Genomic DNA, 112,850 nt, shown 5'->3' on the forward strand with positions numbered 1-112,850 from the left:
GCTCGCGAAGGCGCAGTGTCAGTCACCATCTTAGGTGACTGATCTACCGCCTTCGCGAGCAAGCCCGCTCCCACATTTTTACCGCATTTCAGCCAGGGATCAGCGCTGCACAACCCGCAGGTTGTTCTGCTCTTTAGGCAGAACACGCTTGGCAATCACGTAGTTCTTGTCCCAGAACGGCTTCTTCAGCGTGTCGATGCTCACCGACTTGCCACGACGCGGTGCGTGGATAAAACGGTCGTTGCCCAGGTAGATGGCAACGTGGTTGACCTGGCGGCTCTTCAGTTTGAAGAACAACAGGTCACCCGGTTTCAGGTCCTTGCGATCAACCTTCAGCCCGTGGCCGGCGGCCATGGCGTTGGAAGTGCGGGGCAAATCCACCGCTTTAACGTCATTAAAGGCATATTTCACCAAGCCACTGCAGTCGAACCCTTTACTTGGGCTGCTGCCGCCCCAACGATAAGGAGTACCGAGCACGTTAACGGCGCGGCTGAGGACATTACTGCTTTGCTTGGTGTTGCCGGCCAGTTGGGTATGAATGGCTTTACCGTGGGCCTTGCTCACTTGAGTCGGGCGGTTGACGGTCAGCTTTACCGACTTGGCAGTGCTGGGTGTGCTGTGAACTTTAGGGGTAAAACCGTTAACGTTAGGAAGACGTTGCTCACGATTGGTGGCGTGGGCGGCCAGTGGCATTAATAGGCAAATGGTTAGCCATGTCTTGAAAAATGGTCGCATTAGGCGTGGCTCTTTTTGGTTTGCGCGCAACTTTATAACAGCTTTTTGTGTCGTTCTAAGGCCGTTTGTCGACTGAACCCTGGGGTCAAATTCAGGAAAAACGCGACGAATTGCCGCTATTGTCCTACAGAGGTCAGGTGGCATAAGGCTTTGCGGGAGGGAAGATACCATTTGCCGTGCGTCGGGCGCCCGTAAAAAAGTCACAAAGAAAATGAAAAAATTTATCTATCGAGGCAAAAGAGGTACTCCATGAACACCTATCGACAGGATGTGATGCAGCAGGACACCCACAGCAAGGTGATTGGCTACCTGCTCTGGATTTTCGGTTTTACCGGGGCGCATCGCTTCTATTATGGCAAGCCCGTGACCGGGACAATCTGGTTTTTCACCTTCGGCCTGTTCGGTATCGGGTGGCTGATCGACGTGTTCCTGATCCCGGCCATGGACCGTGAAGCGGACCTGCGTTTTACCGCCGGGCCCATCGAATACAACGTGGCCTGGGTACTGTTGGCGTTCCTGGGTGTGTTCGGTCTGCACCGTATGTACCAGGGCAAATGGATCACTGGCCTGATCTACCTGCTGACCGGTGGGTTGTTCCTGATCGGTGTGCTGTATGACTTCTGGACGTTGAATACGCAGATTTCGATCCGCAATGCCGAGCGCAATAGCGGGCGCTGAGTCTCTCAAGGCCTATACAAAACCAAATGTGGGAGGGGGCTTGCTCCCGATGGCAGTGGGTCAGCTACAGATAAGCTGACTGACCCACCGCCATCGGGAGCAAACCCCCTCCCACTTTTTTTACCGTGCCCGCTTTAGGCCTGGTAGCTGATCCGCCCATCCACCAAGGTGTACCGCACCGTCGCCGGCAGGCTATGGCCGATGAACGGGCAGTTTTCGCCCTTGGACAGCCAGTGTTCCCCGGCAACCGTGGAGCTGGCCGGATCAAACAGCACCAGGTCCGCCGCCGAGCCCACCGCCAGCTTACCCGCCGGCAGGCGCAAGGCCTCGGCCGGGCCGGCGCTCAGGCGCGCCAGCAGCGTCGGCAGGTCGAGCAAGCCATCCTCCACCAGCGTCATCGCCAATGGCAGCAACAGTTCGACGCTGCTGATGCCCGGCTCTGTCGCGCCAAACGGTGCCAGCTTGGCATCCCGCTCGTGGGGCTGGTGATGGCTGGAGATCGCCGAGACAACGCCTGACTTCACGGCCGCACGCAAACCTTCACGGTCGGCCAGGGTGCGCAGCGGCGGCTGCACGTGGTAAAGGCTGGAAAAGTCGATCAGCGCCTCATCGGTCAAAATCAGCTGATACAACGCCACGTCCGCCGTCACCGGCAGGCCACGAGCCTGTGCCTGGGCGATCAAGGCCACGCCCCGCGCGCTGGTCAATTGGCTGAAGTGCGCGCGCACGCCGCTTTGTTCCACCAGCAGCAGGTCGCGGGCCAGGGCCACGGTTTCAGCGGTTTCCGGAATGCCCGGCAGGCCGAGGAAGCTGGCGACGGCGCCTTCATGGGCCAGGCCGCCTTCGGCCAGGTCGCGATCCTGGGAGTGAAAAATCACCGTCAAGTCGAAAGTGGCCGCGTATTCCAGGGCGCGACACAGCGTGCGCGTACTGCGGAAGCTTTCCAGGCCGTTGCCGAATGCCACGCAACCGGCGTCGCGCAGGGCGATCAGCTCGGCGAGCTGTTCGCCTTCCAGGCCTTTGCTCAGCGCGCCGATCGGGAACACTTTGCAATTGCCGGCTTCACGGGCGCGGTCGAGGATCAACTCGGTCACGGCCGAAGTGTCCAGCACGGGCTTGGTGTGCGGAGGGCAGCACAGGCTGGTCACGCCACCGGCAGCGGCGGCGCGGGTTTCGCTGGCGATACTGCCTTTGCGGCTGTAACCCGGCTCACGCAGGGCGACGTTCAGGTCCACCAGGCCAGGCGCGGCCACCAGGCCTTTGGCGTCGATGGTCTCAACCGCGCTGAAGCCGCTGGGCGCGGCGCCGATGGCGATGATTTTGCCGGCTTCCACATGAAGATCGGTAACGTGATCCAGGCCGCTGGCCGGATCGATGACTCGGGCGCCGAGAATGCTGAGCTTCACTGGGCGTTCTCCTGCTCGAATTGACGTTGCGCGGTTTGCCCGCTCATGGCCATGGACAGCACGGCCATGCGTACGGCGATGCCATAAGTCACCTGGTTCAAGATCACCGATTGCGCGCCGTCGGCCACCGCCGACTCAATCTCTACGCCACGGTTGATCGGGCCTGGGTGCATCACGATGGCATCCGGCTTGGCGCCGGCCAAACGCGCGGTGGTCAGGCCGAACAGGCGGTAGAACTCACCTTCGCTCGGCAGCAGGCCGCCGGACATGCGCTCGCGTTGCAGACGCAGCATGATCACCACATCCACATCCTTAAGGCCTTCGGCCATGTCGGTGTAGACCTTCACGCCGTACTGCTCGATGCCGATCGGCAGCAAGGTTTTTGGCGCGATCACGCGGATGTCCGGGCAACCCAGGGCTTTGAGGGCCAGCATGTTTGAGCGGGCTACCCGCGAGTGCAGGATGTCGCCGACGATGGCCACCGACAGGTTTTCAAAGCCGCCCTTGTGCCGACGGATCGTCAGCATGTCGAGCATGCCTTGGGTCGGGTGGGCGTGACGGCCGTCGCCGCCATTGATGATTGCCACGTTCGGGCACACGTGTTCGGCGATGAAGTGCGCGGCACCGGAGTCGCCGTGGCGTACCACGAACATGTCGGCGGCCATGGCTTCCAGGTTGCGCAGGGTGTCGAGCAGGGTCTCGCCCTTGCTCGCCGACGAGGTGGACACGTTCAGCGTGATCACGTCGGCCGACAGCCGCTGGGCCGCCAGTTCAAAGGTGGTGCGGGTGCGGGTAGAGTTCTCGAAGAACACATTGCAGATGGTCTTGCCGCGCAGCAGCGGGACCTTCTTCACCGCGCGGCCACCGACTTCAAGGAACGAGTCGGCCGTGTCGAGGATTTCAGTCAGCAGTTCGCGGGGCAAACCGTCGAGGGACAAGAAGTGTTGCAGCTGGCCCTGAGCATTGAGCTGCAGCGGGCGCTTGGCATCTAGAGGCGTCATCGCGGGGACTCTGTACAAGGCGGTTTAAAGGGCAAGGTCTTGCAGTTCGAGTTCGAGCGGCGTTGGACCGGACAATTTTACCCGCTGGTGGGCTTCCAGGGACAGGGTTGCGCCGACTACATCCGGGCTGATCGGCAATTCGCCGGCGTCCAGGTCCAGCAGGCACACCAGGGTCACACTGGCGGGGCGGCCATAGTCGAACAGCTCGTTCATGGCGGCGCGGATAGTGCGGCCGCTCATCAGCACGTCGTCGATCAGCACCAGGTGCTGGCCTTCGATTTCGAACGGCAGGGCCGAAGGACGCACTTGCGGGTGCAGGCCGTTCTGGCTGAAGTCGTCGCGGTAGAAGGACACATCCAGCGTGCCCAGTGGCGAATCACTGCCCAGTTCTTCCAATAACGCTTGGGCCACCCACACACCGCCGGAGCGAATGCCGATAAAGCGCGGTTCGCTGATGGCACGGTGTTGCAGGTGCGCCTTGAGGCGAATCGCCATCTGGCTGATCAGTTCGGCGGGATTGGGCAGGCTCATGGTGGCTCCTTCAAGGCCTTGCGCGGCGGGGGTGCGTGCAAGGTCCGGGCTCAAACGTAAAAAGACGCGGCAAGCCGCGTCAGTCAGGATTCAAATAAAGCGGTGTTTTCATCCAGCCAACCCTGCAACAGCAAGGCGGCGGCGATGGCGTCCACCGGGTTGTCGCGGTAACTGCCTTTCTGGCCACCACGGTCGCGGCGCTCGCCTTTGGCTTCAAAGGTGGTCAGGCGTTCGTCGTGGGTATAGAAGGGCAGGTTGTAGCGGCCGTTGAGGCGGCGGGCGAATTTTTCCGCGCGCAGGCACATCTCGCTGGGGGTGCCGTCCATGTTCAAGGGCAGGCCAACTACTACTGCGTCGGGCTTCCACTCCTTGATCAGGGCTTCGACCTGGTTCCAGTCCGGCACGCCGTTCTGGGCTTTCAAGGTGCACAGCTCGCGGGCCTGGCCGGTAATGACCTGGCCGACTGCCACGCCGATCTGTTTGGTGCCGTAGTCAAACCCGAGGATCAAGCGCAAGGCCATCAGGCGTGCCCCGCCTGGCTGGTCAGCAGGTTGAGGTTGACCCGCAACTTGGCCGCCGCCGCTTCCAGGCGCAGTTCGCTGGCGGTGTTGAACAGGATGTCGGCGTCGAACGGGCAGGTCAGCCACGCATTACTGGCCAATTCGGCCTCCAGTTGCCCGGCTTCCCAACCGGCGTAGCCGAGGGTAATCACGCTTTGCTCAGGCCCCACGCCGTCGGCGATGGCGAACAGCACGTCTTGGGAAGTGGACAACGACACACCTTCGAGGTCGACCGTGGCCTGAAACTTGGGCCCGGTCGGGTGCAGCACAAAACCACGATCGGTCTGCACCGGCCCGCCGATATAGATCGGCACGCTCTGGCAACGGGCCGGCGGGTCGATCTCGGGGCGCAGTTGCTCAAGGATGTCGGCCAGGTTCAGCTCTTGCGGGCGGTTCACTACCAGCCCCATGGCACCATTGGCCGTGTGCTCGACGATATAGGTCAAGGTCTGCGCAAAGTTCGGGTCGGCCATATGGGGCATGGCGATCAGGAATTGGTGCTTGAGGTAGGTCGGGCTGACATTTTTCATGTCCGCTAGTGTGGCGTTGGAGGGGCGAACTGACAAGCTGGGGATGCGGGTGATGTGGCAATTGTCATCAATTGCTGAACAGCTGATCACCCCGGGCAAACTTCCAGGTGCGGATGATTTCCAGGCGGTCCACATCATTCAGGTCGCCGGTAAACGGTGCGAAAGGCGCGGCCAGGCGCACGATGCGCTGGGCGGCCTGGTCCAGCAGCGGCTGGCCCGATGACTCCAGCACCTGCACTTCATATAACGAACCATCACGGTTGATCGACACCAACAAGCGCAAATTGCCATAGATCTGCTGGCGCCGGGCTTCATCCGGGTAGTTGAGGTTGCCGATGCGTTCGACCTTCTTGCGCCACTCGTCCTTATACCAGGCACCTTTGTCGCGCATGGTCGAGGCAGCGTTCAGGCGGTAGATACGGGGGCGCTTGGCGTACAGCTGTTGTTCGTTGGCCAGTTCGGCTTCGAGGCTGGAGATCTGGTCGGAGAGTTGCGAACTGTCAAAAGTCGGCGCCGGTTTCACCGGTTCGGGCTGTGGTTCGGTCTTGGCTTTTTCGCGCTGGGTCGGGGCTTTTTGCGGTTTGGGCGCGACGGTGGTCACCGCAGCCTTGGGCGCGGCTTGCTTGACTTCGGGCTTGGGCGTCGGCGGCGGGGTGACTTTATTGACCTTGTTGTCCTGGAACGGCGCCACTTCAGTGGTCTTGGGCACGGCTTTCTTGTCGAGCGTGCCGCTGCCCTGCTGGTTGTCCTGAGCGAGAAAATCCGCCTTCTCCGGCTTCTTTTCGCTCTTGAACGTGGCGAGGGTGATTTCCAGGGTTTTGGTGATCTGCTTGGGTTCGACAAAGGAGAAGCCCAGGCCGAGCAGCAAGGCGAGGTGAATCAAGGCCGCCAGGAACAGGGTAAATCCGAGCCGATCAGCCGGGCGCACGCCACTGTGGGAGAGTTCGGGGGGCAGATCGGACGGGAGTGTCATGACAAAAAAACCAACATCGCGCGTTTCACAGGTGGCGCATGATAACGCAATGTTGGTGTGTGTCCGGCTGTTCTATGTCACTTGGCTTGTAGCTTGCGCTCAATGGCCGCCATCAGCATTTCGCCGATGTTCGTGCCAAATGCGTTGTCAATCTCGCGGATACAGGTCGGGCTGGTGACGTTGATTTCAGTGAGGCTCTCACCAATAACGTCAAGCCCCACAAACAGCAGGCCTTTCTCGCGCAGGGTTGGGCCAACCTGAGCGGCGATCCAACGGTCCTTGTCCGACAATGGCCGTGCTTCACCACGACCGCCGGCCGCCAGGTTGCCACGGGTTTCACCCGCTGCCGGGATACGCGCCAGGCAGTAATCCACCGGCTCGCCGTCGATCATCAGGATGCGCTTGTCGCCGTCCTTGATCGCCGGCAGGTAAGCCTGGCCCATGATCTGCTGGGTGCCCAGCGCGGTCAGGGTTTCCAGGATCACCGACAGGTTCGGGTCGCCGGCACGGTGACGGAAGATCGAGGTGCCGCCCATGCCGTCCAGCGGCTTGAGGATCACATCGCCGTGCTTGGCGGCGAATTCACGCAGCACATCGGCGCGGCGGCTGACCACGGTGGGCGGGGTGCACTGCGGGAACAGCGTGGCGAACAGCTTTTCATTGCAGTCGCGCAGGCTTTGCGGCTTGTTGACGATCAGCACGCCGGCGCGCTCGGCTTGCTCCAGCAGGTAGGTGGAGTAGACGAATTCCATGTCGAACGGCGGGTCCTTGCGCATCAGGATCACGTCCAGGTCGCTCAAGGGGCTGTCGATTTCATCCGCAAGCTCAAACCACTTTTCCGGGTTGGCAAACACCTGCAGCGGGCGCATGCGTGCGCGGGCTTCGCCGTCGCCCTGGTAAAGGTCGCGCTGCTCCATATAGAACAGGGTCCAGCCGCGGGCCTGGGCGGCCAGGAGCATGGCCAGCGAGCTGTCCTTTTTATAGGAAATGCTGGCGATAGGGTCCATGACAATGCCGACGCGAACGCTCATGGGGGATTTCCTCTAGCAAATTAGGGCGCATAAAAGTGGCGTCAGAGTGGCGCTGCGGCTGTTGTGGGTCAAGGAAAAACCACCTGGCCGGTTGCTCGATAGATTGCGCCCGGAGACTGTGCTAAAAAGACTGGCACGGCGCAGCAGCCCTTGAATTCCAAGGCTTGCGGCGCTCATCCTGTGCAACATCAGGCAGTACACACCGAAAACCGATTCGCTGTGGCGATGGTAGAGCAGATATGGAACAGCATTCCAACGCCTTGAGAGTGATGGTGATCGACGATTCGAAAACGATCCGCCGCACCGCCGAGACGCTGTTGAAGAACGTGGGGTGCGATGTCATCACGGCCATCGACGGTTTCGATGCATTGGCCCGGATTGTTGATCACCACCCGCACATTATCTTTGTCGACATCATGATGCCGCGCCTGGATGGCTATCAGACCTGCGCCCTGGTGAAGAATAATCCGGCGTTCAAGTCGATCCCGGTGATCATGCTGTCCTCCAAGGACGGCCTGTTCGACAAGGCCAAGGGGCGCATCGTTGGTGTCGATCAGTTTTTGACCAAGCCTTTCAGCAAGGAAGAACTGCTGAGTGCGATCAAGGCCTATGTGCCAGGGTTCGCCGCAGTAGAACAAGCACACTGACGCCGCCTCACAAGGGCAGGCGCCGACCAATGTAGTGGGGAAAACCATGGCACGCGTTCTGATCGTCGACGATTCGCCGACTGAAATGTACAAACTGACCGGCATGCTGGAAAAGCATGGGCATCAGGTCCTCAAGGCCGAAAATGGCGCTGACGGCGTGGCGCTGGCCCGTCAGGAAAAACCCGATGCGGTCCTGATGGACATCGTGATGCCGGGCCTCAATGGCTTCCAGGCAACGCGTCAGCTGTCCAAGGAGCCGGAAACCAACGGCATTCCGATCATCATCATCACCACCAAGGATCAGGAAACCGACAAGATCTGGGGCGCGCGCCAGGGCGCCAAGGACTACCTGACCAAACCGGTTGACGAAGAAACCCTGATCGCCACCCTGAACAAGGTGCTGGCCGGCTGACGGCACGCCATCATGACCGAGTCGCAAACCGCCTTCGAGCTGCTGCTGGACATCGACCGCCGCTGCCGCCTGTTGGCCGCTGACCTGCCGTCCCAGGAAACCCGCCTGCAGCGTTGGAGCGGGATCGGCTTTCGCCTGGGGCCGCATTGGTATGTGGCGCCGATGGGCGAAGTCGCCGAGGTGTTGCACGAACCGCGTTGCACCTTGATGCCGGGTGTTAAACCCTGGGTCAAGGGCGTGGCCAACCTGCGCGGGCGTTTGCTGCCGGTGATGGACCTGGGCGGGTTTCTCGGCCTGGACCTGTCCAAGGCGCGCAAGCAACGGCGGGTGCTGGTGGTGGAATTCAACGACTTGTTTGTCGGGCTGCTGGTAGATGAGGTGGTGGGCATGCAGCATTTCGCACAAGACGCCTTGTTGACGGGCGCCAACTCCGGCGTGCCGTTTATTCAGGGGCAGTTCGACAGCGACCAGCTCTGGCAGGTCTTCAGCCCCTTCGCTTTGGCCCAGGCCCCAGGTTTCATGGATGTTGCCGCATGACCACCGCTACTACTCCCAAACCGCAAGCCGCGTCGCGCAGCCGTTCGCAGATCATCGTGCTGTTTATCGCGCTGATCGTGTTCATCATGCTGTTGTTCGCCAACTTCGCGTACCTCAACACCCAGTCCACCTATGACAAACAGTACATCGGCCACGCCGGTGAGCTGCGCGTGTTGTCCCAGCGCATCGCCAAAAATGCCACCGAGGCCGCCGCCGGCAAGGCCGCCGCGTTCAAGCTGCTGGGCGACGCGCGCAACGACTTCGCCCAGCGCTGGGGCTACCTGAAAAAAGGTGACGCCGAGACCGGCCTGCCGGCGGCGCCGAGTGCGGTACGCGCCGAGATGCGCGCCGTGCAGACTGACTGGGAAGCGCTGCTGAAAAACACCGACGCGATCCTCGCCAGCGAGCAGACGGTGTTGTCGTTGCATCAAGTGGCCGCGACCCTGGCCGAAACCGTGCCGCAATTGCAGATGGAGTCGGAAAAGGTCGTCGATATCTTGCTGCAGCGCGGCGCCCCGGCGAGCCAGGTGGCGTTGGCTCAGCGCCAGTCGCTGCTGGCCGAGCGCATCCTGGGCGCCGTCAACACCGTGCTGGCCGGCGACGAAACCGCCGTGCAGGCCGCCGACGCGTTTGGTCGCGATGCCAACCGCTTCGGCCTGGTGCTCAACGGCATGCTCAACGGCAACCCGGGCCTGCGCATTACCCAGGTTGAAGACCACGATGCCCGCGCGCGCCTGGCGGAAATCGCCGAGCTGTTCGAGTTCGTCTCCGGCTCTGTGGATGAAATCCTCGAAACCTCGCCGCAACTGTTCCAGGTGCGCGCTTCGGCGAGCAATATTTTCAACCTGTCGCAAACCCTGCTCGATGAAGCCTCACACCTGGCCACCGGGTTTGAAAACCTCGCCAGCGGGCGCAGCTTCGACACCATCGGCGGCTATGTGCTGGGCCTGTTGGCGTTGACCTCGATCATCCTGATCGGCCTGGTGATGGTGCGCGAAACCAACCGCCAACTGCATGAAACCGCCGAGAAGAACGAGCGCAACCAGAACGCGATCATGCGCCTGCTCGACGAAATCGAAGACCTGGCCGATGGGGACCTCACGGTGACCGCCTCGGTGACCGAAGACTTCACCGGCACCATCGCCGACTCCATCAACTATTCGGTGGACCAACTGCGCGATCTGGTCGCCACCATCAACCTCACCGCCGGGCAAGTTGCCGGCGCGGTGCAAGAGACCCAGGCCACCGCCATGCATCTGGCCCAGGCCTCGGAGCATCAGGCCCAGCAGATCGCCGAAGCCTCCACCGCGATCAACCAGATGGCCCAGTCCATCGACCAGGTGTCGGCCAACGCGGCGGAGTCTTCGGCGGTGGCGGAGCGTTCGGTTGAAATCGCCAACAAGGGCAATGAGGTGGTGCACAACACCATCCACGGCATGGACAACATTCGCGAGCAGATCCAGGACACCGCCAAGCGTATCAAGCGCCTGGGCGAGTCTTCCCAGGAGATTGGCGATATCGTCAGCCTGATCGACGACATTGCCGACCAGACCAACATCCTCGCCCTCAACGCGGCGATCCAGGCGAGCATGGCCGGTGACGCCGGGCGCGGTTTTGCGGTGGTGGCCGATGAAGTACAACGGCTGGCTGAGCGCTCATCCGCCGCCACCCGGCAAATCGAAACGCTGGTGCGGGCGATTCAGACCGACACCAATGAAGCCGTTATTTCCATGGAACAGACCACCACCGAAGTGGTGCGTGGCGCGCGATTGGCCCAGGACGCCGGGGTGGCGCTGGAAGAAATCGAAGGCGTGTCGAAAACCCTGGCGGCGTTGATTCAGAGTATTTCCAATGCGGCGCAGCAACAGACGTCGTCCGCCGGGCAGATCTCCCTGACGATGAACGTGATCCAGCAAATCACCACGCAGACGTCATCCGGCTCGACCGCCACCGCCGAAAGTATCGGCAACCTGGCGAAGATGGCCAGCCAGTTGCGCAGGTCGGTGTCGGGTTTCACCTTGCCACCGCCCAAGCAAGTTGAGGATTGAAATGCAGTCAAAATGTGGGAGCGGGCTTGCTCGCGAAAGCTATGTATCAGTCGCCTAATCTGCTGGCTGGCCCACCGTATTCGCGAGCAAGCCCGCTCCCACATTTAATCTTCATTGGTTTTGAGATCTTGGCAACACACGCAGTTCATGAATTCTAAGCGGAGCAGTTATGGTTGATCGGCACGACTACGTGGCCCTCGAATGGGTCAAGGGCGACATTGCCGAAACCCTGAAACAGGCCCGTTCGGCGCTGGACGCGTTTGTCGAAACCAGCGACGGCGACGCCATCGGCGAGTGCCTGGCCTGCATCCATCAGGTGCATGGCGCGCTGCAAATGGTCGAGTTCTACGGCGCGGCCCTGCTGGCTGAAGAAATTGAAGAGCTGGCCCTGGCCCTGCAAGCCGAACGCGTCAGCCAGCGCGATGAAAGCATCCGCCTGCTGCAACAGGCGCTTAGCCAGTTGCCGCTGTACCTCGAGCGCGTACACAGTGCCCGCCGCGACCTGCCGCTGGTGGTGTTGCCGCTGCTCAATGACCTGCGCAGCGCGCGCGGCGAAAGTCTGCTGTCGGAGACCAGCCTGTTCAGCCCGCAACTGCTGTCGATTGGGCCGTTGCCCGATGAGGCCTTGGCCCAGCGCGCGCTGCCTGACCTTCACGAGCAACTGCGCCAGTGGCACCAGCTTCTGCTGCAGGCGTTGGCCGGTTTGCTGCGCGAAGACCATGGCCCAAGCAACCTGGAAGACATGGCGCGGGTTTTCGCGCGCCTCGAAGCGCTATGCCAGGGCGCGCCGCTGCTGCCTTTGTGGCAAGTCACCTCGGCGCTGGTCGAAGGCATGCTCACGGGCGTGATCGCCAACAGCCCGGCGCTGCGCAGTTTGCTCAAAGCCAGCGACAAACAACTCAAGCGCCTGCTGGTCCAGGGTATCGGCGGCATCAACCAACCTGCGCCGGATGAACTGCTCAAGAGCCTGCTGTTCTACGTCGCCAAGGTCACCCGGCCAACGCCGCGCATGCAAAGCCTCAAGGAACGCTACGGCCTGGATGAAGCCTTGCCCGACAGCGCCGTGGTCGATGCCGAGCGCGCGCGCCTGGCCGGGCCGGATCGCAATGCCATGGGCTCGGTGCTTGGCGCGTTATGCGAGGAACTGGTGCGGGTCAAGGAGCGCCTGGACCTGTTCGTGCGCAGTGACCGGCAGCACACCAGCGACCTCGATGCCTTGCTGGCGCCCCTGCGGCAGATCGCCGACACCTTGGCCGTGCTGGGCTTCGGCCAGCCGCGCAAAGTCATTATCGACCAGCTTGCCGTGGTGCTTGGCCTGGTCCAAGGCCACCGCGAACCCAATGATGCAGTGCTGATGGATGTCGCCGGGGCCTTGCTCTATGTCGAGGCCACGCTGGCGGGAATGGTTGGCACCGTCGAACCGGAAAGCCGCGAAGAAAGCCGCCTGCCCACCACTGACCTGACCCAGATTCACCAACTGGTTATCCGCGAATCCTGCCAGTGCCTCAAGCAAGCCAAAGAGCTGGTGATTGACTGCATTGAAGCCCATTGGGATCGCCAGCGCCTGGAGTCTCTGCCCGAGTTACTCAGCCAAGTGCGCGGGGCGTTGGCGATGATTCCCCTGCCGCGCGCGGCGAGCCTGATGCGCGGCTGTACCGATTATGTCGATGAACAACTGATGGTGAATGAGGCCGTGCCCTCCGAGGTACAACTGGCGCATTTTGCCGACGTGATCAGCAGCCTGGAGTACTACCTGGAGCGCATGCTTCAGGACGCCGACGCTGCGGGTGAACGCGTACTGGAACTGGCCACCCAGGGCCTGGCCGCACTCGGCTACCTGCCCGCCGAAAAACCCTGGCGTCAGGCGCTGGTCGCGCCGGACGGCGCGCTGTCGACCGAGGTTGCGCCGAGCCAATCCCAGTTCGACGCACTGGCCAGCCCGACATCACGCCTGAACCCGCCTGCACTGCAACGCCCCGGCAGCCTGCTGCCACCGCCGCTCGGTGAAGAGCCCATCGACGATGAGCTGCGCGAAGTCTTCCTCGAAGAAACCGACGAAGTCCTCGAAGTGCTGCACCGTTACTTGCCGAATTGCGCGGACAAAACCGCTCAAGGCGAGATGCGCCGCGCGTTCCACACCTTGAAAGGCAGCGGCCGTATGGTCCGCGCCCTGGTGCTGGCCGAGTTGGCCTGGGCAGTGGAAAACCTGCTTAACCGCGTGCTCGAACGCAGCGTTACTCTCGGCCCTGATATTCAACAGGTGCTGGATGAAGCCGTGGCCCTGCTGCCGGAATTGATTGCCGATTTCGCCACCGATGACCAACGCCAACGCGATGAAGTCGACGCCTTGGCCGCCCGTGCCCACGCCCTGGCCAGCGGCACTGAAAAGGTCGCAGAACCCCACGACCCGATGCTGTTGGAGATCTTCCGCAACGAAGCCCAGAGCCACCTGGAAAGCCTCAACCACTTCCTGCAGCAGGCCGCCGAACACGTGCCGCTGCAAGTCAGCGATGAATTGCAACGCGCCCTGCACACCCTCAAGGGCAGCGCCTACATGGCTGGCGTGTTGCCGATTGCCGAACTGGCGCGGCCGCTAGATCACCTGACCCGCGAATACAAGGCCCACCGCCTGCCGCTGGACCTGGATGAAGTGGAACTGTTGCTGGAAGCTGAAGGTTTGTTCCAGCGCGGGTTGCGACAACTGGACAGCGACCCGCTCGTGCCGATCAAGGGCGCAGCGGACCTGATCGGCCGTACCCAAAGCCTGCTCGACCATCAGCTCGACGCCTTGCTCGACGCGCCTAATACGGGCCTGCGTATCAAACGCGACCCGCAGCTGATTACCAACTTCCTGGCCCAAGGCATGGACATCCTGCTGGATGCCGAAAGCCTGCTGCGCCGCTGGCAGCAACACCCCGGCGAGCGCCAGGAGCTGACGGCGCTGCTGGACGAATTGACCACCTTGGGCGAGGGCGCGCACATCGCCGACCTGCACGCCATCGACGCGCTGTGCGAGGCCTTGCTCGATCTGTACGGTGCCGTGGAAGAGAGCAGCCTGGCGGTCAGCGAGCGGTTTTTCCAGGAGGCCGAACAGGCCCATGAAGCGTTGATCAACATGCTCGACCAACTGGCCGCCGGCCAGGAAATCAGCCCGGCCCCGGCGCGGGTACAAGCCCTGCGCGAATTGCTTGATGACGCCCTCGATCCGTCCGCCACCGGCCTGATCAAAAGCGACGGCAGCCGCGCCCTGAGCATCTCGGAACTGGGCGCCGCCACGGCACAGTTGGGCCAGGACACGGCGATGGACGACGAGATCGTCGAGATCTTCCTGGAAGAGGCGGTGGATATCCTCGACAGCGCCGGGCAGTCGCTTAAACGCTGGTTGCTGGAGCCCGACAGCGCGGCACCGCTCTCGTCACTGCAACGGGATTTGCACACCCTCAAAGGCGGCGCGCGCATGGCCGAGATTGGGCCAATTGGCAACCTGGCCCATGAGCTGGAATGCCTTTACGAAGGCTTGGTGGACCGGCGCTACAGCTACTCGCCGGAACTGTCCCACGTGCTGATGGCCAGCCATGAGCGGCTGGCCTTGCAGTTGGATCAACTGCAAGGCCACCAACCCCTGAGCGACTCCAGCGACTTGATCGCTCAACTGCGCGAGTTACGCCAGAGCAGCACGCCAGCCACCCCGGCAACTGCGCCCGAAGCGCCGGCTGACCCCGAGCTGCTGGATATTTTCCTCGAAGAAGCCGCCGATATTCTCGACAGTTCAAGCAGCGCGTTGCTGCGCTGGCAGGCCGAGCCGAACAATCGCCAGGAGGTGGAAACCCTGCTGCGCGACCTGCACACCCTCAAAGGGGGCGCGCGCATGGTCGAAATCGGGCCGATTGGCGATTTGGCCCATGAGCTGGAATTTCTCTACGAAGGGCTGTCCGCCGGTTTGCTGGCCCCGTCCCCCGAACTGTTCGCGTTGCTGCAGGGCTGTCATGACCGCCTGGCGCAGATGATCGATGCGGTGACGGACGGCTTGCCGGTGGGCTCGGTGGACAAGCTCATCGAGCGGATCAAAAGCCTGGTGCACCCGAGTGATGAACCGTTGTTGCCTGTGGCATTGCCGGCGGGCAAGGCGGAAGCGGCGGTTGATCCTGCTGCGGACATGGTGAAAATCTCTGCCGATTTGCTGGATGACCTGGTCAACCTGGCCGGTGAAACTTCGATCTTCCGTGGCCGTATCGAGCAGCAGGTGAACGACGCGCGCACCGCGCTCAATGAAGTCGAAACCACCATTGAGCGTATGCGCGACCAACTGCGCCGGCTCGACACCGAAACCCAGGGCCGCATCCTCAGCCGCCAGCAGGCCGAGGCCGAGCGCCTGGGTTATGAAGAATTTGACCCGCTGGAAATGGACCGCCATTCGCAGTTGCAGCAGCTGTCGCGCGCGCTGTCTGAGTCAGCCTCCGACTTGCTGGACCTCAAGGAAACCCTCGATCGCCGCAACCAGGACGCGCACAACCTGTTGCAGCAACAGGCGCGCATCAACACCGAGTTGCAAGAAGGCCTGATGCGCACGCGCATGGTGCCGTTTGAACGCATGCTGCCGCGCCTCAAGCGCATCGTGCGCCAGGTGGCGGAGGAGTTGGGCAAGGACGTCGAATTCGTGGTCGGCAATGCCGAGGGCGAGATGGACCGCAACGTGCTGGAACGCATGGTGGCGCCGCTGGAACATATGCTGCGCAATGCCGTGGACCATGGCCTGGAATCGCGCGAGGCACGGTTGCTGGCCGGCAAACCTGCGAGGGGCCGTATCAGCCTGGACCTGACCCACGAAGGCGGCGATATCGTCTTCGACATGCGCGACGATGGCGCCGGGGTGCCACTTGAGGCGGTGCGGCGCAAGGCAATCAAGCGGGGTTTGCTCAGCCCCCATCAAGAGATCAGCGACCGCGACGTGTTGCAGTTCATCCTGCAGCCGGGGTTCTCCACGGCGGAAAAAATCACGCAGATTTCCGGGCGTGGCGTGGGCATGGACGTGGTGCACGAAGAAGTGCGCCAACTCGGTGGCTCGATGGTCATTGATTCGACGCCGGGCGCGGGCGTGCACTTTCGCATTCGCCTGCCGTTTACGGTGTCGGTCAACCGGGCACTGATGGTGCAATGCGCGGACGATCAATACGCGATTCCGCTCAACACTATTGAAGGCCTGGTGCGCGTGCTGCCCCACGAACTGGCGGGGCACTACCAACAAGACCCACCGCGTTATGAATACGCCGGTCAGCGCTACGAGTTGTTCTACCTGGGCGACCTGCTGCACACCGTCGCCCGGCCGAAACTGTTGGGCCAGTACCAGCCGGTGCCGGTGCTGCTGGTGCAATGCAACGAGCGGCGCGTGGCGGTGCATGTGGATGCCATGGCCGGTACGCGAGAGATCGTGGTTAAGGGCCTGGGCCCGCAGTTTGCGGGCGTGCAGGGGTTGTCCGGGGCGACCATTCTGGGCGATGGCCGCGTGGTGTTGATCATCGACTTGCTCGCGCATATCCGCGCCCGGCAACCGGCCTTGCCGGCCCAGTCGGTCGACGCCGCGCTGGTCCTCAACGACCCGCTGAAAAAACGCCCGCTGCTGGTGCTGGTCGTGGACGATTCGGTCACCGTGCGCAAAGTCACCAGCCGCCTGCTGGAGCGCAACGGCATGAACGTACTCACTGCCAAAGACGGGATCGACGCCATTGCCCTGCTCGAAGAACACACCCCGGACCTGATGCTGCTCGACATCGAAATGCCGCGCATGGACGGCTTCGAAGTGGCCATCCAGGTGCGCAACGACCCACGGCTGATGCGCCTGCCGATCATCATGATCACCTCGCGCACCGGCCAAAAACACCGCGACCGCGCCATGGCCATTGGCGTCAACGACTACCTCGGCAAGCCGTATCAAGAGTCGGTGCTGCTGGAAAGCATCGCCTACTGGAGCAAGTCCCATGCTTGACCACCGCACCAGCCAACTCACCGGCCTGCTATTGCCCCTGGCTGACCGCCACCTGGTGCTGCCCAACGTTGCCGTTGCCGAACTGATCGACTTCCAGCGCGGCGAACCGGCCAGCGATGCACCGCCGTGGTACCTGCGGCAAGTGACCTGGCGCGACCGGCAGTTGCCGTTGATCAGCTTTGAGGCGGTGTGCGGTGAGGCCAGCGTGACCGGCGAGCGCTCGCGGATTGTGGTGTTGAACGCGCTCGGCGGGCGACCGACATTGAAGTTCATTGCGATGGTGATTCAGGGCATTCCCCGCTCGTACAAGCTCGATAGCCAGTTGAGTTACGTGGATGTGCCGCTGTGCCCGCTGGAACTGGCGGCGGTGCAGGTGGGGGAGCATGTGGCGAAAGTACCGGATTTGATGGGGTTGGAGGCCTTATTGGTAGAGTCCGGGTTGGCCTGACGATTAGCCTTGTGAAGATCCACTGTGGGAGCTGGCTTGCCTGCGATAGCGGTTTGTCAGTCACTGCATCAACAACTGACCCACCGCAATCGCAGGCAAGCCAGCTCCCACACTGAATTGTGCTCGGCCCAAGATCTCAATCAATCCGCGCAAATCGCTCAATCACCGGTTGCTCCCGATGCTCGGCCTGCCACAAGTCGTAGGCACTTTGCATCGACAACCATAGCTGCGCGGTACTCACGCCTGCCCGCTCCAGCCTCACGGCAAGGTCGGGGCTGACAGGCGCATGGCCATGCAAGATCCTTGAAAATGTCTCGCGGGCAAAGCCCAGTCGTCGTGCCATTTCAGTGATGGTAATGCCCAAGGCTGGGATTACATCTTCAAGCAGGATTTCGCCTGGGGGAGGTGGGTTGTGCATGCCTATGTTGGGTTTGACGGTCGGGTTCATGATGTTTGCCCGTGGCGCTATCCGGAGGGAAAAAAGACTAGAGGGGCGGGTTCCAAGCAACAACCTGAATACCTTGTCGGAATACTCTCTGTGGCAAGCCCGCTCACCACAGGAAGCGCCTTTGCTTCGAGATTTGTAGGAGGGCTTCAGATTTTTCCTGCAAGATTTCGGGCTGTGCATGAACTTGTTGCGGGTAGTCATGGCGGCTAGTCTTCGTTCCGTCATCGAAAAAACGGTGACACGGACGTGCAAGTCCGAGAAATCTGTTTAGGCGTTCAAGACGCCTAGATTCAAAGGCGTTCCTCAATGATTCGTTTAGGAACCGCACATCATGCCTAATTCGTCCTCGTCCAATATCTTCACCGTAAACCCCCACCAGAACACCGAAGCTCTACTCGTCAACGCCAGTGAAACCCTGTCATCGCTGAACGCCATGACCTGCAACCTGGCCTTTGACCTGAATACTTCCCAGCGCGCAATCATGCTCGGCATTCAGCAAATGGCCGAGTTGGGCCAGTTGCTGGTCGATAGAGCGCTGGAGCAGGTCAGCCCGGCGGCGGAAGGTTAAAGCGGTCCCAAATAGGGGCTGGTCGTTCCCTGTTTAGGACCGCTACTTCACAGGCACCACCGAGCAAATGTGGGAGCGGGCTTGCTCGCGAATGCAGGGTGTCAGTCGGTACATGTATAACTGACCCACCGCATTCGCGAGCAAGCCCGCTCCCACATTTTGATCTTCATTCGGATCGAATCCAGTATTTGCCGATTGATCGTTTCCTATACCCAACCGCTTAAACTTGATCGTTCCCAAAAAGGGACCTATCGTTCCCTTTTTGGGACTCTTTGGCCGCCGCCATGCAAACCTTGCCGCTCAGCACTGCGCTCTTCACCGTCACCCAGCAAAAAGTGCTGGGCCTGCTTTTTGGCAAGCCCGATCAAAGTTTCTTCACCAACGAAATAGCCCGCTGGGCCCAAGTGGGCAAGGGCAGCCTCACCCGCGAACTTGAGCGGTTGCAGTTGGCGGGCATCTTGAGCATGACGCGCCAAGGCAACCAGACCCACTACCAAGCCAATCCCCAGTGCCCGATTTACTCGGAGTTGTTGGCCATCGTGCGCAAGACGCTGAGCCTGGACGAACCCTTGCGCAATGCATTGGCGCCTTTCGCCGAGCAACTGAAGTGGGCGTTCATCTACGGCTCCATCGCCAAGGGCGAGGCGCACTCATCCAGTGACATAGATCTGATGCTGATAGGTGAAAGCCTCAACTACAGTGAAGTCATGGAGCAGCTCATGCCGCTGGAAGAGCAACTGGGCCGCACCATCAACCCGACGCTTTACACCCTCGAAGACTGGATCGGCAAATGGAATGCCGGGAACAGTTTTGTGCAGCGGGTCGTGCAGCAGGACAAGATCAATCTGATGGGGGGCAACCCCCTGGAATCCACGGATGGACAGCAAGGCAAACCTGGAGAACCTGCAACGTAGCGGTGGCTTGAAGGCAGAGCCGCCGGATCGCAAGGAGTGTGATGGACTGATGCGCTCGGCCCGGGACCGATTAAGGGATGCGGGCAACCCACTGTTGTCGTTCGCCAGTCGTTTCGACCTGGCATACAACGCTGCTCACGCCATCGCGCTCTCGGCCTTGCGTTTGCAAGGCTATCGTTCTGACAAACGCTATTTGGTCTTTCAATGTCTGATTCACTCCGCCGACGCGAACAAGGTGCAGGTGAGGTTATTAGCGCTGTGTCATGAGCGCCGAAACCTGGCGGAGTACGAAGGGTATATGGATGAGGATGAGGCGCTGCTGGGGCAGTTGATGGATGGCGCGATAACACTGCTGAATAAAGTGGAAGACGTGTTGGCTGTCCATCAGTGGCAATGACGTGATTCTTCTGAACACCACCGAACAAATGTGGGAGCGGGCTTGCTCGCGAATGCAGGGTGTCAGTCGGTACATGTATAACTGACCCACCGCATTCGCGAGCAAGCCCGCTCCCACATTTTGATCTTCATTCGGATCGAATCCAGTATTTGCCGATTGATCGTTTCCTATACCCAACCGCTTAAACTTGATCGTTCCCAAAAAGGGACCTATCGTTCCCTTTTTGGGACTCTTTGGCCGCCGCCATGCAAACCTTGCCGCTCAGCACTGCGCTCTTCACCGTCACCCAGCAAAAAGTGCTGGGCCTGCTTTTTGGCAAGCCCGATCAAAGTTTCTTCACCAACGAAATAGCCCGCTGGGCCCAAGTGGGCAAGGGCAGCCTCACCCGCGAACTTGAGCGGTTGCAGTTGGCGGGCATCTTGAGCATGACGCGCCAAGGCAACCAGACCCACTACCAAGCCAATCCCCAGTGCCCGATTTACTCGGAGTTGTTGGCCATCGTGCGCAAGACGCTGAGCCTGGACGAACCCTTGCGCAATGCATTGGCGCCTTTCGCCGAGCAACTGAAGTGGGCGTTCATCTACGGCTCCATCGCCAAGGGCGAGGCGCACTCATCCAGTGACATAGATCTGATGCTGATAGGTGAAAGCCTCAACTACAGTGAAGTCATGGAGCAGCTCATGCCGCTGGAAGAGCAACTGGGCCGCACCATCAACCCGACGCTTTACACCCTCGAAGACTGGATCGGCAAATGGAATGCCGGGAACAGTTTTGTGCAGCGGGTCGTGCAGCAGGACAAGATCAATCTGATGGGGGGCAACCCCCTGGAATCCACGGATGGACAGCAAGGCAAACCTGGAGAACCTGCAACGTAGCGGTGGCTTGAAGGCAGAGCCGCCGGATCGCAAGGAGTGTGATGGACTGATGCGCTCGGCCCGGGACCGATTAAGGGATGCGGGCAACCCACTGTTGTCGTTCGCCAGTCGTTTCGACCTGGCATACAACGCTGCTCACGCCATCGCGCTCTCGGCCTTGCGTTTGCAAGGCTATCGTTCTGACAAACGCTATTTGGTCTTTCAATGTCTGATTCACTCCGCCGACGCGAACAAGGTGCAGGTGAGGTTATTAGCGCTGTGTCATGAGCGCCGAAACCTGGCGGAGTACGAAGGGTATATGGATGAGGATGAGGCGCTGCTGGGGCAGTTGATGGATGGCGCGATAACACTGCTGAATAAAGTGGAAGACGTGTTGGCTGTCCATCAGTGGCAATGACGTGATTCTTCTGAACACCACCGAACAAATGTGGGAGCGGGCTTGCTCGCGAATGCAGGGTGTCAGTCGGTACATGTATAACTGACCCACCGCATTCGCGAGCAAGCCCGCTCCCACATTTTGATCTTCATTCGGCTCGAACTCAGCGTTTGCTGATGATCCGTTACTCCAGCCGTAACGATCCGCCGTTGGGCTTGATTGATGCCCCCCGGATTCACTCCTAAGGTAAGCCCACGACAGCAAACCCCGTGGAGCGACCATGACAGCAACCATCACCCCCGACTCGCGCTGGACGCGGCGGCGCGACGAGAAGCAGCGGCGCCTCGGGTTGGTCAAAAAATACGCAGACGGGGCGGTGCTGCCCAGCGACAAGATCGTCGAGGCTCTCGAAGCGCTGATCCTGCCTGGCGACCGCGTGGTGCTGGAGGGCAACAACCAGAAGCAAGCCGATTTCCTCTCGCGTTCCCTGGCCAAGGCCGACCCGGCCAAGCTCCACGATTTGCACATGATCATGCCCAGCGTCGGCCGCTCCGAGCACCTCGACCTGTTTGAAAAGGGCATCGCGCGCAAGCTCGACTTCTCCTTCGCCGGCACCCAATCCCTGCGCATCAGCCAGTTGCTCGAAGACGGCCTGCTGGAAATCGGCGCGATCCACACGTATATCGAACTCTACGCACGGCTGGTGGTGGACCTGATCCCCAACGTCGTGCTCTCGGCCGGTTTCATGGCCGACCGCGCCGGCAATATCTACACCGGCGCCAGCACCGAAGACACCCCGGCGCTGATCGAACCCGCCGCGTTCAGTGATGGCATCGTCATCGTGCAGGTCAACCAGTTGGTGGACGACGTGACCGACTTGCCGCGCGTCGACATCCCCGCCAGCTGGGTGGATTTTGTGGTGGTGGCCGACAAGCCGTTCTACATAGAGCCGCTGTTCACCCGCGACCCGCGCCACATTAAGCCGGTGCATGTGCTGATGGCGATGATGGCGATCCGTGGCATCTACGAAAAACACAATGTGCAGTCGCTCAACCATGGCATCGGTTTCAACACGGCCGCCATCGAGCTGATCCTGCCCACCTACGGCGAGTCCCTCGGTCTTAAGGGCAAAATCTGCCGCAACTGGACCCTCAACCCACACCCAACCCTGATCCCCGCCATCGAAAGCGGCTGGGTCGAAAGCGTGCATTGCTTCGGCACCGAGTTGGGCATGGAAAACTACATCGCCGCACGGCCGGATGTGTTCTTCACCGGCCGCGACGGCTCGATGCGCTCCAACCGTATGTTCTGCCAACTGGCCGGCCAGTACGCGGTGGACCTGTTTATCGGCGCCACCCTGCAAGTGGACGGCGACGGGCATTCCTCCACCGTGACCCGTGGCCGCCTGGCGGGTTTTGGTGGCGCGCCGAACATGGGCCACGACCCGCGTGGTCGTCGCCATGGCACCCCGGCCTGGCTGGATATGCGCCACGACGACGCGCCGGAGGCTTTGCTCGAACGCGGCAAAAAACTCGTGGTGCAAATGGTCGAGACCTTCCAGGAAGGCGGCAAACCTACCTTCGTCGAAACCCTCGACGCGGTGGAAGTCGCGCGCAAAAGCGGCATGCCCCTGGCGCCGATCATGATCTACGGCGACGACGTCACCCACCTGCTCACCGAAGAAGGCATCGCCTACCTGTACAAGGCGCGCTCCCTGGAAGAGCGTCAGGCGATGATCGCCGCTGTCGCCGGCGTCACCGCTATCGGCATGCGCCACAACCCCAAGGACACCGCGCGCATGCGCCGCGAAGGCTTGATCGCGTTGCCCGAAGACCTCGGCATCCGCCGCACCGACGCCACCCGCGAACTGTTGGCCGCCAAGAGCGTGGCCGACCTGGTGGAATGGTCCGGTGGCTTGTACAACCCGCCCGCCAAGTTCAGGAGCTGGTAAATGCGCGCCCTCAAACTGCATGAACTGAGCCTCGCCGATCGTCTGGCGGACATGGCCGTCGACGCGCTGATCGATGAGGCGGACTTGTCGCCAAAACCCGCTTTGGTCGACCGTCGCGGCAATGGCGCCCATCGCGATTTACACCTGGGCCTGATGCACGCGTCGGCGCTGTCGCTGTGGCCGATGTTCAAGGCGATGGCTGAAGCCGCGCTTGAATTCGGTGAAGTCGGTTTGCCGCTGCGCGAAGCCCTCGGGCGGATTGGTCGCGAAGGTGAGCAAGCCATGCTCACCACCACCAACGGCGTGAACACCCACCGCGGCGCGATCTGGGCACTCGGTTTGCTTACCGCAGCGGCGGCCCTGGAACCACGCGCCATCACGCTGACTGCGGCCAGGCTGGCCTTGCTCAATGACCGCTACGCGCCCCAACCGCTGAGCCATGGCGCCCAAGTCGCCCAACGTTACGGCGCACGCGGTGCCCGTGAAGAAGCGCAACTGGGCTTCCCTTCGGTTGTACAACGCGGCCTGCCGCAACTGCACAAAAGCCGTCAGCAAAATGTCGGCGAACAGAACGCCCGCCTGGACGCCTTGCTCGCAATCATGACCGACCTGGCCGATACCTGCGTGCTCTACCGCGCAGGCATCGAGGGCCTCAACGCCATGCAACACGGCGCCCAGGCTGTGCTGGATGCAGGTGGCAGCGCAACCCTCGCCGGCCGACGCCAACTGCACGAACTCGACCAGCAATTACTGGCCCTGAATGCGTCCCCCGGCGGCGCCGCCGACCTGTTGGCCGCCTGCCTGTTTATCGACCGCCTCGACGGAGCGTTGTGATGGAAACCTTATCCTTTGAATTCCCCGCCGGGCAGCCGCCAACAGGCCGTGCGCTGGTGGGTTGCGTCGGCTCCGGTGACCTGGAAGTGCTGCTGGAACCGGGCACCCCGGGCACGCTGACTATTCAGGTGCAGACCTCGGTAAATGGCGCCGAACAACGCTGGCAGCATCTGTTTGAGCGGATCTTCCAGGAACAGATGCCCCCAGCCTTGAAGATTGATATCCACGATTTCGGCGCCACCCCCGGCGTGGTGCGCTTGCGCCTGGAGCAGGGTTTCGAGGAGATCGGCCATGACTGAGTTGCTCAGCAAACACAGCTTTGTCGAACTCGGTGCACGGCAGCGGGCCAAGGCCTTGTTGGACGCCGGCACTTACCGCGAGCTGATCGATCCGTTCCAGCGCGTGATGTCACCGTGGCTCAGCCGCCAAGGCGTGGTGCCCCAGGCCGATGACGGTGTGGTGATAGCCAAGGGCAGCATTGCCGGATTGCCGGTGGTGGTTGCGGCTATCGAAGGCAACTTCCAGGGCGGCAGCCTCGGTGAGGTCGGCGGTGCGAAAATCGCTGGCGCCCTGGAACTGGCGGCTGAAGACAACCGCAAGGGCATCCCGACCCGCGCCGTGCTGCTGCTGGAAACCGGCGGCGTACGCCTGCAGGAAGCCAACCTCGGGCTTGCTGCAATTGCCGATATCCACGCGGCGATTGTCGACTTGCGCCAGTACCAGCCGGTGATCGGCGTAGTGGCGGGCAGCGTCGGTTGCTTTGGCGGCATGTCCATTGCTGCCGGGTTGTGCAGCTACCTCGTCGTCACCCGTGAAGCACGCCTGGGCCTGAATGGCCCGCAGGTGATCGAGCAGGAAGCCGGCCTGGAAGAATACGACTCCCGCGACCGCCCCTTTATCTGGAGCCTGACCGGCGGCGAGCAACGCTTTAACAGCGGTTTGGCCGACCGTTATGTGGCGGACGATGTGGCGCAGATTCAACAGACCGTCACTGAACTGCTGCAACAAGGCTTGCCTACACAACAACGCAGCCGCCGCGCCGATTTCTACCTGACACGCCTGGCCGAACTGGACGCCGCGCCGCAAATCGACGCGGCCACGGTGCGCGACCTGTATCAAGGAGAACGCTCATGAGAGGGTTGCAGTGGTTCAACGCATTGAGCAACGGCGCCACGCCCGTGGAAGGTTTACCGGCCTCGCTGAAAGTCGCCGACGGCGTGTTGGGTGAACACGCGGTGCGTTTCATCGCCGTGGTCACCGATGCACAAAACCGCTTCCCGCGCGCGCGCAACGGCGAAGTCGGCCTGCTCGAAGGCTGGGGTCTGGCCAAGGCCGTGGACGACGCCATCGCCCGTGGCGACAAGCGCCCCATCATCGCCATCGTCGATGTGCCCAGCCAAGCTTACGGCCGTCGCGAAGAAGCCCTCGGCATCCATCAAGCGCTGGCCGCCGCCGCCGACAGCTACGCCCGCGCCCGGCTGGCCGGGCACCCGGTGATTGCACTGCTGGTGGGTAAGGCCATGTCCGGCGCGTTCCTCGCCCACGGCTACCAGGCCAATCGCCTGATCGCCTTGCGTGACCCCGGCGTGATGGTGCACGCCATGGGCAAAGCCTCGGCGGCGCGGGTGACCCTGCGCAGCGTCGAAGAATTGGAAGCCCTGGCCGCCAGCGTGCCGCCGATGGCCTATGACATCGACAGTTATGCCAGCCTCGGTTTGCTCTGGGAAACCTTGTCGGTCAGCCAGATTGAACAGCCCACGGCGGACGATGTGGTGCGGGTCAGCGATTGCCTGATGCACGCCATTAACGATATCGAAGGCCCTGATTTAAAAGGGCGGCTGGGCGCCACTAATCGTGCCGCCTCCAGCCACGTGCGCCAGCTGCTGCGGGAGCAATGGTGAACGCCCACGATTTGCTTTGGGGCATGACCCCGGCGCATTTGCCCGCCGATGCGCCGGCGTGGGCGGTGGACGCCGTTGGCGCCGGCCATCCGGTGGTGGTGCGTCGCGCCATTGCTGAGCCGGGCTATGTGGCGGTCGGCGTGCGCGGGCAACGGCGCGAGCAGCGTTTTGCGACCGTGATGCCCCTCGCAGCCGTGCAACGGCGAGTGACGCCCCAAGCCCTGCGCGGCGTGATCTCGCCACGGGATTTACCGGCGTTGCGCGCACTTGATCAACTGCGGCCGTTGTTGGCACAGCAAGATTGGGGCGTGAGCGGCAGTGCCGGCTTTGAATTGGCAAGCGGTATCGAGGCATTGCATGCCCTGAGCGATCTGGATTTGATTCTGCGCACGCCCCAGCCGCTTGATCGCAAGGACGCCCAAACGTTGCTGGCGCAATTGGACACGGCGCCGTGTGCCGTGGACCTGCAACTGCAAACCCCGTTTGGCGCCGTCGCCTTGCGCGAATGGGCCGGTGGTTCACGCCGTGTGCTGCTGAAAACCACCGGCGGCGCGCACCTGGTGATTGACCCGTGGCAGGCCGTGGCATGAGCAGCCTTCTGGTGTTTCCGGGGCAGGGCGCCCAACGCACGGGGATGCTCCAGGCGCTGCCGGCCGCCGTGCTGGAAGAAGCCAGTGACGCCTTGGGTGAAGACGTTCGCCTGCTCGACTCGGCGCACGCCTTGGCGAACACGCGCGCCGTTCAGTTATGCCTGCTGATCACCGGTGTTGCCCATACCCGCCAGTTGCACCACACACCCGACTACGTGGCGGGCCTGTCCATCGGCGCCTACCCTGCGGCGGTGATCGCAGGTGCCCTGGACTTCGCCGACGCGGTAAAACTGGTCAGCCTGCGCGGCGAACTGATGCAAAACGCTTATCCACAGGGCTACGGCATGACCGCGCTGATCGGCCCGGAGTTATCCACCGTCGAAACCTTGCTGGCCGATATCCACAGCGCAAAAACGCCGGTGTATTTGGCCAACATCAACGCCGATAACCAAACCGTCATCGCTGGCAGCGACGCGGCGATGAAGCGGGTTGCCGAACGCATCAAAGGCAACGGCGTCGCCAAGCGCCTGGCGGTCAGCGTGCCGTCCCATTGCGCGCTGCTGGAAGAGCCTGCCCAGGCACTGGCCCAAGCGTTCGTTACGCTCAAGGCCCCGCGCATTACCTACCTGAGCAGCACGCGCGCGCGGCCAATCCATAACCCGGAACAACTGCGCGACGACCTCGCCTTCAACATGTGCCGCGTCGTCGACTGGCGTGGCACCGTGCAAAGCGCCTACGAGCGCGGCGTGCGCCTGCAAATCGAACTGCCCCCGGGCGCCGTGCTCACCGGCCTGTCACGCCGTGTGTTTGAACAAGGCACGGTGATCGCCTGTGAAGGCGCACGCCTGGACACCTTGCAGGCCCTGCTGCAAGAGGAGGAGCGCCGCCACCGATAAAGCACCACCCAAGGCTTTCGAAGCACAAAAACAACAATTTCGATCGAGCACTTTGAGGACAACAACGATGATTATCTACGGTGTGGCATTGCTGGCGATCTGCACGCTCGCGGGCGTGATCATGGGTGACATGCTGGGCGTGTTGCTCGGCGTCAAATCCAACGTGGGCGGGGTGGGCATCGCGATGATCCTGCTGATCTGCGCGCGGTTGTGGATGCAAAAACGCGGCGGCATGACCAAGGATTGTGAGATGGGCGTCGGCTTCTGGGGTGCCATGTACATCCCCGTGGTTGTCGCGATGGCCGCGCAACAAAACGTCGTCACCGCCCTGCACGGCGGCCCGGTCGCGGTGCTCGCGGCGATTGGCTCTGTGGTCGTTTGTGGCTGCACCATCGCGCTGATCAGCCGCACCCACAAGGGCGAACCCTTGCCCGATGAAGAGCCGCTGATTACGCCGACACCTGTCGTGGGAGGCCGCTGATATGTGGGCACTTATCGAAAAAGGCCTGGAGAATAACGGCCTGGTCACCGCCTTTGCGTTCGTCGGCGTGGTGATGTGGATTTCCGTGGTGCTGTCCAAGCGCCTGACCTTCGGGCGCATTCATGGCTCGGCGATTGCCATTGTTATCGGCCTTGTATTGGCCTGGGTGGGCGGCACGCTTACCGGCGGGCAAAAAGGCCTGGCCGACGTGGCGCTGTTCTCCGGTATCGGTTTGATGGGCGGCGCGATGCTGCGCGACTTTGCGATTGTCGCCACGGCCTTTGAAGTACAAGCAACTGAGGCGCGCAAAGCCGGGTTGATCGGTGTGATTGCCTTGCTGCTTGGCACGATCCTGCCGTTTATCGTCGGAGCAAGCATGGCGTGGGCGTTTGGATATCGCGATGCGATCAGCATGACCACCATTGGCGCGGGTGCCGTGACTTACATCGTTGGGCCTGTGACCGGTGCGGCAATTGGCGCGACGTCGGATGTGATGGCGTTGTCGATTGCCACCGGCTTGATCAAGGCGATCCTGGTGATGGTCGGCACGCCCGTCGCGGCGCGTTGGATGGGCCTGGACAACCCGCGCTCGGCGATGGTGTTTGGTGGGTTGGCCGGGACGGTCAGCGGCGTGACCGCAGGCTTGGCGGCGACGGATCGGCGGTTGGTGCCGTATGGCGCGTTGACGGCCACGTTCCATACCGGGCTTGGGTGCTTGCTTGGGCCTTCGTTGCTCTACTTCATCGTGCGTGGGTTGGTCGGCTGATTTTGGTGGCTGTAAGGGCCTCATCGCGGGCAAGCCCGCTCCCACATTTTGCTCTGTGAATACATTCAAATGTGGGAGCTGGCTTGCCTGCGATGGCGGTCTCAAGCCTGCCGATTGGCATACATCCGGCACTCCGCCAACAAGGCCAGCAAGTTCGGGTCGCGCTCCTTGGCCTTCAGAAACATCACACCAATATGCTGCTGCATCCGACACCTGGGTTGCAGCGGTATGAGCTTCACGCGGTTCTCATACACCGCCGCAATCCGCCCCGGCAACAATGCATAACCCACGCCTGAGCTGACCATGCTCAACAGGGTGAAGATGTCATTCACCTGCATGGCCACCTTCGGCTCAAACCCTGCCTGCTTGAACACTCGGTTGCCATCCTGATGCGTGGCGAAGCCTTGGGTGAGGGTGATGAACGTGGCGTCGCGCACGTCGGCGAGGTCGATTTCCTGCTCGCGGTCGAACGGTGAATCGGCCGGGGTGGCGAGGAAGATGTCATCGGAGAACAGTGCGATCTGCGCGCAGTCAGGGTCGTTGGCGTGTTCGTCGAGGGAGATGAGGATCGCGTCCACTTCCATGTTTTTAAGCTTGTAGAGCAGGTCGAAGTTGGAGCCCAGGATCAGGTCGATATTCAGTTCACTGCGGCGGATTTTCAGGCCCATGATCAGCTGCGGCACGGTCTTGACCGTTAGCGAATACAGCGAGCCGAGCTTGAAGCGTTCGGCGGAGAAGCCGGCGGCTTCGCGGGTCAGGCGCACGCTGTCGACCACGTCGGCCACCAGTTTTTGCGCGCGCTCTTCCAGCACATAGGCGCTTTCCAGCGGGGTGAGGTTGCGCCCTTCGTGTTTGAACAGCGGGCAGCGCAGGGCGTTTTCCAGCGAGTGGATGGCGCGGTGCACGCTGACGTTGCTGGTTTGCAGCTCGGCGGCGGCGCGGGCCAGGTTGCCGGTGCGCATGAACGCCAGGAAGATTTCCAACTTCTTGAGGGTGAATTCTTCGTCGATCAGCATGGCCGTGGCTCGGGTTCGAATGCCGTCGATTGTGCCCCTAAAACCAGCCCGCTCCCAGCCATGAACTGCACAGCCCCAGCACCACGCCGAGGATGATCAGCCAGATCGCGTTCAGCCGCGTGTAATACACCACGGCGGCGCTGGCCAGGGTCAGTACCAGGCTGGTCGCGTTGTTTTCCAGGCTGTTCATCAGAATGTAGGTGGAAGCGAGGATCAGGCCAATGGAGAGCGGTAGCAGGCTGCGTTTGACGCGCTGCACCCACGGCGTCCGGGTGTGCCGCTCCAGCCAGCCGGCGCCGACGTAGGTCAGCACCGAGCAAGGCACCAGTTTGGCGGTCAACGCCACCAGTGCGCCGGGCAGGCCCGCCGCCTGCTGGCCGATAAACACCAGGAACATGCCGTTTGGCCCCGGCAGTGCCTGGGAGAGGGCGAAGAACGCGACGAATTGCGCATCGGTGATCCAGCGCATATCAGTGACGGTATAGCGGTGGATATCACTGATGGCTACGGTATTGCCGCCAATCGACATCAGCGACCACAGCGCGCATTGAATCATCAGGTGCAGCAGGACGGTTTGCATCAGCCGGCCCCCGTGTTCGAGCGGATAAAGCTCAAGGCCAGGGAGCTGGGGATGCCAATCAGCAGCACCATCCACAGCGGCAATACGAAGATCGCCATCAAGACGAAGGTCAACACAAAGGCGCTGTAGTCGGCGATCGTCCTGGGCATGGCTTTGAGCAGGCGCAGGGTGGTGCCGAGCATCAGGCCGGTGGCAATCGGCATGACGGCGCCGAAGATCTGCTGCACCACGTCATTGCTCCACCACTTGGCATAGGCGAAACCGGCGAGCACGGTGATCAACGAGGGGAACAGGTACAGCCCGCACACGGTCACAATTGCACCCGGCAAGCCATGCAGGCGCCGGCCGTAGATGATGCCGACGTTGGCGATATTGGGCCCGGGGAAGAATTGCCCGGTGGTCAGCAGCTCATTGAAGCCTTGCTCGCTGACCCAGCGGCGCTGGTCAACCATCATCTGCCGTGCCCAGGGCATTACGCCGCCAAAGCCGAACAGGCCGACCATGGCAAAGTTGTAAAACAACTGCCATAGGCTGGGATGAGGCGGCGCGGGTTCAAGCTCGGGCACGGGGATTACCGATAGGGTGCTTTTATGTGGGCGCTGGCTTGTCGGATCGCCGCATCGCTGCGACAGCGATGTGTCAGCCAATACTCAGTGGCTGACAGGTCCTCATCGCAGGCGAGCCAGCTCCCACAGGATGAAGCGAATCATCTATCGGCGGGTGCGTTTGGGCAAATGAAGAAAGGTTGTTACCTGCCAAGCCGCCCGGAGCGTCAGAGTGCATAGTGTAAAACCATGCGGTAACGGTTATTCGAGGTAAGTGACACATGTATCACGGGGAACGATTCAACGCGTGGAGCCATTTGGTCGGGGCGGTTGCAGCTTTTGTCGGCGCAGTATGGATGTTGGTGGTGGCGAGCCTGGACGGCAGCCCCTGGAAGATCGTCAGCGTAGCGATTTATGGCTTTACGTTGCTGGTGCTGTACAGCGCCTCTACCGTGTATCACAGCGTGCAGGGGCGACGAAAAGCGATCATGCAGAAGGTCGACCACTTTTCGATCTACCTGCTGATCGCCGGCAGTTACACGCCGTTCTGCCTGGTGACGCTACGCGGGCCGTGGGGTTGGACGCTGTTTGGGATCGTGTGGGGGCTGGCCGTGATCGGCATCCTGCAAGAGATCAAGCCACGCTCCGAGGCGCGGATTCTATCGATTGTGATCTACGCGGTGATGGGCTGGATCGTGCTGGTGGCCGTCAAGCCGTTGATGGCTGCGCTGGGCACGGCGGGGTTTGTCTGGCTGGCCTCGGGCGGGGTGTTGTACACCGTCGGCATCATCTTTTTTGCCCTGGAGGATCGCCTGCGCCATTCCCATGGGATCTGGCATTTGTTTGTGATCGGCGGCAGCCTGCTGCACTTCGTGGCGATCATGCACTACGTGCTGTAACAGGCGACGCGGTTAAAAAATGTGGGAGCGGGCTTGCTCGCGAAGGCAGTGTGGCAGTTGATAAATAGGCTAACTGATCCACCGCATTCGAGAGCAAGCCCGCTCCCACATTAGATTGGTAGTGTTTTCACAAGCGTTCGAGCAGTTCACGCGCGCGTTTGCCGAAGATCTGCAGCAGGTTCGCCAGCATATGCGGCGGCGGCTCGTCAGCACGGGTCAGGGCGTACAGGGTGATCGGCAGCGGCGGGGTGAGCGTGCGGATGCAGGTGGTGGCCGTTGAGGCGCCCAAGGCTGTGAACGGGTCGATTACCGTCAACCCGGCGCCTGACTCGACCATGGCGCGCGCCAGGGAGTAGGTTTGTACGGCGATCGTCACCCGAGGCGCTGGGTCGATGTTTTCCAGGTAGCTGTCGAGTTTTGCCGCCAACGGATCAGCACTGGACAGCCCAATCAGCGGCGCACCCGCGAGCGCTGCCAGCGGCAATGGCTTGCTCATCTCGGCGTCTGGCCAATAACCCTTGGAGGCCAATGCTACCAACACCCCATTGGCCAGCACTTGCGTGGTCAAACCGGGATGGCCGGAGAAGTTGAGCGTCAGCGCCAGGTCGATCTCGCGCATCAACAGCTTCTGCACCAATTCGCGGCTATGGTCGCTGGACAGCTCGCAGGCGATGGTCGGGTAGTCGCGCGTCCATTCCAGAATCGCTGGCGGCAGCAGCGACAAGGCCAACGCCGGAATGGCACCAATGCGCACGCTTTGCCCAGGCTCACGGCGCAAGCTCTTGGCCAGGCGTCGCACACCTTGCAGGCTCTCGGTGACTTTCTCGACTTCGCTTTCCAGCGCCAGGGCCTCCGGGGTGGGCAGCAATTTGCCGCGCACCCGCAGAAACAGCGGGAAGCCCAGCTGCAACTCGGCGTGCTGCAGCACCTTGGTCACCGCCGGTTGCGAGACATGCAGCAACTGCGCAGCGGCGCTGACAGAGCCGGTCTGGCGGATGGCCTGGAAAATTTCGATGTGACGCAAGCGCATGGCACGTCCATAACCTTTGTTTATAGGTGGCCCATCTTTATTCATTGTCGGTGGCCTGTCACCTGGCCCTACGCTTGAGCCCAAGTTAATTCAAGAGCGGGTGGCGGGAATGGCCAAGCGGGTTTGCATCATTGGCGGTGGCGTCATCGGGTTAGCGAGTGCTTACGCCCTGGTGCGTGCAGGCCATGAGGTGACGGTGATTGAAGCGCGCGACACCTTGGGCAGCGAGACCAGTTTCGCCAACGGTGGGCAACTGTCCTACCGCTATGTGGCGCCGCTGGCCGACGCCGGCGTACCGTTGCAAGCCATTGGCTGGCTGTTGCGCGGTGACTCGCCGCTAACGCTGCGCCCCCGGCTCGACCCCCAGCAATGGCGCTGGATGGCGGCCTTTATCGGCGCCTGCCGTGGCTCGGTGAATAAACGCAATGCCGCCCACCTGCTGCGTCTGGCGTCCTTGAGCCAGACCACCTTGGAGCAATGGCGAGAAGCTGACCGCCTCGACGGCTTCGACTGGCGGCGCAACGGCAAACTGGTGACCTTTCGCAGCGCGGGCACCTTTGAGCATGCGCGCAGCAAGGTCACCGATACCTTGCAACAGCAAGTGTTGTCGGCCGCCGATTGCGCACGCCTGGACCCGGCGTTGGCGAGCGGTGGTTTTGTCGGTGGCATCTATACGCCCAACGAAGAGGTTGCTGATTGCCATGCCTTTTGCCGGCGGCTCGCGGCGCGGCTTGAGGCCTCGGGACGCTGCACTTTTTTGCTCGGGAAGAAAGTCACAGGCCTGCGTCACGCCGACGGCGTGGTGCAGGCCGTCGTGCTGGGCGATGACGTGATGCCGGTCGAGCAGCTGGTGCTGGCGGCCGGGCATCGCAGTGCTGAATTGGCATTGCCTGGGTTGTCGCTGCCGCTTTACCCGCTAAAGGGCTACAGCCTGAGCGTGCCGATTGGCGCGCAGCATCAGGCGCCGAATGTGAGCATCACCGACTATGACCGCAAGATCGTCTACGCGCGCATCGGCCAGCAGCTGCGGGTGGCGGCCATGGTCGATATCGTCGGCTTTGATGCGCGCCTTGAGCCAAAGCGCCTGGCACTGATGAAGCGCCAGGCACTCGAGACGTTTCCCCGTGCTGGCGATTACACCCGCGCCGTCGAGTGGGCCGGTATGCGCCCCGCCACGCCGACCGGGGTGCCGCTGATCGGGGCCTGTGCGTACCGCAACCTGTGGCTGAACCTGGGCCACGGCGCGCTCGGTTTTACCCTGGCCTGCGGCAGCGGCCAACTGCTCGCCGAGTTGATCGGCCAGCGGGTTCCTTCCATTGATATGCAGGGCCTGGCGCCCAGCGCCGCTTGAGGATAAAGCCATGACCATCAACCGAATCAACAGCAACGAACGCCTCTCGGGTGCCGTCACCTTCAAGGACTTGGTGTTCCTTTCGGGCCAGGTGCCGGGTGAAGGCCAGGAGGTAGCCACGCAAACCCGCGAGGTGTTGGCCAGGATCGATGCATTACTGGCGCAGGCGGGCAGCGACAAGGACCACCTGCTCAACGCAACGATTTACCTGAAAGACATCGGCGCCGGTTTTGCACCGATGAATCAAGTGTGGGCGGCGTGGCTGTCACCGGGCATGGCGCCGACGCGCACGACCGTGCAGGCGGAACTGGCGCGCCCGACTGTGCTGGTGGAAGTCAGCGTGATTGCTGTACGTAAATAACCGCAAGACCAACGGAGAATAACAATGAAAAAAATCCTGTTGACCGGCTGCACCCTGGGGCTTTTGTTTGGCGCTCAGGTTCAGGCGAATGACGCGCCGCTGGACGGCACGTTGAGCAAGATCGCCAGTGCCAAGTCCATCACGTTGGGTTATCGCGATGCGTCGGTGCCGTTTTCCTACGTGGGCGATAACAGCGGCAAGCCCATGGGCTATTCGGTGGAGTTGGCGAACAAGATCGTTGAGCGCATCCAGCAGAAAACCGGCGTGGCGAACCTCAATGTGAAGTACAACCTGGTGACCTCCCAAACCCGTATACCGCTGGTGCAGAACGGCACCGTGGACCTGGAATGCGGCTCCACCGGCGTCACCGCCGAGCGGCAGAAGCAGGTGGCGTTTTCCTACGGGTTTATCTATGTGAAAGGCCAGTTGCTGACCGCCAAGGACAGCGGCATCCAAGGCTTCGATGACCTCAAGGGCAAGAACGTGGTCACGACTGCGGGCACCACCAACGAGCGTTTTTTAAAGAGCTACAACGCCGAACACAAAGCCAACATGTTTGTGATCAGCGCCAAGGACCACGGTGAAGCGTTCAAGATGCTCGAAACCGGCCGTGCGGTGGCGTTCTACATGGATGACGCGCTGCTCTACGGCGAGCGTGCCAAGGCCAAGGACCCGCACCACTGGGCGGTGGTGGGTAAGGAGCAATCGCGGGAAATCTACAGCTGCATGGTGCGCAAGGACGACCCGCAGTTTCTCGCAGTGGTCAACGAAACACTCGGCGACCTGTACCGCTCGGGGGAAATCAACGGGATTTACCAGCGCTGGTTTGAACAGCCGATTCCACCCAAGGGCTTGAACCTGGAGTTTCCGATGACAGCCGAGTTGAAGGCGATTATTGCCAAGCCGGTCAGTGATCCCGTGGAGTGATAACCCTATCCAACTGTGGGAGCGGGCTTGCTCGCGAAGGCAGTGTGTCAGTTGATAAATAGGCTAACTGATCCACCGCATTCGCGAGCAAGCCCGCTCCCACAGTTGAATTGGGTTTGCAGGGCTGGGTTAGAAGTCGCCCCATAATTGCTGGGCCACGGCCAGTGCCACCACGGGCGCGGTCTCGGTGCGCAGCACGCGCGGGCCGAGGCGGGCGGCGTGGTAGCCGGCGCTTTGGGCGGCTTCGACTTCTGCGTCGGTCAACCCACCTTCAGGCCCGATCAGGAAGGCCAGGCTGGCAGGCCTGGCATGGCTGATCATCGGCTCGGCCACCGGGTGCAGCACCAGTTTCAACTCCGCCTCGGCCTGCTTTAACCAGTCCGCCAGCAGCAGCGGTGGGTGAATCACCGGCACCGTCGACCGCCCGCATTGCTCGCAGGCGCTGATCGCCACTTGGCGCCAGTGCAGCAGGCGTTTGTCGGCACGCTCGTCCTTGAGTCGTACTTCGCAGCGGTCGCTGAAAATCGGCGTGATTTCATTCACCCCCAGTTCGGTGGCTTTCTGAATCGCCCAATCCATGCGCTCGCCCCGGGACAGGCCCTGGCCGAGGTGGATGTGCAGCGGGGACTCGGTCTGGCCCGCGAAGCGTTCCGTGAGTTGCACGGTGACGCGTTTTTTACCGACCTCCAGCAAAGAGCCCAGAAACTCATAGCCGGAGCCGTCGAAGAGTTGCACGGCATCACCATCGCCCATGCGCAACACGCGGCTGATGTAGTGCGCCTGGGCTTCGGGCAATTCGTGCTCGCCGAGGCTCAGCGGGGTGTCGGTAAAAAAGCGGGACAGTCTCATTTCTGTTCTCTGGAAAAATACAAAACCTGTGGGCGCCGGGCTTGCCCGCGATGACGGTAGCCCTGACACCCGATCAGTTGAGTGAATTCAATCAACCTGGATCTCGGAAGCCTGGGTGGAAGTCCTTTGGCACTGCCACGCTGACTTTACTGTTGGTCGCAATATCGATGCCTTCACTGGCCACTTCAGCCAAAAAGTCGATTTGCTCCGGCGTAATCACGTACGGCGGCAGGAAATACACCACGCTGCCCAGCGGCCGCAATAGAGCACCGCGTTCCAGGGCGTGTTCGAACACTTTCAACCCACGGCGCTCCTGCCACGGGTAGGCGGTTTTGGTGGCTTTGTCCTGGACCATCTCGATGGCCAGCACCATGCCGGTCTGGCGCACTTCCGACACATGCGGGTGGTCGACCAGGTGCGCGGTGGCCGTGGCCATGCGCTGGGCCAGGGCCTTGTTGTTTTCGATGACGTTGTCTTCTTCGAAAATATCCAGCGTCGCCAGGGCCGCCGCGCACGCCAGCGGGTTGCCGGTGTAGCTGTGGGAGTGCAGGAAGGCGCGCAGCGTCGGGTAGTCGTCGTAGAAAGCGTCGTAGACGTCGTCGGTGGTGACCACGGCCGCCAGCGGCAGGTAGCCGCCGGTGAGGGCCTTGGACAGGCACAGGAAGTCCGGGCGGATGCCGGCCTGTTCACAGGCGAACATGCTGCCGGTACGGCCGAAGCCGACGGCGATTTCGTCGTGGATCAAGTGCACGCCGTAGCGGTCGCAGGCTTCGCGCAACAGCTGGAGGTACACCGGGTGGTACATGCGCATGCCGCCGGCACCCTGGATCAGCGGCTCGACGATCACGGCGGCGACCGTGTCGTGGTGCTCGGCCAGGGTCTGTTCCATGGCCAGGAACATCGTGCGCGAGTGTTCCTCCCAACTCATGCCTTCGGGGCGCAGGTAGCAATCCGGGCTCGGCACTTTGAGCGTGTCCAGCAGCAGCGCCTTGTAGGTTTCGGTAAACAGCGGCACGTCGCCGACCGACATCGCAGCGATGGTTTCGCCGTGGTAGCTGTTGGTCAGGGTGACGAAGCGCTTTTTGTTTGGCAGGCCGCGGTTGAGCCAGTAATGAAAGCTCATCTTCAGCGCGACTTCGATGCACGACGAGCCGTTATCGGCATAAAAGCAGCGGGTCAGGCCGTCGGGCGTCATCGCCACCAGGCGCTCGGACAGCTCAATCACCGGCTGGTGGCTGAAACCGGCGAGGATCACGTGTTCCAGTTGGTCCACCTGGTCCTTGATGCGCTGGTTGATGCGTGGGTTGGCGTGACCGAACACATTGACCCACCAGGAGCTGACGGCGTCGAGGTAGCGCTTGCCTTCGAAGTCTTCCAGCCAGACGCCTTCACCGCGCTTGATCGGGATCAGCGGCAGTTGCTGGTGGTCTTTCATCTGGGTGCAGGGATGCCACAGCACCGCGAGGTCGCGTTGCATCCACTGGTTATTCAAGCCCATCGTCTATCTCCTCGAAGCGGACCTGCGGCCGGCGCAGGCGAAACAATCGCGCAAGCCTATGCAATGCCAGACGGTGTCACAACCCATTACGGATGAATTGGCAGTAAACGCGGGACGGACTGTCACGTTTCTTAGGAATAGTCCTTAATCCATTGTTAACGTACTGTGCATAACCTCTTGATCGTATTTCTCGATATTTCAAAGCGAAATTTTCCGCTTTAATTCGATAGGTAAATCGCTAGTCTTGGGCACAGCTCTTACGGGATTTGGGACATGCAACTACGTAACTCACCGGCCCGCTATGGCTGGGTCAGCATTGTTTTGCACTGGGGCGTGGCCCTGGTGGTGTTCGGTTTGTTCGCCCTGGGCCTGTGGATGGTCGGTCTCGACTATTACAGCACCTGGCGCAAAGACGCGCCTGACCTGCACAAGAGCATTGGCATTACGCTGTTCGCCATCATGCTGGTGCGCATTGTCTGGCGCCTGATCAGTCCGCCGCCGCCTCCACTGGCCAGCTACAGCCGCTTGACCCGTATCGGGGCTGCGTTTGGCCATGCTTTCCTTTATCTCGGGCTGTTTGCCGTGATGATTGCCGGTTACCTGATTTCCACCGCAGACGGTGTCGGTATCCCGGTGTTTGGCCTGTTTGAGATTCCTGCCGTGGTTTCCGGGCTACCGGACCAGGCAGACACCGCCGGTGTGGTGCATCTGTACCTCGCCTGGGTGTTGGTGGTCTTCGCCGGCTTGCACGGCGTGGCTGCGTTTAAACACCATTTTATCGATCGTGATGCGACCCTGACGCGAATGCTGGGGCGCAAAGCCTGATGTTCAACCTCGACTCACAAGGAATAGAAAGCATGTTGAAAAAGACGCTCGCCGCTCTGGCAATCGGTTCTGCTCTGATGTCCGCAGGTTCGGTGATGGCCGCTGATTATGTTGTCGACAAAGAAGGCCAGCACGCCTTCGTTGACTTCAAGATCAGCCACTTGGGCTATAGCTTCATCACCGGTACTTTCAAGGACCTGGACGGCAAGTTCAGCTTCGACGCTGCCAAGCCTGAAGACAGCAAGATCGAGTTCAACGTACGTACTGCCAGCGTGTTCACCAACCACGCCGAACGTGACAAGCACATCTCCAGCAAAGACTTCCTGGACGTTGGCAAGTTTGCCGATGCCAAGTTCGTCTCCACCAGTGTTAAAACCACCGGTAAAAATGCTGCAGGCCAAGTCACTGCCGACGTGACCGGCGACCTGACTTTCCACGGCGTGACCAAGCCGATCGTCGTCAAGGCCACCTTCCTGGGTGAAGGCAAAGATCCATGGGGCGGCTACCGTGCCGGCTTTGAAGGCACCACCAGCTTCAACCGCCAGGACTTCGGTAAGCAGATGGACCTGGGCCCTGCGTCCAACACTGTTGAGCTGTACGTGACGTTTGAAGGTGTGAAAGCGAAGTAATTATTTCGCTGTTTTAAATACAAAGCGCCGACCTCCGGGTCGGCGTTTTGCTGTGCGTGGGTTACAGGCTGTCTTGATACGTCGCGACCTGGTCGTTGAGCCACGTGTGCAGGGCTATCAGTTGCGCCGAACGTTTGGTCCCCATCGGCCAGACCAGGTAATAGCGTGAAGAATGCGCCGGTTCAATATCGGTGAGCTTGACCAGATCCCCGCGTTGAATCAGTGAATGGGCAATCGAACGTCGGGTCAATGCGACGCCATGCCCGAGCCTGACCGCTTCGAGCAACAAAGTTGAGTCGGTGAATTCCAGCGCAGCATGAGGGCGTTGCCCCTCCACGCCTGCGGCACCCAGCCAGGTCGGCCAGCTTTCACTGGCGTGCAGCAGTGGCTGCTCCAGGATGGCTTGCGGTGTATCGGGCAGTACGCCGTGGTTGAAGTCGCGCGCGGCGACCACCAGCAATGAGTCGGTCATCAGCGTTTCGCAATGCATATCGGGCCATTGGCCGTGGCCGAAGCGGATGGCGCAATCGATCAGGCCCTGCTCGAAGCTGGCGAACTCCATGGACGATTCCAGTTTCAGGCGCAGACCGGGATGGGCGCTCATGAAATCGTGCAACCGTGGCAGTAACCAATGCATGGCGTAGGAGGGCAGCACCGACAGGGTCAGTAGCGGGTGCTTGTTTTTTGCCAGAAGCTTATCGGTGACCCCGGCTATTTCGCCCAGCGCCTGCCTGATCTGGTAGGCATAAACACGGCCTTCATCCGTCAGCACCAGGGAACGCCCGCTGCGCGCCACCAAAGCGATGTCCAAATACTCTTCCAGTGAACGAATCTGGTGGCTGACGGCGCTGTGGGTGACGTGCAGCTCAATGGCCGCCAGGTTCACCTTGCCCAGCCGGGCGACCGCTTCGAAGGCACGCAACGCGGCGAGTGGAGGGAGCTTCAATAGGTGAATTCCTTTCACGGGAAAGCCCAATAATAGCCGCTATACGTGAAATGAGTGAGCTACCGATAATGGCGACAAGTTATTTATTTAAATAACGCCGTGCAGAAAAATCGGGAGTTGTTAGGCATGATTAATGAAATCCAAGCGTTTCTGAAAGACTACTTTAATGTGTTGCAAACCCAGGACTTGAATGCGTTCGATCAAGTGTTTCATCGAGGCTGCGTGTTGTATAGCGCGCAAAATTCGGCCGTGGTGGTTCGGCCTTTTGATGAGTACAGGGCGATGGTTCAGGGCCGTAAGTCGCCCCGGGAAGGCGGTTTTCCGCAACTTGACGAAGTGCTGATGATTGATGTGATGTCGGCAGAAATGGCCATCGTTAAAGTACGCTTGCGCCTGTTCAATAACGTGATGGTCGACTACTTGAATCTGATGAAAGTGGATGGCCGCTGGATGATCTTCGCCAAGCTGTTTCACAAGGCCGGTGAAGTGACGGATTAATGCGCTGACCGCCAGATACAAAAACGCCCCGAACAGTCGGGGCGTTTTTATTTACCGTCGAACACTCAGCGGTTGCGGGTCAGCAGCGCTGGTTTTTCACCACGAGGACGGCCTGGCAGTTGATCCAACTGCTCGGGTGTCGGGAAGCGATCAGCTTTCGACTCCTTGTGGATGATTTTCGGCGCCGGGCCACCGCGCGGGTTCTGCACGGCAGGTTCGGACGCGCGTGGCTGATCGTCACGGGCCGGGCGGCGGTTGTTGCTGCTGCGCGAGTCTTCGCGACGGGCTTGACCGTCACGCGGCGCGCCATTACGCGGGCCACTGCGCTTGGCAGGTGGGGTGCCAGTGGTGCCGCCGCTGCTGTTGCGTGGACCGTTCTGACGCCCGCCCTGTGGCTGGCCGCCACGTGGAGCGCCTGCGCCTGCACCTGCAGCCGGTGCCGGAGCACCCGGACGGCGGCCACGGCCTTGAGCCGGTTTGGCCTGAGGCACGTAGTCAACGCGGTTACCGAAGTTATCCACGTCATCGTCGAGGAATTCGTCCGGGGCACGATCAGCTGTGGCGCGTGGTGGTTGGCTCGGCTGGCGCTGTTCGCGGGCCGGGGTGCCTTCACGTGGCTTCTGCTCGCGGGCTGGGCGTTCGCCACGGCCGTTGGTAGGCGCTTTTTCTTTGCCGCCCTTGTCTTTGCCCTTGTCGCGACGACCACCGCCACCACCGCCGCCGTTCGGGCCATCGCCCTTCGGACCGCGTGGGTTGCGTGGGTTACGCACGTCCGGACGCTCACGCGCTTCAGGCTTCTCGGCCTCCACGGTGCTGGAATCGAAGCCCATCAGGTCGCCGTCGGCGATTTTCTGCTTGGTCATGCGTTCGATGCTTTTCAGCAGTTTTTCTTCGTCCGGTGCGACCAGGGAAATGGCTTCACCCGAGCGACCGGCACGGCCGGTACGGCCGATACGGTGCACGTAGTCTTCGTCGACGTTCGGCAGCTCGAAGTTGACCACGTGTGGCAGTTGGTCGATATCCAGGCCGCGTGCGGCGATGTCGGTAGCGACCAGGATGCGCACTTCACCGGCCTTGAAGTCGGCCAGGGCTTTGGTGCGCGCGTTCTGGCTCTTGTTACCGTGGATGGCGACAGCGGTGAGGCCGTGCTTGTCCAGGTACTCGGCCAGGCGGTTGGCGCCGTGCTTGGTACGGGTGAACACCAGCACTTGTTCCCAGGCGCCGGCGGTGATCAGGTGCGCCAGCAGGGAACGCTTGTGGCTGGCGGCCAGGCGGAATACGCGTTGCTCGATACGCTCGACCGTGGTGTTCGGCGGCGTGACTTCGATGCGCTCCGGGTTGTGCAGCAGCTTGCCGGCCAAGGCGGTGATGTCGTTGGAGAACGTTGCCGAGAACAGCAGGTTCTGACGTTTGGCCGGTAGGCGGGCGAGGACCTTTTTCACGTCATGGACAAAGCCCATGTCGAGCATGCGGTCGGCTTCGTCCAGCACGAGGATTTCCACGTGGGACAAATCAACGCTGCCTTGGCCGCACAGGTCGAGCAAACGACCCGGGCAGGCGACCAGCACGTCAACACCGCGGGACATGGCCTGAACCTGTGGGTTCATGCCGACGCCGCCGAAGATGCAGGCGCTGACGAACTTCAAGTCGCGGGCATACAGCTTGAAGCTGTCGTGCACTTGGGCGGCGAGTTCGCGGGTAGGGGTCAGGACCAGTACGCGCGGTTGGCGCGGGCCGTGACGCTGGGATTTGTCCGGGTGACCGTTGGGGAACAACCGCTCCAGAATCGGGAGGGCGAAACCACCGGTTTTACCAGTACCTGTCTGAGCCGCAACCATCAGGTCGCGACCTTGCAACACGGCGGGAATGGCCCGCTGTTGCACCGGAGTAGGCTCGGTATAGCCCGCTGCCTCGATGGCGCGGACTAAAGCCTCGGAGAGACCGAGGGAAGCAAAGGACATGAGTAATCCTGTTTTAGTTAGGGCTTGGCCCAAAGGGATAATCTTGCCGGGCGTGAATGGCGCTTAGGGGAGCGCAACCCCGTCCGGTCCTGCTGCGTCTGGCGGGCACTCCACCGGCTCGCGCGGGCTGAAAGCTGCGCAGTAGCGGGGTTAGGTGCCTTTTTCAAGACCTCAGCGGCCGGGCGTGAGCCTGGCGGAAAGGCCGGAGTATAACAGAGCAATCACTGCGCGCTGCTTTCCTGCTGCTCAACGGTGTGTTCGGAGGCCGTAATGGCTTGGATTCCGCCATATTTGGCGCTCAAGGCTGCGTAGGCCGGTTCTTGCTTGAAGCGCTTGAGCTCGGCCGCAAAGCGTTGCACCAGCAGGTCCATGCCCGCGCCACGGCGTACGGCGAGAAATTGCTGCTGGCGGCTGACCACGAAGGGCGCCTGGCTGACTTTGCCTTCCAGGCCCATGGCCTTGATCACATGCTGGCCCACCCGGCGATCCGTGATGACCAGGTCGATACGTCCCAATGACAGCTTACCGAAGTTGGCCTCGTGGCTGGCGGCCGGCTCGCGGTTGAACAGGGTGGATTCGCTGAAGGCGTCGCCATAGAGGTAGCCCGGCGAAATGCCGACGGTCAGCCCCTGCAGGTCATCGATGTTTTCGGCGGGGTGTGGTCGCGCATTGGCGTAGAACAGCGCGAACTCGACTTCCGACAGCGGCTCACTGGGGTAAAGCAGCTGGGCGTCGCGGTCATGGCTGTGGAAAATATCCAGCGCACCGTCGGCATGGCCCTGGTCGAGCATGGCCAGGCAGCGTTTCCAGGGCAGGAATTGCCACTCCACATCGACACCCAGGCGCTGGAACACGGTCACCGTGGTTTCATAGTCCAGGCCGCGCATGCTGCCGTTTTCGTCGTAGACATAAGGCGCCCAGGGCTCAGTGACAATGCGTAGTTTCTCGCCGTAGGCGGTGAGGCTCAGGCAAGTAAAAAGCGCAGCGGTCAACAACTTGAGAATGACGGGCATACCCTGAGATTACGATGCTCCTTCGCTAAAGAGAAGCTCTGGCACAAGCATTCGCGGGCAAGTTGATGTGGACACAGCGACAAAAAAAGTCCGCATCGCTGCGGGCTTTTCTTAACGCTTGAGGCTTAGTTTACCCTGGCGTTCTGCTCACATTTTGAAGAATGCTGGTACATCGTTCCCTGAAAGATCGGCCGGATTTTTGAAGAATCATCCTCAGTACAGAACGCTTCATAACGCGTAATACACAGTACGCATGGCGTTCACAGCCGCAAGGGTAAACCCCAGATGCAGGTCAATATCAACGTAGACCTTCCATGCGCCGCACTGGGTGTCTCCAACTAAACTCTCTAAATTGAGCATCCGCGAAGAAAAATATGCGTGCCACAACGACAACTGAACTTTGGCGTATATGCAACTGGATATTACAGTCTTGTGTATTAATCAGTATTTTTAGAAGTCGACGGTGGAGCGAAATGTAGGAAATACCAATCAGAACAATCCGATAAGCTCCTACAAAAAACACACTAAAATCCAACTGAAAAACAATACAATTCAAGAAAATGAAATTGACAATCATAATAGGCCCTCATACGGTTTGAGTGCATCGCACATCTGCGAATGCATAATCCTGAGGAGCTATATATGAAACGTGTAATTATAGAGCCGACGCTTAACAATCAGTCAAACGACGCGTACCAGACCCCTCACTTCTCAATTAAGACGGTGACTGTACCCCGCTATAAATTCATCTCCAACTATGGGGGTAGCGCTGTCGAAGCTTCTGATAGTAGAAAACTAGCAATGAAATAATGATGTACCGCCTGGGCTTCGGCTCAGGCAGCCACTAAAATGAACCTCACTAATGGGTGGTCAGGCGGCTATGTGTACTGCGAAAAAAAAGTGGCTCTCAATAGATATATTTTTTGTGCTTAAAGATGGTGCGGCTTACTTGTGGGACTATAGAAATCACGTCCAATATCAAATAAGCACGAGAGAGTTTGAGCGGCTAGTGAGTTTTTCCGCAGGCGATTTCGTATCGGATACAACCGATGACATATCCATAGACTCCTGCGGGGTACTGTCTGAAGTGAAACCAACCGATGAATGGGGCTGGGACGTGCTATCAAAAATATTCCATATTGGGACATCTCACCCGAATTCGCCAACCCCAGACAAGCCTGATATGTACATCGAATATGCTAAAAGCTACTTAGATTTTTGCAAGTCAATTCATAATAACGAACCAAATATTTCTTTAATAAAAGGAGGCAAAAAAACATTACTGCCACCTCCAAATATCTCAGCGATTAAAGAAGCAAGCCTTTGGGAGACTCTTCTGTCGCGCCATACTTGTCGAGAGTTTTTTGATACTTCGGTACCAATATTATCACTGGCGACCATACTGTATGGAACGCTAGCCGATAAAAAGGAGACCGATTACGACGCTCCACTTGGCGCTCAAAAATTCGGTTTCAGAAGAACGTCGCCTTCAGCTGGAGGCTTACAGGCGACGGAGGGTTATGTATGGGTGCGAAATGTCGAGGATCTTGCACCTGGCATTTATCATTATATAAGCGAACAGCATATTCTGGAGAAGGTACGTGACCTTCCGTCCGAAGTAATATCTACTTATTTATGCGGCCAGCACTGGGCAAATAATTTAGCATTCGCTATTTTTTTTACCTCTCGTTTTGACAAGCTTTGGTGGAAATACCCCCACTCTCGTGCCTATCGCCCAATGCTGCTGGACGTCGGACATTTATCACAAACTGCGAATTTATTAATCACCGCGCTTGGCTTACATCCTTGGTTGACCGGCTACTTTCATGACAAAGAAATAAATGAACTCTTAGAGGTCAACCTTCCCTCGGAACAAGTCATTTTTTTGGTGGGTGCGGGACATGGTACGGGCAGTTCGTACACCACAGAAGTTAGAGAGCTACTAGACGGAATCTGACGAGGGGGCTGAGCATGATTAATGTAAAAAATGATGACTCTGTAATTCTTGGTCTTAAAGATGGACATGACGGGGCGGTAGCCCTAATTGTTGGTGATCACTTAGCGTTTTCTATAGAAGCAGAAAAGGATAATGGCCTTCGTTTTTCAAGCGTGACGCCTGACGCACTGTTGAAAATTTTTCAAATGGTCAGCAAACCCGTAGACATAGTGGCTCAGAGTGGGTGGAGTAGAGGATTGAACTCAGAAGGTGATGCCATTGGTGCAGGTTATTCTGGATTGAATAAGATCATCAGCCAAACACGCTCAATGTTTGGTCAGGATATTACTTATTTTTCATCCTCCCATGAGCGCTCTCACCTTTTATGTGGATACGGGCTTTCACCTTTTCCACAGGGACAGCCTTGCTACGCGTTACTCTGGGAGGGCTATTTCGGCGCATTCTATCGAATCGATGAAAACGTGAATATTACCAACTTAGGCGTTGTACTTGAAAACCCTGGTGACAGATTTGCTTTTTTATACGCGCTCGCAGATCCTACTTTTAATCTTGGAGCAGGACAAATTCGCTTAAGTGATGCGGGCAAACTCATGGCACTGGCTGCTTATGGAGAAAATAGTGATATTGATGAGGACGCCAGGCAGATAATAGCGACACTGATCGACAAAAACACGGACTTTAGGAAGTATCATAAGCACCAATTCCAAAACAGCATATATTACAATATTGGACTTAATGACCCTCGACTTGCATCACTTGCACATCACCTTTCAAACGCAATTTTTAATCTGTTTCGTAATTTTGCACAGCAAATAGTTTTTGATGATGCCCCTTTATTAATTGTTGGCGGATGCGGATTGAATTGTGACTGGAACTCCAAATGGAAGGATACAAAACTATTCTCTGATGTGTTTATTCCTCCGTGTACAAACGACAGTGGATGTGCAATTGGAACTGCGATTGATGCATTATTGCATACTAAGGGACTTGCCAAGATAACGTGGTCACCCTATGCAGGTGAGCCCTCGCACACTGACACAGATAACACAGGTATCTTCATTGGCGAGCCTTATGATATTCGACGTGTAGCGAGATTGCTTCATGAAGGCTGCATATTAGGTTGGGTGCACGGCAGATATGAAATGGGTCCTAGAGCCCTGGGAAATCGCTCTATATTAGCGGCGCCCTACCCTAGAGAAAATCTCATTAGGTTGAATAAAATTAAGAAGCGCGAAGGGTTTCGACCTATTGCTCCGATATGTTTAGAAGAATGTATGGCCGAATACTTCTGCCCGTCTAACTCCTCACCTTTCATGCTGGAATTCCGCAAAGTTATTTCAGCCCGCATTCCTGCGGTGACGCATATTGATAACTCAGCGCGTCCTCAATCAATCAATAAATCGCAGAATCTTCGTATGCATCAGTTGCTAAGCGCCTATCGTGATGTGTCAGGAATCGGCGTACTTTGTAACACCTCCCTAAATTTTAACGGGCGCGGGTTTATAAATAGGTTGAGCGACCTGTATCGATTTGCCAGTGAACATGAGCTCGACGGATTCGTATTTGAAGACAAACTTTTTCTAAATTCAGATCGGCATAATGAAAACGTCAAGTAAGCTTATTTGCGTGCAAGCGCTATCCAGTCTTTCACTATGGCTTGATATTTTTTTGATTTTCACGGTTCCCGTTTATCTATGGCATGCCTCTCCTTCATCAATAGCGTTCCTGGCTTTTTGCCTAGGTGCCCCTATGTTGTTGCTAGGTCCTATTGTAGGAACCCTGATAGATCGATATGACGTAAAAAAACGCTAGTATTTGGCGCCTTACTCCGCACACTGTCTACCGTAGCGCTAGCAGTGTCTCCAGACCTTCAGAGCTTTTTGTTTTTCGTCATCTTCAAAGGCGTGTCAAACTTATTTTACTTCCCTTCGATAACCATTATGGTTCGGCAACTGATACTTGCTGAAGAGCGCAAATCTTTTTTCAGCCACGTCAGTGTATTTGATCAGTCTTCCAAAATTTTTGCACCGTTACTAGCAGGCGTGTTAACGGCTGTCTTATCACCTAAGGATTTGTTCTTTTTGTCGGCTGCCGCCGTTTTATTAACCTTTCCACTTTTAAGGTCCATTTGCCTGGCATTCCGAACGCAAATGGCTGACACCTCTACGAAAGCCCTTCCACTCTATCGCGACATCACAAGGGGACTCTCTATATTCAATGCCTTGCCCTTTCAACTACGCATAGGTTTTTTTTACTCCCTACTGACATCGCTGGCTTTAGGGATTTACGACCCGCATTTGGCGTCCTTTCTAGCCTATGAAGGTTTACCTCCAGTTAATTTTTCAGTAATCGTCTCCGCAACAGCCGGAGGCGCGATAGGTGCCGCACTGCTGATGAAGTTCAAGTGGAGCAATATCGATGAGATTCTACTTCGTTCAAGCGCATTAGTTGTTTTCTCTGCAGCACTAATCCTGACAGCTGCTTTAGTGTTTTTCCAAGTGCCTGGAAGAGCCCATCTCTATCCGCTGGTTTGGTTTTTGAATGGCTTCGGCTATGAGACGTTAATAATATCTTCAAATATAATCCTTCAGCAATTATGCCCTCCTGACAATATCGGAAGAGTATCCATGTCTTTCAGGAGCCTCCAAATACTATGCGTTATAATGGGGCCTTCTTTAGGAACAGTGCTAATCATCGCAGGTGGTCGCCCAGCACCTTTTGTTGTGGCTGCATGCATGGCATTTTTAACGGCATCAGTGTCAATTGCGGTCTATTTATATGTGTACAGAAAACAAGCGCACGCACCTGTCAGTTAGTGCAAAGTCAAACGATCACCCGGCGAATATCCTGTCATTCAAAGTTGCCTGATCAAATTTAAAACAAAAAGGCCCTCGTCAATGCGAGGGCCTTTTGTTTTAAATGCACCGCAGTCGGGCAAGCCTCAGCGTGGCAGCTTGAGGTTGTTCCAGATGGCCAGGCTGGGTTCAGCCTGGTTCAGGGTGTAGAAGTGCAGCCCTGGTGCGCCACCTTGCAGCAATTGTTCACACATCTCGCTGATGACCTGCTCGCCGAATGCCTGGATGCTCTTGACGTCGTCGCCATAGGCTTCCAGTTGCTTGCGCACCCAACGTGGGATTTCAGCACCGCAAGCGTCAGAGAAGCGCGCCAGCTTGCTGTAGTTGGTGATCGGCATGATGCCCGGCACGATCGGGATGTTTACACCCATGGCCCGTACACGCTCGACAAAGTAGAAGTAGCTGTCGGCGTTGAAGAAGTACTGGGTGATCGCACTGTTGGCGCCGGCGTTGGCCTTGCGCACGAAGTTCTGCAGGTCGTCTTCGAAATTGCGCGCCTGGGGGTGCATCTCCGGGTAAGCCGCCACTTCGATGTGGAAGTGATCGCCGCTTTCTTCACGGATAAAGCTCACCAGGTCATTGGCGTAGCGCAGCTCGCCGCTGGCCATGCCCATGCCGGACGGCAGGTCGCCACGCAGGGCGACGATGCGCTTGATGCCGGCTTGCTGGTACTGGGTCAGCAGGCTGCGCAGGTCGGCCTTGCTGTCGCCCACGCACGATAAGTGCGGAGCGGCGGGAACTTTGACTTCGCTTTCCAGCTGCAGCACGGTGTTGATCGTGCGGTCACGGGTCGAGCCGCCGGCCCCGTAGGTGCAGGAGAAGAAGTCGGGGTTGTAGCTGGCCAACTGCTTGGCAGTCGCCATCAGTTTTTCATGCCCAGCATCGGTCTTGGTCGGGAAGAACTCGAAGCTGTAGCGACGGTCTTGGGACATGGGGGAGGTCTCCAGCTGCAAGTTGCAAGCTTCAAGCTGCAAGAGGGCGGCGTGCCGTTCTTGTAGCTTGAAGCTCACAGCCAATAGCTGCTTAAAGAGCGAGGAAGTGACAAGCCCTCAGCACAAACGCTTTTTCTTGCCGCTTGTAGCTGAAAGCTTGCAGCTGCTTAGTACCGATAAGCGTGCGGCTTGAACGGACCTTCGACGGTCACGCCGATGTAGTCGGCCTGGGTCTTGGTCAGTTGAGTCACTACGCCGCCGAAGCCGCGGACCATTTCCAGGGCCACTTCTTCGTCGAGTTTCTTCGGCAGCACTTCCACGGTCAGGCGCTCGGCTTTCTGGGCTGGCGACAGGTCGGCGTACTTCTGGCCGAACAGGAAGATTTGCGCCAGTACCTGGTTGGCGAACGAGCCGTCCATGATGCGGCTTGGGTGGCCGGTAGCGTTGCCCAGGTTCACCAAGCGGCCTTCAGCCAGCAGGATCAGGTAGTCGTCGTTCTGCGGGTCGAAATCACCAGCACCGGTGCGGTGAACCTTGTGCACCTGTGGCTTCACTTCTTCCCATGCCCAGTTCTTGCGCATGAAAGCGGTGTCGATTTCGTTGTCGAAGTGACCGATGTTGCAGACAACGGCACGCTTTTTCAGGGATTTGAGCATGTTCGCGTCGCAAACATTCACGTTACCGGTGGTGGTCACGATCAGGTCGATCTTGCCCAGCAGCGCTTTGTCGATGCTTGCTTCGGTGCCGTCATTGACGCCATCGATGAACGGCGAAACCACTTCGAAGCCGTCCATGCAGGCTTGCATGGCGCAGATCGGGTCTACTTCGGAGACTTTAACGATCATGCCTTCCTGACGCAGGGACTGGGACGAACCCTTGCCCACGTCACCGTAGCCGATCACCAGGGCTTGCTTGCCCGACAGTAAGTGGTCGGTACCGCGCTTGATGGCATCGTTCAGGCTGTGACGGCAGCCGTACTTGTTGTCGTTCTTGCTCTTGGTCACCGAGTCGTTGACGTTGATGGCCGGGATTTTCAGCTCGCCCTTGGCCAGCATGTCCAGCAGGCGGTGCACGCCCGTGGTGGTTTCTTCGGTCACGCCGTGAACGCGGTCGAGGATCTGCGGGTACTTCTTGTGCAGCAGCTCGGTCAGGTCGCCGCCGTCGTCGAGGATCATGTTGGCGTCCCATGGCTTGCCATCCTTGAGGATGGTTTGCTCCAGGCACCACTCGTACTCTTCTTCGGTCTCGCCTTTCCAGGCATAAACCGCGATACCGGCAGCAGCGATAGCAGCAGCAGCCTGGTCTTGAGTCGAGAAAATGTTGCAGGACGACCAACGTACTTCGGCACCCAGGGCAACCAGGGTTTCGATCAGCACGGCAGTCTGGATGGTCATGTGGATGCAGCCGAGGATCTTCGCGCCTTTGAGCGGCTGCTCAGCGGCGTACTTGCGGCGCAGACCCATCAGGGCAGGCATTTCGGATTCGGCGATAAAGGTTTCGCGACGGCCCCAGGCAGCGAGGGACATATCGGCGACTTTGTAGTCGGTAAAACCTGCAGGCGTGATTACAGCGCTCATGAAGAGCCTCCATTCGTAGTGTGCGAATGGGCGCCGTTGTGCGTTTAGTATCAGGCCAGGTGAACCAGGCCCAACAACGCCCCATCCGAGCCTGACAGGTCGAGCCTGCTGCAGCGCCCCTCGGACAGGTGGCGGGAGAACGGTAGTAGCCGTTCTGAAATCGGGGGCGATTATAGCTTTCTTTAACCGGCTAGTGGCAAGCTTCGAGCGGTAAGCGGTAAGTAAGAGCGAATCGGCTTTTAACTTGAAGCTTACCGCTTGAAACTTGAAGCTGGGAGGGCAACTCTATCGTTCACCCCCCCGGAGCCCTCCCACCATGAACTTCCACACCCGCAAATGGGTAAAACCCGAAGACCTCAACCCCAACGGCACCCTGTTCGGCGGCAGCCTGCTGCGCTGGATCGACGAAGAGGCGGCCATCTACGCCATTGTCCAGTTGGGCAACCAGCGTGTGGTGACCAAGTACATCTCCGAAATCAACTTCGTCAGCGCCTCGCGCCAGGGCGACATTATCGAGCTGGGCATCACCGCTACCGAGTTCGGCCGCACCTCCATTACCCTGACCTGTGAAGTGCGCAACAAGATCACCCGCAAAAGCATCCTGACCGTGGAAAAAATGGTCTTCGTCAACCTCGGTGAAGACGGTTTGCCGGCGCCCCACGGCCGTACCGAGATCAAGTACGTGAAGGATCAGTTCCAGGAAGACGGCATCAAGGATTAATACTGCCGCTGGCCAGTGAACGCTATTGATGGGCGACAGGTCGTACCTGAATAACACCCCCCTGTTCAGGTACGCCCATGGCCACGCAAGCAGACGGCAAGACCCCCAACTTGTCGCAGGAAGAGCAACACGACGTCGACAAGAACCAACCGCCCCGCGCGGCGGTTCTGCATGAAATCATTCGCACCCAGGGCGATCAGGAGCTGGAGCGCACGGTAGCGGCGCTGTGGTGGTCGGCGCTGGCGGCCGGCCTGACCATGGGCCTGTCGTTGATGGGCATGGGGCTGCTCAACTCGCGCCTGCCCGAGGGTGAAGCATTCAAGGTGATTGCCAGTTTCGGCTATTGCGCGGGTTTTCTCGCCGTCATCCTGGCGCGCCAGCAACTGTTCACCGAAAACACCCTGACGGCCGTGCTACCGGTGATGAGCAAACCGACGCTGGCCAATGCCGGGCGCCTGTTGCGGCTGTGGACAGTGGTGTTGGTGGGCAACCTGTGTGGCACCTTGCTGGTCGCGTATGTGATGCTGCACTTGCCGATTTTCGACACCAAGACCGATATGGCCTTCCTTGAGATTGGCCGCAAGGTCATGGAAAACGACCCTGGCCAGATGTTCGCCAAAGGCATTATTTCCGGCTGGATGATCGCCACCATGGTGTGGATGATCCCGTCCATGGAAAGCGCGAAGATGTTCATCATCATCCTGATCACCTACCTGATGGCGCTGGGGGATTTCACCCACATCGTGGTTGGCTCGGCCGAGGTGTCGTACCTGGTGTTTGCCGGCGAACTGCCCTGGAAGGACTTCTGGCTGATATTTGCCGGGCCGACCCTGGCGGGCAATATCATCGGTGGCAGTTTTATCTTTGCGCTGATCAGCCATGCGCAGATTCGCAGCGAAAGCAGCCTGCCGGGCAAGAACGCAGACCCGCGCCACCCCCAACAGGTCAACAAGGAGCAGTAAACCGGTTCGTCATAAATGAATGGCAAAGTCGCTGCTCGGTTTTCCATTCATTTAAAGAAGGATCTTTATGCGGGCTTTCCCTTTTTTGCGCGTGCACAGGTGGTGCGCGCTGGTTGTGGCGGTGGGTGTGTTCGCTACGGCGCAGGCCAAGGATGATGCGGCGGATCGCTCCGTCACCATCGAGAAGAACACTCAGCATTATGTAATCAACGCCGACGGCAGTTACGTGCTGGAGGCCGATAAGGTCGTGCTGATCAACGAAGAACGTGCCATCCGGCGCACTGCCCAGCAGGGCTTCGGTTACAACCGCTCCCTGGACACGCTGGAGATTGTCGAGGCATTCACCCAGAAGCCGGACGGGCGCAAGGTGGTGGTCAGCGCGCAGCAGATCAAGGAGCAACAGGAACGGGCTTCGGCGGGCGCGCCGATGTTTCAGGATTCGCGGGTTAAGGTCGTGATTTTCCCTGAGGTCGCTGTCGGCGATCGCTTGAGCCTGCGCTACAAACGAACACGCAAAACCGCATTGTTTCCTGATGAGTTTACCGACTTCGCCACCACGAGCTTGAACCCGACCGAGGGTTACAGCCTGACCTACGACCTGCCGGCAGACAAACCCTTATACGCCGATGCGCGCGGTTTCAAGGCCTCCGCGCCGGCCGCCGCACCAGGGCGCAAGGTGTATCGTTGGGACTATGTGCCAACGGACAAAGCCCGACCTGAACAAAGTGCAGTGGCCTACACCGACTATGGCCAGTTCCTCGCTGTCTCGACCTTCGCGAACTACAGCGCGCTGGCCAAGGCCTATGAGGCACGTGCCACGGTCGAGGTAACACCGCCAGTCACTGAGCTGGCGCGGGAACTCACTGCCGGTTTGTCGACGCCGCGGGCCAAGGCCTTGGCGCTCAGTGATTGGGTGCGCAAGAACATTCGTTACGTGGCGGTGTACATCGAAGCCGGTGGCGTGGTGCCGCACTCGGCGCAGTCGGTGCTGGACAATCGCTACGGCGACTGCAAGGACCATGTAGCGCTGCTGGAGGCCATGCTCAAGGCCGTCGCTATCGAAAGCTCGCCGGCGCTGATCAACCTGGGCAACGCCTACACCTTGCCCGCGGTGGCGGCGTTAGGGGTGATAAACCATGCAATTACCTATGTGCCCAGCCTGGATCTGTACCTGGACTCCACCGCCAGTTCCATCGCGCCGGGTTACTTGCCGCCGCCGGATTTGGACAAGCCGGTGCTGTTGACCCGTACCGGCGAGTTGGGGCGCACCCCGGCGACCCAGCTTGGCAGGCTGTCCACCGAGCTGGTGTTTAAAGTTGATGACAAAGGCGCGGCTGACTTTACCCAGACCTCACTCGCCGAAGGGTGGCGTACGGAATCGATGCGCTTTGGGATCAAGTCTTTCGAGCCTGGGGAGCGTGAGCAGCTCATCCAGAAAACCCTGCGTGCCCATGGGCAGTCGGGCAGCGGCACGCTGCAAACCGATGCTCTGGACAGTAATGCGCCCAGCTTCAAGACCACGTTGGCCGGGCATACCGAAAACCTTGTCAACCTGCCGGGGCCGATTGGCGTGCAGGCCCTCAGCCGCCTGGGAAGCCTCATCTCCCAAGATGTACAGGCGCTGTCCGCAGAAAAGGTACGGGCACAGAACTTCACCTGTTTCACCAGTCAGAGTATCGAAAACGCCCGCTTCGAGTTTCCCGCATCGGTGAACATTCTGGCATTGCCCAAGGCCGTTTCGCTCAAGGGCGCGGATGTTAGCTACGACTCCAGTTATGAGCGCAGCGGCAATACCGTGCTGGTTTCCCGCACTCTGGCGTTCAGCCACCCGCAAGCCGTGTGCAGTCCTGAATGGTTCAAGACGATGCGGCCGATGATCGAGGCGATGTTCAACGACCTCAAAAGCCAGATCATTGTGCAGACCCTCTAGGGGCAAGCGCTGGCGGCGAAATGAGTTCGCCGCCCGTGTCTATCAGTGGGCGTCGGCTTGCGGGGCCGGTTCATCTTTGGTCACGTGTTTGACCAGCTTACCGATGCTCAAGCCCTGCAACAGGATCGACGACAGCACCACGATGTAGGTGATGCTCAGCAACAGGTCGCGCTCCGGGCCCAGCGGCAGGGCCAGGGCCAGTGCCACCGAAACCCCGCCACGCAAGCCACCCCAGGTGAGAATGCGGATGGTGCCGCGTGGCACCGTGCGCCAGCGGCGCAGCAACAGAATCGCCGGGGCCACGGTCAGCAGGCGTGACAGCAGGATCGCTACGGCGAGCAAGCTGGCGGCGAATACGTGCAGCCAGTTGAACGGCAACAGCAGCAGCTCCATGCCGATCAGCGCAAACAGCAGAGCGTTGAGCATGTCATCGAGCAGTTCCCAGAAACCATCCAGGTAGCGCCGGGTCATGTCGTTCATCGCCAGTTTGCGGCCCAGGTTGCCGATGATCAGCCCGGCCACCACCATCGCAATCGGTGCGGAAACGTGCAGTTCGCTGGCCATCGCCGAGCCGCCAATGACCAAGGCCAGGGTCAGCATCACTTCGATCTGGTGCTGCTCGATGCTCTTGATCATCAGGTACACCAGGTAGCCGATGAGCCCGCCAAATGCCACGCCGCCAATGGCTTCATGGGCAAACAGCATGGCGGTGGCGCCGACGGTTGGCGTTTCGCCCAACTGTGCGATGCCGAGCAGCACGGTGAACACCACAACCGCCGTGCCGTCGTTGAACAGCGACTCGCCGACGATGGTGGTTTTCAGGGGTTTCGAGGCGTTCGCGGTTCGCAGCACACCCAGCACTGCAATCGGGTCGGTAGGCGAGATCAACGCGCCGAACAACAGGCAGTAAAGGAAGCTCACGTGCCAGCCAAACAGGGCAAAGATGTAGTACGCCAGGCTGCCGATCACCACGGTGGCGATTAATACGCCGAAGGTTGCGAGTAAGCCGATGGGCCAGCGATAACTGCGCAGGTCATTCAGGTTGACGTGCAAAGCGCCGGCGAACAGCAGGAATGACAGCATCCAGTTCATCAGCAAGTCGCCGAAGTCGATCTGGCCGATCAACTGCTGGATACGCGCTTCCAGGCCGGGGTAGCCGATAACGCTCAGGCCTTGCAGGATCAGGGAAAACAGCAGGGCCGTGACCATCACGCCGATGGTGGGCGGCAGGCCGATAAAACGGAAGTTCACATAGGTGAGCAGGGTGGTGAGGCAGATGAAGGCGGCGACAAGTTCAAGCATCCGGGGTCCTTGGAGGAGAGTGACAGGTTGTTAATGGGTGGATGGACCGCAGCCGTGGCGGGATGTTGCAAACCACGCAGCAAAAGGCGGGTAGAACCTTTCGGTACGGCACGGCTCATAGCGGGTAAGTGCGGCTTCGCATTTTTAGTGCTAAAACTCTAACCGCTGACTAAAACGACAAAAGGAATCTGTGATGACGGTGGCATTCTGGTGTGTGTTGATTGCAATGTTTCTGCCTTACCTGTGCACGGGTTTGGCCAAGTTCAGCGGCGGCAAGTTCGGGCCGCGCCAGAACCATGACCCGCGCGCTTTCCTGGACACCCTCGAAGGGTTCGCCAAACGCGCCCACAGCGCACAGCTCAACAGCTTTGAAGTGACGCCTGCGTTTGCGGCGGCGGTGATCATTGCGCACCTGGCCGGTACAGCGTCGCTGGTGACCATTAATGTGCTGGCAGTGCTGTTTATCACCAGCCGCCTGCTGTACATCATTTGCTACCTGGCGGACTGGGCGATGCTGCGTTCGCTGGTGTGGTTCGTGGGCATGGCGTTGATTGCGAGTTTCTTCTTTGTCTCGATCTAAAGGCTGACGCGGTTTCATTGTGGGAGCGGGCTTGCTCGCGAAGGCGGCGGGTCAGTCATCAGTTGTGCTGGCTGATACACCGCCTTCGCGAGCAAGCCCGCTCCCACATTTGATCTTCAGTGGTCTTCAGGTCCCGGCGGGTGCGTCGGGCACCTGCGGCAACACTGCACCCTTGGGCCACAACATCCAGATCTGTCCCTGTTGCTTCATGTTCCCGGCCAATTCACCCGCTGCATCACCTGTGCCCCAGAACAAGTCCGCACGCACTTCGCCGGTGATAGCGCCGCCCGTGTCCTGCGCGGCGACGGGGCGTGCGATGGGTGAACCATCGGGTTGGGTGGTCGACAGCCACAGCAGGCTGCCCAGCGGAATCACCTTGCGATCCACTGCCACGCTGTAGCCCGCCGTCAGCGGCACATTCAGCGAACCACGCGGGCCTTCATTGCTGTCCGGGCGGGCGCTGAAAAACACGTAGCTGGGGTTGCTCGCCAACAGTTCCGGGATGCGTTGCGGGTGCGCCTTGGCCCAGGCGCTGATAGCGCCCATCGTCACGTCTTCTTTTTTCAGCTCGCCTTGCTCGACCAGCCAGCGGCCGATCGGTCGGTAAGGGTAGCCGTTCTGGTCGCCATAACCGACGCGCAGTTGACGCCCGCCCGCCAGTTGAATGCGCCCCGATCCCTGGATCTGCAGGAATTGCAGGTCCATCGGGTTAGTCAGCCAGGCAATCGGCTTGGCCGTGGAGCCCTGGCCGTTGATGGTACTGGCATCGTCATAGGGCTTGAGTACACGGCCTTCGAGACGGCCGCGCAGGCGCTTGCCTTTGAGTTCCGGGTAGATGCTTTCCAGGTTGACGATGATCAGGTCATCCGGCACACCGTAAACCGGCACATGGGCCGTGGCGGTTTCGGTCAGGCTGCCGGGGTAGACCGGTTCGTAGTAGCCGGTGATCAGACCGTTCGGCGTGTTGTCGGCCGAGCGCAAGCCGAATACATCCAGGCGTTCCTTGAGAAAACTGCGAACCGCCACGGCATCACCCGGCACGGTGGCTGCCGCTGCGCAGGTAGCGCCCCATACCGGGTCGGCCTTGAGGCGTTGGCAAGCGCTGCGCCAGGATTCAAACCCTGCCAGCAGATCGCTGTCGGAGACGGCTGGCAGGGCTTCCCACGGTGCGCTCACATAAGTGGCGACCGCATGGGGTTTGGCCGCTTCATCTTTTTTGTGGGCCTCTTTACCGCCATCGCATCCGGCCAACAACGCCAGCATCGGCAGAGCCAGCGCCAGGCGGCGGCTCCAGGGTTTCAACGTAATAGTCATACAAGCAATTCCTGAAGCGGTTGCCCGCGCCGTGGCGCATTCAGGCAACCCTTATTATTAATAGGGCTATTGGTCTTTACGGGCGGGGCGAGGATACTGGCCGCCGTTTCCCGTGACCTTGAAGCCATCATGACTTTTAAAAAACTGACCGTGGTATTGCTGGCCTGCCTGACCTTGTCCGCTTGCGGCGGTGTCGATCCGAATTCGCCCCTGGGCCAACGCAAGGCAATCTTTAAGCAGATGCTCAAAACCGGCGAAGACCTGGGCGGCATGTTGCGTGGGCGTATCCCGTTCGACGGCGCCAAGTTCGCCGAAGGCGCAGTCAAGCTCGATGCCTTGTCCCACGAACCGTGGAAGCATTTCCCGAGCGTGCGTGAAGAAGATCACACCAGCGCCAAGGACAACGTGTGGCAACAGCAGGCACGCTTCCAGGAGTTGGCCCGAAACCTTGAAGCGGCCACCGGTGAATTGGTGATCGCAAGCCAAGTGCAACCTTACAAGGCCAGCAACCTGGGGCCGGCGGTGCAGAAGGTCGAAGATGCCTGCACAGCCTGCCATAAACAGTTTCGGGATCACTGACCGGTCTTACTTGTCGAGTTCTTCTACGGCGTCCTGCAGTTCCTTGCGCGACTGGGCGAGCTTGTCTTTGCGTTTGTTGATCTTGTCCGCATCGCCCTTTTTCATTGCCTTGTCGAGGTCGGCCTGGCGGCGGCTGACTTCATGTTTGGCGTCGAGCACCTTGTTCTCGCGCTCTTTCCTCAAGGACGCGTCGGTGCAGTGGGCGGTGACTTCGCTCAGGGCTTTTTCCAGACCGGCTTGCTGCTCACTGTTGCCATGGGTCCTGGCCTGTTCGATCTGGGCGCTGATGGCTTGGCGTTTGGCGGCGCAGCCGGTAAGTTCCGGGACTTCTTCGGCGGCCAGCAGCGGCGTGGTCATGAAGCTTGCGACGGTCAACAAGGCTAGTGGGGCTAGAAATTTCATGTAAGGCTCCAAGGTCGCAATCGGTTGGCAGGGTGAATTCTGCCGGGGTTAAAAGTGGCCGGGCGGGGCTTAAAACCCGTCAATCCCGGCCACACGTAATGTTTCAGCTAATGCTTGTACTTGCGGGTCGCGAAAAAAAGCGCTCAATTGCGCCGCGCGGCCCGGGCCAATACCGTCGGTAGCCAGCCAGGCCTGGACATCTCTGGCGGCCAGGGTCTGCCAGCCGCCCTCCAGATCGTTGCGTGCCGAAGGCGGTACACCCAGCGCTTTGAGCCATTGCGCAAAGGGCCGTTGCCGAGCGCTTTGAAGGCTGTCGAGCACACGGGCACGGCTGCGTTCACCGAAGCCGTCAATGTTAGCAAGCTCTGCCGCATCCAGGGTCAACCAATCGAGAAAGCCTGCGATTAGACCGGCCTGGATCAATGCGTTCCAGGTTTCGCGCCCTATATTCGGTAAGGACAGGCCTTGATTGCTGCTCAGCCAGGTCAGCCGGGCGAGCAACTGTTCCTCGCAACCGGGGTCCAGTTGCCAACAGCTCAACGCGTGGAAGTCCCGAGCATCCGGTACCTGCACCGCCACCCTTGTCTTGTTGCGCAGGATCACTTGGTCCAACCGGGGAATCACTTGGCCGGCAAGGCTGATGGAGACCTGATCGCCAGGACGGATATCCAGCGCATGCCACTGTTTCAGGGAGCCGACGTTGACGCGGCGAATTTGCCGATCGTCCAGCCGCACGGGGTCCAGTTCCAGAATGGGGGTGATGCGCCCGGTGCGGCCGATCTTGAAGTGCACCTTGCGCACCAGCGCCAGCGCCTTGGTGACCGGGTACTTCCAGGCGATCGCCCAGTAAGGCGTTCCGGCCTGCCAGCGTTTGGCGGGTGGGCGCAACGCCTGGTGCAACACCACGCCATCGCTGGCGAAGGGCAGCGGATGGTTGTACCAGTAGCTGCGCCAGTGCGCGGCCTCAGTCATGTTCTGGATGGGCTGGCTGTAGCGACGGCTGTCGGCAAAACCCCAGCGCGCCAAGGTGGCCAGGCGCGTGGTGAAGTCTGCCGGGCCGTTGGGCCAGGCCCAGACGAACAAGCCGATTCCAGCGGCGTCAGCGTCACTCAGCTGGCGACGATTCATTAGCCCTGCCACCTTGCTTCGGGCACTTACCCCGCCGTGTGCTGACTGCACATGATCGTCAAGGCGCCAATAGAGTTCGCCTTGCAACACCAGATCGGTCGGCTCCGGCAGTTGCTGGACAATGCCGGGGAGCTTGCGTGCGGCGGCTGACCAATCCTGGCCGAGCAGGCCGTCACCTCGGCTGATGAGTTGGCTCAACCGACCCCGGTGATACACCAGCGTCACCGCAACGCCGTCGACCTTGGGTTGAATCCATACGTCTTGTCGGGTTCGGAGCCACTCATCGACAGCCTTTTCATCGACCAGCTTTTCCAGGCCGGTGTGCGCGACCGGGTGAGCCCGCGTGCCCCGTGAACTGGCCAATGGGTTGTCGGTGGCTGTGGTTAATTGAGTAAAACACGTTCTCCATTGAGCCAGGCGGTGGCGAGCCTGATCATAGAGTTCATCACTGACCGGGGATTGGCCAAGCCGGTGGTAGCTGTCATCCCATAGTTTTATCTGTTCAGCCAAGGTGTCGACCTGTGATCGGGCTTCCTCGGGGCAATCGTCTGCCCAGGCCAAAAAAGGCAGGGCGCTGAGTAAAAGAGCAATCAGTAAACGCATCATGAGCATCCTTGCTCGGAAGGGGCGCCCAGCCTAAGTGATACATACGGCCACAAAAAAGCCCCGACGCTGCGGGGCTTTTTACCGGGTGTTTCGAGTTACTTGAACAGACCGCCCAAGGCCTTCACCGTATCGTTCTTATCCACCCTGGCTTCCTGTGTTTGCTGCTTGGCGTCGACTTTGGCCTGGGACTCAGCCAGTTTGTTACAGCCTTTGTTGACCTGCTCTTGTGCCGCTTTAAAAGCCTTCACGCTCAGCATGTCGTTCTTGGCCTCGGCCGCATCGATCTTGGTTTGCAGGTCTTTGGCTTGTTGCTGGCAATCACCGGACTTGCTGCCCAGTTGGGTGCTCAGGGCGCCACCCAGTGCGCTCAGGTCGGCAGCCTGGGCCGGCAGGGTGAACAGGCTGAGCAGAAGGGCGGCAGGGAAGAGCGTGGAGATGCGCATGAAAAACCTCAATGTAAGATTGCCTGCGCGCTTATCTGTCCCGGGCTGGCGCAGTGCAATATCCAAATAAGGTGAAGCGCCCGAGAGGGCGCGGATTCTAGAGGGCCACTATTTGGCCTGCAAGGTTTTGGATCCAAAAACGTGAATATCAGCCGGTTAATCACCCGGCCAATAAAAAGCCCCGCAGGTTTTACCCTGCGGGGCTTTGTGTGCCGCGAGTGATTACAGGCCTGCAGCGGTACGCAGGTCGTTGGCGCGGTCAGTTTTTTCCCAGGTGAACGTGGTGAAGGTGTCGTCGCCGACAGTCTTCTGCGCAGGGGTACGACCGAAGTGGCCGTAGGCTGCGGTTTCCTGGTACATCGGGTGCAGCAGGTCGAGCATGGTGGTGATCGCGTAAGGGCGCAGGTCGAAGATCTCACGCACCAGCTTGACGATCTTTTCATCGCTGATCTTGCCGGTGCCGAAGGTATTCAGCGAGATCGACGTAGGCTGAGCCACACCGATAGCGTAGGAAACCTGAATTTCGCAACGCTCGGCCAGGCCGGCCGCAACGATGTTCTTGGCCACGTAACGACCGGCGTAGGCGGCGGAACGGTCAACCTTGGAGGGGTCTTTACCCGAGAACGCGCCACCGCCGTGACGGGCCATGCCGCCGTAGCTGTCGACGATGATCTTGCGGCCGGTCAGGCCGCAGTCGCCCACCGGGCCACCGATGATGAACTGGCCGGTCGGGTTGATGTGGAACTGGGTGTCCTTGGTCAGCAGCTCGGCAGGCAGCACGTGCTTGACGATCAGCTCCATCACGCCTTCGCGCAGGTCGGCGTAGGACACATCCGGGTTGTGTTGGGTCGACAGTACAACGGCGTCGATGCCTACGACTTTGCCGCCTTCGTAACGGCAGGTCACCTGGGACTTGGCGTCCGGGCGCAGCCATGGCAGCACGCCGGATTTACGCGCTTCGGCCTGGCGCTGCACCAGTTGGTGCGAGAAGGTGATCGGTGCCGGCATCAGCACGTCGGTTTCGTTGCTGGCGTAGCCGAACATCAGGCCCTGGTCGCCGGCGCCCTGATCTTCAGGCTTGGCGCGGTCCACACCCTGGTTGATGTCGGGGGACTGCTTGCCGATGATGTTCATCACGCCACAGGTCGCGCCATCGAAGCCGACGTCGGAGCTGTTGTAGCCAATCTTGGTGATGACGTCACGGACGATCTGTTCCAGATCGACCCAGGCCGTGGTGGTGACTTCACCGGCGATGATCGCCACGCCCGTTTTCACCAGAGTCTCGCACGCCACACGGGCGAACTTGTCTTCAGCAATGATGGCGTCCAGCACCGCGTCAGAAATCTGGTCGGCGATTTTGTCCGGATGCCCTTCAGACACGGACTCGGAGGTGAAAAGGGAGTATTCGCTCATCTCGATGATTTCCTGATATTTACCGATGGTGAGTGTCGCCAGCCGGCCGCTGAAAATGGCGGACCTGGATCTGGAAACCATTACGTAAACCTACATAGAGGCTTTCCCCGGGAACGAGTCCCGCAGCGGTGGCCCAACGGGCCAGATCGTCCTGTTCAAAACCCAACCAGAGATCACCGCAGGCCTCCTTGGCCCAATTCTGGTTGTGGCTGCATAAATCTGTGACCAGCAGGCTACCGCCGGGTTGCAGCAAGTTTGCCATCTGCTTGAGGGCGTCGGCGGGGGCGGCGAAATGGTGCAGGACCATGTTCAGCACCACGCAATCGGCCCGCAGGCTGGTGTCATTCAACGCGTCTGCCAACTGCAGGCTGACATTGCCCAGGGCTTCGCGCTCACACAGCTGGCGCGCCAGTTCGAGCATCGCCGGGCTGTTGTCCAGCGCCGTCACCTGCTGAAAGCGGCGCGCCAGTTCCGGCAGGAAACCGCCGTCGCCAGGTCCGACTTCCAGCGCCGTCGCCTCATGACTGAAGCTCAGCTTGTCCAACAGCGCCAGTACGCTTTCGCGGTATTGCGGCAAACCGGCGATGAGGTCCTGCTGGGCGCGAAACTTTTCGGCAACCCGAGAGAAAAAGTCCTGGCTGGCGGCGGCCCGTTGTCCGTGGACCTGGCCGATGCGCGACTGCACATCCGCCGGCAGGCTCAAGTTGTCGACTTCTTCGAGCAAAGCGCTGTGCAGCTTGCCGCCGAGCAGCTCGGTGTGGGGCAGGGCACGGCGGTAAAAAATCGCATTGCCTTCGCGGCGGGTGGCTACCAGCTCGGCCTGGGCCAGTACCTTGAGGTGGTGGCTCATGCCGGACTGGCCAATGGCAAAGATTTGCGCCAGTTCCAGTACCCCGAAGGAGTCGTTGGCCAGTGCGCGCAGTACGTTCAGGCGTAACGGATCACCAGCGGCCTTGCATAAGGCAGCCAGCTCATCGCCGTCGTCGGGACGCAGGGAGGGCACGGGTAGGTTCATAAGGCCAGCAGTCTAGTGATGGGTGTAAATCCCTGCAAGGCCAATATCAAAAAGTTTTGATATTGGTCGATAAGTGGCGGTTATAAGCAGCCGCTATTACCTCTAGACGAAGCCGTGGGGCGTTTCTGCAAGCGATTGCCGTGCAATGCGCAGGAAAAACACCGTCAAGTGACTATCTGTCATTGCCCGCAGGCGGTGGCTGAGGGAAAATGCCGGTCCTTTTTTCGGTTTCTATATTCAAACCCCAGGAGATCAGCGATGCCCAGCCGTCGTGAGCGTGCCAACGCCATTCGTGCCCTCAGCATGGATGCCGTGCAAAAAGCCAACAGCGGCCATCCCGGTGCCCCGATGGGCATGGCGGATATCGCCGAGGTACTTTGGCGTGACTACCTGAAACACAACCCGAGCAACCCGTCGTTCGCCGACCGTGACCGCTTCGTGCTGTCCAACGGCCACGGCTCGATGCTGATTTATTCGCTGCTGCACCTGACCGGCTACGACGTCACCATTGATGACCTCAAGAGCTTCCGCCAGCTGCACAGCCGCACCCCGGGCCACCCGGAATTCGGCTACACCCCAGGCGTCGAGACCACCACCGGTCCCCTGGGCCAAGGCCTGGCCAATGCGGTTGGCTTTGCGCTGGCTGAAAAAGTGCTGGGCGCGCAGTTCAACCGCCCTGGCCACAACATCGTCGACCACCACACCTATGTGTTCCTCGGTGATGGCTGCATGATGGAAGGCATTTCCCACGAAGTCGCTTCCCTGGCCGGTACCCTGGGCCTGGGCAAGCTGATTGCCTTCTACGATGACAACGGCATCTCCATCGACGGCGAAGTCGAAGGCTGGTTCACCGATGACACCCCGAAGCGTTTCGAAGCCTACAACTGGCAAGTGATCCGCAACGTTGACGGCCACGATCCGGAAGAAATCAAGACCGCCATCGACACCGCGCGCAAAAGCGAGCAGCCGACCCTGATCTGCTGCAAGACCACCATCGGTTTCGGCTCGCCGAACAAGCAAGGTAAAGAAGACTGCCACGGCGCCCCACTGGGTGACGCGGAAATCGCCCTGACCCGCGAAGCGCTGAAGTGGAACCACGGCCCGTTCGAAATCCCGGCCGACATCTACGCCGAGTGGAGCGCCAAGGAAAAAGGCCTGGCGACCGAAGCCGAGTGGGACCAGCGTTTTGCGGCCTACTCTGCCGAATTCCCGGAATTGGCCAACGAATTGGTACGTCGCCTGGCCGGTGACCTGCCTGCCGACTTCTCGGAAAAAGCCTCGGCCTACATCGCCGAAGTCGCGGCCAAGGGCGAGACCATCGCCAGCCGTAAAGCCAGCCAGAACACCCTGAATGCCTTCGGCCCGCTGCTGCCTGAGATCCTCGGCGGTTCGGCTGACCTGGCCGGTTCCAACCTGACCCTGTGGAAAGGTTGCAAAGGTGTTTCGGCAGAAGACGCCAGTGGCAACTACATGTACTACGGCGTGCGCGAGTTCGGCATGAGCGCCATCATGAACGGTGTGTCCCTGCACGGCGGCCTGGTGCCTTACGGCGCGACCTTCCTGATGTTCATGGAATACGCGCGCAACGCCGTGCGTATGGCCGCGCTGATGAAGAAGCGGGTGATCCATGTGTACACCCACGACTCCATCGGCCTGGGCGAAGATGGCCCGACGCACCAGCCGGTCGAGCAACTGACCAGCCTGCGTACCACGCCGAACCTGGATTGCTGGCGCCCAGCCGACGCGGTCGAATCCGCCGTGGCCTGGAAGCACGCCATCGAGCGTAAGGACGGCCCTTCGGCGCTGATCTTCTCGCGTCAGAACCTGCAGCACCAAGTGCGTACCGACGCGCAAATCGCCGACATCAGCCGTGGCGGCTACGTGCTCAAGGACTGCGCTGGCGAGCCGGAGCTGATCCTGATCTCCACCGGTTCCGAAGTCGGCCTGACCGTTCAGGCCTACGACAAGCTGACCGAGCAAGGCCGCAAGGTGCGTGTTGTGTCGATGCCCTGCACCAGCCTGTTCGAAGCCCAGGACGCGGACTACAAGCAATCGGTATTGCCGTTGCAAGTCAGCGCGCGTATCGCCATCGAAGCGGCTCACGCCGACTACTGGTACAAGTACGTGGGCCTGGAAGGCCGCGTGATCGGCATGACCACCTACGGTGAGTCGGCGCCGGCGCCAGCGTTGTTCGAAGAGTTCGGTTTCACCCTGGAAAACATCCTGGGTCAGGCTGAAGAGCTGCTGGAAGACTAAGGCTGTAGATTGAGGTGGCTGTACTGACGCCTTCGCGAGCAAGCCCGCTCCCACATTTGATCGGGTTCACACAGTTGCAATTGTGAACCCATTCAAGTGTGGGAGCGGGCTTGCTCGCGAAAGCGATCTAACAGCCACCCTATTACCCAAGGTAATCGAGAACCCCATGCCTCAACCGCGTCGCTACAAAGTTGCACTCAACGGCTACGGCCGCATTGGTCGTTGCGTCTTGCGTGCTCTGTTCGAGCGAGGGGCGGCGGCCGGGTTTGAAATTGTCGCGATCAACGATTTGGCCGACATGGCCAGCATCGAATACCTGACACGCTTTGACTCCACTCACGGCCGGTTCCCCGGCGAAGTGCGGGTCGACGGTGATTGTCTGCATATCAATGGCGACTGCGTAAAAGTCTTACGCAGTGCCACCCCCGAGGGCATCGACTGGGCGGCGCTGGACGTCGACCTGGTGTTGGAATGCTCCGGTGCTTACCACACCCGTGCCGATGGCCAGCGTTTTCTCGACGCCGGTGCACCGCGTGTGCTGTTTTCCCAGCCGATGGCCAGCGAGGCGGATGTCGACGCCACCATCGTCTACGGCATCAACCAGGATTGCCTGACCGGCGATGAGCTGCTGGTGTCCAACGCCTCCTGCACCACCAACTGCAGTGTGCCGCTGTTGCGCCTGCTGGATCAGGCGATTGGCCTGGATTACGTGTCTATCACCACCATCCACTCGGCCATGAATGACCAGCCGGTGATCGACGCCTATCACCACGAAGACCTGCGCCGTACGCGCTCGGCGTTCCAGTCGGTGATTCCGGTGTCCACAGGCTTGGCGCGTGGTATCGAACGGTTGTTACCGGAACTTGCCGGGCGAATCCAGGCCAAAGCTGTACGGGTGCCGACGGTGAACGTGTCCTGCCTGGACATCACCATGCAAACCGTCAGCGATACCGATGCCACTGAGGTCAACCGGATTTTGCGCGACGCCGCCACCCGCGGCCCGCTCAAGGGCCTTTTGGCCTACACCGAGTTGCCGCACGCCAGTTGTGATTTCAACCATGACCCGCATTCGGCGATTGTCGATGCCAGCCAGACCCGTGTTTCCGGCCCCAGGTTGGTGAACATCCTGGCCTGGTTCGATAACGAATGGGGGTTTGCCAACCGAATGCTGGATGTTGCGGACCATTATCTGCACATCGCCTCTGCTAAATCAGCCCTTTAAATCAGCCAATTCAGGAACTGCGACCCATGACCGTGTTGAAGATGACCGACCTCGATCTGCAAGGTAAGCGCGTACTGATTCGCGAAGACCTCAACGTCCCAGTCAAGGACGGTGTTGTCACCAGCGATGCGCGAATCCTGGCCTCGCTGCCGACCATCAAGCTGGCCCTGGAAAAAGGCGCGGCCGTGATGGTCTGCTCCCACCTGGGTCGCCCGACCGAAGGTGAGTTCTCCGCTGAAAACAGCCTCAAGCCTGTAGCCGACTACCTGAGCAAGGCCCTGGGCCGCGACGTGCCACTGGTGGCTGACTACCTGGGTGGCGTTGACGTCAAGCCTGGCGACATCGTGCTGTTCGAGAACGTGCGCTTTAACAAAGGCGAGAAAAAGAACAGCGACGAGCTGGCCCAGCAATACGCGGCCCTGTGCGACGTGTTTGTGATGGACGCCTTCGGCACCGCTCACCGTGCTGAAGGCTCGACCCACGGCGTGGCCAAGTTCGCCAAAGTCGCCGCAGCCGGCCCGCTGCTGGCCGCTGAGCTGGATGCACTGGGCAAAGCCCTGGGCGCTCCGGCGCAACCGATGGCCGCCATCGTGGCCGGTTCCAAAGTGTCCACCAAGCTGGACGTGCTCAACAGCCTGAGCCAGATCTGCAACCAGTTGATCGTTGGCGGCGGCATTGCCAACACCTTCCTGGCGGCAGCCGGGCACCCGGTGGGCAAGTCCTTGTACGAGCCGGACCTGCTCGACACCGCCCGTGCCATCGCGGCAAAAGTGAGCGTGCCGTTGCCGGTGGATGTGGTGGTTGCCAAGGAGTTTGCCGAAAGCGCCGAAGCCACCGTCAAGCTCATCGCGGACGTGGCTGCCGATGACATGATCCTGGACATCGGCCCGCAAACCGCGGCCAACTTCGCTGAATTGCTGAAGTCGTCCAAGACCATTTTGTGGAACGGCCCGGTGGGCGTGTTCGAGTTCGATCAATTCGGTAACGGCACCAAAGTCCTGGCCCAGGCTATTGCTGAAAGCTCGGCATTCTCCATCGCCGGTGGCGGTGACACCCTGGCGGCCATCGATAAATATGGCGTTGCTGACCAGATCTCCTACATTTCTACCGGTGGCGGCGCATTCCTGGAATTCGTCGAAGGCAAAGTCCTGCCGGCCGTTGAAGTGCTGGAAACCCGAGCCAAAGGCTAAGGCTCGTGATCCGGAAAAGGAGTATTCCCATGATCAAGTCGTTGGCACTGGTAATCGCAGCAGGCCTGTTGGCCGGCTGCGGCAGCACGCCAAGCGCTAAGCCTGACCCGGCAGAGCGTGCGCCGGGGCAGAAAAAGAGCTGCTACCAGGCTGACTGGCAAGCCGAGACCATGCCGGTGATCAACAAGCGCATCGGCAACGAGCGGCTGGAGAAATACGACGCTGCGCCCAACGGTCAGGAACAGGGTTGCCCGTGACCGGTCTGATCAATTAACCGACAGCAGTGGCGGCCTTCGGGTCGCCGTTCGAGGATTGGCAATGAAAGGCGTATTCGCCCTGGCTGCATTGGCCTTGTTGGCCGGCTGCAGCAGCATGAACATGTTCAACAAGGCAGAGCCGGCGGACAAGTGGACGACCTGGACTTGCGACAGCAAGGCCGAGATCAACTGGCGCTTTGCCAATCAGGCCCGTTCCGAAGTGGATGTACGCCTCGGTGGTTCGGACCAGGTTTACCGTCTTAAGCAAGACGTTGCCGCCTCGGGCGTGCTGTACAGCAACGACCAGTTGGCGTTTCACACAAAAGGTGAGGAAGGCCTGATTTACTGGGTCGCCACCGATGATTTGATCGGGCGTGGCTGCAAGGCCCAGTGAGAACACGAGCTTAAGATAAATGAGATCTAAATGTGGGAGCTGGCTTGCCTGCGATTGCGGTGGGTCAGCAAAATAAATGTTGTCTGATCTGCCCCCATCACAGGCAAGCCAGCTCCCACGTTGATCGGCTTTTTCAGTGGTATCAGCACAAGGCCACGCCAGCAATAACGATTCAGCAGGCCAAGCCTTAACCCCTTGATCTGCAATAACTTGAATAGCAGCCGCCGCTACGGCAGGCTTGCACGATTAACGACCCTCGATCGGGAGAGACAACACAATGGCACTTATCAGCATGCGTCAAATGCTGGACCACGCAGCCGAGTTCGGCTACGGCGTCCCAGCCTTTAACGTCAACAACCTTGAGCAGATGCGCGCCATCATGGAAGCCGCTGACAAGACCGACTCCCCAGTGATCGTCCAGGCTTCGGCCGGTGCCCGCAAATACGCCGGCGCCCCGTTCCTGCGCCACCTGATCCTCGCGGCGATCGAAGAATTCCCACACATCCCGGTGTGCATGCACCAGGACCACGGCACCAGCCCTGACGTGTGCCAGCGCTCCATCCAACTGGGCTTCAGCTCGGTGATGATGGACGGCTCCCTGGGCGAAGACGGCAAGACCCCAACCGACTACGAGTACAACGTACGCGTCACCCAACAAACCGTGGCCATGGCTCACGCCTGCGGCGTGTCGGTTGAAGGCGAGCTGGGCTGCCTGGGTTCCCTGGAAACCGGTATGGCCGGCGAAGAAGACGGCATCGGCGCCGAAGGCGTGCTGGACCACAGCCAAATGCTGACCGACCCGGAAGAAGCGGCCGACTTCGTCAAGAAGACCCAAGTGGACGCCCTGGCCATCGCCATCGGTACCAGCCACGGCGCTTACAAATTCACCAAGCCACCTACCGGCGACGTGCTGGCCATCGACCGCATCAAGGAAATCCACAAACGCATCCCTAACACCCACCTGGTGATGCACGGTTCTTCCTCGGTACCGCAAGAGTGGCTGGCGATCATCAACCAGTACGGCGGCGACATCAAAGAAACCTACGGCGTACCGGTTGAAGAAATCGTCGAAGGCATCAAGTACGGCGTGCGCAAGGTCAACATCGACACCGACCTGCGCCTGGCGTCCACCGGCGCAATGCGTCGCCTGATGGCCACCAACCCGAGCGAATTTGACCCACGTAAATTCTTCGGCGCCACCGTAACCGCGATGCGTGATGTTTGTATCGCGCGTTACGAAGCGTTCGGCACTGCCGGCAATGCTTCGAAGATCAAGCCGATCTCGTTGGAAGCGATGTACCAGCGGTATTTGAAAGGTGAGTTGAACGCCAAGGTGAACTAAGCCTTTAGCGTTTAAAAGAAGCCCGCAGTGATGCGGGTTTTTTTGTGGCTTAAATATAATGGGGAGCGCGGGCTATTATTTCGAATTGACCTAGCGGACTGTGATTTCTCACAGTAGCTAGCCAGTGTAAATGGCCGTAGTTTTCTGAGGCAGCTAACTCAATGCACTTGCGAGGAAAACGCCATGGTCACTCCGCAAAAGCTACCCGTTATGAATATTTTTACGAATGTTCGAAACTCCATCAATTTGACCCCGTTGAAGAAGTTAGGGCGAGAGCCGAGTAATACGCTGAGTATCAATCCTTCTTGTGGCGGGCTGGTCGTGGAGATTCCCTTTGATAGGGCGAAGTACACCGTGGGTTCAGTTATTTCCATTACCTATAACTTTTGGTATTTGGACGGGAGTGGGAATGGCGGGTTGCCTCTATACAGTTTTGAGGTGACGAGTACTACGCTTAATAATGTATCGGCGTCCAATATCTACTCTGTGGTGCTCTCTGATGAGATTCTTTCCTTTCTCCGGCCTGGGGTGCGGACCGAGTTAGGCTATAGCGTTAGTGTCTATAAAGACCCAAATGATCGATTTAAAAGTGCTACTTCTCCAGTGGACGCTGTCGCCATCTGTAGTTCCACGCCTGCGCCCTTTGATATCGTTGTTCCTTAATGTGTATGGTTATTAAGGGAAGGGTCATGCGCTGGTCATTCTGGAAAGTCAGTTGAGCCCCCGGGTCAGCTAAGCATAATGTGATAATGAAAAGCCCGCAGCGCTGCGGGCTTTTTTGTGGCCGGGATTTGATCAGGCAGCGTCAGGCGTATCGAAACCGCGGTGCTCGATGACCCTGAACACATCGCTCACGTCCTGGACCAGAATGCGCGCAGTGTTGGCCACGTTGTTCAGGTCGCGTTCGGCGAAGTCCGGCAGGCTGGAGCAGGCCATCAGGTTGAGGTGTTCAAGGGCGGCGTTGAGGCGTTCGCGCAGGCAGGCGTGGAGGTCCAGCAGTGGGGCGTCGCTGTCGATTAGCAGCACTGGGTAATCGGTGGCGGTTTCGGTGCACGGGGTGAAACGACGGGGTGGCAGTTTTTGGGTCATGGTGAATCCTTAACTCGAGAGAAGAATGACCACCGTTTGCTGCGAAACAAATTGGGTGGCAGCTGTACGCGGGTTCGCAGACCGAGGAGTTAAGACCCGGCAGACCCGAAGGTCTCCCACGCACAGCCGCCATAACAAGACGGCCATTGGCAGGAGCGCTAGGGCAGTTTTGACGGGTGCGGAATTAACTCTGTAGGGCTGCGAAACCCTATCGCCGGTCAATGCCAGCGACGGGGCGAACTATAAGCGCCGATCTGGCTTGCCGCAACGGTCCTGTAGGCCCCGTCCCGGCGGCCCAGCCAATGAAGGTCAAATGTGGGAGCCGGGCTTGCCCGCGATCGCGGTGTGTCAGCCACCAGACAGGCTGGCTGATAGTCCGCCATCGCGGGCAAGCCCGGCTCCTACAGGGATTTGAGGCGTGTTTAAAAGGTTGGATGAGTCAGCGAATAATCCGTGGCGTCACAGGACGAGGCCTACGCGAGATACGGCACTTACTCGTGATCAATATCCAACTTGGCAAACGTCACGCGTGCACCTTCCTTGCTATTCCCACTGTTGTCCTGCACATACACCCCAGCCTTGAAGTACAGCGGCTTCGCAGCCCACGCGGCGCCAATGCGCTCGTTCCATTGGCCGTCTGCGGCAGATACGCTGAGTAAGCCGGCCTTATTGAGGTTGATCACATAGGTGAAGCTCTTCTCCAATGGCACGTTACTGGCGACGGTGACCACGCGCCCCTCACCATCATCCGGGCGCATGCGCACTTTGGCGACGATGTTGCCGGTCTGGGTCGATTCCTTGAATTGGTATTCCAGCTTGATCAGCGGTTTCTGGCTGTCATACGCGTGAATCTGGCCGATCACCACTTTGCCGCTTGAAGGCACTTGGTTGACGGTCACGGTGGCGCGCAGGAAGTTGTTGGCCTCGTTGTAAGTCCAGTTACGCAGGCGGCCGTCGGCGTAGGTTTCACGCAGTTCGCTGCGCGGGTAGATGGCGTTTTCGGTGCGGGTGCCGGTCACGGGTGTCCAGAATTGCACGTTGCTGCCTTCGGCCTGGAAATATTGGTCCTTGAAGCCGCTCAGCAGTTTCGGGGTGTCGATGGTCGCGGGCGGGGAGCCGACAGGAATGCTCAGGTTCCAGGTGGAAAGGTCGATCATGGTGTTGGCCTTTTACAGAGGTGACGGCTTTGGCCCGGGGGCCTTACAGGTTCTTTATAAGCGCTGATCGTCAGGTTGTTAAACAATTGCTGGCGATTTATTGGCGTCAGAGGAATGCCAAAAAGCCATGTTTCCCATGGTCCGTGGGCTGTAGGGGCTTACCGTTAGTCGGCTTCCTAAGCTTTGGCGCAATGATGGCACCCGCGTCACTTCTGCTTTTTTGGAACCGGGGCTAGAGTGAGACCTCAGTGTTTGTCCGGTTTTTATATCAGAAGTAACCGGTGCAACTCCTCAAGGAAGAGACGTAGCATGGATTGCGCTCCATACCCCGGCGATGGCAGTTCGGTTCTTCTGGTGGTCGACGACTACCCGGAAAACCTCATCAGCATGCGTGCGCTTTTGCAGCGTGAAGATTGGCAAGTGATGACCGCAGCTTCAGGGCTGGAGGCATTGGAATTACTGTTGGCGCACGAAGTCGACCTGGTGTTGCTGGATGTGCGCATGCCCGGCATGGATGGCTTTGAGGTGGCGCGCCTGATGCGTGGCAGCCAGCGTACGTGCATGACACCGATTATTTTTTTGACCGCGCATGCCCAGTCTTCTGCGGCCGTGCTGGAAGGCTATGCCAGCGGTGCCATCGACTACCTGTTCAAGCCCTTCGACCCGCATATTCTCAAGCCCAAGGTCCAGGCCCTGCTGGAGCACCAGCGCAACCGCCGAGCCTTGCAGCGCCTGAGCCATGACCTGGAATCCGCGCGGGCCTTTAATGCCTCGGTGCTGGACAACGCCGCCGAGGGCATCCTGGTGGTGGGCGAGGCCAGTGTGATCCAGTACGCCAACCCGGCCATTTCGCGGTTGCTGAATGCCACGATGGCCGAGTTGCAGGGCGAGAGCTTTCTGAGTTTCCTGCAAAAACCCCACGTGCCCACCTGGTTGGGGTTCCCGATGTATGAGGCCTATCGCAAGGGCGAGACCTGGCGACAGCACGACGCTATTTTGCGCACCGGTCGCGGCCAGCAGGTGCCGGTGGCCTTGTCCTGCGCGCCTCTGCCCGCCGAGCAGAAGGCTATGGTGGTGACGGTGCTGGACATGTCCGAGGTGCGCCACCTGCATCAGCAACTGGAGTTCCAGGCGGTTACCGACCCGTTGACCGGGCTGCTGAATCGGCGTGGCTTTCACCAGGCAGTAGAGAACACCTTGCTGCGCAGCGAACGTAATGGGCTGTCGCTGGTGTTGCTCTACCTGGACCTCGACGGCTTCAAGCGGGTCAACGATTCGCTGGGCCACGACGCGGGGGATCGGGTGCTGCGCTGGGTCTCGGAGCAAATGCAGGCGTGTCTGCGGTCCTACGACATTCTCGGGCGTATGGGTGGGGATGAATTCACCGCCTTGCTGGAGCTGGAGTTTCCGGAGCAGGCGGCGAAGATTTCGGAAAAACTGATCGAGCGAGTGTCTGTCTGTCAGCAAGTCGATGGTTTGGACGTGATGCTCGGTGTCAGCATTGGTATTGCGACCTTCCCGGATTGCGGCGCTGACTTGAATGGCCTGCTGCGCGCGGCGGATATCGCCATGTACGAAGCCAAGCGTGCAGGGCGTCAGCAATATCGCTATTACGATCAGGAAATGAACGGCCGTGCCCGTTCGCGCCTGATGCTCGAAGACAGTGTACGTAACGCGATTCAAAACAAGGATTTCGCCCTGGTCTACCAGCCCCAGGTGTCGCTGGAGGATGGCCGTTTGCGCGGCGTCGAGGCGCTATTGCGCTGGCAGCACCCAAGCGTCGGCGATGTGCCGCCGGGCTTGTTTTTACCGTTGCTGGAAGAGGCGCGGCTGATCAGCCAGTTGAGCGCCTGGATCTACCAGCAAGTCGCCGCCCAGCGTCGGGCCTGGCAAGCCACCTTCGATGACGAGTTGGTGCTGAGCGTGAGCCTGAGCAGCAGCCAGTTCAACATGCCAAACCTGGCGAGCCAACTGCAGCAGGTCCTTGAGCGATATGGGTTGCAGGGGCGGCAGTTGGAGGTGGAGATCAGCGAAGACAGCCTGATGAGCAACCTTGAAGAAACCCACAAGCAGCTCAAACTATTGCGTCAGATCGGCGTGCGTATTGCCCTGGATGACTTTGGTTTGGGCCAGTGTTCGCTGGCCCATTTGCGTGATCTGGAGTTCGACACGCTCAAGCTGGACCCGCAACTGGTGGCACGTCTGCCAGGCTCGGTGCGCGATGCGGCGATGGCCCGCAGTATTATCCAGTTGTGCGGGCACTTTGATGTGTTGGTGATCGCCGAGGGGGTGGAAACCCAGGAGCAATCCCAGTGGCTCAGGGCCAATGGCTGCTCATGTATTCAAGGGCCGTGGGCGGCGCAGCCACTGGTGGCCGAGGAAATGGCGATCTGGTCCCACCCCCGGCCGCTTTGAATTCGCTACACTGGCGCCCATTCGAACCCTGTTGCAGACTCCATGACCGCGCTGAAATACCTCCAGGCCTACCCCGCAGCTCTCCAGGAGCAAGTGCGCCAATTGATCGCCAAGGACCAATTGGGCGCCTACCTGGAGCAGCGCTACCCCGAACGTCATGCGGTGCAGAGTGACAAGGCGCTGTACAGCTATGCCCTGGCCTTGAAGCAGGAACACCTGCGTAACGCGCCGGCCATCGACAAAGTGCTGTTCGACAACCGCCTGGACCTGACCCACCGCGCTTTAGGCCTGCACACCACGATTTCGCGGGTGCAGGGCGGTAATCTCAAATCCAAGAAAGAGATTCGCATCGCCGCGTTGTTCAAGGAGGCCGCGCCGGAGTTTCTGCGCATGATCGTGGTGCACGAGCTGGCGCACTTCAAGGAATCGGACCACAACAAGGCGTTCTACAAACTCTGCGAATACATGATGCCGGGCTACCATCAGGTGGAATTCGACCTGCGGGTTTACCTCACGTATCGCGACTTGCAGGGCAAGCCCTAACCTCATAAGGCTTTCGACCATGGATGTGAGCAAGACCAAAAGCAGTTTTTACCGCCGCCTGTATGTGGCGTACCTGATCGACAGTGGGCAGGCCAGCAGTGTCCCGGCGTTGACTGATGCCACCGGCATGCCACGGCGCACAGCGCAGGACACGATTGCGGCGTTGGCCGACCTGGATATCGTGTGTGAGTTCGAGCAGGCAGACGGCGCGCGCAATCATGCCGGGCACTATCGGATTCGGCGCTGGGGGGCGATTGATCGGGGGTGGATCGAGGCTAATCTGGCGTCGATCAAGCAGGTGTTGGGGTATCCCTGAGACAGGCGGGTGACAGCTCTGGCCTCATCGCAGGCAAGCCAGCTCCCACCTTTAACCGCGTACAACCCTTGGAATGCGGTCGATTGTGGGAGCTGGCTTGCCTGCGATGGCGTCCTTACTGGCGCCGCATGCCTATATGGGGAATGTCATCTTCCAGGTATTCCTCACCCGCCACCACAAACCCATACCGCCCGTAATACCCCTGCAAATGCGCCTGGGCTGACAGAAAAATCGGCGTCTCAGGCCAGATATCTTCGATGCGCTTGAGGGTTTCTTCCATCATTTGGTGGCCCAGCCCGGTGCCGCGTGCCACCGGCGCGACGATCACTCGGCCGATCACCACATCACCACCCTGTGATTCCGGGTCGAGCAAGCGCAGGTACGCCACCAACGCGTCATCCTTCCAGGCCATCAAGTGATGGGTATCACCCGAAAGATCCTGGCCGTCGAGGTCCGGGTAAACGCATTTCTGTTCAACGACAAAGACCTCGCTGCGTAGGCGCAAAATCGCGTAAAGCTGCTCCTTGCCCAAGTCATCATGATGTTTGCAGACCCATTCAACGGTCATGGCGTGCTCTCTTATTAATGTCTGTTGTCGATAGTAAGCGCCTGCGGCCCCCCTGTCTAAATCGAGCGTTTTTGTGAATGGCGTCAATTCGCCATCATTCAGTGCAATCGCTGCTGGCTTCTTTGTGTAATCTGCAATGCAGGCTCATTGATGAGCTACTGTTATCAGGCCACTGCCTGCCCGCCAAGGACTTTAAGCATGCCGCGATTTTCTCGTGCCGTTGCTTTGATAGGAGTGTTGTTGCTGGCCCAGCCTGCGGTCGCACAACGTCTGCGCCTGGTGGCGGATGCCTGGCCGCCTTTTACCGATGCCACCTTGATCAACGGCGGCTTGGCCACCGATATCGTCAGCACGGCCCTTGCTCGCGCAGGCTACGCCAGTGACTTTGAACAAGTGCCCTGGGCTCGGGCGCTGATGGGCGTGGGCGACGGCCGCTATGACGTGCTGATCAATGCCTGGTACGACGATGCGCGTACCAAACTGGGACAGTTTTCCGGTGAATACCTGCTTAACCGTGTGCGCTTTATCAAGCGCCGCGATGATCCCATCGACTATCAGGACCTGGAGCAACTGCACGACGAATCCATCGCCGTGGTGCGCGGGTATGCCTATTCAGCGGCGTTCGATCAGGATGCACACCTGCAGAAGGTGCCTGTGCATAACTTCGCCATGGCCGTGCGCATGCTCGCGGCGCAGCGCGTAAGGCTGACGCTGGAAGATGAATATGTTGCCCGCTACTACCTGGCGCGCGAGTCGGCGCGGGTGCGCAATGCGGTGGAGTTTTTACCCAAGCCACTGAGTGAAAACAGCCTGCATATTCTAGTGAGCCTGAAGAACCCCGAGCATGAGGAGATCGTCGCCAGCTTTGACCGGGAGATTGCCAAGATGAAGGTCGATGGCAGTTACGAGCGGTTGATGAAGGCGCATGGGATGTAGTGTTCTTGCGGGCGCCATCGCGGGCAAGCCCGGCTCCCACAGGTAAGCGCATTCCAACGTGGGCGCTGGCTTGCCTGCGATGGCGATTTAAGCTTCGGCAGTATCTTTGATCAGATGCGCCGCCAGCGTTCGCAATGGCCCCAGCTGCCGACAGATCAATGCCAATTGTGTCTGCACCAACCGTTGCCCTTCATCGATCTCATCCGGCATCTGTTCCAGTTCCGCCGCCAAGGCTTCCTCGGCATCGCTCTGAATCGCGACCGGCTGCTTGTTGGCCAGCCCAGTGGCGATCTCATCGATGCTCGCTGCCAGGCTGTTGCCGGCGCCGTCGATCAGATGCTCACGCACTTCGGCCGGCAGTTGGGTCTCGCGGTGTGCGCCCAGCCCCGACAGGTAGCTGAGCAAGGTGTGCGAGAGCACCAGGAAGCGGAAGCCTACGTCGGCCTCTTTGCGAAAATGCCCCGGCTCCATCAACATATTGGCCAGTGTCGTGGACAGCGCCGCATCCGCGTTGTGGGCGTTACGCCGCGCCAGCCGATAAGCCAGGTCGTCGCTCTTGCCCGCCGCGTATTGCTGCATGATCTGGCGCAGGTAGATGCTGTTGCAGGTCAGGGTGTTGGCCAGCACCTTGTTCAAGCGGCGACCTTGCCAGTCCGGCAGGAACAGGAAGACCGCCAGGCCGGCGATCAGGCTGCCGAGCAAGGTATCGAACAGCCGTGGCAGGAACAGCCCGTAGCCATCGCCCACCTGGTTGAAGCAGAACAACACCATCAGCGTGATCGCCGCCGTAGCCAGGGTGTAGCGGGTGGTGCGGTTGATAAAGAACACCAGGCCTGCGGCAATGGCGAACAGCGATTGCACCAGCGGGCTTGGGAACAGGTCGAACAGCGCCCAGGCCACGGTCAAACCGATGGCAGTGCCGATGATCCGTTGGCCGAGCTTGCGCCGGGTGGCGCCGTAGTTGGGCTGGCAGACGAACAGGGTGGTGAGGATGATCCAGTAGCCCTGGGAGGCGTGAATGGCATGCAAGGTGCCGTAGCCGATGGTCAGCGCCAGGGCGAGGCGCAAGGCATGGCGGAACAGCAGTGACGTCGGCGTCAGCTGCGTGCGCAGGCGCGTCCACATTTCCTTCAGGTTGCGCGGGGCGCGGTCCAGCAGGTTGCTGTCGGTGGCATCCGCGAGGGAGTCGGGGTTGCTGGCGTCGCCGAGCAGGCGGTCGAGGGTGGACAGGTTGGCGGCCAGGGCGCGCAACGAGCGCAGCAAGCCGCGCCACGCGGGGTTGCTCTGGATGCGCAGGTGTTCCAGCGAGGCATTCAGGTCGCCCAGGGCTTCGGCGAAGCTGTCGTCATAAATGAAGGGCTGGCGCAGCTGGATCGACTCGCCCAGGGTCTGGCAGGCCTTGGCTTGCTGGCGCAGCAGGCGCTGGCAGCGGAACAGCACATCGCTGTGGAAGAAGGCTTCGGCCAGGGCGTTGTAAGGGTAGTGGGACGAACTGGCGCGCTCGTGGATGTCCTGGGCCAGGAAGTAGAGCTTCAGGTAGCGGCTGACCTTCGAGCCCGGTCGACCATTGCCCACGCGGTGCAGGATGATTTCCTTCGCCGCATTCAGCGCCGCAACGACACGGCCATTTTGCTGGGCCAGTTCCAGCCGCCGTGCTTCCACATCCAGTTGGCGGATCGGTTCGAACAGCGACGATTTGAGCTTGAGGTAGCGCCCCAACTCGCGAAACAACCGCGCCAGGCTCTGTTGCACCGGTTGGTTGGAGAACAGCGCCTGCCACAGCACCGACAGCACGCCGTACCACGCGGCACCGGCCACCAGCAGCAGCGGCTCATGCCAGAAATCGGTGACGGCCCCCCCGCGCTGGTCCACGCCGATCATGGTGTACACCGACAGAATCAATGTGGCCGACGCAATCGCGCCATAGCGTTCGCCGAGGGCGCCGAGCATGGTCAGGCAGAAACTGGCCAGGGCCAGGGCGATGGCGAAAATCCAGGGATAAGGGAACAGCAGCTCCACCGACAGCGCAGCGATGCTGAAACACACCAGCGTTACCGCCAGGGCATTGAGGCGGCCTTGCCAGCTGTCATCGGTCTCGGCCAGGGCGCTGGCGATAATCCCCAGGAACAGCGGGATCAGCAGGGTCATTTCATCCTGATACCAGCACAGCGCCATGCTGCCGGTGAGGGCGATGAATACCCGTACGCTGTAACTGAATTTATCCAGGGCCCACAGGCGCCGCATGGACTGCTTGAACGAGGTCGATGACATGAAGTCTGGAGTCTTCCGGGACGATGCCGCTAAATTGAGCCAGTAATGACGCCACGGCAAGCGTAGCGATCACATCCAACAGCAAAATATATTCCAGCCATTGCATTCCAAATGTGGAATGCAATCAATGTGGGAGGGGGCTTGCCCCCGATAGCGGTGCAACAGTCACTCATGAATTGACTGATACACCGCCATCGGGAGCAAGCCCCCTCCCACATTTGTTACCGCGTAGCGTCAGGCGTATTGCGCTGCGGCGTAGCCCGAGGCCCACGCCCACTGGAAGTTGAACCCGCCCAGGTGACCGGTCACATCCAGCACTTCGCCGATGAAGTACAACCCCGGGCTTTTCAGCGATTCCATGGTCTTGGACGACACTTCACGCGTATCCACACCGCCCAGTGTCACCTCGGCGGTGCGATAGCCCTCGGTGCCGGCCGGCACCAGTTGCCAGCTCGAGAGTTTTTGCGCGATGTCGGCCACTACAGCGTGGGTGTACTGCTTCATCGGCTTGGAAACGAACCAGGTTTCCGCCAGCAGGTTGGCCATTTTCTTGGTGAAGATCTCACCCAGCAGGGTTTTCAACTCGCTGTTGGGGCGCTCGACCTGTTGCTGTTGCAGCCAGGCGTGGGCGTCGTGGTCGGGTAGCAGGTTGATTTCCACCGTGTCGCCGGATTCCCAGTACGAGGAAATCTGCAAAATCGCCGGGCCGCTGAGGCCACGGTGAGTGAACAGAATATTCTCGCGAAAGCTCTGGTCATTGCAGCTGACCAGGCAATCCACAGAGGTGCCCGACAACTCGCCACACAACTCCTTGAGCTGGTCGGTGATGGTGAACGGCACCAGGCCGGCGCGGGTCGGCAGCAGTTCATGGCCGAACTGCTTGGCCACTTGGTAACCAAACCCGGTCGCGCCCAAGGTCGGAATCGACAGGCCGCCCGTCGCGATCACCAGGGATTCGCAGCGCAGCTCACCCAAGGTGGTTTGCAACTGATAACCGGCTTCCAGCTTGGCAATCTCTTCGACCGACGTGTCCAGGTGGATGCTCACGCCGACTTGAATACATTCATCGAGCAGCATGCCGAGGATGTCGCTGGACTTGTTATCGCAGAACAACTGGCCGAGCTTCTTCTCGTGGTACGGCACGCCATGCTTGGCCACCAGCCCGATAAAGTCCCACTGGGTATAGCGGGCCAGGGCGGACTTGCAGAAGTGCGCGTTGTGCGAGAGGAAGTTGGCAGGCTCGGTGTACATATTGGTGAAATTGCAGCGGCCACCGCCGGACATCAGGATCTTCTTGCCGGCCTTGTTCGCGTGGTCGATCAACATCACTTTGCGCCCACGCCCGGCGGCGGTCAGCGCACACATCAAGCCTGCGGCGCCGGCGCCAATGATCACAACTTCGGTCGAGCGCACAGCAATGTCCTCATACAAATTCTGAATTGGAATACAGTCAAATGTGGGAGGGGGCTTGTGTGGGAGCTGGCTTGCCTGCGATAGCATCACTTCGGTGTAACTGACACACCGAGGTGTCTGCATCGCGGGCAAGCCCGACTCCCACACAAGCCCCCTCCCACATTAGATCTCCATTGGAGGGGAGATCTTTACAGGATGCGCACGCGCAACGAACGGCCTTTGATCTTGCCGTCGTTCAAACGCTGCAACGCCTGCTTGGCGATCCCGCGCTCCACGGCCACGAAGGCCTGGAAGTCAAAGATCGCGATCTTGCCGACCTGGGCACCCGGGATGCCGGCATCGCCGGTCAGTGCACCGAGGATGTCGCCCGGGCGAACTTTGTCTTTACGGCCGGCGGCGATGCACAGGGTGCTCATCTGTGGCAGCAGCGGGCCACCGCTTTGTGGCTTGAGGTTGTCCAGTTGGTCCCAGTTCAACGGCGATTTCTGCAACTGCTCGATGGCCTGGGCGCGGTGCGCTTCGGACGGCGCCACCAGGCTGATCGCAATCCCCGTCTCACCGGCACGGCCAGTACGGCCTACGCGGTGGATGTGGATTTCCGAATCGCGGGCCAGCTCGACGTTGATCACCATGTCCAGCGAGTCAATGTCCAGACCACGGGCGGCCACGTCGGTTGCCACCAGCACCGAGGTGCTGCGGTTGGCGAACATCGCCAGCACCTGGTCACGGTCACGCTGTTCCAGGTCGCCATGCAGGCCGACGGCGGAAATGCCCTTGGCCGTGAGGTGATCCACGGTTTCCTGCACTTGCTGCTTGGTGAAGCAGAACGCTACGCACGACGCCGGGCGGAAATGCGCGAGCACCTTGGTCACGGCGTCCATGCGCTCTTCCGGCGAGATCTCGTAGAAACGCTGCTCGATCTGGTCATCGGAGTGGAAAGCTTCGGCTTTCACTTGCTGCGGCGCGCGCATGAATTTCGAGGCCAGCTGCTTGATGCTCACCGGGTAGGTGGCCGAGAACAGCAGGGTCTGGCGGCGTGCCGGGGTCTTGCTGATGATGTCTTCGATGGCGTCGTAGAAACCCATGTCGAGCATGCGGTCGGCTTCGTCGAGGATCAGCGTGTTCAAGCCGTCCAGTACCAGCGAACCTTTGCGCAGGTGCTGCTGGATGCGGCCCGGGGTGCCGACGATGACGTGGGCGCCGTGTTCCAGGGAAGCGATCTGCGGGCCGAGGGACACGCCGCCGCACAGGGTCAGCACCTTGATGTTGTCTTCGGCGCGGGCCAGACGGCGGATCTCCTTGGCGACCTGGTCGGCCAGCTCACGCGTCGGGCACATCACCAGGGCCTGGCAGCCGAAGTAGCGCGGGTTGATCGGGTTCAACAAGCCGATACCGAAGGCGGCGGTCTTGCCGCTGCCGGTCTTGGCCTGGGCAATCAGGTCCAGCCCTTTGAGGATCACCGGCAAGCTTTGCGCCTGGATCTGCGTCATCTCGACATAACCCAGCGAGTCGAGGTTAGCCAGCATGGCGGCGGAGAGCGGCAAAGTATTAAAAGCGGTGGCGATGGTAGTCACGGGACTGGCTCTGCAAAACAAAATGTTGCGCAGTGTAGCAGCCCGCCGGGGATTTTCTCGCAAGTTCTAGACGAGGGGAGGCGGGCAGCGGCAAGTTCTCAGCGTCAAGCGTCAAGCTTGAGGCTTACAACTTGAGGCCTGCCGCTGCTTCAATGCTCGATGTCGTGCTCGCGGCTGACCACGCGCTTGCCGTCGGTGGGCGACAGTTGCAGAAAGATCGCCGCCGCCAGCATGGCCATGATGCCCACGGTGAGGAAGGTCAGTTGGAAGGCGCCGAGCACGGTGCTGACGCCATCGTTGCCTTGCTCTGCGGTAAAGCCGCCAAGCAAGGCACCGGCGCACGCCACGCCGAGGCTCAGAGACAATTGCGCCACCACCGACAGCAAACTGTTGCCGCTGCTGGCCTGTTCATCGTCGAGGTCGATCAGGGTGACGGTATTCATTGCGGTAAATTGCAGGGAGTTGATCGCCCCGAGGATCGCCAGCATGCACAGCAGCAACCAGTAGGGCGTCTGTTCACTGACCAGACCCATGCTCGCCAGCATGATGCCAAGCGCCAAGGTATTGCCGGTCAGCACCACGCGGTAACCCAGGCGTTCGATCAAGGTGCGGGCAATCGACTTGGCAAACATCGCCGCTGCCGCAAGGGGCAGCATGCTCATCCCGGCTTCCGATGGCGAGTAGCCCAGCGCCACCTGCAACAGCAGCGGTACCAGGAACGGCAAGGCGCCACTGCCCAGTCGCGCAAACAGGTTGCCGAGAATGCCCACTGCAAAAGTCCGGGTCTTGAACAGCACCGGCGAAAACAGCGGGTTATCGATATGGCCTGCGCGCAGCCAGTAAGCCGCGAGGCATGCCAGCCCGCCGAACAGCAGCAACATCACGCGCAGATGCGGCAGGTGCAGTTCGCCCAGGCCTTCCATGGCGATGGTGATCAGCACCATCGCCGCGCCAAACAGCACAAACCCCATGCTGTCGAAACGCGTGCGCTCACTGCCGCGCAGGTCGGGGATCAGTTTCCACACGGCGTAACAGCCGATCATGCCCACCGGCAGGTTGATCAAAAAAATCCAGTGCCACGTCAGGTATTGCACCATCCAGCCGCCCATGGTCGGGCCAAGCAACGGGCCGAGCAGGCCGGGGATGGTAATGAAGCCCATGATCCGCACCAGCTCGGAGCGCGGGTAAGCGCGTAGCACCACGAGGCGCCCGACCGGCAGCATCAGCGCCCCGCCCAAGCCCTGGATGACCCGCGCGCCAACCAGCATGGTCAAGCTGCTGGACAGGGCGCACAGCAGCGAACCAACGCTGAACAGCATGATCGCGCCGAAGAAGATTTTCTTGGTGCCAAAGCGGTCGGCGATCCAGCCCGAGGCCGGGATGAGCAAGGCGACGGTGAGCATGTAGGCGATCACCACCCCTTGCATGCGCAGCGGGTTTTCTGCGAGGTCCCGGGCCATGGCCGGCAGGGCTGTGTTGAGAATCGTCCCATCCAGCGACTGCATGAAGAAGGCAATCGCGACCACCCAGGGGAGCCAGCGGGCGGTCTTGGCATCGAGAGGGGCGCGATTCGGCATGGGCTACCTTTTGGTTAGCAGGCTATGTGTCGGCGATTATGCGCCATCCATTGCTCCTTTTCCCACTGGCGGTTCGTCTAAATCTGGCAATGGCGCGTGCTCCCCGACCAGGAAATCCAACAGCGCTCGGTGCACCGCCAACGCTGCCTCGCGGGACTCAAGGTCGAGCAAGTGGCCGGTGTGCTCGGCGACGGCGAACGTGCTGCGACCCACGTATTTTTTGAACAGCCGGGCCTCGGTCGCCGGGGTGTATTCATCCAGCGCGCCGTTGATGAAATGCACCGGGGTTTCGATTTGAGTGAGTATTGGCAGGTAGTTGCCGTCGCCCAGGCCGAGCACCTGATGGATATGAAAACGTGCCTGGCGGTACTCGGTGGTCGCCATGCCTGACAGGTGCCGATGGTTATTGCGCTTGAGCCGGGGGCAGAGGTATTTGCCGACTGTCTCGTTGAGCAAGTGGCCGACGGCGGACTTGTCATCGGCTTCGATCAGCACCCGCACGCGTTCCACATAATCGAGCATTGCCTGGTTGAGGTTGGGCGCCAGGGCCATCACCACCGAGCTTTCGATGGAGGGCGGGTTGTGGGCCAGGGTCAGCAATGTAGAGATGCCGCCCCAGGAGGCCGACACCAGATGGTTGACCTGAAACCGTTCAACCAGCGCGCGCAGGATTTGTACCTCGTCGTCCTTGGTCACAAGGTCCAGGTCCGTGTTGTGCTCGCGCGAATGGCCGGAGAACGGCAGGTCGAACAGCAGCACATTGAAGTGCTCGGCCAGGCATTTGCTGGTGCGCGCAAACGAACGGGTGGTGGACAGAGCCCCATTGACCATCAGGACGGTTTTTCTTTGCGGATTGTTACCTAGCTGCTCTACGTGAACGTTGTAGTGTTTGAACAGCTTTTCTATGACAAAACTTCCATGGTCCATGTCAACGCTCCAGCTTGCCCTTTCCCGGGCAAGGTCATGCATCACGTGCGGGCACGTGGGTGGTGGCGGGGTGCCACTAACCGTTATAACGAGGTTTTTTACGGGCGACAACAGGCCGCACAGGGAGAAGTGTGAGATGGGATTTTGCGGTAGGAATGGGTTAAACGGGGGTGTCAGAAACGAACACAGAATATTGTGGGAGCTGGCTTGCCTGCGATGGCATCACTGCGGTCCTGCTGACACACCGAGTTGTCAGCATCGCAGGCAAGCCAGCTCCCACATAAGCCAGTTGCCACATTGGGTTTTGTATTTACAGGGTCAATGTCAGGCGTTTGACCAACGCCCCCGGCAACAGGTTGGACGCAGTATTGCGCTGGCTGTACGTACTGGCCGACAACAGCAGCTCCCGCTCAGCGGTCAGTGCTTCGAGTTGTGAACCGAGCAGGCTGTAGACGCTGTCATCAAAGCGCATGGTGCTGACCGGCGCCTTGATCTCGCCGTCTTCCACCCAGAACGTGGCGAAGCGCGTCATGCCGGTCAGGCGTGCGGCCGGCAGGTCGGAGTAGTTCAGGTACCACAGGTTGCTGATATACAACCCGGTGCCCAACTGCTTGAGGATATCGGCCTGGGCCAGGCTGCCCGCCGCCATCTGCAAGGCGCTGGGCGACTCGTCGCTGCTCGCCCCGTTGGTGCTCAGGCCGTATTCGGCGGCGCTGCGCGAGTTGATCAACTGGCCTTCTGCTGTGCCCGCGTTGATCAGCGTGACATCCGCGCGCGGGTAGCCTTCAGTGGAAAACGCCTGGCTCAGCGAGCCGCTGATCTGCTCATCGATTTTTACCAAGGGGCTCAACGACTGTTCACCCGCATACAGCTTTTGCAACGAGCTGCCTTTGCTGGCGATGGCCTGGGCGGAAAACCCGCCCCAGGTAATGATGCTGATGATTTCTTCCAGCGCCGCCGGGGCGAGGTAAGCGCGGTATTGGCCCGGGGCCAGGCTGTGCAAAGGTCGACCCAGAAACTCCAACTGCTCGCGCGCTTGCAGGAACCGCGCGGCGAACTCGGCGCTGTCCCAGGTGTGCCCGGCGTAGCTGGCTTTTACCGCTTCGCCATTGGCGTGAAACAGGCTGAAATCGAAGTTGAAGCTGTTGGCCTGATGCCAGCCGAACGCGCCGTCTGAACTGGCGAAACCACGGCTGATGGGGCCTGCGGCATAGAAACCGACCAGGTCCACGCCTTCTGCAGCCTGGCTGATGTCTTCCAGTACCTGGGCCAGCTCCGGTAGCGGGCGCAGTTGTTCGTTGTGGTTTTGCCAGGCGTTGTGATTGAGCAGCAGGTACGGGTCCTGCGGCAATAGGGGCAAGGTCTCGCGCAACTGTTGCAGGCCATTGGCGAGGCGTTGGCGGTCCAGCGCCGGCTCACCGGCCAGGGTGATAGCGAGGTCGGCATGACGGCCGTCGTGGATCAGCTTGAGGTTCAGGCTGGCCTGTTGCACCTGCCCGGCCTGGCGCACTTGCGCGTGGTTAAACCGCACGAACTCGGAGGATTCGGCAGCAAAGCCGAGGTGAAATTGTTCCTTGTCGGTGATGGCCTGCTTGAGCCAGTCCACCAGTGCCTTGAAGTTGTTCATCAGGCATCTCCCCCAAAAACGTCGACATCACTGAACACGCACGCAGGTGACGCATGGCCCACGCGGATCACTTGGTTGGGTTCGCCTTTGCCGCAGTTCGGCGTGCCCAGGACCTTGAAGGTACTGGCGTCGCCGACGGCGCTGAGCTTGCGCCAGAACTGCGCGGAAATGGCGCGGTAGTTGGGGTTCTTCACCACGCCCTTGAGTTCGCCGTTTTCGATCAACTGGCCCCACTCGCAGCCGAACTGGAATTTATTGCGCGCATCGTCGATGGACCAGGAGCGGTTGGTGCTCATCAGGATGCCGTGCTCGATACCGCTGATCAGCTCGGCCTGGGTCTTGTCGCCAGCTTCGATATTCAAGTTGGCCATGCGGTCGATCGGCGCGCGGTTCCAGCTGCAGGCGCGGCTGTTGGCGACGCCGCCCAGTCCTGAGCGAAATTGCGACAACGCGCCGCCCAATGGCTTGAGCAGCAGGCCGTCACGGATCAGGAACTGCTTGGTGGCGCGGGTGCCGTCGTCGTCATGGCTGTAGCTGGCGAGTTGTTCGGGGATGTCCGGGTCGAACGTCACGTTGAGCAAGGTCGAACCGTATTGCAGGTGGCCGAAGTCATCGGCCTTCACAAAGCTGGTGCCGGCGTAATTGCGCTCATCGCCCAGGATGCGGTCCAGTTCCAGCGGGTGGCCGATGGACTCGTGGATCTGCAGGATCATTTGGTCGGGCATCAGCAGCAGGTCGCGCGGGCCGTGGGGCGTGTTTGGCGCGAGCAGCAGTTGCAGGGCTTCGTCGGCGACCGTGCGCGCGGCGCCGACCAGGCCGAAGCGGCGAATCACGTTCGCACTGCCTTGCTGGCCAAAGTTGGTACCGCCCAGGGTGCGGGTCTGGCTGTCGTTGCCATCGAAGGCGGTGATGCTCAGGCCCGGGTAGACGAAACGCTGGGCCTGGCGCAGTTCGGCACCGGCACTGTTGAGGTAGATCTGTTCTACATGGGTGGTGCCCAGGCTGACTTCCCAACTGACCAGGCGCTCATCCTTGGGCACGGCGGCAGACTCGTCACCGAGCAGTTGGTAGCAGTCGCTTAAGGAAGGGAAGGGCTGGTCGAGGTCGGGCGACAGGTAGTCGGCGACGTCGCTGGAGACCTGCTGTGTGTGCAGGTCGAGCAGAGCGTGGGGCAAGATCCGCCGGGCTTGCTGTTCAGCACGCTCAAGGGCGGCTTGCAGGCCGGCAAGGGAGAGATCGTTGGTGGCGGCATAGGCTTCCACGCCGTTGAGACGCACGGTGAGCATGGCGCCCTCGTCGTGGTTCAGGTGTGGCGGCTCGGCGACGTTCTTGCGTACCGACAGGTATTGGCCGGATTCGCGCACGTAACGCAGCGAGAAAAATTCAGCAGTAGTGCGCAGGGCACTGAAGTGCTTTTTGAGTGTGGCGTGGTGGTCGAACATGGGGCCTTCCTTGTGGGCGGCTCATCGCGGGCAGGCAACAGAGTAGGCCTGGGGCGGGGAGCTGATCAAGGAAAGTGTAGGCGGGGGATTTGCGGAGTCGGGACGGGCCTCATCGCGGGCAAGCCCGGCTCCCACAGTTGACCGAGTTGTTCAGATGAACTCGGTCAAGTGTGGGAGCTGGCTTGCCTGCGATACAGGCACCGCGGTGTATCAGTTACTGCGCCATCGGGCCCACTTCACGCAGTGGCTTGCCACGCACCGGCGCGTCGCCTGCTACGTAGTAATCGGCAGTGCTGCGCGGCAATGGCTTGCGGCCACGGATCTTGTCGGCGATTTTCTCGGCGATCATGATCGTCGGCGCGTTCAGGTTGCCGGTGGTGATGATCGGCATGATCGACGCATCGACCACACGCAGCCCCTGCATACCATGCACACGGCCTTCGCCGTCCACTACCGCCATCTCGTCGGTGCCCATCTTGCACGAGCAGGACGGGTGGAATGCCGTTTCGGCGTGCTCGCGGATGAACGTGTCGAGTTGCTCATCGGTTTGCACTTCAATACCCGGGCTGATTTCGCGGCCACGGTATTGGTCGAGGGCCGGTTGCTGCATGATTTCCCGGGTCAGGCGGATGCCGTCGCGGAATTCCTGCCAGTCCTGCTCGGTGGCCATGTAGTTGAAGAGGATGCTCGGGTAGTCCCGTGGGTTCTTCGACTTCAATTGCACGCGGCCACGGCTTGGCGAACGCATGGAGCCCATGTGCGCCTGGAAACCGTGCTCTTTCACACCGTTGCTGCCGTTGTAGTTAATCGCGACCGGCAGGAAGTGGTACTGAATGTTTGGCCAATCGAATTCTTCACGGGTACGGATAAAACCGCCCGCTTCGAACTGGTTGCTGGCGCCGATGCCAGTGCCGTTGAACAGCCACTCGGCACCGATGGCCGGTTGGTTGTACCAGAGCAGCGACGGGTACAGCGACACCGGTTGGGTGCACGCATATTGCAGGTAGAGCTCAAGGTGGTCCTGCAGGTTTTCGCCGACGCCTGGCAGGTCGTGGACCACCGGGATGTCGAGGCTTTCCAGCAGTTTGGCCGGGCCCACACCGGAGCGTTGCAGCAATTGCGGCGAAGCGATCGCACCGCTGCACACCAGCACTTCTTTACGCGCACGGGCTTCAACGCGCTCTTCGGCGGCGCCGATCAAGTAACGCACGCCAACGGCCCGCTTGCCTTCGAACAAGACTTTGTCGGTGAGGGCGTGGGTGACGATGGTCAGGGTCGAACGCTTTTTAGCCGTGTCCAGGTAACCGCGTGCGGTGCTGGCGCGACGGCCTTTAGGCGTGACGGTACGGTCCATCGGGCCGAAGCCTTCTTGCTGGTAGCCGTTCAAGTCGTCGGTGCGCGGGTAACCCGCTTGTACGCCTGCTTCAACCATGGCGTGGAACAGCGGGTTGTTGCCGGCTTTTGGCGTGGTCACGCTGACCGGACCGTCGCCACCGTGGTAGTCGTTGGGGCCGATGTCCCGAGTTTCAGCTTTTCTGAAATAGGGCAGGCAGTCCAGGTACGTCCAGTTTTCAAGCCCTGGAAGTTTTGCCCAGTTGTCGTAGTCCATGGCGTTACCACGGATGTAGCACATGCCGTTGATCAGGGAAGAGCCACCCAGGCCCTTGCCGCGCCCGCATTCCATCCGGCGACCGTCCATGTGTGGCTCTGGATCGGTTTCGTAGGCCCAGTTGTAGCGACGGCCTTGCAGCGGGAACGCCAGGGCGGCCGGCATTTGGGTGCGGAAGTCGAAGCGGTAGTCAGGGCCGCCGGCTTCCAGCAGCAAAACGGTGACGCCTTCGTCTTCGGTCAGACGGGTGGCAAGGGTGTTGCCTGCTGATCCTGCGCCAACAATGATGTAGTCGTATTCTTGAGTCATGGGGTCTCCTTGAGAGCGGCAAGCTCCAAGCTTCAAGCTGCAAGAGAAAGCAGCGAGCGGTTATCTGGGAGGCGCGGCAAACAAAGCTGCTTTTACTTGCAGCTTGATGCTTGCCGCTAGTGGCTCATCAGAACACTGAGGCGTAGTCGCCCAGCTCAACCTGTACCGATTTGATGCGGGTGAAGTTGTTCAGCGAGCTGATGCCGTTCTCACGGCCAACACCCGACTGCTTGTAGCCACCGACTGGCATCTTGGCGTCGGACTCGCCCCAGGCGTTGATCCAGCAGATACCGGCTTCCAGTTGATGAATCACGCGGTGAGCGCGGTTCAGGTCTTTGGTGACCAGGCCGGCAGCCAGGCCGAAGTCGGTGTCGTTGGCGCGGCGGATCACTTCTTCTTCGGTCTCGTAAGTGAGGATGCTCATTACTGGGCCGAAGATTTCTTCACGGACGATGGTCATTTCGTCGGTGCAGTCGGTGAACACGGTCGGAGCCACGAAGGCGCCTTTGGCGAATTCGCCAGCGGTCAGACGGTCGCCGCCGCACAGTACGCGGGCGCCTTCTTCCTTACCTTTGGCGATGTAGCCGAGCACGCTTTCCATGTGGGCGAAGCTGACCAGCGGGCCGAAGTTGGTGTTCTCGTCTTGCGGGTTGCCGACGCGAATGCGCGCCACACGCTCAACGATCTTGGCTTCGAAGGCTGCTTGCAGGTGCTTGGGCACGAATACGCGAGTGCCGTTGGTGCAGACCTGACCGGAGCTGTAGAAGTTGGCCATCATCGCAATGTCGGCCGCGCGATCCAGGTCGGCGTCTTCGAACACGATCAGCGGGGACTTGCCACCCAGTTCCATGGTCACCTCTTTCAGCGAGGAGCTGGAAGCGCTGGCCATGACTTTTTTGCCGGTGTCGGTGCCGCCGGTGAACGAGACCTTCTCGATGCGTGGGTGCTCGGTCAGCCAGGTGCCGACTTCACGGCCGCTGCCGGTCAACACGTTGAACACGCCTGCAGGAACGCCGGCTTCGGTGTAGATCTCGGCCAGTTTCAGGGTGGTCAGCGAGGTGACTTCGCTTGGCTTGAAGATCATCGCGTTACCCGCGGCCAGGGCCGGTGCGGATTTCCACAGGGCGATCTGGATCGGGTAGTTCCACGCCCCGATACCGGCGACCACGCCCAGCGGCTCGCGGCGGGTATAGACGAAGGAGGTATCGCGCAGCGGGATCTGCTCGCCTTCGATGGCCGGCACCAGGCCTGCGTAGTATTCCAGCACGTCAGCGCCGGTAACGATGTCGACGTATTGGGTTTCGGAGAAGGCTTTACCGGTGTCCAGGGTTTCCAGGGCTGCCAGCTCATCGTTGCGCTCGCGCAGGATGTCGACGGCACGGCGCAGGATGCGCGAACGCTCCATGGCGGTCATGGCGGCCCAGATTTTCTGGCCTTTTTCAGCGCTGACCACGGCACGTTCAACGTCGTCTTTGGTAGCACGTTGCACTTGGGCGAGAACTTCACCGTTAGCCGGGTTGATGGCTTCGAAGGTGGCATCGCTGCCAGCGTCGCTGTAGCCGCCGTCAATGTAGAGTTTTTGCAGTTCGAAACGGGCCATAAAGTCCTCGCAAGTGCATAAGTGGTTGGCGTTACCCGCCGAAAGTGGGCCATGGGGTTCTGGCAACACTGAGCGGCGGACGTTCAGGGGTTGAGCGGTTATGTGTGCTCTAACTCACCTGCTTGGCCAATTGGAAATCCATGTATTCGTAAGCGATCCGTTGCGCCTGCTCCGTGTCGAAAGCGTCTCCCGACAGGGCGCCGCGCAGCCACAAACCGTCGATCAGGGCCGCCAGGCCTCTGGCTGCTTTGCGTGCGTGCGGCAGCGGTAGCACTCGGCGGAACTGGCAGCACAGGTTGGAATACAGACGTTGATCGTTGATCCGCTGCAACCTGTGCAATGACGGGTGATGCATGCTGGTGGCCCAGAAGGCCAGCCAGGTTTTCATTGCCGGTCCGTTGACTTGGCTGGCGTCGAAGTTGCCCTCGATGATCACCCGAAGGTGCGCCCGTGGGCTGTCGTCCTTCAGCGCAAGCCTGCGTTCGTGGACGTTCTCGATCAGCACATTCATCAAGTACCGCATCGTTGCGGCGATCAGGCCGTTCTTGTCCTGAAAGTAGTGACTGATGATGCCGTTCGAGACGCCGGCCAAACGGGCGATCAGCGCAATGCTGGCATCTCCCATCCCGACCTGATCGATGGCCGTCAAGGTGGCTTCGATCAACTGCTGGCGGCGTATGGGTTGCATACCGACCTTGGGCATGTAGCACCTCTCCTTAGGCCTGCCGGTGGGCGATAAACGTCCGTCGGCTTGAAGGCCAGTCTATTTTGTTTTGATTGAACGTTCAATCAACAAAGAATAAGATCTGCGACAAATGGTCGCTCCCTACAGATATTTCCTACCTGTGAGCAGCAGCCTCTGACACCTGCAAAAATCCTTGAAACCGGCCATCTCAGGGCCTGCCACCGCTTCGGCGGGGCTCAAGAATTTTCGGGGTGTCTTTATAACACCCGTCCGTCGACTGCCGAAAAATCGATGTCCCGGGATAACCGTTGCCTTGTGTTTCTCTCTCGCACTGCCTGGAGCATCTGCGCCATGAGTTCTGCCTCTCTTATAAAGACCCCGCCGGAAAAGGTACGGGTCAACGGTTGGGTGTTCTACACCTCCACCGCGCTGATTCTGTTGTTGACCGCCATTCTGATCATCGCCCCGCAGGAGGCCGGGCGCATGCTTGGCGTAGCGCAAGCCTGGCTTTCGAAAAGCTTCGGCTGGTACTACATGGTGGTCATCGCCGCTTACCTGGTGTTTGTGGTCGGCCTGGCGTTTTCGTCCTACGGCAAGTTGAAACTGGGCAGCAAGGATGACACCCCGGACTTCAGCTACGGCGCCTGGGCCGGCATGTTGTTCTCGTCGGGTATCGGCATCTCGCTGCTGTACTTCGGCGCCTCGGAGCCGTTGGACCACTACTTCAACCCGCCCGAAGGCGCGGCCGCCAGCAATGGCGCGGCACGCCAGGCGCTGCAACTGACGTTCCTGCACTGGGGCCTGCACGGCTGGGCGATCTATGCGTTGGTCGGCCTGGCCGTGGCGTATTTCGCCTACCGTCATAACCAGCCGCTGGCCTTGCGTTCGGCGCTGTACCCGCTGGTGGGCGAGCGCTGGGTGAAGGGCGCAGCCGGCCACGCGGTGGACGGTTTTGGTATGTTCGTGACCCTGTTGGGCCTGGTGACGAACCTGGGGATTGGTGCGATGCAAGTGTCGTCCGGGTTGGAAAACCTGTTCGGCATGGCGCACAGCAACACCAACCTGCTGATCGTGATTATCGTGATGAGCACCGTGGCGACCATCGCTGCCGTGTCGGGTGTGGAAAACGGCATTCGCCGCCTGTCCAACCTCAACATCGTGCTGTTCAGCGGTTTGCTGATTTTTGTGCTGCTGTTCGGCCCGACCCTGCATTTGCTCAACGGCTTGGTGCAGAACACCGGTGACTACCTCAACGGTATCGTGCTGAAAACCTTCGACCTCTATGTGTACGAAGGCGACGCCGACAAAACCGAACGCTGGATGGGCCTGTGGACCCTGTTCTACTGGGCCTGGTGGATTTCCTGGGCGCCATTCGTGGGCATGTTCATCGCGCGTATTTCCCGTGGTCGCACGGTGCGTGAACTGGTGGCCGGCGTGCTGCTGATCCCGCTGGGCTTCACCCTGGCGTGGTTGTCGATCTTCGGTAACTCGGCGCTGGACCTGGTGCTGAACCACGGTGCGGTGGAGTTGGGCAAGACGGCGCTGGAACAACCGTCCATGGCCATCTACCAATTGCTGGAGCATTACCCGGCGTCGAAAATCGTCATCGGTGTGTCGATCTTTGTTGGCTTTGTGCTGTTCCTGACCCCGGCGGACTCCGGCGCGGTGATGATGGCCAACCTTTCCTGCAAAGGCGGCAATGTGGATGAAGATGCGCCGCACTGGCTGCGGATTTTCTGGTCGGCGGTGATTACGCTGGTGACCATCGGCCTGCTGTTTGCCGGCAACTTCGAAGCCATGCAAACCATGGTCGTGCTGGCGGGGCTGCCGTTCTCGGTGGTGCTGATTTTGTTTATGTTCGGTTTGCACAAGGCGATGCGCCAGGACGTGGCGATGGAGCAGGAGCAGGCACAGTTGGCTGAGCGTGGTCGTCGTGGTTTCAGCGAGCGCCTGACCGCACTGGACCTGCAGCCGAGCCAGGGAACTGTGCAGCGTTTTATGGACAAACATGTGACGCCGGCGCTGGAAGAAGCGGCGACTGCGTTGCGTGATCAAGGGCTGGAAGTGCAGACCCTGCTGGGCAAGTCCAAGCGCTGCATTGGTGTGCGCATCGAGATGGAGGAGGGCAACCCGTTTGTCTACGAAGTGAGCCTGGATGCTTATTCGTCGGCACCGAGCGACTTGCCCGAGGAAGAGCGTACGCGTTACTACCGGGCCGAGGTTTACCTGCACAATGGGCCTCAGGAATACGACCTGATGGGCTTTGCCCAGGAACAAATCACCCGGGACGTGCTCGATCAGTTTGAAAGCCATCGGCAGCTCCTTGGCCGTGTCTATAGCTGATGGTTGAGCGCAGCGGCGCCTTCACTGGTGCCGCTTTTTATGTGTCAACACAGACCAATGTGGGAGCTGGCTTGCCTGCGATGGCGATGGTGAATTCACTACCGCTATCGCAGGCAAGCCAGCTCCCACATTGACCCAGTTTCTCCAGTAGGGGTTATGGTGTTGCCTCAGCCTCAGCCCAGGTTCTTGCCGAGCAGGGCGTGATACAGCTCGCTGTCCCCCAAGATCCCCACCACCTGGTTGTTGTTGTGCAACACCAGCTTGTTCCCGGTGTGGTAACGAATCTGCAACGCATCGCGCATGCCGATATTCGAATCCACCAGCGTTGGCACCCGGCCCAACCCTTCAACCGCTTGCCCCGGTACCCAGTTCTGCAAGTTCAGCACCGCGCCATTCTGGCGTGCGCCCTTGATGGTGTTGCCTTCCGCCAGGTCCAGCCACGAGTCGCCGCCCGGGTCCAAACACACCGAACCGTTGATGCGTTTGCAGTTGTCCAGGGTGCGCATCAGGCTGCGACCGCACAGTACGTTCAGCGGGTTGGTATGGGCGACGAAGGTGCGCACATAGTCGTCCGCCGGGTTCAGCACGATCTCTTCCGGCACGCTGTACTGGATGATCTTGCCGTCTTTCATGATGGCGATGCGGCTGCCCAGCTTAAGTGCTTCATCCAGGTCGTGACTCACGAACACGATGGTCTTGCTCAGCTTGCGTTGCAGCTCCAGCAGTTCATCTTGCAGGCCTTGGCGAATCAGTGGGTCGAGGGCGGAGAAGGGTTCGTCCATCAGCAGGATATCGGCGTCCATCGCCAACGCGCGGGCCAGGCCGACACGCTGCTGCATGCCGCCGGACAACTCGTCAGGCTTCTTGTTGCGCCATTGAGCCAGGCCCACCAGTTCCAGCTTGTCATCCACCAGCTTGCGCCGTTCCTTCTCGGGGCGGCCCTGCATTTCCAGACCGAAGCTGATGTTCTCGCGCACCGTCAGCCACGGCATCAGGGCGAACTTCTGGAACACCATGGCGATGCGCTTGGTGCGCATCATTTTGAGCTCGGCAGGTGTGCACGAAGCGATGTCGATCTGGCGGCCTTCATGTTCGACAAACAGCTTGCCGCGGCTCACGGTGTTGAGGCCGTTGATGCAGCGCAGCAAGCTCGACTTGCCTGAGCCCGACAGGCCCATCAGCACGCAGATCTCGCCTTTCTCAATGTCCAGGCTGGCTTTTTCAACGCCGACAATCTGCCCGGTTTTTTTCAGGATCTCGTTGCGGTGCATGCCCTGGTCGAGCAGCTTGAGGGCTTCGCGCGGGTCTTTGGAGAAGATCACATCGACATTGTCGAATCGGATAATGCTCATGCATCACCCCCTACTTTGGCGTCGGGTTGTTTGCAGATGCGGTCGAGCATGATGGCCAGCAATACGATTGCCAGGCCGGCTTCAAAGCCCAGGGCAATGTCGGCGGTGTTCAGTGCGTTGACCACCGGCTTGCCGAGGCCGTCGGCGCCCACCAGGGCCGCGATCACCACCATCGACAACGACAGCATGATGCATTGGGTAATGCCGGCGGCAATGCTCGGCATGGCGTGGGGCAGTTCAATGCGTGAGAGCAACTGACGGCGCGAGCAGCCAAAGGCTTTACCGGCGTCCATCAACTCTTGTGGCACATCGCGGATACCCAGGTAAGTCAGGCGGATAGGCGCGGCAATCGCGAACACCACCGTGGAAATCAGACCGGGCACCACACCCAGCCCGAAGAGGGTCAGGGTAGGGATGAGGTAGACGAAGGTCGGCACGGTCTGCATCAGATCGAGTACCGGCCGCATCATGGTGTAGAACAGCGGTTTGTGCGCGGCAACAATGCCCAGCGGCACACCGATGACCACGCAGACCAGGGTGGCGAACAGCACCTGCGCGAGGGTTTCCATGGTTTCCTGCCAGTACCCGAGGTTCAGGATCAGCAGGAAGGAGGCGATGACAAAAACCGTCAGGCCCCATTTGCGTTGAATAAAGTGAGCGAGTAGCGCAATCAGACCGATCAATGCCAGCGGATTGAACCAGGTCAGCGCAAACGTCACGCCGTGGATCATCGTTTCCAGTGTCGATGCGATTGCGTCGAAGTAGTTGGCACCATGTTTGGTCAACCATTCGACGAAGGCAGCGATGTACTGGCCTAGTGGGATTTTCTGTTCAGTCAGCATGGTAGTGAATGTCCACATGCGAAGGGGAAAAACATCCCGGGCCAGCGTACCGGCCCGGGGTCAGCACTTACTTGGCGAGATACGCTTTTACTGCCTCCAGACCTGGTTTGCCATCGACGGTGGTCACACCGGCGAGCCAGGTGTCGAGTACGGCGGGGTTCTTCTTCAGCCAGGCCTTGGCCGCGGCGTCAGGCTTCATTTTGTCGTCCAGGACGTTACCCATCAGCGAGCTTTCCATGTCCAGGGTGAACGACAGGTTTTTCAGCAATTGGCCAACGTTGCTGCATTCCTGGGTGTAGCCCTTGCGAACGTTGGTGTAGATGGTGGCCTGGCCGTAGTTGGGGCCGAACGAATCGTCACCCCCGGTCAGGTACTTGATCTTGAAGCGGGTGTTCATCGGGTGCGGTTCCCAGCCGAGGAACACAATGGCCTGGCCACGTTTGGTGGCGCGTTCCACCTGGGAGAGCATCCCGGCTTCGCTGGATTCCACGACCTTGAAGCCTGCGTCTTTCAAGCCGAACTGGTTCTTGTCGATGACGGTCTGGATGGTGCGGTTGCCGTCGTTACCCGGTTCGATACCGTAGATCTTGCCGCCCAGCTCGTCCTTGAATTTGGCGATATCGGCGAAGTCTTTCAGGCCTTTGTTGTACAGCTCCTCGGGCACCGCCAGGGTGTACTTGGCGTTCTCAAGGTTGGCGCGCACGGTTTCCACGGTGCCGGCATCACGGTACTGCTTGATGTCGTTTTCCATGGTCGGCATCCAGTTGCCGAGGAAGATGTCCATGTTCTTGCCGTCGGCCAGGGACTTGTAGGTCACCGGCACCGAAATCATCGTGGTGCGTGGCTTGTAGCCCAGGCCCTTGAGGATTTCGCTGGTGGTCGCGGTAGTGACGGTGATGTCGGTCCAGCCGACATCGGAGAAGTTGACGGTCTGACATTGTGCCGGTTCTGCAGCGTTCGCCAGGACTGGCAGACTCAGCATGGCGGCCAACAACAACGAGGGTGAACCTTTCATCGGGGTAGACTCCTGTGTCTTTTTTCTGGCGGCATTCGCCGCGCTTTATAAGTGTTGCGGTTGGGGCGTGCGATGAAGCGCAGGCACGGTGCCTTGCAAACGAGTCGAGACTGATCATGTACCAGTGAAAATCTGACGCCTACAGGGGGCGTCGTATCCAGTACAGGGATGGTCGTATCCAGTGTCGGTGACGTCGCTTACAGATTTTTCCAAAGGCAAAACTGCAGTTTTTACCGATCTGCACCGCTAAAAACGGCCAAAACGCCTGATCGCACGGGTGCGACGCTAGTGAGCATGGGTGCGTCGGTGTGAGACGCCGTGAGGACCGCCAAAAGCTTGATGATGCGGCCATCTGGGCGATCTGAGCGTAGCACCTCGTTCAAGCCTGGCCGTGCTTATCGAGGAGTTCTACCGCAATGGCTATCAGCGTTTTCGACCTGTTCAAGATCGGCATTGGGCCTTCGAGTTCTCACACCGTCGGCCCCATGCGTGCCGCGGCGTTGTTCGTCCAGGCATTACGTGAACGTGAATTGTTGGAACAAGTCAGGCGCGTCGAAGTTCAGCTGTATGGCTCGTTGTCGGCCACCGGCATCGGCCACGGCAGCGACACCGCCACCCTCATGGGCCTGATGGGCGAGTGGCCGGACGCAATCGACCCGTCGCAAATCGGCCTGCGCATTCACACCCTGCGCGAGACCGACACGCTCTTGCTCGATGGGCATTTGCCAGTGCCTTTCATGTGGGCGCGGGACATGCGCCTGCTCGACGAAAACCTCCCGTTCCATCCCAACGGCATGACGCTGGTGGTGTTCGGTGAAGGCGGCGAACTGCACCGCGATACTTACTATTCAGTCGGTGGCGGTTTTGTGGTGGACGAAGCCCAGGCGCAAAGTGGTGTGGCCGACATGGACCGCACCGAACTGCCCTATGATTTTTCCAGTGCGGTGGAACTGTTGCAGCTGTGCAAAACCCATAACCTGCGCGTGGCCGAGTTGATGCTGGCTAACGAAAAGGTCTGGCGCTCCGAAGAAGAAATCCGCAGTGGCCTGATGAAACTCTGGCGGGCCATGCAGGATTGCGTGGAGCAGGGCCTCAAGCACGAAGGCATCTTGCCCGGTGGGCTGAATGTGCGTCGTCGCGCCGCCAAATTGCACCGCAGCCTGCAGGAGCTGGGCAAGCCGAATGTGATTGGCTCGACCTTGAGCGCCATGGAGTGGGTCAACCTGTTCGCCCTGGCGGTCAATGAAGAAAACGCAGCGGGTGGGCGCATGGTCACCGCGCCGACTAATGGTGCGGCAGGGATTATTCCGGCGGTGCTGCACTACTTTATGAAGTTCAGCGAAGAGGTAACGGAAGCCAACGTCGTCGACTACCTGCTGGGTGCGGCGGCGGTGGGTATTTTGTGCAAGAAAAACGCTTCGATCTCGGGGGCTGAAGTCGGCTGCCAGGGCGAAGTCGGTTCGGCGTGCGCCATGGCCGCCGCCGGGCTGGCCGAGATACTCGGCGCCACGCCGGAGCAGGTGTGCAATGCCGCCGAAATCGGCCTGGAACACAACCTCGGCCTCACGTGCGACCCGGTGGGCGGGCTGGTGCAAGTGCCGTGCATCGAGCGCAATGCGATTGCGGCGGTGAAAGCGATCAACGCGGCGCAAATGGCGCTGCGCGGAGATGGCCAGCACTTTATCTCCCTGGACCGCGTTATCCGCACCATGCGCGATACCGGTGCGGATATGCATGACAAGTACAAGGAAACCTCGCGCGGTGGGTTGGCGGTGAGTGCGGTGGAGTGTTGAGACCGAGTCGCCTGCATCGCAGGCAAGCCAGCTCCCACCTTTGAATGTATTCACAGATCAAAATGTGGGAGCGGGCTTGCCCGCGATGGCGGTAGCTCAGGCAACACTGCTCAAAAAGTGAACACCCGGATACAAAAGCGCCACCTTTTAGCGCGTCGCAAACAGATAAGTAGCGCCCAAACGATTTCCCGCCCCGCCACCCGTCACCTGTGCGTGCGGTGACAGACTTTTCCCGCGCCCTCAAAGCGCCTTCCCACAAGTGCTACCGAACTGCTCACCCCCCTTGAGCAAGGCTGCTCCTGCGTCCTTTTCGGGGCATATCCCGCACTTCCTGCGCGGGCTTATATAGACACGTCATCAGGTCGTTTTCAGGAGTTATTGAATGCCCATTCAATTTTAGGCATGGCATTTGCTCTATCAAATCAAAGCCTCTCTCTGCACAAGAGCAGAGCGCAATAACAAGAGCCTCGCCTGAGGCCATCACCCGCTTTGTGTGAGGAGATACCGCGATGACGTCGTTCAACTCCGGGGCTCAACCCCAGAACCGTGCGCCTCAATCCATCGGCTTTTTGCTGCTGGACAATTTCACGCTGATTTCCCTGGCGTCGGCTGTGGAACCACTGCGCATGGCCAACCAGTTGTCCGGCCGCGAGCTGTATCGCTGGACAACCCTGAGTGTCGACGGCAACCAGGTCTGGGCCAGCGACGGTCTGCAAATCACCCCCGATGCCTCCATGCACAAAGCCCCGGCCCTGGACACTGTCATTGTGTGCGGCGGCGTGGGTATCCAGCGCACCGTCACCCGTGAGCACGTGTCGTGGCTGCAAAGCCAGGCGCGCCAGTCGCGTCGTCTCGGCGCCGTGTGCACCGGCAGTTGGGCCCTGGCTTGCGCCGGTTTGCTCGACGGTTTTGATTGCAGCGTGCACTGGGAATGCCTGGCGTCGATGCAGGAAGCTTTCCCCCGCGTGGCCATGAGCACACGCCTGTTTACCCTCGACCGCAACCGTTTCACCAGCTCGGGCGGCACCGCGCCGCTGGACATGATGCTGCACCTGATCAGCCGCGACCACGGCCGTGAATTGTCGGCCGCCATCTCCGAGATGTTTGTGTACGAACGCATCCGCAACGAACAGGATCACCAGCGCGTGCCGCTCAAGCACATGCTCGGCACCAACCAGCCAAAGCTTCAGGAAATTGTTGCGCTGATGGAAGCTAACCTGGAAGAGCCGATCGACCTGGACGAGCTGGCGGTGTACGTCGCTGTGTCCCGTCGGCAGCTGGAGCGGCTGTTCCAGAAATACCTGCATTGCTCGCCATCACGCTACTACCTCAAGTTGCGCCTGATCCGTGCGCGGCAATTGCTCAAGCAAACGCCGATGTCGATCATCGAAGTGGCCTCGGTGTGCGGGTTTGTGTCCACGCCGCACTTCTCCAAGTGCTACCGCGAATACTTCGGCATCCCGCCACGGGATGAGCGCGTAGGTTCCAACACCGCCCAGCAAGTGGCGATGATGCCGATTCCGCAGGCGCTGGTGTTGTCACCGTTGTCGGGGCCGATGTCGGCGTTGAGTCAGGCGCGTAATGAGTCGACGTTTGCCAGTGTAAGGCTCTAGACCGAGTCGCCTGCATCGCAGGCAAGCCAGCGCCCACATTTTGATGTGTGAACACCGTCAACTGTGGGAGCGGGCTTGCTCGTGACAGCGCTCTATCAGGCGCCGGAGTTTTGCTTGAACTGCACCAAAGCCGGTAACAACTGCTTGTCGATTGCCTGCCTCACTGCCGGCAAAATCGTCGCGCTGCCGGTGTACATCTGTTCCACCATGCCCTTGAGCGCTTTGGCCCGTGCGGCACTCAAACCGCGTACCGCACACTCGCAGGCCTGCTCGGCGGTGGCGCCGCTGGACACTTCAAAACCCAGCGAGCGCAGCTGGCTCAGCAGGTCATGCTGGTCAATCAAATCCGCGTGCATCATGACGTTTATCCTGGTGTAGGGAACGGGGATTGACCTGGATTCTGGTAGGCCCTCGGCCGGTCGGCAAGGGCAGAATCAACGAATGGCTCAGATGGCTATGAACAGGTCGTTTTCGGGTCATTTACCGACGCAAGTAATAGGCACACTGACTGCCAGGCAAGCAGCTTGAAGGTTTGGTCACCCTCGGGATGTCACGCTCACGCATTGCACTCTGCCCCGATCCAGTCACGGCTGGTTCGGGGCTTTTTTTACCTGGGATTTGCAGTGACTGCACTGGCCTCTTCGCGAGCAAGCCCGCTCCCACACTTGACCGAGTTTTATCTTTGAAATGCCGGCAAGTGTGGGCGCTGGCTTGCCTGCGATGGCCGCGCTGCGGTCTACCGCTGCAACACCAGAATCCGCGAGAGCAACTCATCCCGGTCGACATAGCAACCCTGGAAGTGCCGCGCGCCGGAAGCCGGGTCGAACGCGTTGCGTGCGTGCAACGTGCGGCGGTTGTCGAAGCACCACAACTCACCCGGATTCAAACGTTTGACCAAACGAAAACGCTCTTCCCGCGTCATCGCAATAAAGCGCCGATACGCGCGATACAGCAACGGCATCTGCTCCACCGGCGCCTCAAACGGCCCCCGCAGAAAGTTAGCCATGCGAATTTCCGCGACATCCCCCAAGGCATCCAGCGCAATGATCGGCGCCAGGCGGCGGTAGTCGCTGTGACGGTCTTTGTTGCGAAACTCCACCGGGATTTCACACAGGGCACGAAACGCCTCGGGGTCTTCCGTGCGCAGCGCCGTGGCGATAGCAAACCCGTCGACAAAAATACTCTCGCCACCGGTGGCATCGTTCACCAGGCAATGCAGGAATTGCAGCCCCGGTTGCAGCTCCCGCGTCGGTAAGTCGCTGTGCAGCGGCAGGTTGAAAGCGGTATAGGCATTGCTGTCGGCATCGGCCTTGGATTGCACGTTGAACAGCACGCCGAAGTTGCTCTCGCGAATAAAGGAAATGTGCTTGGCTACCAGCGCCAGAGAGCCGGGTTCGGTAGGCACACCACGGATTTGCGTAAGGCCTGAATCACGCAAGGCCAGCAACCATTGGAGCAAGACCTTGGGGTCTTCCATCACTGCGGCGTAGTCGAACACCGGCAGCGTAAACCGCTGATCCCACAGCGTGGATTGGGGTTTTGCCGCACGGCGTTCAGCGCGCGACTCATCGTCATAGGCGTGCGCCCGCAGCCAGCCGGGAGCGTACCGGCTGAGATGGCCGCCGCTCCATTCCACCTGCAGAAAACCTTCGTCAATGCAGGCACTGACTGCGCTGAGGTGTTCATCCACATCGACAATTTCCAGCACCTGCTCGCGGGTCACGCTGTACACGCATTCCGCGCAGGGGCAGTTGTCCCGCAGCCACTGATGATGAAACGGGCTCAGCCGCCCATCGGCCCATTGCACACGAATCTGATCGTCCAGCACCTGCGCCTCGGCGAGGTCACTGATCAGCGGGTAAGTACGAAAATCGGCAACAGCGGCGGCGGTTTGCATGGTGGCTCCTTATTGTTTTCCGGGTGGCAGTCCAATCACCCGACCGAGGAGGGCAGGCCGTGGCAAGTCGGCCTGCTCAGCGCTGATGGCGATGATTTTTTCCAGGGTGGCCTCGGTGAACGGCGCCGAATGCGGGCCGGCGAGATCGACGTGCAGCAACATCTGTTCATTGCCCGCCAGTTCCTTCTCACCGCCCACCAGGTGCAGGCTGTGATAGAGGTGCAGGCGCTTGGCATCGTGGGCGATGAGCTGGGTGTGCACCTCCACTTCGGCGCCGAGTTTTACCTCGTGCAGGTAGTTGAGGTGCAGCTCCAGGGTGAACAGCGAGTGGCCGCTGGCTTCGCGGTTTTCGCTGTCCAGACCCAAGGTGTCCATCAGTGCGTCGGTGGCGTAACTGAAAATCAGCAGGTAGAACGCATCGCGCAGGTGGCCGTTGTAATCCACCCAGTCGGGGAGGATTTTTGTGGTGTAGGTAGTCAGTGCAGGCATCACGCAGATTCCGGATAGGTAAACGGTCAAAAATGTGGGAGCTGGCTTGCCTGCGATAGCGGTTGTCAGTTGATGCATTCGGTACTGATCCACCGCTATCGCAGGCAAGCCAGCTCCCACAGAGAATCAACAGCGGTTACTCAGCGAAGCTCATACCGTGTTTGGCTTTGGTGGTTTTTACCGCTTCAAGCACCGCCAACAGGCAATCATCACGATAGCGCTCCAGCGCCGAAATGCTGTGCTTGCCCAACTGCTCACTGGTGCCATCCACCACATCGTCAATCAACTTGTCGGTCAATTCCGGCGCGGGCAAGTACGTCCACGGCAACTGCAGCGCCGGGCCGAACTGTGCCATGAAGTGCCGCATGCCGGCATCGCCACCTGCGAGGGTGTAAGTCAGGAAGGTGCCCATGAACGACCAGCGCAAACCGGCGCCAAAACGGATCGCGTCGTCGATCTCGCCCGTCGTCGCCACGCCGTCATTCACCAGGTGCAACGCTTCACGCCACAGCGCTTCGAGTAGGCGGTCAGCGATAAAACCCGGGACTTCCTTGCGCACATGCAAAGGGCGCATGCCGAGGGATTCGTACACCTTTATCGCTGCTTGAACAGCCTCCGGTGCCGTGTGCTTGCCACCCACCACTTCTACCAGCGGCAGCAGGTAAACCGGGTTGAACGGGTGACCGACCACGCAGCGTTCCGGGTGGGTCGAGCCCTCGTAGAACTCACTCGGCAACAGGCCTGAAGTGCTCGAGCCAATCAACGCATTCGGCTTGGCCGCCGCGCTGATCTTGCTGTGCAGTTCCAGTTTCAGCTCCAGTCGCTCCGGGGCGCTTTCCTGGATGAAGTCCGCGTCTTTTACGCATGCTTCGATGGTCGCGACGAAACGCAAGCGGTCCTGGGATGCACCCGGTGCCAGGCCTTGTTTCTCCAGCGCGCCCCAGGCATTGGCGACACGCTTGCGCAGGGCTGCCTCAGCGCCGGGCGCCGGGTCCCAGGCGACCACGTCCAGGCCGTGGGCCAGGGCGCGGGACACCCAACCGCTGCCGATAACGCCGCTGCCGAGGGCGGCGAAGGTTTTGATCTCAGTGATAAAGCGCATGGCAATTTCCTAAAGTATTCGCACATTCTGTTTTGGCAACCCGTTCAAAGTGTGGGAGCGGGCTTGCTCGCGAATGCGCTGTGTCAGTTGAGGCATTCGGTGGCTGATTCGCCGCCTTCGCGAGCAAGCCCGCTCCCACATTTGATTCGGTTTCGGCAGGGGAGCCTGTTGCGTGTCTAGCCGCGTTTGGTCAGGCCCATCTTCACGCGGCCTTCCGCCGGGGTCATGACCCGTGCGCCGAGGCGGCTGAGGATTTCACTGGCGCGTTCCACCAGTTGGCCATTGGTGGCGAGCACGCCTTTGTCCAGCCACAGGTTGTCTTCCAGGCCGACCCGCACGTTGCCGCCCAGCAGCACGGCTTGCGCCGCCATCGGCATTTGCATGCGGCCGATCCCGAAGCCAGCCCACACCGCATCGGCGGGCAGGTTGTCGACCATGGCTTTCATGGTGGTGGTGTCGGCCGGCGCGCCCCATGGGATGCCCAGGCACAGCTGGAACAACGGGTTGTCGAGCAGGCCTTCCTTGATCATCTGCTTGGCGAACCACAGGTGCCCGGTGTCGAAAATTTCCAGCTCGGCTTTTACGCCCAGCGCTTGAATACGCTTGGCGCCGGCACGCAGTTGCGCGGGGGTGGACACGTAAATGGTGTCGCCATCGCCGAAGTTCAGGGTGCCGCAGTCCAGGGTGCAGATTTCCGGCAGCAGCGCCTCGACGTGCGCCAGGCGGGTCAGCGGGCCGACCAGGTCGGTGTTGGGGCCGAATTCCATCGGGTTCTCGCCGCCGCCGATTTCCAGGTCGCCGCCCATGCCGGCGGTGAGGTTGACGATGATGTCGATGTCGGCCTCACGAATGCGCTCCATCACTTCGCGGTACAGGGCGACGTCGCGGCTGAACTTGCCGGTCTGCGGGTCACGCACGTGGCAATGCACGACAGTCGCACCGGCCTTGGCGGCTTCCACGGCGGCGGCGGCGATTTGTTTGGGGGTGACCGGCACATGTGGGCTTCTGGCGGTCGTGTCGCCAGCACCGGTGAGTGCGCAGGTGATGATGACGTCGTGGTTCATGAGGCAGGTTCCTTACAGGCGGGCGTAGTAATGCCGTTCGCAGCCAGGCGCGGCTGCGACACGGTGATTCGAATCAGGTTATTGGCTGCTCAATTGCAGGTTGGCGGCGGCCGGTTTGCCGTCGAAGGTCGTCACCCCTTCGAGCCAGCGCTGCTGGTCTTGCGGGTGATCCTTGAGCCACTGCCTGGCGGACTCGAGAGCGTCCTTGTGATCCAGCAACGGCTGCATCATTCGGCTCTCGTCGGCGGCGGTGAAGGTCAGGTTGGTCAGCAGCTTGTGGATGTTGGGGCACTGTTCGGCGTAGGTCGGCGAAGTGACGCTCCACACGGTGGCCATGCCTTCGTTCGGGCCCAGGGCGTCGTCGCTGCCGGTGAGGTAAGTCATCGCGACGTTGACGTTCATCGGGTGCGGTGCCCAGCCGAAGAACACCACGGCTTCCTTGCGGCGCACGGCGCGGTCCACGGCGGCGAGCATGCCGGCTTCACTGGACTCCACCAGCTGGAACTTGCCCAGGCCGAACTGGTTCTTGGCAATCATCGCCTTGATCTGGGTGTTGGCACCCGAGCCCGGCTCGATGCCGTAGATCTTGCCGCCCAGTTCTTTCTCGAACTTGGCGATATCGGCGAAGGTTTTCAGGCCTTTGTCGGCCAGGTAGGTCGGCACCGCCAGGGTCGCGCGGGCGTCTTGCAGGCTCGGTTTTTCGAGGACCTTGACCTGTTTGGCGTCGATGAACGGGGTGATGGTCTGGGTCATCAGCGGGTTCCAGTAACCCAGGAACAAGTCCAGGCGCTGGTCGCGGATGCCGGCGAAGATGATTTGCTGGGAGGCGCTGGTTTGTTTGGTCTTGTAGCCGAGGCCGTCGAGCAACACTTGGGTCATGGCGCTGGTGGCGATTACGTCGGTCCAGTTCACCACGCCCATGCGCACGTTCTGGCAAGAAGCCGCATCGGCTGCCAGGACGTTGGTGCTAAAAATGGCGCTGGCGCTGAGTGCGAGCACGCAGCGGCTGATCAGTCGGTTCATGGTGGTTCCCTCGGCAGGTTGTTATTGTGGGTTCCGGCGTCTTTGTGCGCCGTGGGATCACGTTACGCAGCTTGCGGGGCGACAAAACGCACGGCGGCGACCAGCTCTTGCACTGCAGCGACCTGCCCCCTTGAATGGCCGATTGAACTGGCGTATCACAGTGACCACGCTGTCCGTCCTACGAGAGCGCTCCATGTCCCAGGATTTCTACTTTCTGCTGATGCCGGGCTTCTCTGCCATCGGCTTTATTTCTGCGATCGAACCGCTGCGGGTGGCCAATCGTTTTCGCGGCGAGCTGTATCGCTGGCACGTATTGAGCGCCGACGGCGGCGCGGTGCTGGCGAGCAATGGCATGTCGGTCAACGCCGACGCTGCGCTGGAACCGTTGAAAAAGGGCGCGACCCTGCTGGTGGTGGCCGGGTTCGAGCCACTGCAGTTCGCCACGCCGGCACTGGAACACTGGCTGCGCCGCCTCGATCACGATGGCGTCACGCTCGGCGCCATCGACACCGGCGCCTGCGTGCTCGCCGAAGCAGGCCTGCTCGACGGCCACCGGCTCACCTTGCACTGGGAAGCCATCGACGCCTTCAAGGAATCTTACCCACAGCTCACCGTGACCCAGGAGCTGTTCGAGATCGACCGTCGCCGCATCACCTGCGCTGGCGGCACAGCGTCCATCGACTTGATGCTCGACCTGATCGCCCAGGCTCACGGGCCGGACCTGGCGATCCAGGTGTCCGAGCAATTCGTGCTCGGCCGCATCCGCCCACGCAAAGACCACCAACGCATGCAGATCGCCACGCGCTACGGCATCAACAACAAGAAGTTGGTGCAGGTGATTGGCGAGATGGAACAACACACCGAACCGCCGCTGAGCACCTTGGCGCTGGCGGAGGCAATCAAAGTGACGCGGCGGCAGCTGGAGCGGCTGTTTCGCCTGCACTTGAACGACACACCGAGCAACTTCTATTTGGGCTTACGCCTGGAAAAAGCCCGGCAACTGCTGCGCCAGAGCGATATGAGCGTGCTGGAGGTGAGTATTGCGTGCGGGTTTGAGTCGCCGTCCTATTTCACGCGTAGCTATCGGGCGCGGTTTGCCAAGTGTCCGAGGGAGGATCGGCGACGGGAGGTGGTTTGACAGGCAATTATAGTTAATTATACTCATGACTATAATTTATAGTTGCTTGAATAATTGGGTATAAAACCATGTCGAAGAACAGCGGCTTCGTGTTCCGCCGCCCCACGCTGGCAAGTAGCATTGCCGACGGTTTGGTGGGGGCCGGGATTCAGGATTTCACGTCGGGCCTGTTCCTGGCGGCGCCTCGGCGCACCGGTAAAAGCACCTTTTTGCGCGAAGACCTGATCCCGGAGTGCCAGCTCCGGGGTTGGCTGACGGTGTATGTCGATCTCTGGGCCGATAAAGAGAAAGATCCGGCAGAGTTGATCGACAGCGCGATTGCCGCTGCTCTGGTGCCCTATGAAAAGGGCATTCGCAAACTGGCCAAGAACATGGGAATCGAGAAGCTCAGCTTTCTGCGTACCCTGTCCTGGGACTTTACCAAGCCACAGTTGCCGGTCGGTGCGACGCTGACCCAAGCCTTGGAATTGCTCCACAGTGCTGCGGAAAAACCCGTCGTACTGGTGATTGACGAAGCGCAGCACGCCTTAACCAGCGAGTCAGGGATCAACGCGATGTTTGCGTTGAAGGCTGCCCGGGATCAGCTCAACCAAGGCCGTGACGAGGAGGGCAGCGGTTTGCACCTCGTGTTCACCGGTTCCAATCGCGACAAGCTTGCGCATCTGGTGTTGGGCAAAAGTCAGCCGTTTTTCGGCTCCAGCATCACGCCGTTCCCCTTGCTCGGCAAAGCGTTCACCCAGGCTTATACCGCACACCTCAACGCGCACCTGGCTGAAACCAATCAATTCAGCGCTGCCGACATTGATGAGGCGTTTGAGTTGGCAGGTCATCGTCCCGAGATGCTGCGCACCATCATCGGTGAAGTGGCGCTGGAACTGGGCGAGGCCAGCAATTTGGGCCAACTGCTGCACAGTCGTGCCGAACTATTGCGTGCGGGTATATGGACTGAGTTCGAAAGCGCCTGGAACAATCTCACCATTCCCCAACGCGCCGTGCTGGAAGTGATGGTGGAGCGATCGCGCGCCAACGAGCCCTTCGCGCCGTTCACGGACAGCACCCTCACGGCCGTCAGCAAAGCGCTGGAGGACATGGGCAGCGACGTGGTGCCGGGCACCCAGACGATTCAGGCCTGTATCGATGCCCTGCGCGACAAAGAGCTGGTGTGGAAGTCGAGCCGGGGCGGCTATGCCTTGGAAGACAAGTCCTTCGGGGATTGGCTGCTGCACAAAAGCCGTACAAGGATTTAAAGGCAACAAGGTTCAAAGGTGGGAGCTGGCTTGCCTGCGATGCGGGCACCTCGGTGTATCAGTGACACACAGTTGATGCCATCGCAGGCAAGCCAGCTCCCACATTGATCTTCGGTGTGGCTTATTTCTTTACCAAGGCCGAACACGCCGCCTTGTAGGCCTCATGCTGATACTTGTTCAGCGAGGCCGGCAGATCAAAGTTGTGTTTCTTGCTCTGCGCATTAATGGTCTGTGGTGACAGCAACGTCACCTCAACCCCATCCAACAACTGAAACACCCCTTCAATCTTGAAGGTAGTCGGGCCGCCGGCGAACTCGCCTTTCTTGCTGCGCTTCTTGATCGCGATGCGGGTGATGGCGTTTGCCTGCACAAACGCCTTCACCTGGGCGGCGAAGGCTTTGACGTTGGCGGCTTCATCATCGTCTTCAAGGGCGATTTTTTTGGTAGCCAGGGCGACGTGGGTCAGCGCCTGGTTGTCCAGGGAGGCGACGGCGATGATGGCTTCGCTGCCTTTGATTTCGATGCCGCAAATAGTCATGAATGGCCTATTAAATAAAGTGGAGGCTGAGTGGCGAGTATCAGTAATGCCGGTCTTCTTCTTGATGTTGATAGATCTGATGTGCCGTCCAGAACATCAGTATCGCGAACACCATCATCAAGCCGACGCTTACGCTCATGATGTAGAAGTTAGGCGAACTCGATTTAAGGTTCGCCTTGATGTTATGCACCGTTGGAAACCATTTTGAGTACACCACGGGGACCGGGCTGCCCACTTCGTAGCCAGGGTCGTCGATGTAGCTGCTGTTGTTCACCATGCCTTCGATGCGTTGGCCTTCATGGTCGAAGGCGTAATACACGTTGGTGCTTGAGGCCCAGGCGCTGAGGCTTTCCAGTTGGGTGATGTGCCCGATGGTTTCGATGGGCGCCGCCTTTATCAGTGCAAAAGGAGCACCCCGGCTCACTGACAAGCTCAGCATCAGCGACAGTATCAGCATGGCCAAAAACAGCAGGGCGGCGCGCGTGTAGAGGAAATCCCTCTGCGCTTCGCGTGGGTAATACATGTGAATTCCTTTTCAATAATCCTGGAAGCTTTGAATCTGGCTTATTCCTGGCCAATCGACTCCAAAAACTCCGACCGCTCATCACTCATCCGCGCCAGGCAGTCATTTTGCTGAATCGCGTAGTCCTTGCTGCCGTTCACCGCCGGGAAGGTGTCCACGGCGCAATCGGCATCACGCAATTTTTCCCACTTCTGCTGGGCATCCTTCAGACGAGCGGTAATGTCGGCCAGTTGTGACTTGTTGCTGCCATAGGTCGAACCCATGCGTTCCAGCAGGCCTTGGTAGTTATCCTTGAGCAATTGCTCGGCGGTGGTTTTGTTGAAAGTGGCGCATTCCAGGGTTTGCTTGTCGTTCTCGATGCCATCGCACGGCGTGTTGTCGGTGTCTTCTGCCGCGTGCACGCCGGTTGCGATGAGTGCCAAAGCCAGGAAAATCGATTTCATTGCGCCGTCTCATATAGGTGATGAAGCAAATTCTGGCTCAAGCGTGGGACAAAGAACAGCTACCAGTCAGAGATGTCATGTAGGCCTTTGTCGTTGATTGACGCTTTCGGCAATTCCCCTGTCGTTTTTGCACCCGGCTCAGGTTGCCCCTGGGCATATGCTGGCCCCAAAGCGCCGGCAGACGATTCGGCGCATGAATCGCCAATAAGGGGACGCCTGATGAGCCCAGCCGAATTGCACGCCGACAGCATCGTTATCGACGGGCTGATCATTGCCAAGTGGAACCGCGACCTGTTCGAGGACATGCGCAAAGGTGGCCTGACCGCCGCCAACTGCACCGTGTCGGTGTGGGAAGGGTTCCAGGCCACGATCAATAACATTGTGGCCAGCCAGACCCTGATCCGTGAGAACAGCGACCTGGTGATCCCGGTGAAAACCACCGCCGACATCCGCAAAGCCAAGGAACTGGGCAAGACCGGCATCATCTTCGGCTTCCAGAACGCCCATGCATTTGAAGACCAACTGGGCTACGTCGAGATCTTCAAGCAGCTCGGCGTCGGTGTGGTGCAGATGTGCTACAACACCCAGAACCTCGTCGGCACTGGCTGCTACGAGCGCGACGGCGGCCTGTCGGGTTTCGGCCGTGAGATCGTTGCCGAAATGAACCGCGTCGGCATCATGTGCGACCTGTCCCACGTCGGCTCCAAGACTTCCGAAGAAGTCATCCTCGAATCGAAAAAGCCGGTGTGCTACTCCCACTGTCTGCCGTCGGGCCTCAAAGAGCACCCGCGCAACAAGTCCGATGAAGAGCTGAAGTTCATTGCCGACCACGGCGGTTTTGTCGGCGTGACCATGTTCGCGCCGTTCCTGGCCAAGGGCATTGATTCGACCATCGACGACTACGCCGAAGCCATTGAATACACCATGAACATCGTTGGCGAAGACGCCATCGGCATCGGCACCGACTTCACCCAGGGCCATGGCCAGGATTTCTTCGAAATGCTGACCCACGACAAGGGTTATGCCCGCCGCCTGACCAGCTTCGGCAAGATCATCAACCCGCTGGGCATCCGCACCGTGGGCGAGTTCCCCAACCTCACCGAGACCCTGCTCAAGCGCGGCCACAGCGAGCGCGTGGTGCGCAAGATCATGGGCGAGAACTGGGTCAATGTCTTGAAAGACGTCTGGGGCGAGTGAATAACTCTGGAGCCTACTCCGCTCGCCGATAGCTGCGTCAGGTCCTCGCGCCAAACTCGCCGTACGTACCGTACTGTCTCGCTTGTCGCTCCGGTCCTTCCTTGCTCTCGACGTGCTCGCTACGGCTCCAAAGTCATTCACACGGCTTGTTTATAAGAGCAAGGCAAAAGCTTTGCTAAGCACTGAAACCGAATTGTTTGGAGTTAAGTTTCCATGGCCAAGATCGCCCCGCAATTGCCAATCGAAGTCGACAGCGAAACCGGTGTCTGGACCTCCGATGCCCTGCCGATGCTGTATGTGCCGCGCCATTTCTTCGTCAACAACCACATGGGTATCGAAGAAGTGCTGGGCGCGGACGCCTATGCCGAAATCCTCTACAAGGCCGGCTACAAATCCGCCTGGCACTGGTGTGAAAAAGAAGCCGAATGCCACGGCCTGGAAGGCGTTGCGGTGTTCGAGCACTACATGAAACGCCTGTCGCAACGCGGCTGGGGCCTGTTCAAGATCCAGGACATCGACCTCGACAAAGGCACCGCCAGCGTCAAGCTCGAACACTCGGCATTCGTCTATGTGTACGGCAAGGTCGGGCGCAAGGTCGACTACATGTTCACCGGGTGGTTTGCCGGCGCCATGGACCAGATTCTGCAAGCGCGCGGCAGCAACATCCGCACGGTGGCCGAACAAGTCTACGGTGGCTCCGAAGAACGCCACGACGACGGGCTGTTCACCGTCAAGCCGTTGTAAGTCGAGGACCCTGCCATGGCTTTCGAAGCAATGTTTGCGCCGATCCAGATCGGCAAACTGACCATCCGCAACCGCGTGCTCAGTACCGCCCACGCCGAGGTGTATGCCACCGACGGCGGCATGACCACCGACCGCTATGTGAAGTATTACGAAGAGAAAGCCAAGGGCGGGATCGGCCTGGCCATCTGCGGCGGTTCTTCCAGCGTGGCCATCGACAGCCCGCAAGGCTGGTGGAAATCGGTGAACCTGGCCGACGACCGGATCATCCCGCACTTCCAGAACCTGGCCGATGCCATGCACAAGCATGGCGCCAAGATCATGATCCAGATTACCCACATGGGCCGCCGCTCGCGTTGGGACGGCGAACACTGGCCGACCCTGCTGTCGCCATCGGGCATCCGCGAGCCGGTGCACCGCGCCACCTGCAAGACCATCGAGCCGGAAGAAATCTGGCGCGTGATCGGTAACTACGCCACGGCTGCGGCGCGGGCGAAAGCCGGTGGCCTGGACGGCGTGGAGCTGTCGGCGGTGCACCAGCACATGATCGACCAGTTCTGGAGCCCACGGGTCAACAAGCGCACCGACGAATGGGGCGGCAGCTTTGAAA

Annotated in this window: 107 protein-coding genes and 1 riboswitch (1 of these 108 running past the window's edge); of the genes, 55 read left to right on the forward strand and 52 right to left on the reverse strand. The window is 59.9% G+C overall.

Annotation, left to right across the window (positions count from 1 at the left end; genetic code table 11):
* Window positions 1–99: 99 nt before the first annotated feature.
* Window positions 100–735, reverse strand: coding sequence for a C40 family peptidase (locus ACDZ94_RS10475; RefSeq protein WP_053258477.1), 636 nt, complete (start codon window positions 733–735; stop codon window positions 100–102).
* 249 nt (window positions 736–984) lie between these two features.
* On the opposite strand from ACDZ94_RS10475, the gene ACDZ94_RS10480 reads away from it, so the two are divergent.
* Window positions 985–1,413: an NINE protein gene (locus ACDZ94_RS10480; protein WP_064454546.1), complete on the forward strand. Its 429-nt coding sequence runs from the start codon at window positions 985–987 to the stop codon at window positions 1,411–1,413.
* 134 nt (window positions 1,414–1,547) lie between these two features.
* On the opposite strand, the gene ACDZ94_RS10485 is transcribed toward ACDZ94_RS10480, so the two are convergent.
* From ACDZ94_RS10485 to gshB, 7 genes are all read right to left on the reverse strand, one after another.
* Window positions 1,548–2,819, reverse strand: coding sequence for a dihydroorotase (locus ACDZ94_RS10485; RefSeq protein WP_064454545.1), 1,272 nt, complete (start codon window positions 2,817–2,819; stop codon window positions 1,548–1,550).
* Window positions 2,816–3,820 (reverse strand): aspartate carbamoyltransferase catalytic subunit, encoded by a 1,005-nt coding sequence (locus ACDZ94_RS10490; protein WP_259763341.1) that lies wholly within the window; start codon window positions 3,818–3,820, stop codon window positions 2,816–2,818. The genes ACDZ94_RS10485 and ACDZ94_RS10490 overlap by 4 nt, the downstream gene beginning before the upstream one ends.
* A gap of 24 nt (window positions 3,821–3,844) precedes the next feature.
* Complete coding sequence (gene pyrR, locus ACDZ94_RS10495) at window positions 3,845–4,351, reverse strand: bifunctional pyr operon transcriptional regulator/uracil phosphoribosyltransferase PyrR (protein ID WP_064454543.1); 507 nt, start codon at window positions 4,349–4,351, stop codon at window positions 3,845–3,847.
* Window positions 4,352–4,434: 83 nt separating this feature from the next.
* Window positions 4,435–4,872: a Holliday junction resolvase RuvX gene (ruvX, locus tag ACDZ94_RS10500; protein ID WP_003213744.1), complete on the reverse strand. Its 438-nt coding sequence runs from the start codon at window positions 4,870–4,872 to the stop codon at window positions 4,435–4,437.
* Window positions 4,872–5,441, reverse strand: a complete 570-nt coding sequence (locus ACDZ94_RS10505) for a YqgE/AlgH family protein (protein WP_057022840.1) — start codon at window positions 5,439–5,441, stop codon at window positions 4,872–4,874. The genes ruvX and ACDZ94_RS10505 overlap by 1 nt, the downstream gene beginning before the upstream one ends.
* 67 nt (window positions 5,442–5,508) lie before the next feature.
* Window positions 5,509–6,414, reverse strand: a complete 906-nt coding sequence (locus ACDZ94_RS10510) for an energy transducer TonB (protein ID WP_262666471.1) — start codon at window positions 6,412–6,414, stop codon at window positions 5,509–5,511.
* Between the two features lie 77 nt (window positions 6,415–6,491).
* Window positions 6,492–7,445, reverse strand: a complete 954-nt coding sequence (gene gshB, locus ACDZ94_RS10515) for a glutathione synthase (RefSeq protein ID WP_094949150.1) — start codon at window positions 7,443–7,445, stop codon at window positions 6,492–6,494.
* A 239-nt stretch (window positions 7,446–7,684) separates the two neighbouring features.
* Between gshB and pilG the strand changes: the two genes are divergently transcribed.
* From pilG to ACDZ94_RS10545, 6 genes are all read left to right on the forward strand, one after another.
* Window positions 7,685–8,092, forward strand: a complete 408-nt coding sequence (gene pilG, locus ACDZ94_RS10520; protein WP_003176671.1) for a twitching motility response regulator PilG — start codon at window positions 7,685–7,687, stop codon at window positions 8,090–8,092.
* 46 nt (window positions 8,093–8,138) lie between these two features.
* On the forward strand, window positions 8,139–8,504 hold the full coding sequence (gene pilH / locus ACDZ94_RS10525) for a twitching motility response regulator PilH (RefSeq protein WP_014720320.1): 366 nt from the start codon (window positions 8,139–8,141) through the stop codon (window positions 8,502–8,504).
* A 12-nt stretch (window positions 8,505–8,516) separates the two neighbouring features.
* A complete protein-coding gene (locus tag ACDZ94_RS10530) occupies window positions 8,517–9,041 on the forward strand; it encodes a chemotaxis protein CheW (protein ID WP_064454540.1) in 525 nt (174 codons plus the stop codon).
* Complete coding sequence (locus ACDZ94_RS10535; protein WP_064454539.1) at window positions 9,038–11,089, forward strand: methyl-accepting chemotaxis protein; 2,052 nt, start codon at window positions 9,038–9,040, stop codon at window positions 11,087–11,089. Before ACDZ94_RS10530 ends, ACDZ94_RS10535 begins: the two co-directional genes overlap by 4 nt.
* Before the next feature lie 169 nt (window positions 11,090–11,258).
* A complete protein-coding gene (locus tag ACDZ94_RS10540; RefSeq protein WP_432751424.1) occupies window positions 11,259–17,072 on the forward strand; it encodes an Hpt domain-containing protein in 5,814 nt (1,937 codons plus the stop codon).
* Entirely contained in the window at window positions 17,065–17,520 is a 456-nt protein-coding gene (locus tag ACDZ94_RS10545; RefSeq protein WP_432751425.1) for a chemotaxis protein CheW, read from the forward strand. The genes ACDZ94_RS10540 and ACDZ94_RS10545 overlap by 8 nt, the downstream gene beginning before the upstream one ends.
* A gap of 136 nt (window positions 17,521–17,656) precedes the next feature.
* Here the strand turns inward: ACDZ94_RS10545 and ACDZ94_RS10550 are convergent, their stop codons facing one another.
* Window positions 17,657–17,944: a HigA family addiction module antitoxin gene (locus tag ACDZ94_RS10550; protein ID WP_221296152.1), complete on the reverse strand. Its 288-nt coding sequence runs from the start codon at window positions 17,942–17,944 to the stop codon at window positions 17,657–17,659.
* Between the two features lie 355 nt (window positions 17,945–18,299).
* Here ACDZ94_RS10550 and ACDZ94_RS10555 point away from each other — a divergent pair, with 355 nt between their 5' ends.
* The 14 genes from ACDZ94_RS10555 (at window position 18,300) to madM (ending at window position 28,517) form a co-directional block, all read left to right on the forward strand.
* A complete protein-coding gene (locus ACDZ94_RS10555) occupies window positions 18,300–18,536 on the forward strand; it encodes a DUF6124 family protein (protein ID WP_432751426.1) in 237 nt (78 codons plus the stop codon).
* A gap of 284 nt (window positions 18,537–18,820) precedes the next feature.
* Window positions 18,821–19,450, forward strand: a complete 630-nt coding sequence (locus tag ACDZ94_RS10560) for a nucleotidyltransferase domain-containing protein (RefSeq protein ID WP_432751427.1) — start codon at window positions 18,821–18,823, stop codon at window positions 19,448–19,450.
* Window positions 19,413–19,847, forward strand: a complete 435-nt coding sequence (locus ACDZ94_RS10565) for a hypothetical protein (protein ID WP_221295829.1) — start codon at window positions 19,413–19,415, stop codon at window positions 19,845–19,847. The genes ACDZ94_RS10560 and ACDZ94_RS10565 overlap by 38 nt, the downstream gene beginning before the upstream one ends.
* Before the next feature lie 245 nt (window positions 19,848–20,092).
* The gene (locus ACDZ94_RS10570; protein ID WP_432751427.1) at window positions 20,093–20,722 is read left to right on the forward strand and encodes a nucleotidyltransferase domain-containing protein; all 630 of its coding nucleotides are present in this window, start codon (window positions 20,093–20,095) and stop codon (window positions 20,720–20,722) included.
* Window positions 20,685–21,119 carry a hypothetical protein gene (locus tag ACDZ94_RS10575; protein WP_221295829.1) on the forward strand — a complete coding sequence of 145 codons (435 nt, stop codon included), beginning with the start codon at window positions 20,685–20,687 and terminating at the stop codon, window positions 21,117–21,119. The genes ACDZ94_RS10570 and ACDZ94_RS10575 overlap by 38 nt, the downstream gene beginning before the upstream one ends.
* Before the next feature lie 259 nt (window positions 21,120–21,378).
* Window positions 21,379–23,049, forward strand: coding sequence for a malonate decarboxylase subunit alpha (mdcA, locus tag ACDZ94_RS10580; RefSeq protein ID WP_432751428.1), 1,671 nt, complete (start codon window positions 21,379–21,381; stop codon window positions 23,047–23,049).
* Window positions 23,050–23,883 carry a triphosphoribosyl-dephospho-CoA synthase gene (locus ACDZ94_RS10585; RefSeq protein WP_221295827.1) on the forward strand — a complete coding sequence of 278 codons (834 nt, stop codon included), beginning with the start codon at window positions 23,050–23,052 and terminating at the stop codon, window positions 23,881–23,883.
* A complete protein-coding gene (locus ACDZ94_RS10590; RefSeq protein WP_053258458.1) occupies window positions 23,883–24,182 on the forward strand; it encodes a malonate decarboxylase subunit delta in 300 nt (99 codons plus the stop codon). The genes ACDZ94_RS10585 and ACDZ94_RS10590 overlap by 1 nt, the downstream gene beginning before the upstream one ends.
* Complete coding sequence (locus ACDZ94_RS10595) at window positions 24,175–25,017, forward strand: biotin-independent malonate decarboxylase subunit beta (protein WP_432751429.1); 843 nt, start codon at window positions 24,175–24,177, stop codon at window positions 25,015–25,017. Before ACDZ94_RS10590 ends, ACDZ94_RS10595 begins: the two co-directional genes overlap by 8 nt.
* The gene (mdcE, locus tag ACDZ94_RS10600; protein ID WP_432751430.1) at window positions 25,014–25,784 is read left to right on the forward strand and encodes a biotin-independent malonate decarboxylase subunit gamma; all 771 of its coding nucleotides are present in this window, start codon (window positions 25,014–25,016) and stop codon (window positions 25,782–25,784) included. Before ACDZ94_RS10595 ends, mdcE begins: the two co-directional genes overlap by 4 nt.
* Window positions 25,778–26,374 (forward strand): malonate decarboxylase holo-ACP synthase, encoded by a 597-nt coding sequence (locus tag ACDZ94_RS10605; RefSeq protein ID WP_064454528.1) that lies wholly within the window; start codon window positions 25,778–25,780, stop codon window positions 26,372–26,374. Before mdcE ends, ACDZ94_RS10605 begins: the two co-directional genes overlap by 7 nt.
* Entirely contained in the window at window positions 26,371–27,270 is a 900-nt protein-coding gene (gene mdcH / locus ACDZ94_RS10610; RefSeq protein ID WP_064454527.1) for a malonate decarboxylase subunit epsilon, read from the forward strand. The genes ACDZ94_RS10605 and mdcH overlap by 4 nt, the downstream gene beginning before the upstream one ends.
* Before the next feature lie 67 nt (window positions 27,271–27,337).
* A complete protein-coding gene (gene madL / locus ACDZ94_RS10615) occupies window positions 27,338–27,751 on the forward strand; it encodes a malonate transporter subunit MadL (protein ID WP_064454526.1) in 414 nt (137 codons plus the stop codon).
* 1 nt (window position 27,752) lies between these two features.
* Window positions 27,753–28,517, forward strand: coding sequence for a malonate transporter subunit MadM (madM, locus tag ACDZ94_RS10620; RefSeq protein ID WP_064454525.1), 765 nt, complete (start codon window positions 27,753–27,755; stop codon window positions 28,515–28,517).
* A gap of 101 nt (window positions 28,518–28,618) precedes the next feature.
* Here the strand turns inward: madM and ACDZ94_RS10625 are convergent, their stop codons facing one another.
* The 3 genes from ACDZ94_RS10625 to ACDZ94_RS10635 are packed head-to-tail and all read right to left on the reverse strand — an operon-like array spanning window position 28,619 to window position 30,679.
* Window positions 28,619–29,533: a LysR family transcriptional regulator gene (locus ACDZ94_RS10625; protein WP_432751431.1), complete on the reverse strand. Its 915-nt coding sequence runs from the start codon at window positions 29,531–29,533 to the stop codon at window positions 28,619–28,621.
* 37 nt (window positions 29,534–29,570) lie between these two features.
* Window positions 29,571–30,113 carry a chromate transporter gene (locus ACDZ94_RS10630; RefSeq protein WP_064454523.1) on the reverse strand — a complete coding sequence of 181 codons (543 nt, stop codon included), beginning with the start codon at window positions 30,111–30,113 and terminating at the stop codon, window positions 29,571–29,573.
* On the reverse strand, window positions 30,113–30,679 hold the full coding sequence (locus ACDZ94_RS10635; protein ID WP_221295822.1) for a chromate transporter: 567 nt from the start codon (window positions 30,677–30,679) through the stop codon (window positions 30,113–30,115). The genes ACDZ94_RS10630 and ACDZ94_RS10635 overlap by 1 nt, the downstream gene beginning before the upstream one ends.
* Before the next feature lie 260 nt (window positions 30,680–30,939).
* Here ACDZ94_RS10635 and trhA point away from each other — a divergent pair, with 260 nt between their 5' ends.
* Window positions 30,940–31,557, forward strand: a complete 618-nt coding sequence (trhA, locus tag ACDZ94_RS10640) for a PAQR family membrane homeostasis protein TrhA (RefSeq protein ID WP_064454521.1) — start codon at window positions 30,940–30,942, stop codon at window positions 31,555–31,557.
* Window positions 31,558–31,684: 127 nt separating this feature from the next.
* On the opposite strand, the gene ACDZ94_RS10645 is transcribed toward trhA, so the two are convergent.
* Entirely contained in the window at window positions 31,685–32,587 is a 903-nt protein-coding gene (locus ACDZ94_RS10645; RefSeq protein ID WP_221295821.1) for a LysR family transcriptional regulator, read from the reverse strand.
* A 109-nt stretch (window positions 32,588–32,696) separates the two neighbouring features.
* Between ACDZ94_RS10645 and ACDZ94_RS10650 the strand changes: the two genes are divergently transcribed.
* From ACDZ94_RS10650 to ACDZ94_RS10660, 3 genes are read left to right on the forward strand one after another with little or no spacing between them, the layout of a single operon-like run.
* The gene (locus tag ACDZ94_RS10650; RefSeq protein WP_432751432.1) at window positions 32,697–33,938 is read left to right on the forward strand and encodes a D-amino acid dehydrogenase; all 1,242 of its coding nucleotides are present in this window, start codon (window positions 32,697–32,699) and stop codon (window positions 33,936–33,938) included.
* 10 nt (window positions 33,939–33,948) lie between these two features.
* Window positions 33,949–34,299 (forward strand): RidA family protein, encoded by a 351-nt coding sequence (locus ACDZ94_RS10655; protein WP_432751433.1) that lies wholly within the window; start codon window positions 33,949–33,951, stop codon window positions 34,297–34,299.
* A gap of 24 nt (window positions 34,300–34,323) precedes the next feature.
* Window positions 34,324–35,226 (forward strand): transporter substrate-binding domain-containing protein, encoded by a 903-nt coding sequence (locus tag ACDZ94_RS10660; protein ID WP_064454517.1) that lies wholly within the window; start codon window positions 34,324–34,326, stop codon window positions 35,224–35,226.
* A gap of 129 nt (window positions 35,227–35,355) precedes the next feature.
* Here the strand turns inward: ACDZ94_RS10660 and ACDZ94_RS10665 are convergent, their stop codons facing one another.
* Window positions 35,356–36,075: a 16S rRNA (uracil(1498)-N(3))-methyltransferase gene (locus tag ACDZ94_RS10665; RefSeq protein ID WP_432751434.1), complete on the reverse strand. Its 720-nt coding sequence runs from the start codon at window positions 36,073–36,075 to the stop codon at window positions 35,356–35,358.
* A gap of 91 nt (window positions 36,076–36,166) precedes the next feature.
* The gene (locus ACDZ94_RS10670) at window positions 36,167–37,573 is read right to left on the reverse strand and encodes an adenosylmethionine--8-amino-7-oxononanoate transaminase (protein ID WP_259763343.1); all 1,407 of its coding nucleotides are present in this window, start codon (window positions 37,571–37,573) and stop codon (window positions 36,167–36,169) included.
* A 273-nt stretch (window positions 37,574–37,846) separates the two neighbouring features.
* On the opposite strand from ACDZ94_RS10670, the gene ACDZ94_RS10675 reads away from it, so the two are divergent.
* Both ACDZ94_RS10675 and ACDZ94_RS10680 read left to right on the forward strand, forming a co-directional pair.
* Entirely contained in the window at window positions 37,847–38,398 is a 552-nt protein-coding gene (locus tag ACDZ94_RS10675) for a cytochrome b (protein ID WP_064454514.1), read from the forward strand.
* A gap of 32 nt (window positions 38,399–38,430) precedes the next feature.
* Window positions 38,431–39,027 (forward strand): YceI family protein, encoded by a 597-nt coding sequence (locus tag ACDZ94_RS10680; protein WP_064454513.1) that lies wholly within the window; start codon window positions 38,431–38,433, stop codon window positions 39,025–39,027.
* Between the two features lie 61 nt (window positions 39,028–39,088).
* Here the strand turns inward: ACDZ94_RS10680 and ACDZ94_RS10685 are convergent, their stop codons facing one another.
* The gene (locus ACDZ94_RS10685) at window positions 39,089–39,973 is read right to left on the reverse strand and encodes a LysR substrate-binding domain-containing protein (RefSeq protein WP_064454512.1); all 885 of its coding nucleotides are present in this window, start codon (window positions 39,971–39,973) and stop codon (window positions 39,089–39,091) included.
* Window positions 39,974–40,099: 126 nt separating this feature from the next.
* Here ACDZ94_RS10685 and ACDZ94_RS10690 point away from each other — a divergent pair, with 126 nt between their 5' ends.
* Window positions 40,100–40,471: a nuclear transport factor 2 family protein gene (locus ACDZ94_RS10690; protein WP_064454511.1), complete on the forward strand. Its 372-nt coding sequence runs from the start codon at window positions 40,100–40,102 to the stop codon at window positions 40,469–40,471.
* Between the two features lie 65 nt (window positions 40,472–40,536).
* Here ACDZ94_RS10690 and ACDZ94_RS10695 read toward each other — a convergent pair whose 3' ends face one another.
* Together ACDZ94_RS10695 and ACDZ94_RS10700 are read right to left on the reverse strand one after the other, a co-directional pair.
* On the reverse strand, window positions 40,537–42,432 hold the full coding sequence (locus ACDZ94_RS10695; RefSeq protein ID WP_262666448.1) for a DEAD/DEAH box helicase: 1,896 nt from the start codon (window positions 42,430–42,432) through the stop codon (window positions 40,537–40,539).
* Between the two features lie 221 nt (window positions 42,433–42,653).
* Complete coding sequence (locus ACDZ94_RS10700; RefSeq protein ID WP_432751435.1) at window positions 42,654–43,445, reverse strand: substrate-binding periplasmic protein; 792 nt, start codon at window positions 43,443–43,445, stop codon at window positions 42,654–42,656.
* A gap of 862 nt (window positions 43,446–44,307) precedes the next feature.
* On the opposite strand from ACDZ94_RS10700, the gene ACDZ94_RS10705 reads away from it, so the two are divergent.
* From ACDZ94_RS10705 to ACDZ94_RS10715, 3 genes are all read left to right on the forward strand, one after another.
* Window positions 44,308–45,402, forward strand: coding sequence for a SagB family peptide dehydrogenase (locus tag ACDZ94_RS10705; protein ID WP_432751436.1), 1,095 nt, complete (start codon window positions 44,308–44,310; stop codon window positions 45,400–45,402).
* A gap of 14 nt (window positions 45,403–45,416) precedes the next feature.
* On the forward strand, window positions 45,417–47,018 hold the full coding sequence (locus ACDZ94_RS10710) for a carbamoyltransferase C-terminal domain-containing protein (protein WP_432751437.1): 1,602 nt from the start codon (window positions 45,417–45,419) through the stop codon (window positions 47,016–47,018).
* A gap of 240 nt (window positions 47,019–47,258) precedes the next feature.
* The gene (locus tag ACDZ94_RS10715) at window positions 47,259–48,218 is read left to right on the forward strand and encodes an MFS transporter (RefSeq protein WP_432751438.1); all 960 of its coding nucleotides are present in this window, start codon (window positions 47,259–47,261) and stop codon (window positions 48,216–48,218) included.
* Between the two features lie 125 nt (window positions 48,219–48,343).
* Here the strand turns inward: ACDZ94_RS10715 and metF are convergent, their stop codons facing one another.
* Together metF and ahcY are read right to left on the reverse strand one after the other, a co-directional pair.
* The gene (metF, locus tag ACDZ94_RS10720) at window positions 48,344–49,189 is read right to left on the reverse strand and encodes a methylenetetrahydrofolate reductase [NAD(P)H] (protein WP_064454508.1); all 846 of its coding nucleotides are present in this window, start codon (window positions 49,187–49,189) and stop codon (window positions 48,344–48,346) included.
* 167 nt (window positions 49,190–49,356) lie between these two features.
* Entirely contained in the window at window positions 49,357–50,766 is a 1,410-nt protein-coding gene (gene ahcY, locus ACDZ94_RS10725; protein WP_432751439.1) for an adenosylhomocysteinase, read from the reverse strand.
* Between the two features lie 21 nt (window positions 50,767–50,787).
* Window positions 50,788–50,894: riboswitch (S-adenosyl-L-homocysteine riboswitch) on the reverse strand.
* A 188-nt stretch (window positions 50,895–51,082) separates the two neighbouring features.
* Between ahcY and ACDZ94_RS10730 the strand changes: the two genes are divergently transcribed.
* The 3 genes from ACDZ94_RS10730 to ACDZ94_RS10740 all read left to right on the forward strand — a co-directional run bounded on the left by ACDZ94_RS10730 (window position 51,083) and on the right by ACDZ94_RS10740 (window position 54,379).
* Window positions 51,083–51,487: an acyl-CoA thioesterase gene (locus ACDZ94_RS10730; protein ID WP_064454506.1), complete on the forward strand. Its 405-nt coding sequence runs from the start codon at window positions 51,083–51,085 to the stop codon at window positions 51,485–51,487.
* 77 nt (window positions 51,488–51,564) lie between these two features.
* Window positions 51,565–52,449 (forward strand): formate/nitrite transporter family protein, encoded by an 885-nt coding sequence (locus ACDZ94_RS10735; protein ID WP_221295814.1) that lies wholly within the window; start codon window positions 51,565–51,567, stop codon window positions 52,447–52,449.
* Window positions 52,450–52,516: 67 nt separating this feature from the next.
* Complete coding sequence (locus tag ACDZ94_RS10740; protein WP_432751440.1) at window positions 52,517–54,379, forward strand: DUF3857 domain-containing transglutaminase family protein; 1,863 nt, start codon at window positions 52,517–52,519, stop codon at window positions 54,377–54,379.
* Window positions 54,380–54,421: 42 nt separating this feature from the next.
* Here the strand turns inward: ACDZ94_RS10740 and ACDZ94_RS10745 are convergent, their stop codons facing one another.
* Window positions 54,422–55,681 (reverse strand): cation:proton antiporter, encoded by a 1,260-nt coding sequence (locus ACDZ94_RS10745; protein WP_064454503.1) that lies wholly within the window; start codon window positions 55,679–55,681, stop codon window positions 54,422–54,424.
* A 193-nt stretch (window positions 55,682–55,874) separates the two neighbouring features.
* Between ACDZ94_RS10745 and ACDZ94_RS10750 the strand changes: the two genes are divergently transcribed.
* Window positions 55,875–56,261, forward strand: a complete 387-nt coding sequence (locus ACDZ94_RS10750; protein ID WP_064454502.1) for an MAPEG family protein — start codon at window positions 55,875–55,877, stop codon at window positions 56,259–56,261.
* Window positions 56,262–56,387: 126 nt separating this feature from the next.
* Here ACDZ94_RS10750 and mltA read toward each other — a convergent pair whose 3' ends face one another.
* Complete coding sequence (mltA, locus tag ACDZ94_RS10755; RefSeq protein WP_064454501.1) at window positions 56,388–57,575, reverse strand: murein transglycosylase A; 1,188 nt, start codon at window positions 57,573–57,575, stop codon at window positions 56,388–56,390.
* Window positions 57,576–57,704: 129 nt separating this feature from the next.
* On the opposite strand from mltA, the gene ACDZ94_RS10760 reads away from it, so the two are divergent.
* Complete coding sequence (locus ACDZ94_RS10760) at window positions 57,705–58,154, forward strand: c-type cytochrome (protein WP_064454500.1); 450 nt, start codon at window positions 57,705–57,707, stop codon at window positions 58,152–58,154.
* 6 nt (window positions 58,155–58,160) lie between these two features.
* Here the strand turns inward: ACDZ94_RS10760 and ACDZ94_RS10765 are convergent, their stop codons facing one another.
* The 5 genes from ACDZ94_RS10765 to ACDZ94_RS10785 form a co-directional block, all read right to left on the reverse strand.
* The gene (locus ACDZ94_RS10765; protein WP_064454499.1) at window positions 58,161–58,556 is read right to left on the reverse strand and encodes a DUF1090 domain-containing protein; all 396 of its coding nucleotides are present in this window, start codon (window positions 58,554–58,556) and stop codon (window positions 58,161–58,163) included.
* A 69-nt stretch (window positions 58,557–58,625) separates the two neighbouring features.
* A complete protein-coding gene (ligB, locus tag ACDZ94_RS10770; protein WP_432751441.1) occupies window positions 58,626–60,290 on the reverse strand; it encodes an NAD-dependent DNA ligase LigB in 1,665 nt (554 codons plus the stop codon).
* Between the two features lie 95 nt (window positions 60,291–60,385).
* Window positions 60,386–60,733, reverse strand: a complete 348-nt coding sequence (locus ACDZ94_RS10775; protein ID WP_432751442.1) for a hypothetical protein — start codon at window positions 60,731–60,733, stop codon at window positions 60,386–60,388.
* Between the two features lie 222 nt (window positions 60,734–60,955).
* A complete protein-coding gene (metK, locus tag ACDZ94_RS10780) occupies window positions 60,956–62,146 on the reverse strand; it encodes a methionine adenosyltransferase (protein WP_064454496.1) in 1,191 nt (396 codons plus the stop codon).
* Between the two features lie 19 nt (window positions 62,147–62,165).
* Complete coding sequence (locus ACDZ94_RS10785) at window positions 62,166–63,161, reverse strand: ArsR/SmtB family transcription factor (RefSeq protein WP_064454495.1); 996 nt, start codon at window positions 63,159–63,161, stop codon at window positions 62,166–62,168.
* Between the two features lie 258 nt (window positions 63,162–63,419).
* On the opposite strand from ACDZ94_RS10785, the gene tkt reads away from it, so the two are divergent.
* The 7 genes from tkt to ACDZ94_RS10820 all read left to right on the forward strand — a co-directional run bounded on the left by tkt (window position 63,420) and on the right by ACDZ94_RS10820 (window position 70,485).
* Entirely contained in the window at window positions 63,420–65,417 is a 1,998-nt protein-coding gene (tkt, locus tag ACDZ94_RS10790) for a transketolase (protein WP_432751443.1), read from the forward strand.
* Between the two features lie 166 nt (window positions 65,418–65,583).
* Window positions 65,584–66,639, forward strand: coding sequence for an erythrose-4-phosphate dehydrogenase (epd, locus tag ACDZ94_RS10795; RefSeq protein ID WP_064454493.1), 1,056 nt, complete (start codon window positions 65,584–65,586; stop codon window positions 66,637–66,639).
* Window positions 66,640–66,665: 26 nt separating this feature from the next.
* A complete protein-coding gene (locus ACDZ94_RS10800) occupies window positions 66,666–67,829 on the forward strand; it encodes a phosphoglycerate kinase (RefSeq protein ID WP_259763350.1) in 1,164 nt (387 codons plus the stop codon).
* A gap of 29 nt (window positions 67,830–67,858) precedes the next feature.
* The gene (locus tag ACDZ94_RS10805; protein ID WP_064454491.1) at window positions 67,859–68,086 is read left to right on the forward strand and encodes a hypothetical protein; all 228 of its coding nucleotides are present in this window, start codon (window positions 67,859–67,861) and stop codon (window positions 68,084–68,086) included.
* Window positions 68,087–68,147: 61 nt separating this feature from the next.
* On the forward strand, window positions 68,148–68,480 hold the full coding sequence (locus ACDZ94_RS10810) for an MliC family protein (RefSeq protein ID WP_064454490.1): 333 nt from the start codon (window positions 68,148–68,150) through the stop codon (window positions 68,478–68,480).
* Window positions 68,481–68,757: 277 nt separating this feature from the next.
* Entirely contained in the window at window positions 68,758–69,822 is a 1,065-nt protein-coding gene (fba, locus tag ACDZ94_RS10815; RefSeq protein ID WP_003177554.1) for a class II fructose-bisphosphate aldolase, read from the forward strand.
* Between the two features lie 183 nt (window positions 69,823–70,005).
* Complete coding sequence (locus tag ACDZ94_RS10820) at window positions 70,006–70,485, forward strand: hypothetical protein (RefSeq protein ID WP_432751444.1); 480 nt, start codon at window positions 70,006–70,008, stop codon at window positions 70,483–70,485.
* Between the two features lie 132 nt (window positions 70,486–70,617).
* Here ACDZ94_RS10820 and ACDZ94_RS10825 read toward each other — a convergent pair whose 3' ends face one another.
* Together ACDZ94_RS10825 and ACDZ94_RS10830 are read right to left on the reverse strand one after the other, a co-directional pair.
* The gene (locus ACDZ94_RS10825; protein ID WP_221295808.1) at window positions 70,618–70,911 is read right to left on the reverse strand and encodes a fructose-bisphosphate aldolase; all 294 of its coding nucleotides are present in this window, start codon (window positions 70,909–70,911) and stop codon (window positions 70,618–70,620) included.
* Window positions 70,912–71,402: 491 nt separating this feature from the next.
* Window positions 71,403–72,068, reverse strand: a complete 666-nt coding sequence (locus ACDZ94_RS10830) for a polysaccharide lyase family 7 protein (protein ID WP_064454487.1) — start codon at window positions 72,066–72,068, stop codon at window positions 71,403–71,405.
* Window positions 72,069–72,377: 309 nt separating this feature from the next.
* Between ACDZ94_RS10830 and ACDZ94_RS10835 the strand changes: the two genes are divergently transcribed.
* From ACDZ94_RS10835 to ACDZ94_RS10845, 3 genes are read left to right on the forward strand one after another with little or no spacing between them, the layout of a single operon-like run.
* Window positions 72,378–74,483: a putative bifunctional diguanylate cyclase/phosphodiesterase gene (locus ACDZ94_RS10835; RefSeq protein WP_064454486.1), complete on the forward strand. Its 2,106-nt coding sequence runs from the start codon at window positions 72,378–72,380 to the stop codon at window positions 74,481–74,483.
* Window positions 74,484–74,525: 42 nt separating this feature from the next.
* Window positions 74,526–75,026, forward strand: coding sequence for a M48 metallopeptidase family protein (locus tag ACDZ94_RS10840; RefSeq protein ID WP_064454485.1), 501 nt, complete (start codon window positions 74,526–74,528; stop codon window positions 75,024–75,026).
* Between the two features lie 19 nt (window positions 75,027–75,045).
* Complete coding sequence (locus tag ACDZ94_RS10845; protein ID WP_064454484.1) at window positions 75,046–75,342, forward strand: winged helix-turn-helix domain-containing protein; 297 nt, start codon at window positions 75,046–75,048, stop codon at window positions 75,340–75,342.
* Between the two features lie 115 nt (window positions 75,343–75,457).
* On the opposite strand, the gene ACDZ94_RS10850 is transcribed toward ACDZ94_RS10845, so the two are convergent.
* The gene (locus tag ACDZ94_RS10850; protein ID WP_064454483.1) at window positions 75,458–75,910 is read right to left on the reverse strand and encodes a GNAT family N-acetyltransferase; all 453 of its coding nucleotides are present in this window, start codon (window positions 75,908–75,910) and stop codon (window positions 75,458–75,460) included.
* Between the two features lie 198 nt (window positions 75,911–76,108).
* On the opposite strand from ACDZ94_RS10850, the gene ACDZ94_RS10855 reads away from it, so the two are divergent.
* On the forward strand, window positions 76,109–76,846 hold the full coding sequence (locus tag ACDZ94_RS10855) for a substrate-binding periplasmic protein (protein WP_064454482.1): 738 nt from the start codon (window positions 76,109–76,111) through the stop codon (window positions 76,844–76,846).
* Between the two features lie 87 nt (window positions 76,847–76,933).
* On the opposite strand, the gene yccS is transcribed toward ACDZ94_RS10855, so the two are convergent.
* From yccS to betI, 10 genes are all read right to left on the reverse strand, one after another.
* Window positions 76,934–79,117 (reverse strand): YccS family putative transporter, encoded by a 2,184-nt coding sequence (gene yccS / locus ACDZ94_RS10860; protein ID WP_262666439.1) that lies wholly within the window; start codon window positions 79,115–79,117, stop codon window positions 76,934–76,936.
* 234 nt (window positions 79,118–79,351) lie between these two features.
* Window positions 79,352–80,530 carry an NAD(P)/FAD-dependent oxidoreductase gene (locus tag ACDZ94_RS10865; RefSeq protein ID WP_432751445.1) on the reverse strand — a complete coding sequence of 393 codons (1,179 nt, stop codon included), beginning with the start codon at window positions 80,528–80,530 and terminating at the stop codon, window positions 79,352–79,354.
* A gap of 188 nt (window positions 80,531–80,718) precedes the next feature.
* On the reverse strand, window positions 80,719–82,056 hold the full coding sequence (gene dbpA, locus ACDZ94_RS10870) for an ATP-dependent RNA helicase DbpA (protein ID WP_237140927.1): 1,338 nt from the start codon (window positions 82,054–82,056) through the stop codon (window positions 80,719–80,721).
* A gap of 197 nt (window positions 82,057–82,253) precedes the next feature.
* Window positions 82,254–83,681: a multidrug transporter subunit MdtD gene (gene mdtD / locus ACDZ94_RS10875; protein ID WP_064454478.1), complete on the reverse strand. Its 1,428-nt coding sequence runs from the start codon at window positions 83,679–83,681 to the stop codon at window positions 82,254–82,256.
* A 36-nt stretch (window positions 83,682–83,717) separates the two neighbouring features.
* Window positions 83,718–84,608, reverse strand: coding sequence for an alpha/beta fold hydrolase (locus tag ACDZ94_RS10880; RefSeq protein WP_432751446.1), 891 nt, complete (start codon window positions 84,606–84,608; stop codon window positions 83,718–83,720).
* A gap of 310 nt (window positions 84,609–84,918) precedes the next feature.
* Window positions 84,919–86,235 carry a TldD/PmbA family protein gene (locus ACDZ94_RS10885; RefSeq protein WP_407016304.1) on the reverse strand — a complete coding sequence of 439 codons (1,317 nt, stop codon included), beginning with the start codon at window positions 86,233–86,235 and terminating at the stop codon, window positions 84,919–84,921.
* Window positions 86,235–87,677: a TldD/PmbA family protein gene (locus ACDZ94_RS10890; protein WP_262666437.1), complete on the reverse strand. Its 1,443-nt coding sequence runs from the start codon at window positions 87,675–87,677 to the stop codon at window positions 86,235–86,237. Before ACDZ94_RS10890 ends, ACDZ94_RS10885 begins: the two co-directional genes overlap by 1 nt.
* Window positions 87,678–87,891: 214 nt before the next feature.
* On the reverse strand, window positions 87,892–89,595 hold the full coding sequence (gene betA / locus ACDZ94_RS10895; protein ID WP_432751447.1) for a choline dehydrogenase: 1,704 nt from the start codon (window positions 89,593–89,595) through the stop codon (window positions 87,892–87,894).
* A 127-nt stretch (window positions 89,596–89,722) separates the two neighbouring features.
* Window positions 89,723–91,195 carry a betaine-aldehyde dehydrogenase gene (gene betB, locus ACDZ94_RS10900; protein WP_064454473.1) on the reverse strand — a complete coding sequence of 491 codons (1,473 nt, stop codon included), beginning with the start codon at window positions 91,193–91,195 and terminating at the stop codon, window positions 89,723–89,725.
* 109 nt (window positions 91,196–91,304) lie between these two features.
* Window positions 91,305–91,898 (reverse strand): transcriptional regulator BetI, encoded by a 594-nt coding sequence (betI, locus tag ACDZ94_RS10905; protein ID WP_010207128.1) that lies wholly within the window; start codon window positions 91,896–91,898, stop codon window positions 91,305–91,307.
* A gap of 390 nt (window positions 91,899–92,288) precedes the next feature.
* On the opposite strand from betI, the gene ACDZ94_RS10910 reads away from it, so the two are divergent.
* Window positions 92,289–94,223 (forward strand): BCCT family transporter, encoded by a 1,935-nt coding sequence (locus tag ACDZ94_RS10910; protein WP_407016407.1) that lies wholly within the window; start codon window positions 92,289–92,291, stop codon window positions 94,221–94,223.
* Window positions 94,224–94,396: 173 nt separating this feature from the next.
* On the opposite strand, the gene choV is transcribed toward ACDZ94_RS10910, so the two are convergent.
* The 3 genes from choV to ACDZ94_RS10925 all read right to left on the reverse strand — a co-directional run bounded on the left by choV (window position 94,397) and on the right by ACDZ94_RS10925 (window position 97,432).
* The gene (choV, locus tag ACDZ94_RS10915) at window positions 94,397–95,575 is read right to left on the reverse strand and encodes a choline ABC transporter ATP-binding protein (protein WP_064454471.1); all 1,179 of its coding nucleotides are present in this window, start codon (window positions 95,573–95,575) and stop codon (window positions 94,397–94,399) included.
* Window positions 95,572–96,417 carry a choline ABC transporter permease subunit gene (gene choW, locus ACDZ94_RS10920; RefSeq protein WP_017139374.1) on the reverse strand — a complete coding sequence of 282 codons (846 nt, stop codon included), beginning with the start codon at window positions 96,415–96,417 and terminating at the stop codon, window positions 95,572–95,574. The genes choV and choW overlap by 4 nt, the downstream gene beginning before the upstream one ends.
* 67 nt (window positions 96,418–96,484) lie before the next feature.
* Window positions 96,485–97,432, reverse strand: a complete 948-nt coding sequence (locus tag ACDZ94_RS10925) for a choline ABC transporter substrate-binding protein (RefSeq protein WP_064454470.1) — start codon at window positions 97,430–97,432, stop codon at window positions 96,485–96,487.
* Between the two features lie 416 nt (window positions 97,433–97,848).
* On the opposite strand from ACDZ94_RS10925, the gene ACDZ94_RS10930 reads away from it, so the two are divergent.
* Both ACDZ94_RS10930 and ACDZ94_RS10935 read left to right on the forward strand, forming a co-directional pair.
* Window positions 97,849–99,225: an L-serine ammonia-lyase gene (locus tag ACDZ94_RS10930; RefSeq protein WP_432751448.1), complete on the forward strand. Its 1,377-nt coding sequence runs from the start codon at window positions 97,849–97,851 to the stop codon at window positions 99,223–99,225.
* A 509-nt stretch (window positions 99,226–99,734) separates the two neighbouring features.
* Entirely contained in the window at window positions 99,735–100,838 is a 1,104-nt protein-coding gene (locus ACDZ94_RS10935; RefSeq protein ID WP_049711185.1) for a GlxA family transcriptional regulator, read from the forward strand.
* A 95-nt stretch (window positions 100,839–100,933) separates the two neighbouring features.
* On the opposite strand, the gene ACDZ94_RS10940 is transcribed toward ACDZ94_RS10935, so the two are convergent.
* From ACDZ94_RS10940 to ACDZ94_RS10965, 6 genes are all read right to left on the reverse strand, one after another.
* On the reverse strand, window positions 100,934–101,197 hold the full coding sequence (locus tag ACDZ94_RS10940) for a hypothetical protein (protein WP_053258396.1): 264 nt from the start codon (window positions 101,195–101,197) through the stop codon (window positions 100,934–100,936).
* 377 nt (window positions 101,198–101,574) lie between these two features.
* Window positions 101,575–102,735 (reverse strand): gamma-butyrobetaine dioxygenase, encoded by a 1,161-nt coding sequence (locus ACDZ94_RS10945; protein ID WP_221295800.1) that lies wholly within the window; start codon window positions 102,733–102,735, stop codon window positions 101,575–101,577.
* A gap of 9 nt (window positions 102,736–102,744) precedes the next feature.
* Window positions 102,745–103,224, reverse strand: coding sequence for a thioesterase family protein (locus ACDZ94_RS10950; protein ID WP_407016300.1), 480 nt, complete (start codon window positions 103,222–103,224; stop codon window positions 102,745–102,747).
* A gap of 136 nt (window positions 103,225–103,360) precedes the next feature.
* Complete coding sequence (locus ACDZ94_RS10955; protein ID WP_064454466.1) at window positions 103,361–104,326, reverse strand: L-carnitine dehydrogenase; 966 nt, start codon at window positions 104,324–104,326, stop codon at window positions 103,361–103,363.
* A 176-nt stretch (window positions 104,327–104,502) separates the two neighbouring features.
* Window positions 104,503–105,390, reverse strand: a complete 888-nt coding sequence (locus ACDZ94_RS10960; protein ID WP_064454465.1) for a 3-keto-5-aminohexanoate cleavage protein — start codon at window positions 105,388–105,390, stop codon at window positions 104,503–104,505.
* A gap of 78 nt (window positions 105,391–105,468) precedes the next feature.
* Entirely contained in the window at window positions 105,469–106,413 is a 945-nt protein-coding gene (locus ACDZ94_RS10965) for a choline ABC transporter substrate-binding protein (RefSeq protein WP_432751449.1), read from the reverse strand.
* A gap of 193 nt (window positions 106,414–106,606) precedes the next feature.
* On the opposite strand from ACDZ94_RS10965, the gene ACDZ94_RS10970 reads away from it, so the two are divergent.
* Together ACDZ94_RS10970 and ACDZ94_RS10975 are read left to right on the forward strand one after the other, a co-directional pair.
* Complete coding sequence (locus tag ACDZ94_RS10970) at window positions 106,607–107,551, forward strand: GlxA family transcriptional regulator (protein ID WP_221295797.1); 945 nt, start codon at window positions 106,607–106,609, stop codon at window positions 107,549–107,551.
* A 68-nt stretch (window positions 107,552–107,619) separates the two neighbouring features.
* Window positions 107,620–108,798 carry an AAA family ATPase gene (locus ACDZ94_RS10975; protein WP_432751450.1) on the forward strand — a complete coding sequence of 393 codons (1,179 nt, stop codon included), beginning with the start codon at window positions 107,620–107,622 and terminating at the stop codon, window positions 108,796–108,798.
* 121 nt (window positions 108,799–108,919) lie between these two features.
* On the opposite strand, the gene ACDZ94_RS10980 is transcribed toward ACDZ94_RS10975, so the two are convergent.
* Genes ACDZ94_RS10980 through ACDZ94_RS10990 form a run of 3 tightly spaced genes read right to left on the reverse strand, consistent with a single transcriptional unit; the run spans window position 108,920 to window position 110,302 of the window.
* Window positions 108,920–109,336, reverse strand: coding sequence for a DUF3010 family protein (locus ACDZ94_RS10980; RefSeq protein WP_263274112.1), 417 nt, complete (start codon window positions 109,334–109,336; stop codon window positions 108,920–108,922).
* 40 nt (window positions 109,337–109,376) lie between these two features.
* Window positions 109,377–109,859 carry a hypothetical protein gene (locus tag ACDZ94_RS10985; RefSeq protein ID WP_064454460.1) on the reverse strand — a complete coding sequence of 161 codons (483 nt, stop codon included), beginning with the start codon at window positions 109,857–109,859 and terminating at the stop codon, window positions 109,377–109,379.
* Window positions 109,860–109,900: 41 nt separating this feature from the next.
* Complete coding sequence (locus ACDZ94_RS10990) at window positions 109,901–110,302, reverse strand: lysozyme inhibitor LprI family protein (RefSeq protein ID WP_064454459.1); 402 nt, start codon at window positions 110,300–110,302, stop codon at window positions 109,901–109,903.
* Window positions 110,303–110,521: 219 nt separating this feature from the next.
* On the opposite strand from ACDZ94_RS10990, the gene ACDZ94_RS10995 reads away from it, so the two are divergent.
* From ACDZ94_RS10995 to dgcA, 3 genes are all read left to right on the forward strand, one after another.
* Entirely contained in the window at window positions 110,522–111,499 is a 978-nt protein-coding gene (locus ACDZ94_RS10995) for a dipeptidase (RefSeq protein WP_064454458.1), read from the forward strand.
* 213 nt (window positions 111,500–111,712) lie between these two features.
* Window positions 111,713–112,243 (forward strand): DUF5943 domain-containing protein, encoded by a 531-nt coding sequence (locus ACDZ94_RS11000; RefSeq protein WP_432751451.1) that lies wholly within the window; start codon window positions 111,713–111,715, stop codon window positions 112,241–112,243.
* Between the two features lie 15 nt (window positions 112,244–112,258).
* Window positions 112,259–112,850: the 5' portion of a dimethylglycine demethylation protein DgcA gene (gene dgcA / locus ACDZ94_RS11005; RefSeq protein ID WP_259763351.1), read on the forward strand. 1,469 nt of this gene lie beyond the right edge of the window; 592 of the gene's 2,061 nt are visible here — the first part of the coding sequence; its start codon is at window positions 112,259–112,261; the stop codon falls past the right edge of the window.

This window comes from Pseudomonas sp. UBT (assembly GCF_050915955.1).
GTDB classification, from domain to species: Bacteria; Pseudomonadota; Gammaproteobacteria; order Pseudomonadales; family Pseudomonadaceae; genus Aquipseudomonas; species Aquipseudomonas antarctica_A.

Coding starts and splice junctions, on each gene's coding strand:
- ACDZ94_RS10820 (WP_432751444.1), top strand. CDS start 70,006: ATGGTCACTCCGCAAAAGCTACCCGTTATGAATATTTTTACGAATGTT.
- ACDZ94_RS10655 (WP_432751433.1), top strand. CDS start 33,949: ATGACCATCAACCGAATCAACAGCAACGAACGCCTCTCGGGTGCCGTC.
- ACDZ94_RS10735 (WP_221295814.1), top strand. CDS start 51,565: ATGGCCACGCAAGCAGACGGCAAGACCCCCAACTTGTCGCAGGAAGAG.
- mdcE (WP_432751430.1), top strand. CDS start 25,014: ATGAGAGGGTTGCAGTGGTTCAACGCATTGAGCAACGGCGCCACGCCC.
- ACDZ94_RS10555 (WP_432751426.1), top strand. CDS start 18,300: ATGCCTAATTCGTCCTCGTCCAATATCTTCACCGTAAACCCCCACCAG.
- ACDZ94_RS10955 (WP_064454466.1), bottom strand. CDS start 104,326: ATGCGCTTTATCACTGAGATCAAAACCTTCGCCGCCCTCGGCAGCGGC.
- ACDZ94_RS10785 (WP_064454495.1), bottom strand. CDS start 63,161: ATGAACCTACCCGTGCCCTCCCTGCGTCCCGACGACGGCGATGAGCTG.
- ACDZ94_RS10745 (WP_064454503.1), bottom strand. CDS start 55,681: ATGCTTGAACTTGTCGCCGCCTTCATCTGCCTCACCACCCTGCTCACC.
- madL (WP_064454526.1), top strand. CDS start 27,338: ATGATTATCTACGGTGTGGCATTGCTGGCGATCTGCACGCTCGCGGGC.
- pilG (WP_003176671.1), top strand. CDS start 7,685: ATGGAACAGCATTCCAACGCCTTGAGAGTGATGGTGATCGACGATTCG.
- ACDZ94_RS10760 (WP_064454500.1), top strand. CDS start 57,705: ATGACTTTTAAAAAACTGACCGTGGTATTGCTGGCCTGCCTGACCTTG.
- ACDZ94_RS10605 (WP_064454528.1), top strand. CDS start 25,778: ATGGTGAACGCCCACGATTTGCTTTGGGGCATGACCCCGGCGCATTTG.
- ACDZ94_RS10855 (WP_064454482.1), top strand. CDS start 76,109: ATGCCGCGATTTTCTCGTGCCGTTGCTTTGATAGGAGTGTTGTTGCTG.
- ACDZ94_RS10505 (WP_057022840.1), bottom strand. CDS start 5,441: ATGAAAAATGTCAGCCCGACCTACCTCAAGCACCAATTCCTGATCGCC.
- ACDZ94_RS10835 (WP_064454486.1), top strand. CDS start 72,378: ATGGATTGCGCTCCATACCCCGGCGATGGCAGTTCGGTTCTTCTGGTG.
- mltA (WP_064454501.1), bottom strand. CDS start 57,575: ATGACTATTACGTTGAAACCCTGGAGCCGCCGCCTGGCGCTGGCTCTG.
- ACDZ94_RS10850 (WP_064454483.1), bottom strand. CDS start 75,910: ATGACCGTTGAATGGGTCTGCAAACATCATGATGACTTGGGCAAGGAG.
- ACDZ94_RS10960 (WP_064454465.1), bottom strand. CDS start 105,390: ATGAACCACGACGTCATCATCACCTGCGCACTCACCGGTGCTGGCGAC.
- pyrR (WP_064454543.1), bottom strand. CDS start 4,351: ATGAGCCTGCCCAATCCCGCCGAACTGATCAGCCAGATGGCGATTCGC.
- ACDZ94_RS10630 (WP_064454523.1), bottom strand. CDS start 30,113: ATGCAAACCGTCCTGCTGCACCTGATGATTCAATGCGCGCTGTGGTCG.
- ACDZ94_RS10665 (WP_432751434.1), bottom strand. CDS start 36,075: ATGAGACTGTCCCGCTTTTTTACCGACACCCCGCTGAGCCTCGGCGAG.
- ACDZ94_RS10710 (WP_432751437.1), top strand. CDS start 45,417: ATGATTAATGTAAAAAATGATGACTCTGTAATTCTTGGTCTTAAAGAT.
- ACDZ94_RS10890 (WP_262666437.1), bottom strand. CDS start 87,677: ATGTTCGACCACCACGCCACACTCAAAAAGCACTTCAGTGCCCTGCGC.
- ACDZ94_RS10940 (WP_053258396.1), bottom strand. CDS start 101,197: ATGATGCACGCGGATTTGATTGACCAGCATGACCTGCTGAGCCAGCTG.
- epd (WP_064454493.1), top strand. CDS start 65,584: ATGCCTCAACCGCGTCGCTACAAAGTTGCACTCAACGGCTACGGCCGC.
- ACDZ94_RS10935 (WP_049711185.1), top strand. CDS start 99,735: ATGACGTCGTTCAACTCCGGGGCTCAACCCCAGAACCGTGCGCCTCAA.
- metK (WP_064454496.1), bottom strand. CDS start 62,146: ATGAGCGAATACTCCCTTTTCACCTCCGAGTCCGTGTCTGAAGGGCAT.
- mdtD (WP_064454478.1), bottom strand. CDS start 83,681: ATGCCGAATCGCGCCCCTCTCGATGCCAAGACCGCCCGCTGGCTCCCC.
- ACDZ94_RS10840 (WP_064454485.1), top strand. CDS start 74,526: ATGACCGCGCTGAAATACCTCCAGGCCTACCCCGCAGCTCTCCAGGAG.
- ACDZ94_RS10950 (WP_407016300.1), bottom strand. CDS start 103,224: ATGCCTGCACTGACTACCTACACCACAAAAATCCTCCCCGACTGGGTG.
- betI (WP_010207128.1), bottom strand. CDS start 91,898: ATGCCCAAGGTCGGTATGCAACCCATACGCCGCCAGCAGTTGATCGAA.
- ACDZ94_RS10975 (WP_432751450.1), top strand. CDS start 107,620: ATGTCGAAGAACAGCGGCTTCGTGTTCCGCCGCCCCACGCTGGCAAGT.
- ACDZ94_RS10695 (WP_262666448.1), bottom strand. CDS start 42,432: ATGTCCTTTGCTTCCCTCGGTCTCTCCGAGGCTTTAGTCCGCGCCATC.
- ACDZ94_RS10575 (WP_221295829.1), top strand. CDS start 20,685: ATGGACAGCAAGGCAAACCTGGAGAACCTGCAACGTAGCGGTGGCTTG.
- ACDZ94_RS10675 (WP_064454514.1), top strand. CDS start 37,847: ATGCAACTACGTAACTCACCGGCCCGCTATGGCTGGGTCAGCATTGTT.
- ACDZ94_RS10645 (WP_221295821.1), bottom strand. CDS start 32,587: ATGCGCTTGCGTCACATCGAAATTTTCCAGGCCATCCGCCAGACCGGC.
- ACDZ94_RS10945 (WP_221295800.1), bottom strand. CDS start 102,735: ATGCAAACCGCCGCCGCTGTTGCCGATTTTCGTACTTACCCGCTGATC.
- ruvX (WP_003213744.1), bottom strand. CDS start 4,872: ATGGCCTTGCGCTTGATCCTCGGGTTTGACTACGGCACCAAACAGATC.
- ACDZ94_RS10995 (WP_064454458.1), top strand. CDS start 110,522: ATGAGCCCAGCCGAATTGCACGCCGACAGCATCGTTATCGACGGGCTG.
- ACDZ94_RS10595 (WP_432751429.1), top strand. CDS start 24,175: ATGACTGAGTTGCTCAGCAAACACAGCTTTGTCGAACTCGGTGCACGG.
- yccS (WP_262666439.1), bottom strand. CDS start 79,117: ATGTCATCGACCTCGTTCAAGCAGTCCATGCGGCGCCTGTGGGCCCTG.
- ACDZ94_RS10750 (WP_064454502.1), top strand. CDS start 55,875: ATGACGGTGGCATTCTGGTGTGTGTTGATTGCAATGTTTCTGCCTTAC.
- ACDZ94_RS10700 (WP_432751435.1), bottom strand. CDS start 43,445: ATGCCCGTCATTCTCAAGTTGTTGACCGCTGCGCTTTTTACTTGCCTG.
- gshB (WP_094949150.1), bottom strand. CDS start 7,445: ATGAGCGTTCGCGTCGGCATTGTCATGGACCCTATCGCCAGCATTTCC.
- madM (WP_064454525.1), top strand. CDS start 27,753: ATGTGGGCACTTATCGAAAAAGGCCTGGAGAATAACGGCCTGGTCACC.
- mdcA (WP_432751428.1), top strand. CDS start 21,379: ATGACAGCAACCATCACCCCCGACTCGCGCTGGACGCGGCGGCGCGAC.
- ACDZ94_RS10740 (WP_432751440.1), top strand. CDS start 52,517: ATGCGGGCTTTCCCTTTTTTGCGCGTGCACAGGTGGTGCGCGCTGGTT.
- ACDZ94_RS10730 (WP_064454506.1), top strand. CDS start 51,083: ATGAACTTCCACACCCGCAAATGGGTAAAACCCGAAGACCTCAACCCC.
- ACDZ94_RS10965 (WP_432751449.1), bottom strand. CDS start 106,413: ATGAACCGACTGATCAGCCGCTGCGTGCTCGCACTCAGCGCCAGCGCC.
- ACDZ94_RS10535 (WP_064454539.1), top strand. CDS start 9,038: ATGACCACCGCTACTACTCCCAAACCGCAAGCCGCGTCGCGCAGCCGT.
- ACDZ94_RS10585 (WP_221295827.1), top strand. CDS start 23,050: ATGCGCGCCCTCAAACTGCATGAACTGAGCCTCGCCGATCGTCTGGCG.
- ACDZ94_RS10830 (WP_064454487.1), bottom strand. CDS start 72,068: ATGATCGACCTTTCCACCTGGAACCTGAGCATTCCTGTCGGCTCCCCG.
- choW (WP_017139374.1), bottom strand. CDS start 96,417: ATGCTGACTGAACAGAAAATCCCACTAGGCCAGTACATCGCTGCCTTC.
- ACDZ94_RS10825 (WP_221295808.1), bottom strand. CDS start 70,911: ATGACCCAAAAACTGCCACCCCGTCGTTTCACCCCGTGCACCGAAACC.
- ACDZ94_RS10625 (WP_432751431.1), bottom strand. CDS start 29,533: ATGCTGATCGACGAAGAATTCACCCTCAAGAAGTTGGAAATCTTCCTG.
- tkt (WP_432751443.1), top strand. CDS start 63,420: ATGCCCAGCCGTCGTGAGCGTGCCAACGCCATTCGTGCCCTCAGCATG.
- ACDZ94_RS10990 (WP_064454459.1), bottom strand. CDS start 110,302: ATGAAATCGATTTTCCTGGCTTTGGCACTCATCGCAACCGGCGTGCAC.
- ACDZ94_RS10530 (WP_064454540.1), top strand. CDS start 8,517: ATGACCGAGTCGCAAACCGCCTTCGAGCTGCTGCTGGACATCGACCGC.
- ahcY (WP_432751439.1), bottom strand. CDS start 50,766: ATGAGCGCTGTAATCACGCCTGCAGGTTTTACCGACTACAAAGTCGCC.
- ACDZ94_RS10805 (WP_064454491.1), top strand. CDS start 67,859: ATGATCAAGTCGTTGGCACTGGTAATCGCAGCAGGCCTGTTGGCCGGC.
- choV (WP_064454471.1), bottom strand. CDS start 95,575: ATGAGCATTATCCGATTCGACAATGTCGATGTGATCTTCTCCAAAGAC.
- metF (WP_064454508.1), bottom strand. CDS start 49,189: ATGTCCCAAGACCGTCGCTACAGCTTCGAGTTCTTCCCGACCAAGACC.
- ACDZ94_RS10475 (WP_053258477.1), bottom strand. CDS start 735: ATGCGACCATTTTTCAAGACATGGCTAACCATTTGCCTATTAATGCCA.
- ACDZ94_RS10650 (WP_432751432.1), top strand. CDS start 32,697: ATGGCCAAGCGGGTTTGCATCATTGGCGGTGGCGTCATCGGGTTAGCG.
- ACDZ94_RS10570 (WP_432751427.1), top strand. CDS start 20,093: ATGCAAACCTTGCCGCTCAGCACTGCGCTCTTCACCGTCACCCAGCAA.
- ACDZ94_RS10690 (WP_064454511.1), top strand. CDS start 40,100: ATGATTAATGAAATCCAAGCGTTTCTGAAAGACTACTTTAATGTGTTG.
- ACDZ94_RS10930 (WP_432751448.1), top strand. CDS start 97,849: ATGGCTATCAGCGTTTTCGACCTGTTCAAGATCGGCATTGGGCCTTCG.
- pilH (WP_014720320.1), top strand. CDS start 8,139: ATGGCACGCGTTCTGATCGTCGACGATTCGCCGACTGAAATGTACAAA.
- ACDZ94_RS10560 (WP_432751427.1), top strand. CDS start 18,821: ATGCAAACCTTGCCGCTCAGCACTGCGCTCTTCACCGTCACCCAGCAA.
- ACDZ94_RS10880 (WP_432751446.1), bottom strand. CDS start 84,608: ATGGACCATGGAAGTTTTGTCATAGAAAAGCTGTTCAAACACTACAAC.
- ACDZ94_RS11000 (WP_432751451.1), top strand. CDS start 111,713: ATGGCCAAGATCGCCCCGCAATTGCCAATCGAAGTCGACAGCGAAACC.
- ACDZ94_RS10660 (WP_064454517.1), top strand. CDS start 34,324: ATGAAAAAAATCCTGTTGACCGGCTGCACCCTGGGGCTTTTGTTTGGC.
- ACDZ94_RS10885 (WP_407016304.1), bottom strand. CDS start 86,235: ATGAACAACTTCAAGGCACTGGTGGACTGGCTCAAGCAGGCCATCACC.
- ACDZ94_RS10970 (WP_221295797.1), top strand. CDS start 106,607: ATGTCCCAGGATTTCTACTTTCTGCTGATGCCGGGCTTCTCTGCCATC.
- ACDZ94_RS10545 (WP_432751425.1), top strand. CDS start 17,065: ATGCTTGACCACCGCACCAGCCAACTCACCGGCCTGCTATTGCCCCTG.
- betA (WP_432751447.1), bottom strand. CDS start 89,595: ATGACTCAAGAATACGACTACATCATTGTTGGCGCAGGATCAGCAGGC.
- trhA (WP_064454521.1), top strand. CDS start 30,940: ATGTATCACGGGGAACGATTCAACGCGTGGAGCCATTTGGTCGGGGCG.
- fba (WP_003177554.1), top strand. CDS start 68,758: ATGGCACTTATCAGCATGCGTCAAATGCTGGACCACGCAGCCGAGTTC.
- mdcH (WP_064454527.1), top strand. CDS start 26,371: ATGAGCAGCCTTCTGGTGTTTCCGGGGCAGGGCGCCCAACGCACGGGG.
- ACDZ94_RS10800 (WP_259763350.1), top strand. CDS start 66,666: ATGACCGTGTTGAAGATGACCGACCTCGATCTGCAAGGTAAGCGCGTA.
- ACDZ94_RS10510 (WP_262666471.1), bottom strand. CDS start 6,414: ATGACACTCCCGTCCGATCTGCCCCCCGAACTCTCCCACAGTGGCGTG.
- ACDZ94_RS10705 (WP_432751436.1), top strand. CDS start 44,308: ATGGGTGGTCAGGCGGCTATGTGTACTGCGAAAAAAAAGTGGCTCTCA.
- ACDZ94_RS10590 (WP_053258458.1), top strand. CDS start 23,883: ATGGAAACCTTATCCTTTGAATTCCCCGCCGGGCAGCCGCCAACAGGC.
- ACDZ94_RS10980 (WP_263274112.1), bottom strand. CDS start 109,336: ATGACTATTTGCGGCATCGAAATCAAAGGCAGCGAAGCCATCATCGCC.
- ACDZ94_RS10480 (WP_064454546.1), top strand. CDS start 985: ATGAACACCTATCGACAGGATGTGATGCAGCAGGACACCCACAGCAAG.
- ACDZ94_RS10765 (WP_064454499.1), bottom strand. CDS start 58,556: ATGAAATTTCTAGCCCCACTAGCCTTGTTGACCGTCGCAAGCTTCATG.
- ACDZ94_RS10985 (WP_064454460.1), bottom strand. CDS start 109,859: ATGTATTACCCACGCGAAGCGCAGAGGGATTTCCTCTACACGCGCGCC.
- ACDZ94_RS10680 (WP_064454513.1), top strand. CDS start 38,431: ATGTTGAAAAAGACGCTCGCCGCTCTGGCAATCGGTTCTGCTCTGATG.
- ACDZ94_RS10845 (WP_064454484.1), top strand. CDS start 75,046: ATGGATGTGAGCAAGACCAAAAGCAGTTTTTACCGCCGCCTGTATGTG.
- ACDZ94_RS10810 (WP_064454490.1), top strand. CDS start 68,148: ATGAAAGGCGTATTCGCCCTGGCTGCATTGGCCTTGTTGGCCGGCTGC.
- ligB (WP_432751441.1), bottom strand. CDS start 60,290: ATGATGCGTTTACTGATTGCTCTTTTACTCAGCGCCCTGCCTTTTTTG.
- ACDZ94_RS10775 (WP_432751442.1), bottom strand. CDS start 60,733: ATGCGCATCTCCACGCTCTTCCCTGCCGCCCTTCTGCTCAGCCTGTTC.
- ACDZ94_RS10490 (WP_259763341.1), bottom strand. CDS start 3,820: ATGACGCCTCTAGATGCCAAGCGCCCGCTGCAGCTCAATGCTCAGGGC.
- dbpA (WP_237140927.1), bottom strand. CDS start 82,056: ATGCTGGCTAACCTCGACTCGCTGGGTTATGTCGAGATGACGCAGATC.
- ACDZ94_RS10540 (WP_432751424.1), top strand. CDS start 11,259: ATGGTTGATCGGCACGACTACGTGGCCCTCGAATGGGTCAAGGGCGAC.
- ACDZ94_RS10925 (WP_064454470.1), bottom strand. CDS start 97,432: ATGAAAGGTTCACCCTCGTTGTTGTTGGCCGCCATGCTGAGTCTGCCA.
- ACDZ94_RS10670 (WP_259763343.1), bottom strand. CDS start 37,573: ATGGGCTTGAATAACCAGTGGATGCAACGCGACCTCGCGGTGCTGTGG.
- ACDZ94_RS10565 (WP_221295829.1), top strand. CDS start 19,413: ATGGACAGCAAGGCAAACCTGGAGAACCTGCAACGTAGCGGTGGCTTG.
- betB (WP_064454473.1), bottom strand. CDS start 91,195: ATGGCCCGTTTCGAACTGCAAAAACTCTACATTGACGGCGGCTACAGC.